109 protein-coding genes, 5 tRNA genes and 1 pseudogene (2 of these 115 only partly in view) are annotated in these 115343 nt (G+C 43.9%); 35 read left to right on the top strand and 80 right to left on the bottom strand.

Features of this window, described 5'->3' with window-relative positions:
* The 5 genes and pseudogenes from MUCPA_RS02330 to MUCPA_RS37525 all read left to right on the top strand — a co-directional run.
* On the top strand, positions 1–546 hold the 3' portion of the coding sequence (locus tag MUCPA_RS02330) for a DUF932 domain-containing protein (RefSeq protein WP_008504200.1). The gene continues 348 nt to the left of window position 1, outside the view; 546 of the gene's 894 nt are visible here — the last part of the coding sequence; its start codon lies off the left edge, out of view; it ends in the stop codon at positions 544–546.
* Positions 547–626: 80 nt separating this feature from the next.
* Positions 627–785: pseudogene (locus MUCPA_RS37530) on the top strand (DUF932 domain-containing protein); the annotation flags it as partial.
* 43 nt (positions 786–828) lie between these two features.
* Entirely contained in the window at positions 829–1137 is a 309-nt protein-coding gene (locus MUCPA_RS02320) for a hypothetical protein (protein ID WP_008504198.1), read from the top strand.
* A 1-nt stretch (position 1138) separates the two neighbouring features.
* Entirely contained in the window at positions 1139–1519 is a 381-nt protein-coding gene (locus tag MUCPA_RS02315; protein WP_008504197.1) for a hypothetical protein, read from the top strand.
* Positions 1520–1529: 10 nt separating this feature from the next.
* Positions 1530–1697 (top strand): hypothetical protein, encoded by a 168-nt coding sequence (locus MUCPA_RS37525; protein ID WP_008504196.1) that lies wholly within the window; start codon positions 1530–1532, stop codon positions 1695–1697.
* 190 nt (positions 1698–1887) lie between these two features.
* Here the strand turns inward: MUCPA_RS37525 and MUCPA_RS02310 are convergent, their stop codons facing one another.
* A complete protein-coding gene (locus MUCPA_RS02310; RefSeq protein WP_008504195.1) occupies positions 1888–2454 on the bottom strand; it encodes an ATP-binding protein in 567 nt (188 codons plus the stop codon).
* Between the two features lie 703 nt (positions 2455–3157).
* Here MUCPA_RS02310 and MUCPA_RS02305 point away from each other — a divergent pair.
* Together MUCPA_RS02305 and MUCPA_RS02300 are read left to right on the top strand one after the other, a co-directional pair.
* A complete protein-coding gene (locus tag MUCPA_RS02305; RefSeq protein WP_233276830.1) occupies positions 3158–4606 on the top strand; it encodes a tetratricopeptide repeat-containing sensor histidine kinase in 1449 nt (482 codons plus the stop codon).
* Between the two features lie 166 nt (positions 4607–4772).
* Positions 4773–6005: an IS256 family transposase gene (locus tag MUCPA_RS02300; protein ID WP_008504193.1), complete on the top strand. Its 1233-nt coding sequence runs from the start codon at positions 4773–4775 to the stop codon at positions 6003–6005.
* 82 nt (positions 6006–6087) lie between these two features.
* Here the strand turns inward: MUCPA_RS02300 and MUCPA_RS02295 are convergent, their stop codons facing one another.
* The 4 genes from MUCPA_RS02295 to MUCPA_RS02280 form a co-directional block, all read right to left on the bottom strand.
* Positions 6088–6882 (bottom strand): hypothetical protein, encoded by a 795-nt coding sequence (locus MUCPA_RS02295; RefSeq protein WP_008504192.1) that lies wholly within the window; start codon positions 6880–6882, stop codon positions 6088–6090.
* Between the two features lie 4 nt (positions 6883–6886).
* Positions 6887–8125 carry a site-specific integrase gene (locus tag MUCPA_RS02290; protein WP_008504191.1) on the bottom strand — a complete coding sequence of 413 codons (1239 nt, stop codon included), beginning with the start codon at positions 8123–8125 and terminating at the stop codon, positions 6887–6889.
* Between the two features lie 290 nt (positions 8126–8415).
* Positions 8416–8489, bottom strand: a tRNA-Pro gene (locus tag MUCPA_RS02285).
* Between the two features lie 360 nt (positions 8490–8849).
* The gene (locus MUCPA_RS02280) at positions 8850–10625 is read right to left on the bottom strand and encodes a hypothetical protein (RefSeq protein WP_008504190.1); all 1776 of its coding nucleotides are present in this window, start codon (positions 10623–10625) and stop codon (positions 8850–8852) included.
* A 50-nt stretch (positions 10626–10675) separates the two neighbouring features.
* Here MUCPA_RS02280 and MUCPA_RS02275 point away from each other — a divergent pair, with 50 nt between their 5' ends.
* The gene (locus tag MUCPA_RS02275) at positions 10676–11551 is read left to right on the top strand and encodes a nucleotidyltransferase domain-containing protein (RefSeq protein WP_008504188.1); all 876 of its coding nucleotides are present in this window, start codon (positions 10676–10678) and stop codon (positions 11549–11551) included.
* A 2-nt stretch (positions 11552–11553) separates the two neighbouring features.
* Here MUCPA_RS02275 and MUCPA_RS02270 read toward each other — a convergent pair whose 3' ends face one another.
* From MUCPA_RS02270 to MUCPA_RS02250, 6 genes are all read right to left on the bottom strand, one after another.
* A complete protein-coding gene (locus tag MUCPA_RS02270; protein WP_008504187.1) occupies positions 11554–12465 on the bottom strand; it encodes a patatin-like phospholipase family protein in 912 nt (303 codons plus the stop codon).
* A 165-nt stretch (positions 12466–12630) separates the two neighbouring features.
* On the bottom strand, positions 12631–12849 hold the full coding sequence (locus MUCPA_RS02265) for a hypothetical protein (protein WP_008504186.1): 219 nt from the start codon (positions 12847–12849) through the stop codon (positions 12631–12633).
* Between the two features lie 2 nt (positions 12850–12851).
* The gene (locus MUCPA_RS02260) at positions 12852–13301 is read right to left on the bottom strand and encodes a DUF6908 domain-containing protein (protein ID WP_008504185.1); all 450 of its coding nucleotides are present in this window, start codon (positions 13299–13301) and stop codon (positions 12852–12854) included.
* A 42-nt stretch (positions 13302–13343) separates the two neighbouring features.
* A complete protein-coding gene (locus MUCPA_RS02255) occupies positions 13344–13826 on the bottom strand; it encodes a J domain-containing protein (RefSeq protein ID WP_008504184.1) in 483 nt (160 codons plus the stop codon).
* On the bottom strand, positions 13795–13950 hold the full coding sequence (locus tag MUCPA_RS38095) for a hypothetical protein (protein ID WP_008504183.1): 156 nt from the start codon (positions 13948–13950) through the stop codon (positions 13795–13797). The genes MUCPA_RS02255 and MUCPA_RS38095 overlap by 32 nt, the downstream gene beginning before the upstream one ends.
* A gap of 65 nt (positions 13951–14015) precedes the next feature.
* Positions 14016–14612: a hypothetical protein gene (locus tag MUCPA_RS02250; protein WP_008504182.1), complete on the bottom strand. Its 597-nt coding sequence runs from the start codon at positions 14610–14612 to the stop codon at positions 14016–14018.
* 646 nt (positions 14613–15258) lie between these two features.
* Here MUCPA_RS02250 and MUCPA_RS02240 point away from each other — a divergent pair.
* Entirely contained in the window at positions 15259–18399 is a 3141-nt protein-coding gene (locus MUCPA_RS02240) for a KAP P-loop domain protein (protein WP_008504181.1), read from the top strand.
* 61 nt (positions 18400–18460) lie between these two features.
* On the opposite strand, the gene MUCPA_RS02235 is transcribed toward MUCPA_RS02240, so the two are convergent.
* From MUCPA_RS02235 to MUCPA_RS02075, 33 genes are all read right to left on the bottom strand, one after another.
* On the bottom strand, positions 18461–18634 hold the full coding sequence (locus tag MUCPA_RS02235) for a hypothetical protein (RefSeq protein ID WP_008504180.1): 174 nt from the start codon (positions 18632–18634) through the stop codon (positions 18461–18463).
* Positions 18635–18704: 70 nt separating this feature from the next.
* Positions 18705–19940 (bottom strand): hypothetical protein, encoded by a 1236-nt coding sequence (locus MUCPA_RS35570; RefSeq protein ID WP_008504179.1) that lies wholly within the window; start codon positions 19938–19940, stop codon positions 18705–18707.
* Between the two features lie 11 nt (positions 19941–19951).
* A complete protein-coding gene (traM, locus tag MUCPA_RS02225) occupies positions 19952–21037 on the bottom strand; it encodes a conjugative transposon protein TraM (protein ID WP_008504178.1) in 1086 nt (361 codons plus the stop codon).
* A 4-nt stretch (positions 21038–21041) separates the two neighbouring features.
* On the bottom strand, positions 21042–21248 hold the full coding sequence (locus MUCPA_RS02220) for a hypothetical protein (protein WP_008504177.1): 207 nt from the start codon (positions 21246–21248) through the stop codon (positions 21042–21044).
* Positions 21245–21868, bottom strand: coding sequence for a conjugative transposon protein TraK (traK, locus tag MUCPA_RS02215; protein WP_008504176.1), 624 nt, complete (start codon positions 21866–21868; stop codon positions 21245–21247). The genes MUCPA_RS02220 and traK overlap by 4 nt, the downstream gene beginning before the upstream one ends.
* Positions 21869–21870: 2 nt before the next feature.
* Positions 21871–22998 carry a conjugative transposon protein TraJ gene (gene traJ / locus MUCPA_RS02210; RefSeq protein WP_008504175.1) on the bottom strand — a complete coding sequence of 376 codons (1128 nt, stop codon included), beginning with the start codon at positions 22996–22998 and terminating at the stop codon, positions 21871–21873.
* Between the two features lies 1 nt (position 22999).
* Positions 23000–23629: a hypothetical protein gene (locus tag MUCPA_RS02205; RefSeq protein WP_040625643.1), complete on the bottom strand. Its 630-nt coding sequence runs from the start codon at positions 23627–23629 to the stop codon at positions 23000–23002.
* Entirely contained in the window at positions 23616–24245 is a 630-nt protein-coding gene (locus tag MUCPA_RS02200; RefSeq protein WP_008504173.1) for a hypothetical protein, read from the bottom strand. The genes MUCPA_RS02205 and MUCPA_RS02200 overlap by 14 nt, the downstream gene beginning before the upstream one ends.
* Entirely contained in the window at positions 24232–24915 is a 684-nt protein-coding gene (locus MUCPA_RS02195) for a hypothetical protein (RefSeq protein ID WP_008504172.1), read from the bottom strand. The genes MUCPA_RS02200 and MUCPA_RS02195 overlap by 14 nt, the downstream gene beginning before the upstream one ends.
* A 14-nt stretch (positions 24916–24929) precedes the next feature.
* A complete protein-coding gene (locus MUCPA_RS02190) occupies positions 24930–25274 on the bottom strand; it encodes a hypothetical protein (protein WP_008504171.1) in 345 nt (114 codons plus the stop codon).
* Positions 25271–27724: a TraG family conjugative transposon ATPase gene (locus tag MUCPA_RS02185; protein WP_008504170.1), complete on the bottom strand. Its 2454-nt coding sequence runs from the start codon at positions 27722–27724 to the stop codon at positions 25271–25273. Before MUCPA_RS02185 ends, MUCPA_RS02190 begins: the two co-directional genes overlap by 4 nt.
* Positions 27721–28050: a DUF4133 domain-containing protein gene (locus MUCPA_RS02180; RefSeq protein WP_008504169.1), complete on the bottom strand. Its 330-nt coding sequence runs from the start codon at positions 28048–28050 to the stop codon at positions 27721–27723. The genes MUCPA_RS02185 and MUCPA_RS02180 overlap by 4 nt, the downstream gene beginning before the upstream one ends.
* Positions 28047–28394, bottom strand: a complete 348-nt coding sequence (locus MUCPA_RS02175) for a DUF4134 domain-containing protein (RefSeq protein WP_008504168.1) — start codon at positions 28392–28394, stop codon at positions 28047–28049. Before MUCPA_RS02175 ends, MUCPA_RS02180 begins: the two co-directional genes overlap by 4 nt.
* Positions 28391–28843 (bottom strand): hypothetical protein, encoded by a 453-nt coding sequence (locus MUCPA_RS02170; RefSeq protein WP_008504167.1) that lies wholly within the window; start codon positions 28841–28843, stop codon positions 28391–28393. The genes MUCPA_RS02175 and MUCPA_RS02170 overlap by 4 nt, the downstream gene beginning before the upstream one ends.
* Positions 28844–28952: 109 nt before the next feature.
* The gene (locus MUCPA_RS02165; RefSeq protein ID WP_008504166.1) at positions 28953–29777 is read right to left on the bottom strand and encodes an RteC domain-containing protein; all 825 of its coding nucleotides are present in this window, start codon (positions 29775–29777) and stop codon (positions 28953–28955) included.
* 101 nt (positions 29778–29878) lie between these two features.
* On the bottom strand, positions 29879–30811 hold the full coding sequence (locus tag MUCPA_RS02160) for a helix-turn-helix transcriptional regulator (RefSeq protein ID WP_008504165.1): 933 nt from the start codon (positions 30809–30811) through the stop codon (positions 29879–29881).
* A gap of 438 nt (positions 30812–31249) precedes the next feature.
* The gene (locus tag MUCPA_RS02155) at positions 31250–32206 is read right to left on the bottom strand and encodes an NAD-dependent epimerase/dehydratase family protein (protein ID WP_008504164.1); all 957 of its coding nucleotides are present in this window, start codon (positions 32204–32206) and stop codon (positions 31250–31252) included.
* Between the two features lie 7 nt (positions 32207–32213).
* Positions 32214–32471 (bottom strand): hypothetical protein, encoded by a 258-nt coding sequence (locus MUCPA_RS02150; protein ID WP_008504163.1) that lies wholly within the window; start codon positions 32469–32471, stop codon positions 32214–32216.
* A gap of 2 nt (positions 32472–32473) precedes the next feature.
* The gene (locus tag MUCPA_RS35565) at positions 32474–35764 is read right to left on the bottom strand and encodes a family 78 glycoside hydrolase catalytic domain (RefSeq protein WP_008504162.1); all 3291 of its coding nucleotides are present in this window, start codon (positions 35762–35764) and stop codon (positions 32474–32476) included.
* Between the two features lie 12 nt (positions 35765–35776).
* Positions 35777–36292 carry a hypothetical protein gene (locus tag MUCPA_RS02140; protein WP_008504161.1) on the bottom strand — a complete coding sequence of 172 codons (516 nt, stop codon included), beginning with the start codon at positions 36290–36292 and terminating at the stop codon, positions 35777–35779.
* Between the two features lie 16 nt (positions 36293–36308).
* Positions 36309–37631 carry a S8 family serine peptidase gene (locus MUCPA_RS02135; protein WP_008504160.1) on the bottom strand — a complete coding sequence of 441 codons (1323 nt, stop codon included), beginning with the start codon at positions 37629–37631 and terminating at the stop codon, positions 36309–36311.
* 44 nt (positions 37632–37675) lie between these two features.
* The gene (locus tag MUCPA_RS02130) at positions 37676–38365 is read right to left on the bottom strand and encodes a DUF4397 domain-containing protein (protein ID WP_008504159.1); all 690 of its coding nucleotides are present in this window, start codon (positions 38363–38365) and stop codon (positions 37676–37678) included.
* A gap of 4 nt (positions 38366–38369) precedes the next feature.
* A complete protein-coding gene (locus MUCPA_RS02125) occupies positions 38370–39572 on the bottom strand; it encodes a TlpA disulfide reductase family protein (RefSeq protein ID WP_008504158.1) in 1203 nt (400 codons plus the stop codon).
* Between the two features lie 65 nt (positions 39573–39637).
* Complete coding sequence (locus MUCPA_RS02120) at positions 39638–41059, bottom strand: RagB/SusD family nutrient uptake outer membrane protein (protein ID WP_008504157.1); 1422 nt, start codon at positions 41057–41059, stop codon at positions 39638–39640.
* A 10-nt stretch (positions 41060–41069) separates the two neighbouring features.
* The gene (locus MUCPA_RS02115; RefSeq protein WP_008504156.1) at positions 41070–44396 is read right to left on the bottom strand and encodes a SusC/RagA family TonB-linked outer membrane protein; all 3327 of its coding nucleotides are present in this window, start codon (positions 44394–44396) and stop codon (positions 41070–41072) included.
* A 331-nt stretch (positions 44397–44727) separates the two neighbouring features.
* Complete coding sequence (locus MUCPA_RS02110) at positions 44728–45921, bottom strand: FecR family protein (RefSeq protein WP_008504155.1); 1194 nt, start codon at positions 45919–45921, stop codon at positions 44728–44730.
* Positions 45922–46037: 116 nt separating this feature from the next.
* Positions 46038–46640, bottom strand: coding sequence for an RNA polymerase sigma factor (locus MUCPA_RS02105; protein WP_008504154.1), 603 nt, complete (start codon positions 46638–46640; stop codon positions 46038–46040).
* A gap of 52 nt (positions 46641–46692) precedes the next feature.
* Positions 46693–48930, bottom strand: coding sequence for a conjugal transfer protein MobC (gene mobC, locus MUCPA_RS02100; protein WP_008504153.1), 2238 nt, complete (start codon positions 48928–48930; stop codon positions 46693–46695).
* Between the two features lie 18 nt (positions 48931–48948).
* Positions 48949–50220 carry a relaxase/mobilization nuclease domain-containing protein gene (locus tag MUCPA_RS02095; RefSeq protein WP_008504152.1) on the bottom strand — a complete coding sequence of 424 codons (1272 nt, stop codon included), beginning with the start codon at positions 50218–50220 and terminating at the stop codon, positions 48949–48951.
* The gene (locus MUCPA_RS02090) at positions 50205–50612 is read right to left on the bottom strand and encodes a mobilization protein (protein ID WP_008504151.1); all 408 of its coding nucleotides are present in this window, start codon (positions 50610–50612) and stop codon (positions 50205–50207) included. The genes MUCPA_RS02095 and MUCPA_RS02090 overlap by 16 nt, the downstream gene beginning before the upstream one ends.
* A 160-nt stretch (positions 50613–50772) precedes the next feature.
* A complete protein-coding gene (locus MUCPA_RS02085) occupies positions 50773–51030 on the bottom strand; it encodes a hypothetical protein (RefSeq protein WP_008504150.1) in 258 nt (85 codons plus the stop codon).
* Positions 51017–51343: a helix-turn-helix domain-containing protein gene (locus tag MUCPA_RS02080; RefSeq protein ID WP_008504149.1), complete on the bottom strand. Its 327-nt coding sequence runs from the start codon at positions 51341–51343 to the stop codon at positions 51017–51019. Before MUCPA_RS02080 ends, MUCPA_RS02085 begins: the two co-directional genes overlap by 14 nt.
* 78 nt (positions 51344–51421) lie before the next feature.
* Complete coding sequence (locus tag MUCPA_RS02075; protein ID WP_008504148.1) at positions 51422–52204, bottom strand: hypothetical protein; 783 nt, start codon at positions 52202–52204, stop codon at positions 51422–51424.
* 169 nt (positions 52205–52373) lie between these two features.
* Between MUCPA_RS02075 and MUCPA_RS02070 the strand changes: the two genes are divergently transcribed.
* Complete coding sequence (locus MUCPA_RS02070; RefSeq protein ID WP_008504147.1) at positions 52374–53387, top strand: AlbA family DNA-binding domain-containing protein; 1014 nt, start codon at positions 52374–52376, stop codon at positions 53385–53387.
* Between the two features lie 41 nt (positions 53388–53428).
* Positions 53429–54076, top strand: coding sequence for a hypothetical protein (locus tag MUCPA_RS02065; protein WP_008504146.1), 648 nt, complete (start codon positions 53429–53431; stop codon positions 54074–54076).
* A gap of 92 nt (positions 54077–54168) precedes the next feature.
* Here MUCPA_RS02065 and MUCPA_RS02060 read toward each other — a convergent pair whose 3' ends face one another.
* The 4 genes from MUCPA_RS02060 to MUCPA_RS02045 all read right to left on the bottom strand — a co-directional run bounded on the left by MUCPA_RS02060 (position 54169) and on the right by MUCPA_RS02045 (position 58007).
* On the bottom strand, positions 54169–55467 hold the full coding sequence (locus MUCPA_RS02060; RefSeq protein WP_008504145.1) for a toll/interleukin-1 receptor domain-containing protein: 1299 nt from the start codon (positions 55465–55467) through the stop codon (positions 54169–54171).
* 45 nt (positions 55468–55512) lie between these two features.
* A complete protein-coding gene (locus tag MUCPA_RS02055; protein ID WP_008504144.1) occupies positions 55513–56193 on the bottom strand; it encodes a hypothetical protein in 681 nt (226 codons plus the stop codon).
* A gap of 181 nt (positions 56194–56374) precedes the next feature.
* Positions 56375–57637 carry a site-specific integrase gene (locus MUCPA_RS02050; protein ID WP_008504143.1) on the bottom strand — a complete coding sequence of 421 codons (1263 nt, stop codon included), beginning with the start codon at positions 57635–57637 and terminating at the stop codon, positions 56375–56377.
* Between the two features lie 293 nt (positions 57638–57930).
* Positions 57931–58007, bottom strand: a tRNA-Pro gene (locus tag MUCPA_RS02045).
* 984 nt (positions 58008–58991) lie between these two features.
* Here MUCPA_RS02045 and MUCPA_RS02035 point away from each other — a divergent pair.
* The gene (locus MUCPA_RS02035) at positions 58992–59687 is read left to right on the top strand and encodes a Crp/Fnr family transcriptional regulator (protein WP_008504142.1); all 696 of its coding nucleotides are present in this window, start codon (positions 58992–58994) and stop codon (positions 59685–59687) included.
* 18 nt (positions 59688–59705) lie between these two features.
* Here the strand turns inward: MUCPA_RS02035 and MUCPA_RS37520 are convergent, their stop codons facing one another.
* On the bottom strand, positions 59706–59960 hold the full coding sequence (locus MUCPA_RS37520; RefSeq protein ID WP_394330575.1) for a DUF7009 family protein: 255 nt from the start codon (positions 59958–59960) through the stop codon (positions 59706–59708).
* Between MUCPA_RS37520 and MUCPA_RS38090 the strand changes: the two genes are divergently transcribed.
* On the top strand, positions 59886–60041 hold the full coding sequence (locus tag MUCPA_RS38090) for a hypothetical protein (protein ID WP_169316146.1): 156 nt from the start codon (positions 59886–59888) through the stop codon (positions 60039–60041). The two genes, MUCPA_RS37520 and MUCPA_RS38090, sit on opposite strands and share 75 nt — an antisense overlap.
* 98 nt (positions 60042–60139) lie before the next feature.
* Positions 60140–60712 carry a molybdenum cofactor guanylyltransferase gene (gene mobA, locus MUCPA_RS02025; protein ID WP_008504140.1) on the top strand — a complete coding sequence of 191 codons (573 nt, stop codon included), beginning with the start codon at positions 60140–60142 and terminating at the stop codon, positions 60710–60712.
* Positions 60713–61471: 759 nt separating this feature from the next.
* Here the strand turns inward: mobA and MUCPA_RS02020 are convergent.
* Positions 61472–61675 carry a hypothetical protein gene (locus MUCPA_RS02020; protein ID WP_008504097.1) on the bottom strand — a complete coding sequence of 68 codons (204 nt, stop codon included), beginning with the start codon at positions 61673–61675 and terminating at the stop codon, positions 61472–61474.
* A 74-nt stretch (positions 61676–61749) separates the two neighbouring features.
* Here MUCPA_RS02020 and MUCPA_RS38760 point away from each other — a divergent pair, with 74 nt between their 5' ends.
* Positions 61750–62229, top strand: coding sequence for a hypothetical protein (locus MUCPA_RS38760; protein ID WP_040625633.1), 480 nt, complete (start codon positions 61750–61752; stop codon positions 62227–62229).
* Positions 62219–63070 (top strand): transposase, encoded by an 852-nt coding sequence (locus tag MUCPA_RS38755; RefSeq protein WP_040625632.1) that lies wholly within the window; start codon positions 62219–62221, stop codon positions 63068–63070. Before MUCPA_RS38760 ends, MUCPA_RS38755 begins: the two co-directional genes overlap by 11 nt.
* A gap of 105 nt (positions 63071–63175) precedes the next feature.
* On the opposite strand, the gene MUCPA_RS02005 is transcribed toward MUCPA_RS38755, so the two are convergent.
* From MUCPA_RS02005 to MUCPA_RS01970, 7 genes are all read right to left on the bottom strand, one after another.
* The gene (locus MUCPA_RS02005; protein ID WP_008504139.1) at positions 63176–64027 is read right to left on the bottom strand and encodes a hydroxymethylglutaryl-CoA lyase; all 852 of its coding nucleotides are present in this window, start codon (positions 64025–64027) and stop codon (positions 63176–63178) included.
* Complete coding sequence (locus MUCPA_RS02000) at positions 64027–65163, bottom strand: glutathionylspermidine synthase family protein (RefSeq protein ID WP_008504138.1); 1137 nt, start codon at positions 65161–65163, stop codon at positions 64027–64029. The genes MUCPA_RS02005 and MUCPA_RS02000 overlap by 1 nt, the downstream gene beginning before the upstream one ends.
* A 6-nt stretch (positions 65164–65169) precedes the next feature.
* On the bottom strand, positions 65170–65520 hold the full coding sequence (locus tag MUCPA_RS01995; RefSeq protein ID WP_157543791.1) for a hypothetical protein: 351 nt from the start codon (positions 65518–65520) through the stop codon (positions 65170–65172).
* 6 nt (positions 65521–65526) lie between these two features.
* Complete coding sequence (locus tag MUCPA_RS01990) at positions 65527–65850, bottom strand: hypothetical protein (protein WP_008504136.1); 324 nt, start codon at positions 65848–65850, stop codon at positions 65527–65529.
* A 508-nt stretch (positions 65851–66358) separates the two neighbouring features.
* On the bottom strand, positions 66359–67672 hold the full coding sequence (locus MUCPA_RS01980) for an NAD(P)/FAD-dependent oxidoreductase (protein WP_008504134.1): 1314 nt from the start codon (positions 67670–67672) through the stop codon (positions 66359–66361).
* A gap of 110 nt (positions 67673–67782) precedes the next feature.
* Positions 67783–70743, bottom strand: a complete 2961-nt coding sequence (gene secDF / locus MUCPA_RS01975) for a protein translocase subunit SecDF (RefSeq protein WP_008504133.1) — start codon at positions 70741–70743, stop codon at positions 67783–67785.
* Positions 70744–70861: 118 nt separating this feature from the next.
* The gene (locus tag MUCPA_RS01970; RefSeq protein WP_008504132.1) at positions 70862–71344 is read right to left on the bottom strand and encodes a dihydrofolate reductase; all 483 of its coding nucleotides are present in this window, start codon (positions 71342–71344) and stop codon (positions 70862–70864) included.
* A 288-nt stretch (positions 71345–71632) separates the two neighbouring features.
* On the opposite strand from MUCPA_RS01970, the gene MUCPA_RS37410 reads away from it, so the two are divergent.
* The 3 genes from MUCPA_RS37410 to MUCPA_RS39150 all read left to right on the top strand — a co-directional run bounded on the left by MUCPA_RS37410 (position 71633) and on the right by MUCPA_RS39150 (position 73194).
* Positions 71633–72205, top strand: coding sequence for a hypothetical protein (locus MUCPA_RS37410; RefSeq protein ID WP_085983318.1), 573 nt, complete (start codon positions 71633–71635; stop codon positions 72203–72205).
* Positions 72114–72986, top strand: a complete 873-nt coding sequence (locus tag MUCPA_RS01960; RefSeq protein ID WP_008504131.1) for an Rpn family recombination-promoting nuclease/putative transposase — start codon at positions 72114–72116, stop codon at positions 72984–72986. The genes MUCPA_RS37410 and MUCPA_RS01960 overlap by 92 nt, the downstream gene beginning before the upstream one ends.
* A 76-nt stretch (positions 72987–73062) precedes the next feature.
* Positions 73063–73194, top strand: a complete 132-nt coding sequence (locus MUCPA_RS39150; protein WP_262492981.1) for a hypothetical protein — start codon at positions 73063–73065, stop codon at positions 73192–73194.
* A 124-nt stretch (positions 73195–73318) separates the two neighbouring features.
* Here the strand turns inward: MUCPA_RS39150 and MUCPA_RS01955 are convergent, their stop codons facing one another.
* The gene (locus MUCPA_RS01955) at positions 73319–74140 is read right to left on the bottom strand and encodes a thymidylate synthase (RefSeq protein ID WP_008504130.1); all 822 of its coding nucleotides are present in this window, start codon (positions 74138–74140) and stop codon (positions 73319–73321) included.
* A gap of 325 nt (positions 74141–74465) precedes the next feature.
* On the opposite strand from MUCPA_RS01955, the gene ispE reads away from it, so the two are divergent.
* Together ispE and MUCPA_RS01935 are read left to right on the top strand one after the other, a co-directional pair.
* Positions 74466–75269, top strand: a complete 804-nt coding sequence (ispE, locus tag MUCPA_RS01950; protein WP_008504129.1) for a 4-(cytidine 5'-diphospho)-2-C-methyl-D-erythritol kinase — start codon at positions 74466–74468, stop codon at positions 75267–75269.
* A 1556-nt stretch (positions 75270–76825) separates the two neighbouring features.
* The gene (locus MUCPA_RS01935; protein WP_169316145.1) at positions 76826–77047 is read left to right on the top strand and encodes a hypothetical protein; all 222 of its coding nucleotides are present in this window, start codon (positions 76826–76828) and stop codon (positions 77045–77047) included.
* Positions 77048–77180: 133 nt separating this feature from the next.
* Here the strand turns inward: MUCPA_RS01935 and MUCPA_RS38750 are convergent, their stop codons facing one another.
* A complete protein-coding gene (locus tag MUCPA_RS38750; protein ID WP_008504128.1) occupies positions 77181–77999 on the bottom strand; it encodes an energy transducer TonB in 819 nt (272 codons plus the stop codon).
* A gap of 101 nt (positions 78000–78100) precedes the next feature.
* On the opposite strand from MUCPA_RS38750, the gene dprA reads away from it, so the two are divergent.
* Positions 78101–79201 carry a DNA-processing protein DprA gene (gene dprA, locus MUCPA_RS01925; RefSeq protein ID WP_008504127.1) on the top strand — a complete coding sequence of 367 codons (1101 nt, stop codon included), beginning with the start codon at positions 78101–78103 and terminating at the stop codon, positions 79199–79201.
* A gap of 332 nt (positions 79202–79533) precedes the next feature.
* Here dprA and MUCPA_RS01920 read toward each other — a convergent pair whose 3' ends face one another.
* From MUCPA_RS01920 to MUCPA_RS01900, 5 genes are all read right to left on the bottom strand, one after another.
* Positions 79534–80019, bottom strand: coding sequence for a SixA phosphatase family protein (locus MUCPA_RS01920; protein ID WP_040625619.1), 486 nt, complete (start codon positions 80017–80019; stop codon positions 79534–79536).
* Positions 80020–80035: 16 nt separating this feature from the next.
* On the bottom strand, positions 80036–80662 hold the full coding sequence (locus tag MUCPA_RS01915; RefSeq protein WP_008504125.1) for a porin family protein: 627 nt from the start codon (positions 80660–80662) through the stop codon (positions 80036–80038).
* Positions 80663–80694: 32 nt separating this feature from the next.
* On the bottom strand, positions 80695–81675 hold the full coding sequence (locus tag MUCPA_RS01910) for a glycosyltransferase family 9 protein (protein ID WP_008504124.1): 981 nt from the start codon (positions 81673–81675) through the stop codon (positions 80695–80697).
* A gap of 2 nt (positions 81676–81677) precedes the next feature.
* Positions 81678–83375 (bottom strand): DNA polymerase/3'-5' exonuclease PolX, encoded by a 1698-nt coding sequence (locus MUCPA_RS01905; protein WP_008504123.1) that lies wholly within the window; start codon positions 83373–83375, stop codon positions 81678–81680.
* A 297-nt stretch (positions 83376–83672) separates the two neighbouring features.
* Positions 83673–85469 carry a hypothetical protein gene (locus MUCPA_RS01900; protein WP_008504122.1) on the bottom strand — a complete coding sequence of 599 codons (1797 nt, stop codon included), beginning with the start codon at positions 85467–85469 and terminating at the stop codon, positions 83673–83675.
* A gap of 798 nt (positions 85470–86267) precedes the next feature.
* On the opposite strand from MUCPA_RS01900, the gene MUCPA_RS01895 reads away from it, so the two are divergent.
* Positions 86268–86340: transfer RNA gene (locus MUCPA_RS01895), tRNA-Pro, on the top strand.
* A gap of 4 nt (positions 86341–86344) precedes the next feature.
* Positions 86345–86417: transfer RNA gene (locus MUCPA_RS01890), tRNA-Ile, on the top strand.
* 1169 nt (positions 86418–87586) lie between these two features.
* Here MUCPA_RS01890 and MUCPA_RS01875 read toward each other — a convergent pair.
* From MUCPA_RS01875 to MUCPA_RS01850, 6 genes are all read right to left on the bottom strand, one after another.
* Positions 87587–87871, bottom strand: a complete 285-nt coding sequence (locus MUCPA_RS01875; protein ID WP_008504121.1) for a hypothetical protein — start codon at positions 87869–87871, stop codon at positions 87587–87589.
* A gap of 333 nt (positions 87872–88204) precedes the next feature.
* Positions 88205–90916 carry a hypothetical protein gene (locus MUCPA_RS01870; RefSeq protein ID WP_008504120.1) on the bottom strand — a complete coding sequence of 904 codons (2712 nt, stop codon included), beginning with the start codon at positions 90914–90916 and terminating at the stop codon, positions 88205–88207.
* Between the two features lies 1 nt (position 90917).
* Positions 90918–93272, bottom strand: coding sequence for a hypothetical protein (locus MUCPA_RS01865; protein ID WP_008504119.1), 2355 nt, complete (start codon positions 93270–93272; stop codon positions 90918–90920).
* A 774-nt stretch (positions 93273–94046) separates the two neighbouring features.
* Complete coding sequence (locus MUCPA_RS01860; protein ID WP_008504118.1) at positions 94047–94742, bottom strand: hypothetical protein; 696 nt, start codon at positions 94740–94742, stop codon at positions 94047–94049.
* Positions 94739–95893: an AAA family ATPase gene (locus MUCPA_RS01855; RefSeq protein ID WP_008504117.1), complete on the bottom strand. Its 1155-nt coding sequence runs from the start codon at positions 95891–95893 to the stop codon at positions 94739–94741. Before MUCPA_RS01855 ends, MUCPA_RS01860 begins: the two co-directional genes overlap by 4 nt.
* Entirely contained in the window at positions 95890–96534 is a 645-nt protein-coding gene (locus MUCPA_RS01850) for a hypothetical protein (RefSeq protein ID WP_157543790.1), read from the bottom strand. The genes MUCPA_RS01855 and MUCPA_RS01850 overlap by 4 nt, the downstream gene beginning before the upstream one ends.
* 763 nt (positions 96535–97297) lie before the next feature.
* Between MUCPA_RS01850 and MUCPA_RS35555 the strand changes: the two genes are divergently transcribed.
* Positions 97298–101014 carry a PAS domain S-box protein gene (locus MUCPA_RS35555; protein WP_008504115.1) on the top strand — a complete coding sequence of 1239 codons (3717 nt, stop codon included), beginning with the start codon at positions 97298–97300 and terminating at the stop codon, positions 101012–101014.
* Positions 101015–101901: 887 nt separating this feature from the next.
* On the opposite strand, the gene MUCPA_RS01835 is transcribed toward MUCPA_RS35555, so the two are convergent.
* Positions 101902–102303 (bottom strand): winged helix-turn-helix transcriptional regulator, encoded by a 402-nt coding sequence (locus MUCPA_RS01835; RefSeq protein ID WP_008504114.1) that lies wholly within the window; start codon positions 102301–102303, stop codon positions 101902–101904.
* A 164-nt stretch (positions 102304–102467) separates the two neighbouring features.
* Here MUCPA_RS01835 and MUCPA_RS01830 point away from each other — a divergent pair, with 164 nt between their 5' ends.
* Positions 102468–103031 (top strand): c-type cytochrome, encoded by a 564-nt coding sequence (locus MUCPA_RS01830; protein WP_008504113.1) that lies wholly within the window; start codon positions 102468–102470, stop codon positions 103029–103031.
* Between the two features lie 925 nt (positions 103032–103956).
* Here the strand turns inward: MUCPA_RS01830 and MUCPA_RS01825 are convergent.
* The 6 genes from MUCPA_RS01825 to MUCPA_RS35545 form a co-directional block, all read right to left on the bottom strand.
* A tRNA-Leu gene (locus MUCPA_RS01825) sits at positions 103957–104040 on the bottom strand.
* A gap of 222 nt (positions 104041–104262) precedes the next feature.
* Positions 104263–104466, bottom strand: coding sequence for a hypothetical protein (locus tag MUCPA_RS01820; RefSeq protein ID WP_008504112.1), 204 nt, complete (start codon positions 104464–104466; stop codon positions 104263–104265).
* 195 nt (positions 104467–104661) lie between these two features.
* Positions 104662–104913 (bottom strand): hypothetical protein, encoded by a 252-nt coding sequence (locus MUCPA_RS01815; protein WP_008504111.1) that lies wholly within the window; start codon positions 104911–104913, stop codon positions 104662–104664.
* Between the two features lie 259 nt (positions 104914–105172).
* Positions 105173–105547 carry a helix-turn-helix domain-containing protein gene (locus tag MUCPA_RS35550; RefSeq protein WP_008504110.1) on the bottom strand — a complete coding sequence of 125 codons (375 nt, stop codon included), beginning with the start codon at positions 105545–105547 and terminating at the stop codon, positions 105173–105175.
* Positions 105548–105918: 371 nt separating this feature from the next.
* The gene (locus MUCPA_RS01805) at positions 105919–106173 is read right to left on the bottom strand and encodes a hypothetical protein (RefSeq protein ID WP_008504109.1); all 255 of its coding nucleotides are present in this window, start codon (positions 106171–106173) and stop codon (positions 105919–105921) included.
* The gene (locus tag MUCPA_RS35545) at positions 106174–106995 is read right to left on the bottom strand and encodes a S24 family peptidase (protein WP_008504108.1); all 822 of its coding nucleotides are present in this window, start codon (positions 106993–106995) and stop codon (positions 106174–106176) included.
* A 133-nt stretch (positions 106996–107128) separates the two neighbouring features.
* Between MUCPA_RS35545 and MUCPA_RS01795 the strand changes: the two genes are divergently transcribed.
* The 8 genes from MUCPA_RS01795 to MUCPA_RS01765 all read left to right on the top strand — a co-directional run bounded on the left by MUCPA_RS01795 (position 107129) and on the right by MUCPA_RS01765 (position 113066).
* Positions 107129–107347 carry a hypothetical protein gene (locus tag MUCPA_RS01795; protein ID WP_008504107.1) on the top strand — a complete coding sequence of 73 codons (219 nt, stop codon included), beginning with the start codon at positions 107129–107131 and terminating at the stop codon, positions 107345–107347.
* Complete coding sequence (locus MUCPA_RS37510) at positions 107332–107481, top strand: hypothetical protein (protein ID WP_008504106.1); 150 nt, start codon at positions 107332–107334, stop codon at positions 107479–107481. The genes MUCPA_RS01795 and MUCPA_RS37510 overlap by 16 nt, the downstream gene beginning before the upstream one ends.
* A gap of 110 nt (positions 107482–107591) precedes the next feature.
* Positions 107592–107996: a hypothetical protein gene (locus MUCPA_RS01790; RefSeq protein WP_008504105.1), complete on the top strand. Its 405-nt coding sequence runs from the start codon at positions 107592–107594 to the stop codon at positions 107994–107996.
* Entirely contained in the window at positions 107990–108220 is a 231-nt protein-coding gene (locus tag MUCPA_RS01785) for a hypothetical protein (RefSeq protein WP_008504104.1), read from the top strand. The genes MUCPA_RS01790 and MUCPA_RS01785 overlap by 7 nt, the downstream gene beginning before the upstream one ends.
* Before the next feature lie 448 nt (positions 108221–108668).
* Positions 108669–108887 (top strand): hypothetical protein, encoded by a 219-nt coding sequence (locus MUCPA_RS01780; protein ID WP_008504103.1) that lies wholly within the window; start codon positions 108669–108671, stop codon positions 108885–108887.
* Between the two features lie 274 nt (positions 108888–109161).
* Complete coding sequence (locus tag MUCPA_RS35540) at positions 109162–109830, top strand: hypothetical protein (RefSeq protein WP_008504102.1); 669 nt, start codon at positions 109162–109164, stop codon at positions 109828–109830.
* 3 nt (positions 109831–109833) lie between these two features.
* Complete coding sequence (locus MUCPA_RS01770; RefSeq protein ID WP_008504101.1) at positions 109834–110625, top strand: hypothetical protein; 792 nt, start codon at positions 109834–109836, stop codon at positions 110623–110625.
* Positions 110626–111233: 608 nt separating this feature from the next.
* On the top strand, positions 111234–113066 hold the full coding sequence (locus MUCPA_RS01765) for an ABC transporter ATP-binding protein (RefSeq protein WP_008504100.1): 1833 nt from the start codon (positions 111234–111236) through the stop codon (positions 113064–113066).
* 392 nt (positions 113067–113458) lie between these two features.
* Here the strand turns inward: MUCPA_RS01765 and MUCPA_RS01760 are convergent, their stop codons facing one another.
* The 3 genes from MUCPA_RS01760 to MUCPA_RS01750 form a co-directional block, all read right to left on the bottom strand.
* Positions 113459–114145 (bottom strand): hypothetical protein, encoded by a 687-nt coding sequence (locus tag MUCPA_RS01760; protein ID WP_008504099.1) that lies wholly within the window; start codon positions 114143–114145, stop codon positions 113459–113461.
* Positions 114142–114654, bottom strand: coding sequence for a hypothetical protein (locus MUCPA_RS01755; protein ID WP_008504098.1), 513 nt, complete (start codon positions 114652–114654; stop codon positions 114142–114144). Before MUCPA_RS01755 ends, MUCPA_RS01760 begins: the two co-directional genes overlap by 4 nt.
* Before the next feature lie 256 nt (positions 114655–114910).
* Positions 114911–115114, bottom strand: coding sequence for a hypothetical protein (locus MUCPA_RS01750; protein ID WP_008504097.1), 204 nt, complete (start codon positions 115112–115114; stop codon positions 114911–114913).
* 74 nt (positions 115115–115188) lie between these two features.
* Here MUCPA_RS01750 and MUCPA_RS01745 point away from each other — a divergent pair, with 74 nt between their 5' ends.
* Positions 115189–115343, top strand: partial view of an IS4 family transposase gene (locus MUCPA_RS01745; RefSeq protein WP_008504096.1) — the beginning only. It continues 1165 nt past the right edge of the window; 155 of the gene's 1320 nt are visible here — the first part of the coding sequence; the start codon lies at positions 115189–115191; the stop codon falls past the right edge of the window.

The following is a 115343-nucleotide window of genomic DNA, read 5'->3' as shown; positions in this document are numbered from 1 at the left end:
TTTGTTACCGCCAAGTTGCCCGGGCATATTCGTGTTGGCCGGGAAGATTTAATCGACAATTATTTGTTTCTGACGTCAACCCACAATGGAACGGGTTGCATAACTATTGCATTTACACCCGTGCGCATCTGGTGTTCAAATACGCTTAACGCTGCTTTACGAAACTGTTCTAATGCCGTATATATCAGGCATACCGCGAGCGCAGAGGAAAAACTAAAAAGCGCACATAAGATTTTAGGGTTATCCGACCAACTGACCGTTGAACTGGAGGCGATATTTAATCGATGGGCAAGGATTAAAATTACCGACCCGCATGTAAAACGGCTGATACAGTTAGCCATGATTCCCAATAAGGAAACCTACCAAAAACTTAAAACAGGCAGGGAGGCCGAGTTATCAAGTCATTATAACAACATGGTGAGCAGTGTTTTTGATTACGCCATGACCGCAAATAGTCAGCAGGAACTTACCACAAAAGGAACACTATTCGGAGCGTACAACAGTATCATTATGAAAAGTAAAAGATTATGTAAAGCAACATCATAAAGAGGGGTTAAACAGCTGTGTTTGGCTTCCTACTTTACAATATCACTTTACATAATAATACTTATGCAAAGCTTTGCATAAGCGTAACAGGCTATTTTCAGAACGTCCGCAATTTCAGGGATGAAGAAAGCAAGTTTAAAAGCATCATGTACGGCACAGGTTCTCAAAGGGGGCAGACCGCCTTTGACCTTTGTACAGATTTTGCCAAACACGGCACGGATGCGCTGATACTTAATTAATTCCATAAGGCGGGCCAGTCCCGCCTTATTCAACTTTAATGCAATGGAAGAATTAACAATATGTTATGAATATGATTTTGCCCTTACCGTCCGAAAGAAGAACGGAAAGCAATATAAAAATCATCATATCGCAGGAATAGGTATCAGTTATAGCACCGCCTTATTCGATGCTTATACCATCCTGAAAAAGCGAAAATGTGAAATACTGACTATCAACTACGTGAAAGCCAAAAGCATTGCATTCGCTTTTGATAAGGACGGAGCATCTGTAAAGGTCAGCTTAAACGAATACCCGCCCCCGATACCTGATGATTATGAAAAGGAACTAAACCGCTTACCAAAAAAACAATAAAATGAAAAATTTAAGAAATCTCACTAATGCCGATAAAGCCAAACTGTTACACGAGCTTTTTCCTGATGAAATACCCTATCTGTTAGACCGCATAATAATAGTGTGCGCCGACCTGAAAACCAATCAGGAGCAACACCGCAAAACATGGGACTTTGGTTTAATGACCTTTGATATGTGGCTACAGTTATCCGAACAGGTAGAGGAACGGATAAATAAGTACCGTTCAAGTTTAGTTAAAAGCAGTAAGGTATTTTCAGACCGGTTGTTTAGTTCGTTTGACTATACGGTGCTTTTTGTAAATGACCGTATCGTTAAGTATGCGCAGCACAATAGCGAAGACGAGAAATTTAAACTGGCCGTAGAATTATTGTTTAACGCTTAATGTTTAAATCATGGCAAACGAAAAATGTCTATATGATAGATGGATAGGTAACGAAAAATTGAATCTTAATAAATTTACGATTACTTTATTTCAGCTATTCCAATTTGCAGATGGAGGAAACCGCCAAATCATATTGGATAACTGGCCGGAATTTTTTATAAGTTCTGAATATATTTAATTTTTCAGCCAACGTAAAATACGTTAAATTAAGGCATTTAAGAGCCCCGAAAAACTAACTATATATTATTGTTCGGGGAGTGAGAAACGGCCCTATATCGCTTGTATTGGCCTTGACACAAGTGATATAAGGCCGTATTTAGGTCGCGCGATAACTTCGGTTAACCTCTTTTAAGCCATTACCATGCTTTCTAAAATTGGTTTTGTCCGTCGATGTTTTCCAAAAATTCGCTCAAATTTTTTACTACATTATCCAGTTCGAGTGCAGAAACCTGAAGATATTTACAGTGTTCGCTAATGTCAGCCGGAGTAAGCAATGCGAAATCAGTATCTATATTTTCGATCAAACCTAATATATTGGCTACCGGCTTTCTAACCTGGTGAGAAGCCATGAATAACAATTCTTCCAGAGCTTTTGAATACGCTTGTTCTTTCAGAATGCTGGCTTGATAAAGTTTCCTGTAACGAATAGCAATAGAAGATGTTATAAAAATAGCTAATATGGATATGCCCCGATTAGTCCAAACGGATATGTCCTGACGAGCCTTTAAATCAAAAACAAACGCGTTTATCATGATAAGTACGCAGGCCGCAATGGTAAACCCGGCAATGATCTCCTTTTTTTGTTTGAATGTAATGACGATACAGCAGATATATAGCGTGTCAACTACATAGTGACTGGGTGTAAACACATCAATGGCGAAAACCAGCAACAAACTTATAGCAGCCAAATACTGCACCTTCGTAATTTTGATCATTATTAAATTTCTTAGACATTAAAATTATCGAACCAGGTACGTATCGTATGAACGGGCAGGCTGTAGGCTTTTTAAGCTATCGAATAGCTACTTGTAGGTTTATCTAACGACTATTAGAGATTTTTTGTTTCAAATTATTGTGTAAATAAATCAGTGATGAACTTTAATTTCAATAGTGCGTTTAAAGATATGTTTACCTTTAATTATGAAATGTACCACTTCGATTGGGTTTTTATGCCTTGCTGCTTTATTCGCCTGCGGACAGGTGCACCATAAGGAGGTGAAAATTTCATCTGAAGATAGTGTAAAATTGAGGCGCTACGAATATCGAAGCAGCTTTTATCAAAATAAAAAACCCGATTCTGCTATTTATTTCGCAAATCAGGGTCTGAAACTCTCAAAGTCTTTAAATTACCCTCTGGGCGAGGCTTGGATGCTGAACAGGTTTGCGCGCATCAATGAAAAATACGGAAACCTGAAACTCGCTGTAAAATATCAGAAGGGTTCATTGGCCATCTTTAATAATTTAAAAGATATTTTAGATTCGGCAGATGCTTCGGCCAACCTGGGATTATTGGAAGGACGGCAAGGGAATTTCAAGTTTGGTAACCAATACCTTCATAATGCCCTGACACTATACCAAAAAAGCAGGAATACAACAGGCATCATTAAAGCCTATACCAAGCTGGGAGAATTAAACGAGTTGAGCGGAAACCGAGATCTGGCTTTACAGGATTATGCACAGGCAGAAAAATTCAACCAAGGTAAACCATTATCAGATGAGTATTTCTTACTCATTAATAGCATAGGCGTTTTGCATACTAAGATGGGTAATCACAAGCAAGCAGCCGACTATTTCGAAAAGGGTATCAGTCAAACCGGTGCGGTTCAGCATGTCAAAGCGCATATCGCATTCTTAAATAATGCCGGTAAAACTTACGATCAACTCGGAGACAAACAAAAAGCCTTAAATTATCATCAGATGGGGCTTGTAAAGGCCAAAGCGAACGGGCTCCACGAGGAAGAAGCACGTTCACTCATGGGCATTGCTAATGTCCTTAAAAATAAGGACGCCGAGCAGAGCATTCAGCATTTAAAAAACGCCTTGGATATTGCACATACAATTGGCCATAAACAATTAGCGGCGGAGATATATCGGAGCCTGTCTGATCTGTACCGTCAACAATCCCGCTATGCGGATGCACTGAATGCCTTGGAAAAGCATCACCGCTTATTGGATAGCCTTCAAAATGCCAATGTTGGCCATAAAATTGCCGTTTTACAGAGTAGTTATGAACTTGCGGAATCAAAGCTTCGCATCGAAGCATTAGAGTTAGCCAACCAGCAAAGGACGTATCAGCGAAATGAAGGCTTGTTTACCGCAGTTGCAATTTTGCTGGTTCTTTTGATTGTAGGCGTTTATTTTTATAAGACTACCCGTTTAAATAAAAACCTTGCGGCATCGAATCTGATCAAAGATAAATTATTTTCGATCATCGGTCACGATCTTAGGAACCCTATCGGTGGTATCACCCAGTTATTGGAAGTGCTGGAAGATGAAAATTTAACAGAAGATCAACGGGTGATGGTTTCCGAAATGCGGAAGCAGGGTAAAGTCTCACTGGATATTCTCAATGCTTTGCTGAATTGGGGCGAAGCGCAACTAAAAGGCATTCACATCGAAAAGGTGAGTTTCAATGCTAAAAACAGTATTACCAAAAATATCTTGGCCTTACAAAAACATGCTGGCGATAAATCGATTCTCATTACCGATGCAACCCCGGACGATCTGACCTTATTCGGCGACATCAACCACTTTGAATTTATTATACGAAACCTCCTTTCCAACGCGATCAAATTCAGTTATCCATCTGGAAAAATAGAAGTTGCGGCAATCAATAAACCAAGCTCGAATATCGTTATCTTTTCGGTAAAAGATCATGGAAAAGGTATAAGCGGGGCACAGCAGGAAATTTTCCTAAAAGCTAACCTTGATATTGCTTATGGAACAAAAGGTGAAAAAGGAACGGGCATTGGCTTAATGTTGAGCAAGGAATTTATCAAAGCGAATAAAGGCCAGCTTTGGATCGAAAGTAAAGAAGGTATAGGAAGCACATTCTTTTTTACGTTCCCTGCCATCATTGATGTATAAAAGAAAAGCCACATAAATATGTGGCTTCTGTATTAAATTAATTAGGGGGAAATTAGATTATAATTTTTCTACTTCTTCAATAGATAGTTTCGTTGTTTTGGGAGACTGTAAAATGAACTGTGTCAGTTAAAAATTTGGATAGAATTTTTAACTTAGACATAGTAGAATGAACAAAAACAACAATTTCGATTTTGAAAGTTTCAAACGAGAGGCGATCAAGGGGATGTACGCTGGTAAACCCCTTAACGGAGAAAAGGGCATCTTTGCGCCTTTACTGAAACATTTTTTAGAAGCAGCGCTTGAGGGCGAGCTAGAAACCCATCTACAGGAAGAAAAAGCCGCAGGCTTATCCAATCGCCTTAATGGTAAAATCACGAAACGAGTTAAGAGCCTTTCGGGCGAATTTGATCTGCAAAGCAACCGGGACCGGTCTGGCAGCTTTGAACCTGTAGTGTTACCAAAGCGACAAGTGATTATAACCGAAGAACTGGAAGAGAAGGTAATCGGCTTGTATGGGCTTGGCCTGAGCACACGGGATATTTCCAAACATATCATGGAAATATATCAAATGGATATCTCTGCAACTACCTTATCCTCTATTACAGACAAAGTTATCCCAGCCATGAACGAATGGCGGCAGCGGCCACTGGAATCGGTTTATGCATTTGTATACCTGGACTGTATGCACTATAAAGTACGTGAAGGCAACGGCGTAATTACCAGGGCTGTTTACAATATTCTTGGTGTTTCCCTTCGTGGGCAAAAGGATCTGTTAGGCATGTATTTATCAGAAAGCGAAGGCGCTAAGTTCTGGCTATCGGTTTTGACCGATCTAAAGAACCGTGGTTTGCAGGATATGCTAATTGCATGCATAGATGGTTTAAAAGGCTTTCCCGAGGCCATAGCAGCCATCTTTCCAAAAACGGAGATACAGACCTGCGTTGTTCATCAGATCCGTAATAGCTTGCGCTATATTGCCGAGAAAGACAAGAAGAAATTCATGGCTGATCTTAAGCCGGTTTACCAAGCCATTAATAAAGAACAGGGCTACGAAAATCTGATTTCCCTGGATGAAAAATGGGCTAAAAAGTATCCGGTTCCGGTCGGGTCGTGGTACAATAACTGGGAAAACCTGTCAACTTTTTTTAAGTATGATGCACACATTCGCAGAGTGATCTACACAACTAACGCGGTTGAGGGCTTTCACCGCCAGGTACGCAAAGTAACTAAAACAAAGGGCGCATTCACATCAGATACAGCCTTGTTAAAGCTGGTATATCTGGTAGTCCAGAATATCTCTGAGAAATGGACAATGCCAATGCACAACTGGAGTTTGACTTTATCTCAACTTTACATTATGTTTGGCGATAGGATAGCTGGTCACCTAAATAACGGATAGATGTTGAAATGTGGGAAACTGAAGGAGTTTCCCACATTTCAACATCTTAAACAATAACAAGTTTATTTTTAGTTGACACAGTTTAGTTTACACTCCCTGTTTTGGCAATAAAGTCATTAGCCAAACCCTCACTTTTCAGTTCTTTGGCGATAGCCACAGCCTTTAGGTGTTCGCCTTCTTCTTTGCCTTTTGCTTCACCTCTTTTATACAGCGGGTCTTTTTCTTCCTTGAAAAATTTAGTTACTGTTTCCATAGCTTCATCAAATTGTGTTTCTAAGTTACGCAATTGTACCAATATACGCAACTGGTTAAAATATCTATCTTCCGCCAAGTCACTTTTAGCAAATGATTTTACTTCTGTTAAAATACTTTTTAACGCGATAACCGGATCATCATTTTTAAAATCTGCCAACACCGCGAGTAATTTTTCTTCCGGTTCGTTCGCGCTCAGAAAGATTTTGTAATCAACAGAAGAAAGAGAGAGCAAGTGATATCTAAAATAAAAATCCTCTTTTTCAATACTCTCCGTCATCTTAGGACTGCCGGCACCGATAAATACTACATATTGCTTGATATCCGTTCGATACTTCCATTGCAGCATGATACTGTATTCTGCCATCCGATAGACCATATCTTTATCAGCCTTAGCCTGGTATTCTATATGTAATATATAATTCCGGCCATCCGCATCTACGACCTTTTTCAATAGGTCTGGTTTACGTTCCTTTGTATGCTGTATTTCGTCCGGTACTTCTTCACTGCTGACAATATCTAAGCCCAAAAGATACCGGATGACGCCCGGCAAAGCGATCTCCATATTCTCCCTGAATATTTTATCGTATCGGTTTGTCCGATTGCTATCTTTTATTTTTGCCATGGTTTTAAGCTTGCTTTAAGCGTTCCCGCAATACCTTCATATCATTACTAACTTTTTTCTTTTTGATTTTGGAGTAAATTTGTGTCGTGCGCAAGCTGGCGTGTCCAAGCATCCCTGATACAGTTTCCATTGGCACCCCGTTTTCCAAAGTAATTGTTGTAGCAAATGTGTGTCGGGCGATATGAAAGGTCAATTTTTTATCAACCTTTGCCTCTTTAGCAATCGCTTTGAGATAACGGTTAGTAGCCTGATTTGAAAATACCGGAAAGATCGTTTTTGTGTATCCTGCCATCGGATGATTTCTGTACCTGTTTATCAGTTCAATAGCTTCAGGAAGCAGCAAAACAAAGAATTTCTTGCCGGAAAAATTTGCCGTCTTATGCCTGATCATCTCTATCCACTTTTCGCCCTCAATATCTGTTACTAAATGATTATTATTTAATAAACACATATCGGCAAAAGACAAGCCGGTGTAGCAACTAAATATAAAAACGTCCCGAACAATTCTTTGCCCGTCTTTATCCAGTTTTACCCCTTTAATATTTTCAATTTCTTCCAGTTCAAGCGCTTCACGATCTTTATTAACGATTTTACGCTCAAAACGCAAAAAAGGGTCTTTAATCAACCATTCGTTTTTAACCGCTATGTTAATCATTTTGCGCAAGCGTTCAATGTGTTTCATCACGGTATTGTTCGCACATGGCCTTTGGTTTTTATCCGGCTCTCTTTGGCGTAGATAGATTTCAAAATCCACAACAAATTTGTAATCCAGTTGGGAAAGATAAATGTCGTGACGCTTTTTCTTCTTTAATAGAAACTCCTTTACGTAGCGTTCGGTAGTGAAATAGTTTTTCATTGTGCCATCTTCAAGTAGCTTTTTGATCTCCGTATTATGATAGTTCATCAGCCACAAGAGAGTAGTTTGTTCCTCGTCAATACCTTCAACCTTTGCTTTGATAGCTTCAGCATTGACCAATTCCTTATTAAACCGCAGTTCATCATAAGCGTTATTGATCTCCGTTTTTGTCTGCCGAATTTTTTCCTTGATGTCCCTGGCTTCAGGGCTGTTACCCGTTACCTTTTGATCGTCCTGTTCCCACGTGTCCATTTTGACACGGCGCTTTAATGACATGTCTACAAATTTGCCATTTACGGTAATGCGGACATAAATCGGCGCGTTTCCTTTACTTGCCTTATCTTTTTTGATAAAAAAGTTAAGACTGAATGAATTTGTTGTTTTCATACACTTTATCCCGTTTTAAATGACAATGGCATACTTTTATCGAATCAATGGGCCCAGCCGCAATATCAAAACGGCCTAAACACGCACAAAACAGATATAAGCATTTCATTATCAATTGATTAATAAAATTCATCGGTTAATAGTACGAAAAAAAAACAGGGTGCAGAATAGGGCATTTTTACTTTGATATTCAATGCCGCATTTTGATATGAAAAATTTAAAAATAAATGAAAAAACCCCCTAAATCTTACAATTTAGAGGGTTTTTGACTTGATTTGGTATCGCTGTCGTCGGGATGGCAGGATTCGAACCTGCGGCCTCCACATCCCAAATGTGGCGCGATACCGGGCTACGCTACATCCCGTTCCTTATGGGGTGGCAAAGATAATATTTAAAATCACTTTATCAAAAGTCTTGCTAAGAATATTTTGCAGGTTACAAAGTGGCTGAATGCATAAAACCCTTTAAATTTTTCAATTTAAAGGGTTTTTATTGCTTTGGTATCGCTATTGTCGGGATGGCAGGATTTAAACCTACCCTTTATATCAATTGATTATCAATCAGTTATGTGTTATTATCACGATACAGACCACGAATAAGACATGGCCTAAATTTGCGACATTTTCACTCGCTTTGATGCTGATAGAATAATTAAGAACGTTATACTCAAATATACGCAAAATCAGGTACTTCACAAATGAAAATTTTTATACTCAGAATTGAATCAATTGTGTTCGTTTATATAATAGGTTGTATTCATTTCTGAATTAGGCATAAGATCATCATAAACAATTCTTACATTTTGAATCCCAAAGTTCTCCTCAATTTTAATTCTTGCTTTGTTAATTCGTTCACATTCTTCAGCTGTTAGATAAAAACGCCTGTTTTGAAACCATTCCATGATTTGATTGAAATTACCTACATTTTTTTCTGTAGTGTTGACCATTGATTCAAACAAACTAATAATCCGTTCTATTTCCGAATGCTTTATCTGCGGCCGCAGATTCGGTATAACATCTACTGAACCGTCTTCTGATACAATTACGACCATTACCTCTGATATTTGCCGTTTATATTCGTGGTAAGTAATAGCTGAATTATACCTTGAACCTCTTGCTGAATCACCCTCTTTGCCCACGACTCCATCTAAAATTACTCCATAAGCAAACACAAGTCCATGTTGATCGATCAATACACCACCATCAATTGTTGTCAAATTCAGGATCGTGTCTGCACTTAGTTTTTCCGGGATTAAGGGAAAACACTGGTTGCCTAAACGTTTTGCTTCATTTTGAGCATCATTACTGATTATCAACAACGCTCCTTTTGCTTGATTGGTAACGGTGAGGGCAAGATCGTAAAGATGCTCAAGGTCATCTTTAGTAGCAAGAGAAAAGGTCCTTTCTGCATCTGAAAAAAATTTAGACTTACTAATTGTCTCCGGCGGAAATTCGGGCAGACTATACCTCATTTGTAAAATGGGCTTTCCGTGATGCAATACATCCCAACAATGAATACTTATAAACCTTACAACAAAAACTGATTCGAGTGCTGGATCATATTCATTACTTATCCTTCCTAAACCAAAAACGTTATTTGTATTACAGACCATACCGATTTCATCATTTGAAAGTTGGAGTAGTTTTCGCACTCTCCTGAACTCTTTAAAATTAAATGGGGCTTCCAATGTGGTCAATAATTCAACATGCACATTCATTTTGTCTGAAATAATAAGATACCCTTGATTTTCCTCTCCTTCATATCTAGCTATCGAAAGTTTGTTGCAGGCGTCAAATAAGCCATGCAGGCCATAAAAATCTTTGCCTTTCGATGATATGGTGTACATGAATGTCCGGGCGGCCTCCCTCCAGAGTTCATCAGCAATACGTGAATCCCCGCTCAAGTTTTTCCCTGGGTTTGGATAATACAATGTCCTTGTTCTTTCTTCAAGATAGACCTCGACAACTGTGGATAACAACGATGTATGAATTTTTAAATTCTGATCATTTCTCTCAATAGACAAATGATCATGGGTCTTGTAAATCTCCCGATCTAACTGCAAAATCACATATACCTCAAAATCGTCGATCATTACAGCCTTTGAGGCGAAACTAATTTTTCCATTGTTGTTTTCTGATTGATTTAATATTTCCACAAGCGCGGATTGAAGTGTCTCGTTAATCAAGCGGCCATGCATTTCTTCCTGTTGCCCCGGCCCCGAATAAAACATTTCTCTTCGCTCATGTTTATTAAAATGTTCCCGCGCTCTTTCAGTCAAAGCATTGAACTCTGAAAGTTTAAAATCGATATCTTCAGGCTCTACGCAGATCGGAAGCCGGTCTTGTCTATCTTTTTTTAGGAAACCTATTAAAAAAACGTTTGGCTGCAATCCAGTATCTAATTTATTAAAAAGAGTTTCCGCGGAGGTTTGGGCTGAAATACGATAATAAACTTGCCACGGCCACATAAAATAAATCAACGATTCAGGATAATTACTCATATTCAGATATTTATAAAAAATTGCGGTATTTTTGAATTTTTAATAAATATATGTCAATTTCTGAAAATCAACTGGATACTTGGTCACATCAGGGCTCAATCACCAATTCTGCCAATACAGCGAATGCGATTAAAGACGCAATTAATTCTTATGCTTCGTTTCCAACAGGCGTTTCGTTTGATGTTTACCTATCCGGCTCTTATAAAAATGACACTAATATTTTTGGTGAAAGTGATGTGGATGTGGTTGTTGAGCTAACCTCAAGTTTTTATAGTAATCTAACGGATGAGCAAAAATCAACATTTAGTTTAACAGGGTCATCCTATAGATACGATGATTTTAAAAAAGATGTTATAAACTGTTTAGAAGCAAACTTTTCCAAGAAGCATATTGAGGTGGGTAATAAGGCAATTAAGGTATACCCTGCTCACAACGGACGATTACACGCGGATGTTTTAGTTTGTTATTCTTATCGACTTTATACAGATTTTACACGAATTACCGGCTATCATCAGGGGGTAAGCTTTTTCAGGGCCGATAACAATGCAGAAGTTATTAATTTCCCAAAAAAACATTCCGAAATTGACACCATAAAACATCAAAACACCAATGGTTATTTTAAACCAACTGTCAGAATTTTTAAAAACATCAAGAAAACGTTGGTAAACGATAGTGTTATTGAAAAAAAATTGGCTCCCTCTTATTTTATTGAATGTTTATTATCAAATGTGCCTAATGATTGTTATGGCACCAATTATTCGCAAACCGTCTTTAAAGTACTTACATATTTGCAGACTAATAATTGGGATAATTTCAGGTGTGTAAACGGATTGACACCACTATGGGGTGATACTACTGAAACCTGGGAATTAGATTCCGCGAAGAAATTCGTTTCAGCAGTCATAGCAAAATGGAATAAGAGCTAATTTCAGGATATTTTAAAAATAGCTTTAACCGCGTCCTCGTGCTTTCCAAAGGACTGCCTGCCTAGTTGTTGAAGCTTTTCAAGCTTGTCGAGCTTATATTCTACCATATTTGTACCAAATTCCGGTTCATTGTAAGTATCATTGATACGAATTATCGGAATATGCTTGAACAATAGATTAGTTAAAATTTCGGTAGTATTTGTATTCGCTTTGAGAATTTTTTCAAATAGCTGAACAAAGGAATTGTAGCGATAAAACTTGCTTTTCAAATTAATATCAGTTTCAATAAAGTTGCCTGTACCGAGACTTAAGATAGCTATTTCATCAGGCGGAAGGCCTAAAGATTGCGTAGCATCGGTGATTGCTAATAATGTAGGATTGTTGGCGATAAAACCACCATCTATCGCTATGATCGTGCCTTGATTCTCAGTTACCACCTCTACTTTTTTAAATATAGGACAGGCGGCACATGATGCGAGCACTGCACCAGCAATTGTTACACCAAACCCCGGTTTGAAGGTGCTTTTTAACTTGTAGGCTTGTTCGGCATCCCTTTTGAAGATAAGGGGTTTTGCATTAGTATAATTTGTTGCAACAATTGAAACCCCTGTTTTAAAATCGGTGAAAGTTTTATTCCCAAAAAAAGTATCGAGCTCGGAAGCAAGGGCATCGGATTTCCCTTGGGCTGAACTTTTTTTCATAATGTCAGGAATAAGAACATAATACATATCAGTAATTTGATCAATAGTATATCCTAAACCAATCATAGCAGCTATTATTGACCCGGTACTTGTTCCATAAATCAATTGGAAATATTCATGTAAGGGCTTTTTTACTAAGGCTTCAAACTCCTTTAAAATGCCCAAAGTATAAATACCTTTTGACCCACCACCGTCTAAACATAATACATTCATATCCGTTATTTTTTATTGGATAAAAGTACCATATATTTTTTGATGTAATATCGGTCCGTTAATGAACGCCCCATGATTCCACCATTTAAATAAACAAATACGGAAACATGGGGCGTATGGGGCCGGCAAAGCCGGCCCGCCGGGCAATTTTGAATTATTGCACAGTTATAACAATAATATGATTCCTGTAAGAACGATAACGTTAGCGATGTATTTAAATACGGTTTCAATGGTCATTATTAATACAGCATAGCTATAGTTTTTAAAGCCTTGTACCCCTGCCATACTACGGCGGTTAAACCTGCGCCTCCCTATGAGATATCGCTGGTATAGCCCAATTGCCATTAAGGGGAATTGGATATGTTGTATGATTAAGGTTTTCATGGTCAGGAAGGTTGAATTTGCCCATTTTTTAAAAATCCCTGTTCTACGATGTTTTGCAACCATTGATTAGCAAAATTCGTCTGCTCTGCTTGCAGGTCGGTATCGCAATGAACTACCACATCGTTTTTAAATAACATACTTTCCTGGTAGATACCGAGGTTGGCCTGTTGGTACAGGTACGGTACAATCATTACTTTTTCATAGGCGGTTTTATCCTTTTCCCGTTGGTCAACGAATACAAAACACATTTCCGGGTCTTGCATCAGGTCGCCGTTTTGCTGATAATAATGGCACAGGCTGACCAGTTGCCCATTCTCCCAATAGATATTTCCGATTCGTTCAATGGTAAGCGGCATAAATGGTTCATTAATAATTTTCAGGTGTTGTTTGCCCTGCATCCTGTCGAGCAGTTCACAAAATATTTTGGTGCTGAATTGATTAAGTGCTTTCATAGTAAAAAATGCGTCCTTTGTGCGGTTGCGCCTCCGCCTTGATTATTGAATAAAGTGATTTCGTCTTGGTTTAACCTCATTCAGTACTTCGCTGCCGTATTTGCTCCGTATTTCGTCTAATGACTTGCCACTTCCTTTATTGACTTTGTATTCGGCGGTGCGGAAATACCAAGCCTGTTTTTTAGAGGCGAATAAAAAACCTGCGCCTTTGAGTGTTACCCGATTGGGATATGTGTTGCCTGTCACCCAAATCCAGTTGCCTACCAATTCAATAGTAATACCGTCTATGTGTATAATTTGCTCGATGGCTTTGCGGTAAGCCTCCGACGATAGAATTTCGTTCTCGGCTTCTTCATCCGTCATGTTCGCGCCTTTAACCGCTTTGGCGGTTGCGAAAGCATATTCTTTATTTATTTCCTGCATAGTGGCCGTGTCGCCACCTAAATCCGGATGATGTTGTTTAGCCAGTTGCTTATATCTTGCCTTTACTTCCTCAAGAGTGGGGCATTCGTAAAACCATTTCATTGCTATAAGTATTTAGAAAATCGTTAAACTCAAACTGGAAGGCTTGCGGGTCTGAATGGGCTAACTGCTCGGCGTAACCTTCATAAAATAACTGGTCGGTCAGTTCTATAAATAACTCGTACATGGCATTGGTATTTTGAGGTGAAAACTTAAAGAATGCCTCCCGATAAGTCGGGAGGCATATCTGTTTTAAGCGTTTGGGAAAACAATATTTGCTTCGATTTCCGCCAGTTTATCGTGGCAGGCGTCAAAAATGAATTGTGTAACCATGCGAATAAGGTTCGGCGTGTTGGTCACAAACTCACGGCCTTTGTCGTCCTTAATGATCAGTTTGCAGCCCTGATACGGGTTACTTTCTAATTCGTCGTTTTCCTCTACCAGTTTTACCTCAAAATCTTCCAATGTTTTAATGCGGCCAATTAGTGCCAAACGCTGGATGGTCAGACGGTGCAGGCTACCCACCGATTTTAGCGTTTGCTCTAAATTCAAGGCGGGTTTAATATATTTTATCGCTCCCTTTGGCGCTTCTTCTGCTACGGGCTGCTCTTGGTGTTCGGGTGCAGGGTTAAGGGGTTGGTTATCCACTGTAGCGGGATTACCGGCCTTTGTTTCTGCTGTTGTGTCTTCCGTAACTGGCGCAGCATTGGCGGTTTTTTCATCTTTAGCGGGTTCATCTTTTTTGGCTTCCTTTCCTGTTAAACTTGCGCGGTTTTCGGTTCTTGGTGCGTTGTTGTTAACTGCGTTTGTACCTTGTACATGCTTTGCATTTTTTGCTGCTGTTTTCATTTTTTTTAATTTTTAAATAGTGAAACTTTTATTTTCCTGACCCATTCGGCTGCCGCCTCATTTGGTCTTTTGTAAGCGCTTCATCATTTGAGCGGGGGGCTGGCATTAAAGGCTGGCGTGAAAAAAATACGCTCCGACACAGGTCCGCTGGAAAGCGGACACCTTGAAAAACTTAGGAAGATTTTTTTAACGGCACTCAGCATGGCCTTTAAGGCCGAAAAGGGATTTCTTCGTGCGAACAAAAGACCAAATGAGGCGGTAGCCTAAACAGCATATTCCAGTGTCATTTTTTGGATTACTTTTCAAGGTTAAAAAGGTGGATCGCCTCCCGATTTTGGTATCGGGCGTAGCGGTTCAGGTTTTTAGCCGGGTCTTTCGGAATATGAAAAGGGATAAAGCAAGTGCCTGGCTGCCCGTTAGCGCGTAAAATGCCAGGATGAGTTGGGCGGTATCGTAGGATCGGGAAAAAGCTCGGGAATACGGGCGGACAGGCTCTTGGTTGGTGCGTAAGTGAGAACTGCGGCAGCATAGGGGCTGCGGTTCCACGCGAGGGAAAACCTAATGGATAGCAACGGCCAACTATTGTTCCGATATATTTTATGAGTATTTGATATATTTGTTATCTCAATATTGTTCAAACCTAATTATGACAGAACCTTATCCTCAATTCATTAGCAATGCCCCGATAGGCGAAGATCTATTCGAAGGAAAATCCCAGGAAAAAGTTGCACGTTACATTTGCGAGAATCTGATCGAAAATGACAAATGCAAAATCGTCGGCATTGAAGGCGGCTGGGGTACTGGAAAATCTAACCTGATCGAGATCACTAAGAAAAAACTGAACGAAAGCAAGAAAGGCAAGTATCATTTTTTTATTTATGATGCCTGGGGGCATCAGGAGGACTTACAAAGGCGATCGATCTTAGAAGAACTAACAGCCTTCCTTACCCGTAAAATCGACGATGTTAGTATAATCGGCGATTCCGAAAAATGGAATAAAAAATTAAAGGCATTACTTGCAAAATCTAAGGAAACTGAAAAGAAGACCATTCCAAGTTTAAGTTTGGGTGTAGTTTTTTCCGGCCTGTTACTGTTATCAACTCCTGTATTCAAAAGTTTATCCGAACTGGTTACCTGCCAATGGCTAAAAATCCTGATAGTCGCCATTCCTGTATTTTCGTTAGCCGGGATCTTCGCTTATTACTATTTCAACAAAACTGACAAAAGCGAAAAATCGAAAAAACGTTTTAACGAGGCTGTTCAAAAACTATTTTACCTCTATCAAAAAAGTCAGCAATCAGACACTACTTTTGAAACTATATCAGAGGATGAACCTTCAGTAAAAAAATTCAGGGAGTGGATGCGAGATATTGCCACAGACTTGGGTGATAATCGCCTGATTATTGTATTTGATAATATGGACAGATTGCCCGATAATAAGATCACAGAGCTCTGGTCATCTATTCACACATTCTTTGCAGAAGAAAAATATGACCACATCAAAGTGATCATTCCTTTTGACCGTCAGAATATCAAAAACGCATTTAAGCATACAGAGGAATCGAAACTCAGTTACACCGATGACTTTATCAATAAAACTTTTGATATCGTTTACCGGGTATCTCCGCCTATATTATCAGATTGGAAAAAATTCTTTGAAAGTAAATGGTTGCAGGCATTTAACTCTGTCAATGACGAATTTCAAAAATCACTTCAGGTATTTGATCAACTTGCCACCTTTAAAACACCTCGCGATATGGTGGTTTTCATCAATGAATGTGTCGCTAATAACCAAATCAACCCGCATATTCCGTTACGCTACGTGGCGCTATTTGTATTAAACAAAAGTATTTTGTTCAAAGATGCTGACCAGGCGATCTTACAACCTGCATATTTAAAGGGGCTTGACTTTTTGTATAAAGACGACGAAGACCTGCCAAAGTTCATGGCAGCATTGATGTACCAGATTGAGCCTGACCGGGCATTAGAGGTTGTTTTCACTGACCGGCTGAGAAATGGCCTGAATAATAATGACAAGGTACAGGTGGGCATGATCAGTGAAAGTGCGGCGTTCCCGATCCTTTTGGATAAGGCTGTTATGGAGGTCATTAATCTAATGAATGTCACGCTCGCCCTTAACGAATTAGGTGAAAAAATTTCGGTCAAGGTTTGGGATGACTTGTATTATCGACTTGGCGTGCACGTTGGAAAGCTGCCGGAAGCGAAAACGGAAGTTTATCAATTGATATTATTAACCAAAGTAACCAACAAAGCGAATTACCTTAAACATTTAATTGCGCTTTTGCAGGATGCAACAAAATTTGTTAGCACGGATTATTACAATAGTTTGCAGGAGATAGAAAAAACGATAAAAGATAGCGCCACTAATCTGAAACTTGAGGATTTTTTAGTTGCAAAAAAAATCCCGGCACCGGACCTTGTTGCTTTATTAAAAGAAATAAAAGATACAAATACGTTTAAGTTATTTAGCGATAATGGCGAACTCAACAGTCATCTAGAAACATTGGATAGCCCGGCAGAATGGCGTAATTCCGTTTTCCTGTCGCGTATCCCGGATAATTATAAAATGACTAAGTTCACAGATGTGTTAACTACTAAAATGACAGAATTTGCAGGTGATGCGGAAAGCCTACAGCCATATCTTATAGCTTATAAAAATATATCTAAGACAACCTTAAAGCCAGTATTGACAGATGATGCAATATATAGTTTATTTACGTCGAGAGTTTCGGTCGATGACTTTTATTTTGATTTGATTTGTATGCGTATCGCCCGTTGGGAGAGCTTTCATGAGTCTTATGCACCAGCATTCGAAGTCATCCTGGCTGATGAGAGTAAAAATGTTATTGAGGGAGTAGCGAAAAACATCCATCATTACATCAATTACGGCGATATGCTGTTGAAACTTCCGAATTTTAATAAACCCTTAGTAAGGGCTGTTACTAATGACCTTACCATCAAAAGAAGAACAGTAAGGGTGCTTGATCTCAATAAAACTCTGGCCAATATAGACGAGATCATAAAAGCTTTAAAAATTGAACCAAAGATATTGGCGGATCAACTTAATTTATGGGATCGGAAAGATGTCGCAAAATCAACTATTGGGAGTATAGTGCCTAATTCCGATTTCTTTACTTTCTGCGCTGGCTACGAGAATGGGTTAACGAAAATCCTTAACAAATTAGGGGTAGAGTATTTTAATGATTTAGGTTATGAACAATGGCTGGCAGAATTTAGGAATCCGCAATCAAAGGTTGTTCTGACAAGCTTGATTATTCTAAAAAATCAATATCCTCCGAATGCGACTTCTGCGGTAAAAGAAGTATTAGAAGGCATAGCAAATGGTACCATCACTATTCCTGACAAGGCATTATGGATGAGGATAAATGATAAATTAAATAAGAATACGCTTCGTGCAACCATGAAAGATATCCGCGATATCTACTTATCAAAAAAAGAGATTGATGTACCGGCATTCTTGTTCTTTGGAGACTGGCTCTTGGAGCACGGTGAACTTTACGCGAACGGCGGTTCTTTGAGGAGAGTATTCCGAAAATCCATTTTGCAAGCTGATACAATAAGTATTATAATGAGACATGGCGATATAATAAAAAAGATATTCGATGGAAGTGAAGACAAGGAGGATTTTACAAATGAAGTGAAAGTTTTACTTACTGAAAAGAATGTAGATATAGTACCGCTAGCTCAACTCCTGGGTATTTTAATAGAAAACCATGAAGACGAGCCTAACAATGAAAGTAACTAAACAACAAAGCCTTGCCAGCAATGCTGGCAGGGCTTTTCCCAAATCAGTTTGTTAATGATTATTATTTCTTGTTTTTAGCTTCGGTAACGGCGGTGCGTACTTCCTGCGCGGTTACTTTCAGTTGCTGCATGGTATTACGCAGCCTGGTTCCGGCGGCGTTGTTGCCTTTGCTGAATTTGTCGGCGTCAGCTTCTGCGGTTGCGATGAGTTCTTTCAATTTTGCGATTTGTTCCATCTTGATAATTTTTAATGAATGATTAAATATACTGTTGATTCGATTTTAAGGCGGCAAAGATAAAATTTTGTCAGATTCCTTTGCCGCGGCTTTTTTTCCGGGTTTGTTTTTGGTCTTCAGACTGGTCTTCCTTCTTTTCCTTTTTTACTTTGAGTTCTGGTTTAAGCAGGGAGTCGCGTTTGACTTCCCGACGCTGGGCGTCGTAGATGTTGAGCGTCCTTAAGGCGGGAACAGCTTCAAGGTAGAATTTTTCCTGCTTGCCATCCTTTTCGATGGTTACCTGCTGCTGGTTGCCCTTTTGCAGGGATTTGAGCAGCGCGGCTTTTTGTTCCGGGTCATTGAGTTCTTTTACCGGGAAGCGATTAACAGACTTTTCGAGGTCGTAGCCCCAGCCGTTGCTGAACTGGCGTATGGGGTAATTATTGTTCTTATCTTTTTCGAGGGCCAGTTCAAGCTTGCTCCAGGCGGTATAGGGTTGCCCTTCCTTATTACGTAATTCTTTAAACACGGCGCGGCCCTCCAGTTGGTTAAACGCCTCCTTGGCGGTGAATCCATGCCCGTTCTTAATGTAGAAGGTTTGTGTTTTATCCTCTTCGGGTTTGCCATTAGTGAGCCTGGCGTCAAACTTATTGAAGAAATACATATCCGACTGGTCGGACTTTTTAAAATGCAACGTATAGTCCATACTATTATTGAAGTGCTGTACCTGGGTGTTGATTTTAAAATCGGGCGCTTGCTCGGCGATCTTACGGGACATTTGTTCGGTGACCTTTTCGTCAAAGCCGAGATACTTGAGGTTGGTGGTCAGAAAATTCAGATTTTGTTCGTTCATGGCATTTAAATTTGGGTAAGCGATGTGTTGGTGTTCTTGTCCGGCAAGTACGCGGAAGACATCTTTGGGCGTAATGGGCGTCATCGCCTGGTCCTCGGTAAATAAAGCAGGCTGTTCCACCTGTAAGTTTAGGAGGCGAACTGCGGATTCCGCTGGTACGGCTGCTTCAAAGCTTTGATAAATTGATAGGGCATTTTGTTCCGCCCGCGCAACCAGCTCATTACCGGGACTGACGTTCCTCAGGTGCGGTACAATTCCGGCGTCATAATGTTGCAGGAAAAGCCGCCCGGCGGCATCCTTTTCCAGGTGGCCCATAAAGCGGTAGTCTAAGCCCGGGCGCTCCCAATCTTCGAAAACGGAACCTGGCTTCCCTTCAAAGACCAATTCGCGCAACTGCTTGTCGATATAGGCGCTATTCAAGCCGATTGCAGCGAAACTGCGCTGGAGTTTCTGGAGATTTTCGTGCTGATCCATGGTTGCAGTTTTTAATGGGAATTATTGCGGAGCAGCACGGGATACTCGTTTTTGAGGTGGACTTTGATGCGTTTAGCTTTTTTACTCAGCAATCCTTTTGCCGCCTCGATACCACCAGCCGCCGCTTGCGTGGCCAGGCTTTGATCCATGCTCAGGAATTGCATACCGGACAGGGTATTGCCTGCACCGGTTCCGGCAGCCCCGGCGAGTTCTGCTTCAGGGGCAGGTATGCCGGGCATACTGTCTTCACTATACACGGTAAGATTAACCGGGATAATGGCATCGCCAAGGCGGATGTTTTTGATCTCCAGTAATAAGCGCTGGTTGGTAATATTGGCCGTGCCGAATATTGGTGTGCCTTTGGGTATAAGTTGACCTTTAATGCTCAGGCTGTCATTCAATTTCAGGCGTACCGCGCCGCCTTGCAGAACTTTTTGATTGCCGTCTATGAAGGCGGGTATAGCTTTAAATGGGCTTGCTGACGCTTCCGTTGGCGTGGTTGGCTTAGTCGATTCCGGGTGTTGTATCTGCTGTATCTTTTCCAACATTTGGCTGAGCTGCTGTATTTGCGGGTCGGCATCCTGGTTGGTATTGATGTTCTTCATCAGCCCTTCAAGCCGGTTAACCTGCTCAGTAAGCTGCTTATTATCCTGCGGCTTTATTACCGTTGGTGTTGTTACCGGCGTAACTATGGGCTGACTGATCTGTTTATTGATATCGGCTAATTTCTGGTTGATGCGGGTAACATTGGGATCGGCATAATTTGCTGTTAGCGGTGTTGTTTCGGTAACGTCATTTTGGGGCTGCTTGAAACCGAATTGTTTGACCAGCGGATTATTGTCATTGGATTGCGCCCTGGCGGAATCCTGTTTAGCCTGGTCATAAAAGCTCATTTTGTTACCTTGTTTTTCGTGTTTGTCGAATTTGGCACCGGGTAAGCTGGCGTTTAAGCCAGGGTTTGGGCCGGTTCGTTCGTTGGCCGGGGCCTGGTGCAGTTTCCAGAAACCTAAGGTAACCAGCGGTAGAATGAATAGCGGTAATACCAGCAGCGCTTTGCGCGTACGGTAAAACTGAGGTGTTCTAATGGTCTTTTCCATAATTTTAAAAGGATTTAATGATTAAATAAAAACAGAGGCCGCCGAACAGAATACAGAACACCAACAGGGCGACAGTTTTGGAGGCCCTGTTCCAGTGTTGCGTCCGACGGTTCAGGCTATCTGCCAATTTGGTTTGCCTGCGGATAATGCTGTTTGCGATACGTTCTGCTAAAGCCGCAGCTTTAGGGCTTAGTGTTTTTTGCTGCTTCATGGTTTGGTATTTGATGATGCCAGATCTTTGTTCTCCAATGTCTCCCAGCGCTCTATCAAAAAGCCATGCGGGTTATTATCCGAGCGGGAAACGTTACGGAGGTAACCCTGAGTGACCAGGCTGCGGTTAACCGTCCCACTGGTCCGGACCAGTTTTTCGTTGGCGAAGCATTTGAAATAAAAAGGATACTGGTTGACATCCAACTGGATGCTGTCCACCTGTACCTGCTGGCTGATATTGCCAGCGATCAGGTTGGCGTAAAAACCACTTTCCTTAAGATTATCATACTGGGTTTTCGCACTGGCGTCGGCCAGGTATAAAGCTTTGGTGATGGTTGCCTGGATTTGTTTGTCGTCGGGGCTGAGATTAAAAAAATCCTCGTGGAAAACCTTGATATGGTCACGGGCTTCTACCGGCGTGTTGGTTTTGGCATCCGCAGCAAAAGCTTCCAAAGCTTTACCGTTGGCTAGGATGTAGATATGATTTTTAAAGTCTGTTGAACTTTGGTAGCTTTTATAGACAGCGTAGCAAGAAATTCCTGCGCAGGCGATAATCAGCAGATAGCTGAATAGCTTGATGTGCTTGAAAGCCGTATCGATATTTTTGAGTTGGCTGAACATGTTTATTTGTCTCCTTTCAGTTTGTCTTTTTTGTAATTGTTATTATCAGCGGGTTTATCCCTGAAGTAGCCCTCGCTGAGCGAATTGGCTGCCATGCTTTGGGTCACGTTTTCACGTTGGTTGCCGTAAGCATCGGCCTGCATACCACCCGACATGGCAGAAGTAGCCGAACGCGATGAACTAATGACCAGGCTATTGATCTTATTGACCAAAGTATTGCCGCCCCCTGCGTGGACGATGTAATTAGCGGTGCTTGGCACCGTGAAATAGCCGACGATGCCAATGAGTAAAAAAATCAGGTATGCCACATCGCCGGAACTGAAGAAAGTGTCGCCTGTGCTTTGTATTTGGGATATATCCAAAGCCAGCATATTTTGCTGCACTTTGCCGATGATACTACCGAAGATATTGGCTACTGGTAACCATAAAAAGACATTGATATAGCGCGCCATCCAAACGGTGAGCGTATGCTGGAAACCATCGAACACAGCTATACCAAACACCAGCGGGCCTAATATGGCTAATACGATCAATTGAAAGGTGCGGACCGTATTGATGCACAGGGCCGCGGCCTCGTACAATACCTGTAAAACCTCTGACATCCATTCTTTGATACTGTTCCTAAAATTGTAGCTGGCCTTTGCCATAGCGAAACGCATATCGTTACCGATGCTGCCTAACATCCCTTCGTTACTATCATTGGGATCATCGGGATGGGTGTATTTGTACCACGAATTTCTGTCCCCTTCGCCATCAGGCCCGACAAACATTTGGTAGTTCTGCGTTTTCTTTTCAGCCTCGGTCTTTTTTTCCAGCAATAGTGCTATCGCGGCATTGCTGTCGGTCACCATCGTGTTGGTGGTACTGACCACAGGCTGCATGATGCCGTTGATAATAGCGATCACAGTTGGAAACAGCATGATGCACAAACCCAGTGCAAAGGGCTTTAGCAAAGGATAGAAATCAATGGGTTCAGCGGCGGCTATGCTTCGCCATACCCTGGAGGCGATATACCAGAGCGCGGCAAAACCCGCAATTCCCTGTGCCGGGCCGATCAGCTGCGAACAGAGCGGCAGCATCTGGCTGTATACCTGTTCTAAAGTGGCTTGTAAGCCGGTTAAATTATCCATATCAATAGAGCTTTTGAAGGGTGGAATAATTATTGAGTTCATGCTGGCGCTGCACGGCCAGTACTGCCGTTTGCTGGTCAAAATGGCGCAGAAAGGTTAACTTATCATCCGTATCGGCGTAAATGCGGTCAATGGCTTTCAATCGTTCGTTGTCGCTCATCCGTAACTTGCCCGCCGCCAGTACATCTATCAACTGGCTGAGATTTTGAAGGCTTTGTTGCAACAGCGTGGTATAAACATTTGCCAGGTAACCGACCTCGTTACTATTAAAAATACCGCTATTGCGAAACTGGCTGTAATAACGCTGGTATTCTGTCACGATATAGCCCTGCTTTAAAACAATATCGGCCACGCGGCCATATTTGGCGATCTCCGGATTGATCGCCAGCAAGCCGTTAAGGAATACGGTATGGATATTTAAATTACCGCTGGCAATTTGTTTGACCTCGTTATAGCCGCCATTGATGATATCATAACCGGTTTTCATATCCGTCAGGATTCCTTTTAATTGGGTAAGCTTTTCAATATCGAGGATCAATTGTACCATGTCGTCGCTTTGCGCTTCGACCTGGGTTGTGACTACCGTGCATAACAGCACGATAGCCACCATCAAAAATTTAATGTGTTTCATAAATGCTTTTTAATGTTTGTGTTTCGTTGTTACTTTGCTGCCGCTGTGCGATAAGGAGTTTGGCAGCATTGCAGAAACTTCGGGTGAACTGGTACTTGTCCAGCATGGCCGTATGGATCTTGGCCAGGCGTTTGAGCCGTTCATCGTCGGTCATTTCCAGTTTACCGGCAGTCAGCAAATTGTCCAGGTCGGTCAGGTCGGCGTTACATTCGTTCAAAACACCGGCTTTAACGGTACTGATATAGGTCTGCTCGTCATCAGTCAGCCCGTTAAAAGACTGGTTGAAACTGTTATTGATCTCCACTTGCCAGTCAAATATATCCTGTACCTGTTCGCTGTTTTTCACCGGCCCGCTGACCTGTTTTAGCGAGGTATAATACGTACTGTGTGCGTTCAGTTCAGCCGTGTTGATATCCCGAATGCCGCTTAACCCGTGTTTGATCACATTATAACCTTGTTTCAATTCCGATTGGAAAACCTGGTAAGCCGCGATCTGTTGCAGGTAGTATTTTTTCTGTTTACCCGCCTGCCCAAAAAGGTCGCCAAAGCTGAAGCTTTGTGCTTCGGCACTGGTAGCTGCTAATAGCAGCAAAGCGATGAGTTTAACGGATGCCATACAGATTTTTTAAGCTTTGAGTATCCTGCCCGCTGCGCGCACGGCTGAAGCTGAGCAGGATATTTTCGTTATTAAATGCTTTGAGATCGAAGTAGTTGGTATCAATCTTTTTGGCGATGCGTCCGATCAGTTCCATACGCTGGCCATCGGTCATTTGCGTTTTAAAGGAGTTGATCACCACCATCAGTTGATCGAGGTTCTTGACGCTTTCGCCCAATATCCCGGTATAGACCGCCTGGATATGCTGTAACTCTGCGATGGTAAAATGATCATCCTGCTGGGTCAATGACCAGGCGCTGCGGTATTCCCTGACGAGTGCGGCTTGTCTTTCGGTGATGTTTTTCACTTGTTCGTAATCACTGATCAATGTTTTTACCTCATAGAGTTCATTATAATACTTGCTGAACAGGTCGGTTTGCTGCTGACCGACGCCTGCGATCTCGGATAGCTTCAGTTGGTTCAACTGGGTTTCGATCACCTTTTGGGCGTTTTGCAACCAGATGGTTTTGTTCTGTGCCTTTTGTACGCTCAAGTCAATGGCGCGGATGATTTTGCCCACAGTCTGGTTCAGTACCTCGCTGATCACAAACTGGGCGTTCGCTTTTTTGTCCGGTAAGGTCACCAGGATGACCACCATGCTGACGGGCAGCACGATCTTATAAAATTTCATACATCCTCCCTTTGTTAGTTGATCTTCCGGTAAATGCTGTTGCCAAGCAGAAGTGTTTTTTCGGCGGGCCTGAATAACAGCACCGTACCGGTTTGGGTCAGTGTCAACACTTGTTTGTTCTCATCCCAAACACCGGTAAAGTGTTTAGTCAAATGTTTGGGTTGACCATTAGTACGGTGGTAAGTCGTTCGGCGGGTGATCTGGTAATCAGCACTGATCTTAAGCGTATCATCGGCAACGCTGTAAGTGCTTTCGGCATGATTCACATAGGTGCCCGGCGTAAAGCCGGTGGTTTTGTTACTGGTGCAAGCTGTCCATAAGCTGATGGGCAGCAAGATGATCTTTAAAATTGTTTTCATGATTTTATTTGAGTTAAATCGTTAGCTAAAGCGGCAATGCCTTTTTCGATACTGCCGTATTTAGCGGTGTATTCCTGTACCCGGAGTTTTTCGCTTTCTTCGGTAGAATAGCAGAGGTATTCCTCGACCGCGAGTTCGTTACGGTACACATTCAGTACCTGGCCGCCCTGGTCGATAAATACCTCCCGGTAATTGCGCCCCGGTTCATTGGCCTTATTGACGGAAAGCAATAAGGTTTTTCCCTTGTCTGACAGGCCCAATACTTCCTGTAGCTTGTCAAACTTGTTCATGAACTTGCGCATGTCCATCAGGATCTTGGTATCGGCGTTGTTAATGACCGTTTCCTTAAGAATAGGTGAACTGATCAGGTCATCAATTTCCTGCGTCACCAAAGCCGCGATTCCATTGAATTTGCGGACGGTCTTGTATAAATATTTAATAAATTGACTCATTCCTGCCTTGGCAATAGCTACCCAGGCCTCATCGATAGCAATGATCTTGCGGACACCTTGCAGCTTACGCATCTTACTGATAAACAGCTCCATGATAATGAGCGTAACCACCGGGAAAAGGATCGGGTGCGCCTTCACGTTATCCAGTTCGAAGACAATAAAGCGCTGGTTCAGCAGGTCGAGATTTTCGGTAGCGTTGAGCAGATAGTCAAATTCACCGCCTTTGTAATATGGCCGCAGTACGTACAGGAAATTATGAATACTGAAATCTTTCGCCTGTACCTTGTGCGCTTCCAATACGCTTACATAATGATTTTCAAGGTATTCGTAAAAAGTATTGAAGCAGGGAAATAAAGCGGCATCCTCCCGCAGGTGGTCATAAAATCCTTGCAAAGCATTGGAAAGTGCAACATATTCACTGCGGTTATAACTTTCATCCTCCTGTTTCCAGAGCGAAACCAATAGGGTCTTCAAACTTTCCTTTTTCTCCGTATCCAATACCTCGCCGGGCCCGATATAAAAAGGATTAAAACGGATGGGGTTTTCTTCAGTATAAGTAAAATAATAGCCGCCAGTCAGTTCGCATAATCCTTTGTAGCTGCCGCCGATATCGATGGTCACGCAATGCGTACCCTGGTCAAACAGGGTACGCAATAAATGATTCATGGTCATCGACTTCCCGCCACCAGAGCCGCCGCAAACAAACAGGTTGCGGTTGGTAATGGTGCCATTCTTCATCGGCGCATCAAACAGGTCAACCAACAGTGGCCTGCCGGAAAGCCTTTCCCCGAAACGGATGCCTGTTTTAGCCGAACGCAGCACACTTTCCGTATTCAGGAAACAAACGGCCTGCTCCAAAAACGTGTCAAACGTATCATTGGCAGGAAAATCGGCAGCATTTCCGGGTATGCCGCCCCACCATATTTGGGGGGCGCCATCCGTTTCCAGTTTACTCTGCGCATCTATCTTAGCCATAGCTGACCCGACCTTATTCCTGATCCGTTGCAGTTCATCGGTGTTATTGGCCCAGGCCAGGACGTTAAAATGCGCTTTAACCGGCAGCCGCTGCTGGCTGATCGCCTCGTTTAAAAAGTCGTTGGTGGCATCGCGGGCAATCGCATTTTCGCGGCTGTAAGCCGAAAGCGATTGCAGCCGCAGTTTTTTTGCCTCCAGTGCTTTCATTACTTTCCCTTCATCGCCAATAAAAATGTACTGGGAATACACATGATCGCAGTCTAACAACAAACCTAATGGCGCGACCAGGCCGGTACTGAACCGGGTCTTATCCGTGCTGTAAGGATCATAGGTCATGCGGCTGCCGCAAAGCGCGGGCAGGTCTTCCACATCGGCCAATGTAAACAGGTTACAATAGTCTTCGCCAACCCGTACCTGATCTTTCAGGTGTACGTCTTTAATGAGCGGGCGCTCCTCAGCACCCAACAGGTACAGGTATTGTTCTAAAATCCCGGCCTTAGCCTTTGTCCCGGTCAGCTCATCATTGGTTAAACGGCTCAACTTCACATAGCCGCTATCCGACAGGATGCGCTCAAAAGCGCCCGCCTTTTCAAAAAAGCCACTGATCTGTTTAGCATCAACGGTCTGTCTGGGAACAATGCTTTTGCGCATCAGGCCGGAATAGCTGCTTGAAGCCGCCTTACGGTCTTCGGCCTTTTTGGTCAGCATCAGGGAACAGCTATGTTCCGTAAAGGCCCGGCCCTCATAATGCCGGTTGCCCGCATCTTCCAAAAATCGTCCTGTAGGCGGATCCGCCTGCCAGCGGCGCTGCCGGAACCAGTCGGTTTTGTGCACTACGCTATGGCGCGGCAATACCCGTAAGGCTTTGATCCAGGCCTGGTGCTGGGCTTCGTAATCATCAGCGGACTGGCTGAACAGGGAGGGCAATTGCAAACGGTAAGCGATGGTGATATCACCTTGTACCGATACCATTGCCTGATGCTGCACCGCGTAAATTGGAAATATCTTTTTGATATCGATCATAAGGTATCCTCCTTTCTGAGCAACCTAAATACCTTACGGGAACCCGACCAGAGATAGTCCGGCAGCGAACGTTTGGCCTGGCGCTTCATCAACCCGAAACGCCCGTACTTATGGCTGAGCCTGGAAACGACGGTGATCAATCCTGTACCCGACCCGAAAATGATCAGCAAACAGGCATAAGTATTGACCCCGCTGATATACAGGATGGCAAAGAGTACGATCAGGGCGACCAGCCCCCCTGCCAAATAGCCGATATACTGTGCTTTCAGCCCGCGAAACATGATCGGGCGGTTGATGCCCTTATTGATGCTATATACGCTGCTCATAAGCCGAAAAATGATTTAATGACGGTGGCGACCACCACTAAGAAGATACAGGAGCCGAACCAGGAAGCTGCAACCTTGGCGGTATCCGGCTCGCCCGCATTCCATTTTTGAAAGGTTTTGACACCGCCGATAATGGCGATCACGGCACCAATGGCATACATTAAATTACAGCCGGTATCGAAGTAGCCTTTGACCATTGTCGTTGCCTGTGTAATACCCTGGTTGCCATCCTGACAAAACGCCATTGTTACGCCGTTCAGGAACTGGCACCACAGCGCGGTCCATATGACCAATAAGAATTTGGCAAAAAGTTGTTGTTTGCGGGTGATAAACTGATTTTTCATTGGAATAAAGGGTTGAGTTCGGAATCGGTTAATTGGAAAGCCACATGCTCGCGAATGAAAGCATAGACTGCGCCCTGCTGCGGACTGCCGGCTACCTGCGGGTATTTGGCAGCGATGATTTTAAAGAGCGAAAGAAAATCCTCTTTGGTTTCCGCAATACCTGCCAGGCTTTTAATCTCTTCCAGCAGGTCGGGTATTACACCCCGCATATCCAGCGGTTCCGCAAATTCCATATCCTCTGCGTTAATCAAAGCTGAACCTTCTTCCCCAGCTGCGCGTCCTACCGGCTCATAAACTTCTTCCTCCCACAATTCCTCGTCCCCTGACCGCGCCGCGAACAGCTGCCTGATCTCCGGGCGGTAGTAGCGCCAGCCTACCCAGGCGTAATAAGCCGCCGTAGCGGCGATGGCCACAACCCCATATTGCAGCCAACTGAAATGAATGAACATAAAACCTCCTTGTTTTAAACCTGCCGCTCCATTGCGGCAGGTTAACGGAGGTCAAAAGTCATGGCTTCAAATCCGGTGTTTTGCAAAGCTTTACCAAACTTTGGTACGATTATTTACCGTCCAGTTCATCCAGCTTCTTCAAAATTGCCTCGATCATTTCCCGCAGAAAGCGGATGCTGCCGCTTTTCCGGTAATGGATGCTTTGAGTAAATGTGAAGGAATAATTATCCAGCTTGACGTCGAATATCTGCTGAAAAGTTTCGGCAATATCCTTCAGTTCGGCCTTACCGTTATTAATTGCGCCGGTGAGATAAAGGCCATAGATCAGCTCCACCAGGTCAATGGCCTTAAACGTCCATTTGAGTTTAGGCAAACCCAGGAAACCGCCCGAACTTTTCTTTAGCGCAGCAAGCTCCTTGCCCCATTCGGCCAGCAGGCGGCGGTTGGCCAGCAGCAAGGCCGCTTCCTGTCCCCTGGCCGAGCAGAAAGCCGGGTCGCGATCAAAAGAAAATATGGGCGTATACAGTTTGTCCTGGTAGCCGGGCAGGTAGAATTCGGCGTCCCTGTCTGTCCGGCCCGAGCGAACGTATTTGATATAGGCTTTATGGTCGTCGAACCAGTTACCGGCCCGTTTGATCATTTTGCCCAGGTGCTCTTTTTGCAGTTTGAGGGGTTCCGGCCTTTCGCTTTCCAGGCGGTAGCGTTGCAGGTAATAATAAAGTTCACTGACGAACAGCGGCTTAAATTCCTTGTGAAAGCGGATCAGTTCGTCTTTATCCGCAAACGTATAAGACAGCGCCAAATCCTTTAATTTAAAAATAACGGCAAATACCACTTCAACGGCTTCCCGCGCCTGTTTTACCGGGTTCTCAAAGGCCAATCCGGCCAAACCCGCTTGCATCTCCTCCTGGAGTTCTCGGATCATTTTCTCCATAATTATCGATTTTTAATTAATGATTAAAACGCAAATATTATCGCGAAAAAGTAAGATCGACGTAACCCCTTAAGCTGAAATTAACTCAACCACCGGGGTGATTAACTCAGTTTTTTACCCAATAAATTCAGCTTCCGAATCAGTTCTTCCAGGCTATTGACCTCCAGTGTTTTGTACAGTTTGCTGATATGGGTCTTTACGGTATCCCTGGAAATAAACAACGCATCCCCGATGGCTTGTTTACTGGAGCCTCCTGCCCAAAGCCAGGCGACGTCGGCGATGCGTTCTGACAAACCCTGATCCCGGCAAATCAGCAACAATTGCTCACGGCTGATTTCCAGATGCAGCCCCCGGAGCTTTTGGTGTTCGTGCCAGGATAAACGAATGGCGTTGCGCAACTGCAAAAAAGTGATCGTCAGCCAGCCTAAGTTCCCCAAACCGATGCGCACCCATTGCGGCACCGGGTAAAAAGCAAATACCGACATGGCTTCCCAGGGCACGATTGCCGCCCATACCAATAATTCACAACGAAACTGGCGGCGTTTACCTGTTGCCCGGAATTTGGAAATGATCGCGCGCAGCATTACCGCTAAAACTATCAGGCCATAAGCTGCCGGTACTAAAACACCCAGTTCCCGGTCACCCACAAGGTCATTATTGAGTGCATAAGCCACCACATCAAACACCAGATAGGGCAACAACGTAAACAGGCCGACACCCCAGGTCGCATAAAAACGCAGGCCCTCCAACCGGTAAACCTTATAAAAATAAAAAGGGATATAGGCCCCCATCAGGTAAGCAAAACCATAGGCGATCATATACTGCACCCGGAGATCCATCCCCCAGGAGGGATCGGGCAACAATCCGTTTGAAATATTAAACTTGATCAGCAGGCCCAGTAACAATAAATACCACAAGCGCTGCCGGTCCCCAGGCCGGTTCAGGAAATGGAAAAGCTGGACAAAAAACAAAATCGTTTCAACGCCGATCAGCACGGCAGTCAGCCAGTGCATTTGTGTGCCAAGAATATTCATAAATAGTAGTTTATAGGCTTCCCGGGGAAAGAAACCCGTTATTCGCAATCAATTAAACTGCGACGCGGGCAGGGACCTATCCACAAATCGCCCATCACAGCATCAGAATGAACAGGTATGCCCGCGCCGAAGCGGGCGTTTCCATGCTCCGTTCTGATTTTTTTATAAAGTGATGGTTGATTATACGGATCGCGTGTTAACGCATTAATATTTATATAGGTGCTTGATAGCGCCCTTAAGGTTTAGTCCGGTCTTTAAATACTGTGCTCATATTGTTTTATCAAGGTAAAAGATTTGAAAAAAGCGTACCGGGACGTCAGTCCGCGGTACACTTAATTTTTAATTAACTAACCAATTTTAACTGTCTTAATAAAGAACGCACGTTCCGCCGACTTTGACCGTTAGTCCTGTTCATCGTCTTTGGATATCTTGAGAGCCTTAGGCTCCTGTGTATTGCAATTTTTGTTTGAGGTGCGTCAGCATATCCGTCACCATGGCGCTTAAATCATATTCAGGTTGCCAACCCCAGTCGTTCCGCGCGTGACGGTCATCGACACTCGTCGGCCAGCTATCGGCGATCAACTGCCTGGAATCAGGTTTATAAAACATTTTAAATGTTGGCAGGTGTCTTTCGATTTCCATAGCCAGTTGCTCCGGTGTAAAACTCAAAGCGTGAACATTATAGCCCGTCCTTACCGTTAATTTTTCTGCCCGAGCATCCATTAGTTCCAGCGTTGCCCGAACCGCATCGGCCATGTACATCATCGGTAAAGCCGTGTGTGCTTTAATAAAGCTGGTGTACTGGCGGTATTTCAATGCCTGGTGAAAAATATCAACGGCGTAGTCGGTGGTTCCGCCACCCGGAAGCGCAGCATAACTGATCAATCCGGGATAGCGGATGCTGCGCACATCAACGCCGTATTGATCAAAATAATACCGGCACCAAAGTTCTCCGGCAACTTTACTGATCCCGTAAGCGGTCGTTGGCTCCGTGATCGCATGTTGCGGACTAAATGCTTTGGGACCAGTCGGCCCAAACACCGCAATGCTGCTCGGCCAAAACACTTTCAACTGATCCGATTTGGCAATGTCCAATACATTTAATAAGCCCTTCATGTTTAAATCCCAGGCAACCAATGGCTGTTTCTCACCGCTGGCGGATAACATCGCTGCCAAATGATAAACCACCCCGATCTTTTCCTTCAGCACCAGCGTCCGCAACTCCATCTTATCCATGAAGTTAAGCTGAACATAAGGCGGGCTATCAAACGGTGTATCAGCCAAGGGGCGAACATCCGCCGCCAACACCTGATCCTGGCCATACTTCAACCGAAGCGCCGCTGTTAGTTCCGTCCCAATTTGCCCGCAAGCGCCAATCACTAATATCTTGCTCATCGAATTCTCAATCAATAAATTCAGTAGGTTCCAACCTAGAACCTATAGCAATCCCACGCCGGGAGGTGCACGCTTTTATCTTTGCGGCAGTAGCCTCGTAGTCGGAGATCGTTTGTTCCAATTTCAACAGCAACTCCTGGTACTTTTGATAATTTCCTCTTATTGCTTCCTCCAATTGCCGTGCTTTGTCATCGCCATAAGGCAGGTTGCTCAGCTTGTAAAGGAGCAAACTATGTTCGTTGATGGATATTTTTTTGAGTGCCATGCCTATAAAATATCCTCCGGTTTAATTGCGTCATTTTCTTTTTTATAAACCAGCTTCATTCGGTGGCCCCGGTCATCAGTGATATAACATTGGTTATGGCTGATGAACAAGCCCGCGCGTTTGCCTTCATGTTCGTTTACATCAATGCCTATAACTTTCCCGCCGTAATACATGGCAATATTCCGTGCCAGGATGGAATGACCGACAATGATCTGTTTACACCCATAAAACGCCAGGGTACTGTCAATGGTGGTATTGCTTGCCCTTGGTGCCATAAAGTAACCCCGGTACCAGAACGGTCCGTTTTTACCAAAGAGCGGAGCTAAGTTTTCCGGCAGTTCTTTCCGCAACCGATCATAAAATAGCCTGCATGAGCCATTGAGTTGTGCCAACGGCATTTTCAAGGCATTGATCTCTGGTGAAATGCCCGCATGAAGAAAAAGCCGGTCACCGATCTTTTCGACAATATTTTTCGTCCGGAGCCAGCGGCCTAATTCCGTATTTGCAGAAAAGAGTTCCGAATAGGGTTGCTTTAAATGCTCCGCTGTGGTGAAATACTTTTGGTCTACGTAACGGTAATCCCCGCTAAGGTTCATAATATCATGGTTACCTAAGATTGTATGCACATATCCGCCTTTAACTTTAGCGTCCTGTTCCAACTTATAAAGCAGCCATAAATAGGGAATTACGTCTTTGCCCCGGTCAAACAGGTCACCGCAAATCACCAACTGGCCCTTACCAAAGATCCAGTTGTAATGACTGTCGATTATGTTGTTACCTATCAGCAAACCGCGAAAAGCTTCAAACTCGCCTTCGATATCTGACACCACAAACAGTTTATTTACCTTGTCGTATTGGTCGGGTTCATTGTTCAAGCTTGGCTTCAGTTTACAGTTAAAATCCCAGGATGGATGGGCATTAAAATGAATGTTGATGGTGGTTTTTGCTTTCGTTGTTACCGGCAAACTATTGATTGTTACCTTTTCATTGTTTACCGATCTGATCAAAATGCTTTTACCGGAATAAGATATATAAGGGCCGTCATTGTCTCCTGGAGTAGTAACCATTCCGTTAAACTGGTAATTACCTGGTCCGACTTTGATACTGTCTTTTCCGGGTAAATAAACGATGGCACTTGTGTTCTTTGGAATACTAACATTTAAAATGACTTGTTTGCCTTTTAGCCGCCAGGAGGATTTGATCAAACCATATTGACTTTTGTACGTGGCTTTAGCCCAGGTCAGGTTTCCGCCGATCTCCGGTTTGATGTGAATAGTTTTATAGCCCGGTGATGTGGCTTGAATCCCGGCAATGTTTTCGTAAAACCATTGTCCAACTGCCCCGTAAGAAAAATGATTGTAAGATGTTTCCTGTACACTACCATCAGGTCGGATCGCGTCCCAGCGTTCCCAGATGGTTGTCGCACCTTTAGTTATAGGATAAAGCCAGCTAGGGCACTCTGGCTGTAAGAGTAATTGATAGGCAAGGTCGCTATAGCCAAATTTGCTGAGTACAGGGAGCAGATAAGGCGTTCCCAAAAAACCGGTCGCCAGTTTAATACCATTATCCTTTATCTTTTGGGCTAATAAGGCAGCGATCTTTGGCCGTTGTTCTTCTGGTAATAAGTCAAAGGCCAGTGCAAGTACATAAGCCGTTTGGGTTTGGGTAGCTTTGGTATCGAAATGCCCATAGGCTTCTGTATAAGCCGCTTTTATATTTTTCAGTAATGCGATATAAGCTTTTACATCACTTTCACGATGTAAGACGCTTGCTGCTTTGATCAGGTTTTCCGTGGAGTGGATATAAAAGCATTGGTCTATGTAATGAAGACTGGTAGAATCGCCTAAAGCATACCAATCCCCATATCCATTTACTTCCCAAAGATTGTCGGGGCTTTGTTTCTTAATAAAATTTACCCAGGCTTTCATGGAACTGTATTGTCTTCGCAATACACTTTTATCGCCATAGATATTATAAAGGGTTATGGGTATAATAGTAGAGGCATCTCCCCAGCCAGCTACGCCTTTTTTATTGGCAAGCGCATGCGTATAGACATCCGGAACAATATTTGGCAATCCGCCGTTCTTGCCCTGGTCGGTTGCAAGGTCCTGTAGATATTTGCTGTAGAAATTCAGCACATTGGCATTTAACGCCGCAGTCCGGCTAAACACCTGTGCATCACCCGTCCAGCCGAGGCGCTCGCTTCTTTGCGGGCAATCGGTCGGGATATCCATGAAATTGCTTTTCATGCTCCAAAGGATATTATACTGCAACTGGTTGATCATCGGGTTGGAGCAACTAAAAGTTCCCGCTGGCTTGATGTTTGAATAGAGCGCTACAGCCGTGCAATTATTTTTATTGACTTTCATGCCGACCACCTTCGCATAGCGAAATCCGTGATAGGTAAAATGCGGCTCTAATACCTGCTCTTTTCCATTCAGCACATAAACATCTTCTGCTTTAGCATCCCGCAGGTTGCCCGTCCATAAATTACACGTACTTTCCAGCAATTCTGCATGGTAAACTTTGACCGTATCCCCGGCTTTGCCTTGGACCTTCAGACGTACAAAACCGGCGAGGTTTTGGCCGAAATCGATTACTTGGCTCGGTGACACCTCCTTTGGTTTGAATAATTCATGAACAGTCACTGGTTCTGCTGTAGCAGGTGCTAAACTGAACTTTTGCGGCGTCAGGTATTTTACGGGCGATGCGTTCATCACTTGAGTTAACCTGGTATCTTTTATTTCGCCACCGTAAAAATCCGCATGGCGCGTAACGCCACTGCCGCAACGCCAACTGTCATTGGAACTAATAATTTGTTGGGTACCATCTGTAAAAATGACTTCTAACTGCAATAGTAAACCGGCTTCATTGCCATAATTATTCTGCTCCATCTTGCCCCCAAAAACGCCACGGTACCAGCCATCCGCAACTGCAACACTGATCTTATTCTTACCGTCCCTTATCAGATCGCTCACCTCATATTTTTGGTATTGCAACCGTTTATCATAACTCGTAAAACCAGGGGTGAAATAGGCAGCTCCAACTTTAGTATTATTGATCGCTGCTTCATAAAGGCCTAAAGCTGTTATGTACAACTTTGCTGATTTGATTTGCTTTATGCTATTCCATGTCTTAATGAAGATCGGGCAAGGCCTGTTCACTGTATCTTCCTGGTGGGAAGGGCTGATCCATTGTGCTTTTGCGAAAGGAACAGTTTTTACCTGCCCATTTACTTTTAATGAAGCACTAACTGCAAATACAAGAATGGCTTTAGATAAAGTACTCCGCATGGGAAATCGCATTTATTGTTTGTCGTAAAAAACTTTGATGTAATACTCAAACCCCGTATTGTCCTTCACCGTCCGTTTGACAATAAGCACTTTTCCGCTCTCATCGAGGCTGTACCGTTCGTTACCCCGGAATTGTTCCTTTGCAGGATCACCGGTCTGCGAAGCGGTCGTATTTACAATCAGTGTTTTCCCGTCCTCGGAGGGCTTAGCTGATAATTTCCGTGTTCTTCCGTTGGCATCAACGTATTGAAAAATATTACCATTTAAAGGTAAACGCTCGTTTACAATAGTATCTGTATTTGCGTCTACAACGTCTGTTTTGGAAAACGTGATCAAATCTGTTTTTTGAATGATTTGCAAAGCCTTGTAAGCGGTGTAAGTAGGTGCATCACCAAAATAGCTTTGTTCATAATTAACCTTCCAGTTACCGGAAAGGTTAATTTTAATATCCTGTGCTACTGATTCCATCGAAATCAACAGCAAAAACGAACTCAATAGGGTACGAAGACCCAACAATTTATTTTTCATCAAATTTTCTTTATGATTATTTGTAAGTGGCAGCCATTTTAAGTGCATTGTAAGCGTTGACAACGCCGCCGGATACGCATTTATCCTTGAGAATATCTCTTTTAATTACGCTATTCATGATTATTTCCTTTACTTGCACAGCAGAAAGTTTCGGATAATATTCACGTATTAAAGCTGCAACACCGGCTACAACAGGCGCTGCCATACTTGTACCGCTCCATATTTTATAGCCCCCTGGATAAGTAGAGTATATATCAACTCCAGGTGCAAAAACATCAACAGTATGTTGTCCATAATTTGAGAACGCTGCCATTAATGTATTATCATCCTTCGGGCCGGATGCACCAACCACCAAAAATGCTTCCGCTTTTCCATTTCCGTTTACATAAGTTGGAATTGGATAATATGGGGTTTGGTCAAGATCGTCCGCATCGTTACCTGCGGCATGAATAAATAAAACGTCTTTCCTCATAGCATAAATTATAGCATCGTCGACTGACTTTTTATCCCAGGTGAACGGTTTACCAAAACTCATATTAATGATTTTAGCGCCATGATCCACAGCATATCTTATTGCATTCGCAATGGCTTTATCCCTGATCTCTCTTAAATTACCATTGGTCTTTAGCATCATGATTTGCACATGATCCGCTACACCGTCCATCCCAATGCCATTGCCTCTTACAGCGCCAATGATCCCGGCAACATGCGTACCATGTCCAGGTGGTGTACTTGGCCAAGGAATAATTTTATCAGGATAGACATTTGCATCACCAATTGCGGTATCAGCTTCGTTATTGTCGACGTTTAATCCATGCAAGAGATGAAATTTCACCATTTTTATGAGTTGTGCATTATCCGGTTTATCTTCTTTTTCGAGAGCAGCGAGTTGCATGCGCAGATCACTGATTTTACCGGCCAGTTCAGGCTTCAGCTTTTTACTCAAACGGTAAGCCTGGTAACCTTTTCTATATTGGGGAGGCACAACGCCGTAAGCAAGACTATCATAAAGCGCACTGTCTTTGAGAAACGAAACAATGCTGGTCAGATCCTCACGTCCGGTTTCCGTTCCTATAAAATTCCAGCCATGGTGTCCGGTTTTGGGATCGTTCCATAACACTGGTTTCAGATCTTCATGCAAAGTATCAATACCACTGTCGAGGATGCCAACAATAACGGTTTTGGCTTTTTTATTTTTTAATAATTCCTTATAGGCTTTATCTGTACTAACCCCAAATATCTGGTCTGTTTGCAGATTAAGATGTTGCCAGCCAGCTTTTTGGGCAATAGCCGCACTACAAAGGGTTGCCAGTAACCCTGTTATTATACATTTTTTCATTCAGAAATTTTGATTTACCTATTCACCCATTCGCGCGTTCGTGATCAGTAATTGTTTACCTGGAACACTTGAATACCGGTTTGGCTTTTTAGTCCGCTAATCACCACTGTATTGTTCTTAAATACTTGAGGGTCCCAGTTAAATGTAGCTATAAGATTGTTTTCAGCATCTTTAACCTCGTAATTATAGCCTCCATTATTAGTGATGGACTTGGTTGCGGGATACTTTTTAAAAGTACTTATCTGTTTATAGTTTAATGCTGAAAATTCATTGTCTACACCACCCTGAAGTGTTACAGTAACTGGGCCAGCATCGGGTGAAAGATTAATAAACCTGACGCCCGAAGTACTATCTTGATTGACCGGAATATTATCTTCCAAGAGGACCGTTTCTATCGTTGGCAGTGTACCTGTAAAGTAAATGGAATAAATCCCGCCGCCTTTAAAATTGAAAGTGCCGTGCAATAAAGTTTTTGACGTATCAGCAGAAGACAGGGTGTTGTAAGACACATTGCCTGATGGTATGCCGTATTCGGCAGATGAGCCGTAACCGATCAACGCCTGATTTTTATACCAGGGAATAGATGTAGCAGTAAAATTAAACGCCAATGCAGGCACATCCGTACTCGCATTGATAATGTTGATTGATGCTAGAGGAATTGAAGTTTTTTCTTTTTTACAAGAAGCATACAGACAAACAAATGTTAGTAAAATCAATATATATTTTGTTTTCATGTTTTTAATTGTTTGGAGTTAGTTTACCTAAATTTTCCCATAAGTAATATTGTAGTTCGATCGGGCTTGGGTCCCAGGCTATAATCTTTCCCTGGTTATCAAGCAGTACGTCTGTTGTATTTGGAACTGACTTTCCGCCTTCCTTATATAATTCGGTAGTTAGTTTACCATTTTTGTCAAGAACATTTCGCCAAGGATATTTTTGCATATCGAGTGCTTCTTTCCACTCTTCAACATATTTGTCCGAAGAAACACCAATAATATTAAGACCTTTACTATGAAATAGTTTGTACATCGTAAATAGGTTTTTGTCGATTTCTTCCCTGTTATAAGATTTATTAGCCCAAAAATGAACGAGAGTGAATTTTCCGACGGCAATAATATTTGACAATGCAATTTTTTGATGATTTGTGTCTGGTAACTCAAATTCTGGCATCACGTCTCCAATACTAAGTGATGCCACTTGATTGAATAAATATTCGCTAAAATAATTTTCTCTATCTTTCTCACTTAATTTCTTTATAGCATCTTTCAGAAATATCGCGTGCCCCGAACGCTCAAATTCATTATTAAGGTAGAGTATGAACGGTATCATATACTTCATTTTAATATAGGAATTCAAATCGACCGCAAACTTCTTATTTAACACCTGCTTTTTTCTGAAAATTGCTTCAACTAAATTTGAGTCAAATCCCACTGAATCTCTGAGTTTTTGTAGGCTAATGTTTAACAATCTTAGATTCTTATGGTAAGGCTCAATTATAAGGGTATAATTGGATCGATAGCAGTCGTTAGTTGGACTACCTGAAATTGTGACCATATCGTCTAATACACCGTGTTCTTTTTGATGTACTATATCACTTTCGCCTTCCTTCGACTTTATTTCAATGTTCTCATTATTGTTAAGTGCCAATCTGATAAACCTGCCTGTAGCAAATTGCAACAAACACCATCTTGGACCTCCTTCGATAGGGTAATCAATAAGAAACTTCCCGTCTTTATTTATTACGCTGTCAACTACTAAAAAGGCTTGCTTACTTGCATCAAATATCGACAGGTAAGCTTTTTCTCCGTCACCTAAGCCCTCTATATTTCCTTTAATTACGACATTCCCAGATGTTTGAGCAAATAAGCAGCATGGAAAAAATAATAAATAAAGAATTAATTTCGCTTTGATTATTTTTGTATTTTCGAACATATACTTCATAAGTAATTATTAATAAAAAATATTTTAGCTCTTACATAAGTAAAAAATAGCTGAACTATTATGAACTAATATCCCGGATTTTGAGTCAAATTAGGATTGACCGAACGCTCTGAGGCTGGGATTGGAAATAGTTGATCAGTGCTTTGCCAATTGCTCCCTTTAAATGGACCGAGCACATCGTTAGCTGTCTTCGTGCGCTTAAGATCAAGCCATCTATGTCCCATTTCGGCAAAAAATTCAATTTTGTTTTCTTGGGCTACCGCCGTTAATACATCCGTTTTGTTGAGTAAGCTGGGCAAATCAGACAGAGACGCTCTTTTCCTGATCACATTTAAATCTGAAATTGCATCAGTTAATTTACCTTGATTTGCCCTTGCCTCAGCTCTAATAAGGTATTGTTCTGAGAGCCTCAATAAAGTATAATATTCCGTTATATTGCCAGATGTGCCGTTTTTAACTTTATATTTTTGTGGGTAGTAATAAAAATTCGTTGAAACCTTGGAATTACCAACCCATGCTATTTTTCTTTTGTCCCCTGCTTCAAATGAATTCAAAAGCACACTCGTCAAATTATATTTAGGTATCGAATTTGAATCTGAAGGAATAAATGAATCTGCTTCCAATGTAGCGTACGGATATCTGTCGACCACCTCGAGTTGCCAAATAGACTCCTTACTATTTTTTAAAAAAATACTATTTAAATCACTTAGTAGCTCCAAGTCTTTCGTATCATTTATTACTGTACTTGCTTGAACTTCTGCATCAGACCATAGGCCTAAATAAAGGTAAACCCTAGCTAATAATGCGGTTGCAGCATACTTATTTGCATATATTCTGCTTGACTCTCCGTCCAAAATTGAAAAATTAACAGGTAAAAAATTTTGTGAACTTTTAAGATCAACAAGTATCTGATCGTAAACTGAACTTACTGGACTCCGACTCAACAGAGCATTAGTTTTAAATGATGTTGAGGTTACAAGGGGCACATCACCAAATAAATTTATTAAATAGAAATAACTGTAAGCCCTAAGAAATAGGACCTCTCCTTTCAATTGTTGTTTTACTTGAGATGATACACCGGAAGATGCGTCCAAACCTTCAAGCACCGCATTGCATTGATATATTGTACTGTAGGCAGGTATCCAGAAATTAGACAGCACGAAATAATTTGATTCCAATAAATTATTCAATTGAAAGTCTGTAGCATCACTTCCACTACTTGTGGATACCAATTCGTCTGAAGAACATCCTGTGAATGCACTTAGGCTAGAATTAGCATAGTCCGGATTATTTGTATTGTAGCTAAGTTGTAAATAGATTCCGTTAACGGCACTTTTTGCTCCAGCATCAGTATCAAATGCTTTTTCAGTCGTAATTGAATTAATTGGTTGAGGGATCTCCACAAGTTTTTTACAACTAGTTATCAAAACCATTATTACTAAACCAACGGTTTTATGAGCGTTCCTTTTAAGTAAGTTAAATTTCATGATTTTGTAATTAAAAGTTAAAATTAGCACCAGTAACAATCGTTCTTACCGGAGGCAATCCGCCAAAATTTTGGGTTTCAGGGTCAATACCTTTATATTTAGTAATGACAAATAGGTTATTAGCATTAATAAAAATACTACATCCTGTTATACCCAATTTTTTTGTGAAAGTTGAAGGCACAGTATACCCAAGTGAAAGATTTGACAGGCGAATAAAAGACGCATCGCTGTTCGTCCCATCTGACAATTGACTGAAGTTATTGTCAGACTGGCTGGGAGTAGTTGTGAAACGAGCTACGGTTGTTATATCACCTGGTTTTTGCCACCTGTTTAATACACTCACAGGTTGATTAAGATTTAATAACCCAGGGTTAACTCCATATGCGCTTGATACGCCAACCTGTTTTCTATAGCTAAAAAATAAACCAAGCTGTATTCCATTATAATTAAAATTTGTTCCAACCCCCCCCGAATATTTTGGACTTAAATCCAAGATATAGCTATCATCCGATGTTTTACCCGAATAATCATAAGTAATAGCGCCATCATGATTTTTATCTTCAAAGGTATATTGACCAGTCTGAGGGTCAACACCTGTAAAATGTAAGCGCCGTACAATATTTAAAGACTTGCCTATTATATATTTATTTGCGTAAGGCGACAATTGTAAATTAGGATAAGAGATTAATCTGTTTCTATTTATACTTAAATTGAAATTAAAAGACCAATTGAATTGTTTAGTTTCCAAAATTTTGGCGTTAGTTGCGAATTCCCATCCCGAATTCTCAATTAATGCTGGAGAATTTGCAGTGACCGAAGTAAAGCCAGTGTAAGCAGGCAATGGAAAATCAACTAACTGATTTCCTGTTCGATCTTGGTATCTTGTTGCTTCAATAATAATTCTGTCTTTCAAGAAGCCTAAATTAATCCCAGCCTCAAGTTTTTTGTTAACTTGCCATTGATAATTAGGATTAGCATGCTGAATTGGATTGATTCCAACGTTGTCACCATATAATGGATTGCCATCGGATGTCCATCTTGTAAGATATTTATAGTCTCCAATTCCGTCACTTCCTGTTAAACCATAGCTTGCCCTTAATTTACCGAAACTTAGAAACGGCGCGTTGTTTTTGAACCACGTCTCTTCTGTAAATATCCATGCAGCTCCTATTGCACCAAAATTTCCATACTGTTTTCCTGGGCCAAAACGAGAGGAGCCGTCTCTACGCCCCGATAGATTAATTAAATATTTATTATCCCAATTGAAATTGGCTCTTGCAAATAGTCCAGCATATAAATATTCCCCTTCGACGTTGCTGTTACTTTGAGAGGTGGCATTGGACAAAGCCATAATAGTTTCATCGCTTGTATAACCTTGATTTAATATACTAAGCCCGTCCGTTAATGTTTTTTGAGACGTGCCACCAATTAATAATTGTAGAGTACCTTTATTAATCAGTTTTTTATAGCTTAGTTGTGGCTCAATAATTAAATTTTGATTGTTGTTGTAACCCAAAAATGCCCGTCCGGTTGGATCATTGATTGGGTCCTGAGAGGCAATTAAGTAATATTGTTCTTGATTTGCATGACTTATATTATAGCCTAAATTTGTTGATATTATTAAATCTTTGGCTATTTGATAGCTTAAATTAAGATTGCTACTCAAAAATGAAGTCTTAGCGTTATATGGCTGTTTCAAGGAACCAAAAGGATATGCGTTTCGTGCATCTGTATTCTGCCCGCCCCAACCATCAAAATTCAAGTTTCCATATTGATCATATATGCTTGGTGCATTTGGCGCTGATGTAATGGCGCCCCCTGGCAAATCAATCATATCTGATTGGCTTAGTGAATACTTCGTATCCAAGGATAGAATAAAGCGATTATCTAAAGCTTTATGAATTAAGCTTAGCGAAATATTTGCCAATTGATCAGATCCTTTAATTGATAAGACATTAGTTGTTCGATTATATCCTGCTCCTATTCTGAATGTTGTTTGCTGATTGCCACCATTCAGGGATGTTTGAATATTTGTATTTCTACCGGTCCCTCCATATATTGCCTTTTGCCAATCCGTAAAGCTATTTTGATTCCATTGGAGCAAATCATAAGCTCCACCGGCATTATTAGGGTCAGTATAATCTAGGTTATCATTCTTGAATGCCTCCTTTCGCATTTCAAGGTATTGTGTCGTATTTAGAACATCATAAAATTTCGTAACTCTTGTTACGCCCTCCTGATAATTAATATTAAACTGAGTTTGGCCCGCTTTTCCTTTTTTTGTAGTAATTATTATTACACCATTTGCACCCCGAGAACCATAAATGGCCGTTGCATCAGCATCCTTCAGAACTTCTATGCTTTCTATGTCATTTGGATTAATATTGAAAAAGGGACTTTGTCCTCCAGCCGGCCCCCTGTTTCCATTTTGTAGTAAACCAACTGAACCATTGCCACTATTAGATGGGACTACATTGCCACTTATTTCATTTACTCCAAGTGGCACTCCATCAATTATATACAAGGGGTCGGAAGGCACTGATGAAATTGCTGTTCTGCCACGCAACTGAACGCTGACGGGTGCACTGGCAAAACCATTATTTTGCGTAACATTTAATCCGGGAATTCTTCCTTGTAAAGCCAATAAAGGATTCATTACCGGATTGTTTTTGATTTCCGCTGCGGTTACTTTACCTATATCACCTGTATTGAGACGTTGTGTGGTGATACCATATGCTTGTATAACTACTTGATCCAACTTATTTATAGCCGACTTCAAAATGATGTAATAAAAGTTCGATTCAATTTCTTTGACAACCTGTGTACCCTGCTGATATCCGATAAAATCCACAGTAATAACGTCGCCGTTGTCGACACCTTTTAAATTAAACCGTCCTGCCGCATCGGTAATGGTTGAAATATTTTTGCTTTTCACTCTTACGCTTGCACCTGAAATCGGATTTGAGAGAGTGTCAGCGACTTGACCTCTTATTTCTTTAGGCTGATTTTTATCGATGACTTTTGGAAGAAAGGTGGGTTGCTCTTTTTTTTTCACCAACACCATCTTATCAACTATCTTATAAGTCAAAGATGAATTTTCAAGTACTTTATCCATCACTTGCTCAACAGATGCATTATTCAGATCGACGGAAACTTTTTCAGTGGCCAGTATATCCTTGGTATCATACAGGAAAGTAAATTTGGTTTGTTTTTCTATCGATTGAAAAACCTTTTGAATAGAGACATTCTTTTCATGCAAGCTGATCTGGCTATAGCCACGCGCACTTGCCTGGAGGAGTGCCAAGAAAATAATTATAGAAGTTAAATTAATCCGCATAAGTATTTTTCTTTTTAATGCGGGATCGATTCGGAATTTACCCGATACCGAGGCCGGGGAACTGTAACAGCTATATTCGCCAGTGTGACATAGCGTTTTAGCATAAGCATATAAATACATACTTTTGTAATGTTTGGGTTAGAGCGTTAATGATCGATTATCCAATTCTTTATTACGGGTTACCCAGATATTGCCGGGAAGTGCTTCGAACCACTTTCCGGTTTTTTGGTGCTACCCAGCGCTGACGTATCAGCACTATGCTTGCCATGTATCTATTTCTTCATATTTTCTGCATTAGCGTTTAATCATTTTGTTAGTTAGCCTTTTATAATTAGGATTTTACTATAATTTTCTTGCCTTGAATCTGGAAATGCACATCAAAGAAACCAAGCGCTTCCAGGAATTTGGATGCGTTCACGCTTCGGTTGATCTTCCCTGTAAATGACCGTTGCGGTATTTCACCCTGGTATTCAATATCCACATCGTACCAGCGCGCAGCCTGCCGCATGATCGTTTGAAGATCAGCCCCCTTAATTTGGAAGAACCCATTTTTCCAGGCTATTTCTTCATCGGTATCCACATCTTTTTCTATACTGATATTAGTGTTTCCTTCAGTTGTCAAGGATTGCTCGCCCGGTTTCAAGACAGCAATATTTGCGCCTTTGGCAACACGAACGCTGCCCTCTAGCAGCGTGGTTTTTAAAGCAGGCTCATCGCTGTAACTATTGATATTGAAATGCGTGCCCAACACCTCTACGGTCTGTCCGTTAACGGTTACTTTGAATGGCTTGGCTTTGTTATGGGCCACTTCAAAATAAACCTCACCGGTTATACTCACTAATCTTTCATTACCCGCAAAATTTACCGGGAACCGGATCGATGAAGCATCGTTCAGCCAAACATGGCTGCCATCAGGTAATACCACCTGGAACTGACCGCCCTTAGGCGTGCTGTAAGTATTGTATTCGATTTTTTCAGGGACATCGCTGGCATTGTCAGCAGGCTGATAAACGACCTTACCATCGCCCGTTTTATTCACGCTCATCCCGGCCTGGTTCGCCAGCCTGCCATTCTTTGCGTTGGTCAAAACGATCTGTTTTCCATTAGAAAGCGTTAGTATGGCTTTATTCCCACCCGGTAAGAAATCCTGCTTTTCAACCTGCGCCATTTCCTGTTTCCCTAGGCTTCCTCGTTTTAACAGCAGGTAGCCACTTACAGAGATTAGCAACAAGACACAGACCGCAATGGCCAGCCTGCGCCATGCAAATGGCCTCACTTGATTTTCTTCCGCTGCCTCCCGGCTTTTTGCAGTAGCTAATAGCTGATCAAACTGGCTGTTCCAAAGCTGCTCCTCACCGTTGACCGGGTTTGTATTTTCCAATACCGCAACTAATAGTCGTTGCAGATCTTCATCATGACCGCTGTCTTTGATCAGCGCAAAAAGCTCCTCCACTTCTTCAGGGGAAGCTTGCCTTAAAGCATATTTATCCAGTAATTTTTTGAAATGATCTTCGTTAGCTGACATCGAATTTGATATTTTTTGCGCGAAATTGACGATAAGACAATTGCCAGCCAATTTAGGACTATCGCGTTTTTGGGGTACGCGGTAGTAATATTATAACCAATTGATAATGAGATAGATTATTTTTTATTATTTAATAAAAAAAGCAATAAAGTAAACATACTGGCCCGGCGTTCCAGGAAATCACGAATCGAACGCAGCGCGTGGCCCAACTGATTTTTTACGGTACTGCGGGAAATATCCAACCGATCTGCAATCTCCTCCAAACTCAGACCTTCCTCGCGGCTTAAGCGGTAGATTAGCTGGCGCTGGGAAGGTAACTCACTTACCGCCGAATTGATCATCGCCAGGCTTTCGTTGAACGCGATCGTGTCTTCAGTGTTGGTGGACCACTCAGCACGGTCGTAAGCAGCCTTTTTAACCAGGTTCGCATCATTAGCGACCTTTTTTAAATAGTTCAGCGTTTTATTGGACGCCAGGTTAAAAATATAGGACGTAGGATATTGCACATTTTGAAAAGACACCCGGCTTAACCACAGTTGAATAAAAACCTCCTGTACGATTTCCTCTGTGCTATCCCCGGAGCGTGTCATTTTTAAAACGAAAGGAAATATCCGTTTTTTATAATGGTGGTAGATCTGCCGGAACGCCACCTCATCGCCATCCGCAAAAGCTGCGAACAGTTCTTTTTCATTAATGAGCCTATGGGTGACAGCCGCCATTTTTGGTATTTAATCGGCAACTAATTTACAAATTTTTTATGTTAAAAATATTTTAAGGATTTGTTAAATCCTGTTTCGCAGTCACATAAGCCCCGCCTTTATCCGTCAGTTTATATTTACCCGTCTTATTCGCGCCGCTAAATTTAAGCAGACCCGCATCCTTCAACAACTTCAAATCTTTCACCGCTGTTTCCTTTTCGAGATCAAAAGCAAGCAGGGATTCTTTCAGCGTAAGACCATCCGTTTCTTTAATCTTATATAGTATTTGAAACAAATGCTTCCTGACCTTTTGATCTGCCGCAGCCGGTATCAACACCTCGAAATCCACCATCGAATTTTTAATTTCCTCCTGCACCGTCGCCAAATGATCCTGAATAATTTCCTGCACCTCCAGTTTTATGCGTTCGTAATTTTCCCGAACCATCGCCGCGCTGACTTTTTGTATCTCCGGTAATGGCTGGTAGGCCGCTTCCTCTTTCGCGATGGCTTCATGGTCATTAACGATCTCCGCATGAAAGACTTTTAAAGTAATCTTTTGGTTGGGGTCGTCCGCCACCATTCCTACAAATTCACCGGATGAAAGCGCCGATATGGCCGATGGCGGAATAGAGGCCTCTAATTGTGTTGAACGGCTCACTGAAGTATCCTGACTGTTAATGGACACACTTTCCCTTTGCTGCATGATCTTGCCGAAGCGCTCCGAAAGCTGTTTAGCCGTATCACCGTTCGCCTGTCCGCAAATCACATTACCCGGAATATTCATAATGACTTCTGCCTGTTCGCGTCCATAATCTTTTTTTAATTGGCTGTTATCCTGTACAGCAAAAGTAGTTGCCAGCCGATTGGAACGGCCTGTCGCGATCACGGTTTCCGGGTTATTAAAATAGATGGTGGGAAATTCGTCGGCAATAATGCTGCACGGCAGTTGGTGTTTGCGGTTCACCAGTTTCAGTGCCTTAGCAAAGAACAGGGATAATACTGCGCCATAGGTCTGCAACTTCTGCGGGTTATTACCCACACAAACGATCTTTGGTTCAGCCGGATTATTAATATCTAACGTAAAATCATTGCCCGAAAGCACATAGTAAATCTTAGGAGATGCCAAACGCGCCAGACCAATCTTTGCGCTGGCTACCTGGCCTTCGAGTTGCTCCATCGCTTCATTGTCAAAAGCAGAAACAAAAGGATTGATCAACACTTCCACCTCCGGCTCGGTCTTTAATAGTGGGAATAATACTGCATATTCCGCCTGCATCAGCTCAATGACGTGCGGCAATGTGCAATACTTACCATCCTTATATTTTCGCAGGAACCAGATAATAGCCGTCACAAAATTAATAGGCGACTCGACAAAGAAATCGCCCTGCTTGCGTATCCATTCTCGGTTCAAACCCAGCATGATCGCCCGGCTGGCCTCGGTCGCATCGGTCAGGTCTTCCATGCTTTGCGGTTCCAATGGATTGCAACGGTGTGTCCTGTTGAGGTCGTCAAAATTAATGACATAAAATTGTGGCTTAACCTGGTAACCATGATGGTGTTTCAATAAGGTATTATAAGCGATCCTGGTCAGATCATCAAACTTAAAATCATAGAGGAACATGGTAAAGCCCTTTTTAATATGCTGCGTAATAATGTGACGGATAATAAAATAGGACTTACCGGCACCGGGTGTGCCTATCACTAACAGTCCCCTGAACGGGTTGATAATATTGATCCAACTGCTCCTGATCTTATTTTTTAAGGTATAGCGTGCCGGCAGGTTGATGGAATAGTCGTTTTCGAGCAATTCTTCCTGCTGCGGAAAAGTCTCATTGGCTTTATTGAAAATATCCTTAAATAAGTTTAGTTTGATAAGTCGGGACAGTTGAGCGCCTCCGCTCAAAATCAATAAGTAACCGGCAATGGTAACACCGATATAGGTGATCGTCATGGTTTGCGCTGTCAAACCGGTATATAAAATCAATCCGGCATTCGCATATAATACCAGTCCCAATACAATATAGCTTAGCAAAGCCTTTACCTGTATCTTATCATCCTTACGGCCTCGCACACCGATCAGGGAAACAGCCAATAATAACAGGCTGCTGCTTTTAACGGCCAGCGTAGTTTTGAACAGGCCAATTTTGAGGAGGTTTGCCAGGATACGGTCGCTCAGTAAGGATGTGAGGTGCCACTCTGCAAAACCCTGGTAGCAGCTACTATAGAAATGGATGGCCAGTAGCAACATACTGCCAAAGCGAGTAAAATCCATGATCTTGCGTATTCCGTGTATATCTTCGCCTGTTTGCATCGTGTTTGTTTTTGTAGTTTATAAATGATAGCGTTTCCTCCGGCGCTTTTTGCGCTGCGGTTTGAACTGGCCAGATTGAACAGGCGCAGTTTCTAATAGGGATTTAAATAATGTTGGTGGTTTCGGCAGTTTGATCTGTTCCTGCCAGTCTTTATCCAGCCTGATGGTTTGTTTGCTGCCTTTAGGGAAGCTGTGACGTTGTTTAGGCGGCCTTGTTGGTGCAGACTGTTTTAAGCTTTCTTTTTCTTTAAAACGTTCGTTTAAAGCGTTAGCACTATAAGCTTTACCTAAGTTACTGCCATTAAATACCACCTTGTATTCGTTGTCCACGAATGTGGCGCCATATAGCCTGCCTTGTTCATTCGTCCGTAAAAGCGCATATAGCTGCTGCCGGTGTAATGCTTTTATAAGTTCTTCTTTAGTGGTAATTCCAGGGTCCGCTAACACACGGTCAATTTTATCCTTAACCGCCTTTTGGTTTTCTTTCCGGCTTTCTTCATTTTTTACAAATTGTTTTTCGAGTTCGGAAATGGTTGGTTTGCCATAAATGCTGCTGGCTTTGATGCCGACACTTTTTTTATTTCCCTTTTCGTCGGTGATATAGTAAAGCAGTCCTTTGTTTTCCTGCATCCGTGAGCCTTTTTCCCCGGCGTCTGCCACAACATTAAACTGTCTTAATGCTGCGTTATATTCCGGCAAGCTGGTAAACCGGTAAGTTCGAATAACAGCGTTTACCGTATTGCTAATCGCGCGTTTAGTTTCCGTTTTGCCGTAATTAATTGGTGTTAATGGTTTCAATACAAATGGCTCCTGGTTCTTTTTTTCTTCTGCCTTAACCAGCCCAAATTCAATTTCCAGTTCCCGGGTCGCCGGGCCGGAACGGTTCATGCCAATGTTATGCATGTCGATGCGGCTGCCGTCACTTTTAATATTCGTAGTCATAATATGAATATGGTCATGACCCGCATCCGTGTGCCGGTAAATCAGATAAGGCTGATCACCAAAACCAATTTTATCCATATAGCTGGCAGCAATGGTTTTTAATAAATCATCGTTTGGCTTTTCTGAGGGGTCAAAATTCAGGGAGATGTGCAGCGCATTGGTTTTTGCTTTGGGATTTAAAGCGGTTAAACGCTGCATCCTGTTGAGCTTTTCATAAAAGGATAATTCGTTAGCCTCACGTCCATATCCTACAGCATCCAGGCAAACAGCATGGCCTTCTTTGACCTTGTTCTCATTATAATTGAGCACACCGATGAGGCTTTTGCCGATGCTTATTTTGCCAACCATTTTTTGGAGAGTTGTGAAATGAGCGATAAAAGCAAAGCGATTCGGGTCGCCGCCTCCTGGTATTGCGCCGCCAATTTCAGGGCGTAAAATGCTTTGGTATTTTCGTCACGGCTTTGGTGATAACTCTTGGTGACCTGGTTCATATTGATGCCGATAGCTTTGAGTTCCCGGCGTATTAGTACCAATTGCTCCATCACGCCGTCCATGCTGGCATCCTTGTGAAATACCGTGATGGTGCCGCCCGATAGGATGCGCCTTGCTAGTTCGCCTATGGAACGACAATCGCTGAATGTGCGTAATTTTTCCAGCCGCTCTGCGGTAGCTTTTGTGACACGCGTCCTTACCGGCACAATAAAAAGTTCTTCATGATCGGCTGCTTTCTTCCTCGGCATGATACTGATCTACTGGTTTTACCCGGACTGACTTCGGAAGGGAGGGCGAGGAATTTTTGTGGACAAAAATACTCCTCGCTCACGCGGTGAGGCGTGTAATTTTTATAAGAAATCTTTATAAATCTCATAAAATTTCGTCATTCCGATCGTCCTTTTGGGACTATATTTTATTAAAACTTGATGGTTTGATCCGTCGCCAGTTCTGCGCGGATAGGATTTCCCATATCCATTTATTAGCTTCTTCTTTCCAGTCGCGGATGGGCTGGCCACCGGCGTAAGTCCAGTTGTTCGCCTCATATTGTTGTAGGAACTCGTCGGCTTCCTGTTCGGTCATGTCTTGCTGGTCAAAGTAAATCTTAACATGGATTGCTAAGGGCGGGATATTACGCCCAAAACCCTGCGGTTTATTTGCGGCCATTTGGTAAAGTCTTGAGTTCTTCAAATACTTTTTGCAGGTCGTTATAATCGAAATAGAACACGCCGCCTAATTGGGTGTAGGGCAGCGTACCGTTATTTCGAAGGTTCTTTAAAGTATTGGGAGATAAGCCGAGTAATTTGCGGACCTCTGCTGCTTTGAGCCAGCGTTTAGGTGTTTGCCCGCCGGTATGTTTTAAGATACCTGCTATTTCGGTGAGCAGGTCAGTTTTAAAGGTTTCCAGGTCGCCTACGGTGATGAGTTGGTCGCGGCGAAGGGATTGTTTGCTGTCGATGTGGTTGTGTACTGCTGTCATATTTTGATGATTTATGACGGCAAAGGTGGTGGGGATGATTGGGGGGATTATAAAAGGTGTACCAAAGTTTGGTGTGATTTATTTGTTTATGGTAATGATCGTACCGTCAAGTGGTTTATCAGCTGACAGCTTGAAAAAGCGCAGGCTATCGCCAAGCACATTAGATTTAAGCAAGTTTTTACACAGAACATTTTCGCCATATTTTTTGACGACAACGTAGTGCGGATATTGTTTAACGGTTAAGTAAGTTTTTTCCAGCGTACCGGACCCATAGCCAAATCCTCCGCAAATAACAGGAATAGCAATCCCCCAATAAACAAGGTATTGAAATATTTCACTGAGCGTATTGCGATTTTGATTCCGGTCAGCGACAATAGTTGCAATGAGGTCTTCGTCCGGGTGACCGGGATATTTAAGCCGATATTCGGCCAACAAGAGTACTTGCTCTGCTTTATGCTGCCTGGCGATAAAATAAAAGGGAATATTTAGCAGGGCGATGCCTCCCAGCGCGTAAAGGTAAAATATACCGGGCAGGTGTATCGAAATACTTATAATGTTAAGGATAGCAAAGCATGCGAAATTAATTTGAAACATCACCCTCTTTAAAGATTTTTTGGTAATAGAGTGGGTATTATAAATCACGCCATTAAGTTGCCATAATGTATAAATTGCCACACCACTTATTGATGCTGTGAATTTAACGACGTCAATGATTTGCAAGTCGATAAAATAGGTAGGTATATGATAATAAGCACAGGTGCCTGCCTGGTAAAAGTAGGCGCAAAAGTACCCGTAGGCTGTAATAATGGATAAGATGATGGTGGGATTACTTTTACTGAAGGCAATTATTTTGTCGTTCATTGATATAGGTTATGTTTCAAAGTTGCGATTTTCAATTCTAAATTTCGAACTGTTATCCGATAAAATAATAACTGTTTTTATTTGCTCTTGAATCCTCTAAGCATCGAAGACCTTAAGTAGGTTCATATGTTGCTTTTAACCTATATTTGATTATTACCTGCGCACCGATATGACCTATTCGAATTTGTATTTTGGAAAAGACCTGGCAACTATTACTTACGAGGATGTCAGGCGTTATTTTGAAGACGATAAAGATGAGTCTGATAAAATTGAATACAAGTCTTACCACGCATCTGATCAAGTTAACCATGTTGAAAGAGAAAAAGGCATCATCAAAACCATCGTTGCATTATTGAACTCAGAGGGAGGTATTATCATATGGGGCGCTCCTTTGGGTTCAGTTGTTGAAGGTAAAAAAGAAAAAATCTTCACCGGAGAATTATCGCCACTGGACAGGCTGATCGAAAAAGATGCTTTTATAAACCGGATAACAGATTTGATCACACCCGCTCCCCGCGGAGTAAACTTTCACAGGGTACAGAACGGCTCGCAGTTTATCTACATTATAGAGGTTCAGCAAAGTGATTATTCCCCGCATCAATACCAGAACAACTATTTTATGCGGCTGGACGGGCAAACTAAAATTGCCCCACATCATTATATAGAGGCATTATTTCGGAAAGTAACTTTTCCGAAACTGGAAGGGTATGTTGTTATTGACCAAATTTATTATGAAAATCATAAGTACAACATACAGTTGTCGGTCAGGTTATTTAACAAATCAAAATTGCAGAATGAACACAATATTTATTACAGGCTCTATATCAAACCGGGAACATTTCTTTCCTACAGGAATGGGTTGCCAAACCGTGATTTTATCTCCGCACATGAATTAGCCATTCAAGATGCAAAACCTGTTTTATATTATAACGAGCCTTTGCTGGCTGGACATAAAATTTGGGTTATGGACAGGGAGGTTGCGATAACTGAAAACGAAATCCAGTTCATTTTATTTTTTGGAGGGAAACAATCACCGCTAATGGTCTCTGAATATAGTTATAGATTGAATGAAAATAACGAACCCGAACTATTGCTAATTAAGGAAAACAAGTTCATGCACGAAATTAGCGACGAACGTCCAGGCAGTGAGGCTGAAAAGATGCGCATTGCTTTGGGGCGGTGATTTATTTGAACTATACTTAATAATTAAAATAAAGATTAGATATGGAAGAAGATTCGCTCGAACTACTTGGAAATAATCTGAAAGCGCACATTGCTGATAATGATTTAGCTAATAAAATTTCTACAGGAATTGATGTGTTTGGGGTAATAGTGGATTTAGCAATCCAACTTCCGGTTATTGATACGTTTAAGAAATTAAGTGATAGTTTTAATAATTATAACGCGTTACGCCTACATAAAAAATTAACCAAGTTTCTTTTTGGGATTAGTGACATTCCGCCTTTGGATCGCCAAAGATTTATGGAGGAATTGGACTCTTTGCATGAGTTAAAGGAAAAAAGTGGCGAAGTTCTAATTGATATTATAGTCAGGACAAATCACCTTGGGAAAATTGATTTTATTATCAACCTGTTCAAAGCTCAGGTCGCAGGTAAAATCGACATTTCAGAATTCATACGGCTTAGCGTGGTACTGGAGAAAGTATCTGTATCAGACCTTTATCAACTTAAAAATTATGATTTGAATACACAGAGCAGTAAACCAGGGATATACGAAGGCAGCTTAACTGATGCTTTATATTCAGCCGGCTTAGTTGACATCAGCGTTATTGGTGGTAATACTGGCACACTTTTCAATTTAAATAACTTGGGAAGGCAAATGCTATTGCACGCGCTTAGCGAAAGTCAATAATCCTTGTGTTAAAACCTTTGGAATATTTCAATCCAATTCGGGCTTTAACAACTCGCCACGATCCCAACTTTTTTTTCCTAAGAAATATTTGATTAAACTTTATTGGCGATGTTCTGAAGTATGTCAGTTTGGACAGCCCGCTCAAATTTTTCCATATTGGTAGCATCAACGTTGGCGTATGCGCTAAAATCTTTGGAATTGGTCCTTTTAAGTTCCAGAATATTTTCCCAGTATTCTTTTGCCTTATCTATTGGCCTTATTTGGTTTTCTAAAACTTCGAAAAGATAATGATCAATATGAATAGGAAAAAATACATTTGACCAAGTTTCTTCCTGCTTTCTTCGTCCCTCGCTTAATTCGAATTGACACGCTTTGCTTCTGAGAGAAGATTCAGAAGCTATAAAGAGGATGGTTTCATGTTCGTGCACATTTTTCCTCATAATATCTTCAAGATATTGGCCCCCAGGTGCATCATTTTCCCACAGAAAAGTTTTAACGCCGTTTTTATTTAGTACACCATTAAGTATCGTGGCAAAGGCCTTGTCTTTGAAACTGTATGAAATAAATATTTTCTTGAAATGAATTTCAGAAGATATATCTTTTACTTTCTCCTTTACATCGGGTGCCTGAATATTGAAATAGTTTTTTAGAATGATTGGGTCGAGCAAATCGCTTTTTAATATGGTTTGGAAATCCAGCGAAGCGTAATTGGGGTGAAGGTATGTTTTTTGTGCTATTATGGTTTTGTTGGCCAAAACGCAATCGATAAATGCACAAAGATAAAGTGTGGTATCACTAAATAAACTGTTTCTAAAATCAGTATTTGAAAAATAACAAAATGAAATTCGACATTCGTCGAAGCTTACATCGCGAGCTTGCTCTTCCAAAGCTTGACCTGGATGATAATATACTATTCCTTGGAATTGAGAATTTTCTATCTCGCAATCTATAAACTCTACGTTAAACAAACTTTCACCAATCAGACTGAAATTATTTAAGTAGCATTTCTGAAAAATTGTGTTATCGATATCCCCCTCATCAATTTCAACATTCCTAAACGAACACTTAAAAAAGGAATTTAATGTCCAGCCAAATTCGTTATGGGAAAACCTGGAATTTCTAAAATCACAATCGATAAACTCACAATTTTTAAAGTATAAAAAAAAGCCCCATATATTTTCAAACTTACAGTGGGTAAATTTACACTTGTGAAAAAGATCGCCTTGAAAATCTCCCTCAAATTGATAATTTTTAAAATGATGTGATTTAAACCCTGTTCCCGGGTCAAAGAAAGTGGATCTTACCTTTCTAATTTTTTTAGGCGCAATTGTTGCAATATGGGTTCTAAGCCCACTCAGGTTGAATTTTCCGGCTGTATAGGTATTCTCCACAATTTGGCAGGTTAAGGACGATCAGGCCAAATTACTTAATTACAGCTAAAGATTTGTATTTGATTTTACTGTGCATCTTTTATTGTATAGCTTAATCCATGCTGCCTGTATATCTTGTAGATGGATAAGAGTATCGGAAATCAACTGCTCATTGATCGCAATCGGATTGTCGTGAATAAAAGCGTTGCGTCTTTCCTGTAGATTTTTCAAATGGTCATAAATCAATGGGGAGCCTATCTGAATTAAGTCATCTTTAAATGAGGTATCAAAAACCAACTGGTAAAATTCGCCCATTCTTGCGCTTATATTGTTATTCTTCTTTAAAAGGTTTTTGGCGATTTTCGGCGGAATACTTTCCAGTTTTTTACTGAACATTCGATCCATCAGGCTTTCAAATAAAGTCCAAAACAGTAAAACGAACGCAATGCGTTGAGGAATTTTTTGGCCCAGCAAATCGGTAACATCGGATTCTGGTATTAAGGGACGTTCCCACTCTCTTTTTAAAAGGCCCAATGTAATATAAGTATTTTCATGTATTGCACCTTTGAACGTTAGAGCCTTTGGTTGTTCATTGTTTTGAAGACCGGGAATTACGAAGGGGGTATGCAAGTAACCACAAATATCACAGGGGTTTTGCTCAATGATCGCTCCACAATCAAAACAAAGGAACTTACCTTTCCAAACTCCCATCCAACTTTCGCCAGGCTCCAGATTTTGTAACCACATGATTTAAATTTTTTGAAAGATACCCCAATTTCTATGTTGTCTCAATAAAAAGACAGAAATATCCGTTGAAACAATAGGCATTAAGGTGGGGATTTAAACAGAGTTATCATAAAAACCTTCAAAAGTAAATTATATGCTACTAAATTTAAGGGGTCACAAAATGTGACCCCTCGGTTTATGATTAATTATTTATTGCGATTTGACCGTTGTCGTCCTGTGTTTTGTTATTGAGCTTTTCGCGTAGGATTTTCATATCGTCGCTTACTTTACGTTCGACAACTTTGGCGTAAATCTGCGTGGTGGATATCTTGGTATGGCCCAACATTTTGCTGACAGTTTCTATCGGCACCCCGTTAGCGAGTGTTACAGTAGTCGCAAAAGTGTGCCTTGCTAAATGGAAACTGAAATTTTTATCAATACCACATTCACGGGCTAAATCTTTTAGATAGTCATTCAATTTCTGATTGGAAATTGGTCTGAATATCGTGCCATTACTGATTGCGCGCGGATCGTGCCTGTGCCTGGCAATAATTTGTGCAGCTAATGGCAATAACGGTAACTTAACTGGTTTAGAAGACTTCTGTCGTTGAGTGAGCAGCCAATGCTCTTTATCAATGCCAATCATTAAGTTGTTAGCGGTCAGATTGATTGCATCAATGTAGGACAGCCCGGTATAACACCCGAACAAAAAAAGGTCACGGACATATATTAGTTTGTCCGTTTTAAGCTCTTTGGTTTCAACTACAGCCAATTCTTCTTCGGTCAGATAACCCCTTTCTTTAGAAGTGAATTTGAGTTTATGTTTAACGAAGGGGTCTTTGTCTAACCATTCAATGGTAACGGCCATATTGATCATTTTCTTAAAACGTTCCAAATGCTTCATTACCCCGTTATTGTTAAGCGGCTGCGGATCGTCCTTCTTTTTAAAGGTGCGTAGGAATAATTCAAAATCGGCGATGAATTTATACGAGAGCTGGGTGATGTCCCATCCGGCAGGCTTTTTACTTTTTTTCAGGAATTGAAGAATGTAGTCCTGAGTGGTGTAATAATTTTTCATGGTGCCTTTGGCTAGCACTTGTTTTTCATATTCGTTGTGGTAATTAAAAAGATCCTGAAAAGTATGGGCAGCTTCATCCTGGCCTAAAAAGGTGTTTCGGATGTTTTCGGGGGTGAGTGGCTTTTGTTGTATGATCGCTTCCTGGTAGGCATCTACCACACCGGAGCGGAACTGTTCAAGATAATCGTTGACTTCGAGCGATTCCTTGCTGGTGCCACGGGCCGTGCCTTTGGCGGAGTTCCATAAGATCTTATTGACTATCCGTTTGGTGGACAGGTCAACGCTTTTACCGTTAATGGTAATACGGGAATAAATACGGCATTCGCCGTTTTCGTTGGCTTTTTTCGTGAAGAAAATAAGGCCAAAAGTGCTTTTTTTGGGGTTCATCGTCCTGGTTTTTTGAATTAAAAAACTAATAATCAGATACTTAATGATTTCAAACAGACACAATTTCAATATTTTGAAGTGTCAATGGCCGTCAAAAAGTATCAAACGACGTACTTAACTATTTATCAGTCAGTAGATTACAAGTTTTAAAAAGCGAATATAAAGCCTTAAAAACAGACCACGAATAAGACATGAAACTGATGATTTTTATTGATATTATCTGATTTAGAAAACATAAAAAAACCCTTTAAATCATTGATTTAAAGGGTTTTAACGACTTTTGACTTTCGTCTTGGTCGGGATGGCAGGATTCGAACCTGCGGCCTCCACATCCCAAATGTGGCGCGATACCGGGCTACGCTACATCCCGATTGGGATTGCAAAGGTAGAAAATTAATGGTTCCCTCCAAATTGTATTTTGAAATAATTTGATGTTTTTTCGGGTTTTATTTTTGTGCTTTTTTGTTGCTTTTGATTGGCAGGGCTTTATCGTTATTACTGGCTTTGATTTTTTAAAAATAGTGCTAAATTTTTTTGCGATAGGTAGAGTGTGGCCGGAATTAATGTTCGTTTAATGGATTTACTTGCTTATTGGGGTGAAAAAAACTTAAAAATATTTATTCTGTCCTGGTTTTATTTAGAATCCGTTGTTGGCTGAAAGTAGGAGAGTAGCGTTTGCTTGAGATCGTCTGAATCTAATGTCGCACTTGATATTTGATATCAAGGTGTGGTATTGAAAGGTGATAAAGCCACTGAAAAAAAAATCTTGTTGTGATCGGTAAACCGGATATCTTCACCAAACAGGCGTGTTTTGCTGCCTTCGGCAAAAAAATCTGGATATTTCGTGATTCTGGTGCATCCCAGGGGCTGCCGTTTGGGCTTTTTAGGTTTATGGATTCCCGATTTTGTGAGGTAGATTGGAAGGTAGTACAGGCTATTTAGGGTGCCGTATAGCAACCAATCGTTTGTGTTTGATGTATCCAACTTGATTGGGTTTAATTAGCCTGATTATTGGCCCACTTTTTTAATGTTATAGTCCATTCATCCTTGAGGCTTTATCGTAAAAAAAGAATCAAGCAGCCGGAAATGGCCTATATGAGGTGATTGTGGTTTGCTTCTAATGGATTTATGCGGATTTTGTGTCTGATATTGTGATTATTGGGGACGGAGTATTAGTTTTTTGAGCTTTTTAGGGTTTTGTGTTGTTTTAATTTAATAATTGTTGTGTTTTTATGTTGAAGATGTGTTGTTTTTTGTTGTAAATTAAATAATTGTAATTTTTATTGATTTTTTCGGTGTATTTATCATATTCTTAGTTAACATTGTACCTTGTTTTGTAAAATGATTTCACTGGATGAAAGTTTGTAAGAAAGATTGTGACCTGGATACCTGTTTTTTGTGTAAGTCATGTATAAAAGAGTGGTTGCCGGCTATTGCAGCCCACCGTAAAAATTTTGAAGTAAAAAAAGGAGAAATTATTTTTAATGAGGGTGATGTAGTAACCGGTATTTACTTTGTGTATTCGGGCGTGTTCAAGGTGCATAAAAAGTGGGGTGCCGATAAGGAGTTAATTGTACGGTTTGCACGCGAAGGTGCCATTGTGGGGCATCGTGGTATGGGAACAAATGCTTTTTACCCTGTTTCGGCAACGGCTATCGAAAATAGTACGGTTTGTTTTTTGGATATGGCTTTTTTTGATGCTACGCTTAAAGTTAACCATGAGTTTACCTATCAGTTGATGATGTTTTTTGCCGACGAGTTGCAGGAGTCGGAACGAAAAATGCGCAACATGGCACATATGCCTGTAAAGGGGCGCATAGCACAGGCTTTACTTACCCTGCAAGATCAGTTTGGTATATCGGCTCAAGGTGCAATCGGCATCGAATTAACCCGGCAGGACCTGGCTTCATTCGCGGGCGCCACTTACGAAACGGTGTTCAGGGTAATTAATGATTTGGTACATGCGGAAGCGGTGCGGGTTACCGGAAAGTTAATATGGATCATCAGTCGCGATCAATTAATGCAGATTGTTAGTGAAGGCAACTCATAAATGCCTTATCCTGCAAACTCATTTGCCGGCTAAAGGGTTGGGGTAATTGTCGCTTTGGTGTTCTGTTACGTTGTCAAGGCATTTAAAGTCCTTCTCAACCAATAAATATAAGCCGGAATAATCTTGATGGTCAAACCCCACGCTCTCGGTATTGGTCCAGTTTAAGGCTGTCTGCTGTGGTACCAGCAAGATGATCTCATGGTTTTTAAAAGTGACCGACAGTTGATCTATATCCGTTTTTTGGAGGGTGTAAGTAAGTGGCTGATGGCCAATGATGGCGGTTTCTGTTATAAACCTTCCATGCCAAAGCGTTCTACCTCCGGCCGGGTAAGCCTGTATCGTAACGAATTATGACTGGTGCGTATCTGCATGTTAATTGATTGAGCTGCACACTCGGCTAAAATAATAAATACTAATTTAGCTATCGCAATGCAAAAAAGGATAACGCAAAAATGAAACAATTGTTGGGTGTTGCCATGTGCGGAGGGCAAAGCCGCCGGATGGGAACAGATAAAGGTTTGATTATGCGCGGCGGCATGGCCTGGGCGCAGATTGTGACAAGCAAGCTAAGCAACCTGCAAATACCTGTTGTTATTTCCATCAACCCAAGCCAGTATTCAAATTATAAGCAACTGTTTGATCCAGGGAGCTTAATTATGGATACCCTGACGCTGCAAGGCCCCTTAAATGGCTTGTTGAGTGTACACCAGGCCCGGCCTGATGCAGATATGATAGTGTTAGCCTGCGATATGATTGATATGAAGGTCGTTGTTTTACAAAACCTCATTCAGCGTTACCGTAACGAACCTGGATTTGATTATTATGCCTACCATAACGACCACTTTTTTGAACCGCTTTGCGCTATCTATACCTGCGCCGCACTAAAAGCCTTGAATTTGAAATTTGATAGTGGAGGGGCAACTAATTTCAGCCTTCAAAATATCCTGATCAACGGGAATACCAAACAGCTTCCGGTTGATGACAGTGAAAGTTTTAATAATAATAATGAGCATCTAACCTCCTGAATCGGTGAAGAAAAATATATTGCTTATAATAATGTGCTGTTAAGTTATTGATTGTCAATGTTTAATTTCTCTCCATTATGTCATCCCGACGCAAGGAGGGACCTTTTGCGCGCGATAAGTATGCAGCATATCGCGTGCACTTATTGTCAATCGCTTATTTTGCGTTAGTAATCAGTAGCTCTTAATTTACAACATCGGCCCGCTCAGTCGCCGCGGGAAAGGCTTTGTTCTTTTTTCTTGAGTGGCTGTTGCACAACTCAGAAACAAGCTTCAAAATATAAATTTTTGCGGATAGACTGGCTGAGATTTTAATATTCAACAGTTATCCAGAACATATTCGCCAATATTGAAACCTCAATAGGTCAAATAGCGCAAAAGGATAGGCGCTTATCTCCTTTTCAGTTGCGCAACAGCCAATTGACAAAAAAGAACCAAAAGGTCAAGACTGCCCGATCCTTCCACCCGCAGGCCAAGCCCGGCCCGGCGTGCAGTCTGGCCTTTGCGCACGTTTCTTTCTGCAGTTAACAGTCTGCGAGGTACAAACGTCATCCTTATTTTTTTTTTGGTTGGTCGGGTCCATTACTCATAAGCACAACAGGCAATTACATTCCTCAATTGCAATTTGCTCATCGAAATTCTTCCTCCCGGAGAAAGAAAAAATCAACGGCATCCAAATCTGCTACTCAAAACTCCCCCTACCGGGCATATGCGTCAACCTAACACCTTACATTATTGGAGAAGATGTTTGCGCGATTAATTTCACTTGTCTTTTTCTTGTTTGGGAAGATTAGTTTTGGCTTTCTTTACACGTTTTAGTACGAAGCTATTTCTATCTTCTATCAACCATTCCATTTCTTCGCCTTTTTCTAACAGGCAAGCATCGGCAACTGCTGCCGGGAAGTTTACATAAAACGATTTGGTGCCTCCTCGCTCAACTTTTTGAACTTTTACTTTATATCCCATTTTTTTTGATTAATTTACATAGTATATATACTATGTAAATATAAATTATTTTACCCATTAATCAAAAAGACATAATGAAAAAGGTCGATTTTTTAGCGTTGCTAAATGCCATGAACATTGGTGCTGATCAAATAAAGAAAATAGCAATTGATACCGGATTTCTGATACGGAAAGGTCTTATAGAGCCTGCCGATATTTTATATGCCATTTGCTGCGCGGCCACGCATGGAACGGTTAGCTTTAATGATCTGGCGGCAAAAATAGATGCGGAAACTACTGTTTCTGTAAGTAGGCAGGCAATTGCAAAAAAGACAAGCAAAGAATCATGTGTGCTTTTTTTAAAAAAGATACTGGCCCTTGTTATTATCAGTAGAATCGGAAAGGAAGAAATCGATTCATTGCGCAGGGCAGGTAAATTTAAGCGTGTTTTAGTGCAGGACAGCACAATCATTAAGTTGCCCCTTAGGTTGTTTGGCTTTTTTTCGGGCGTCTCCAACGCCCAGTCCAGTGTTTGTAATGCCCGGATTCAGTGTGTTTACGTATTTGATAACTGAAAGCTTTATTTATTTTACCATCGATTCTTATACTAAGAACGATCAGAAAGCCGCCCCCGAATTAACGATAGAAAAGGGCGACCTTGTTATTCGGGACAGGGGGTATCTAACCCTTAAAGAAATCGAGAGGCATTGGACAGCAGAAGCGGACTGCATATACAGGCATCAGAGTAATATAGTACTTTTAGACAGCCAAACAAAAGAAAGAATTAACCTGCTCACCGAATTACAATCAAAAAAACAGCTTGATTTTGAGGTTACTTTAAATAATGAAAAAGGTACAAAAATCAGGATAGTCGCCTTGCCTGTAAGTGACGAAATTGCAAACAGGCGCAGGATGAAGGCTAAGAAAGAGGCCAAAAAGGAACCGGGTAAAGAGTGCCTGGCCCTGATGTCATGGTCCATTTTTATGACTACCATTTCCAGACAGGACGCAGATTATAACTTTCTTTTCAAAGTATATAGCCTGAGGTGGCGGATTGAAATCATATTCAAATCCTGGAAAAGTAACATGGAGTTTTCTAAGATCCATAATGTTTCGAAAAAACAACTGTCACTTATCCTTTATGCGAGATTTATCATGATCATCATTTACATCCAGTATATCTTTTCGCCTGCCAGAATGATCATCAAAAAACATCAGAAAAGGGGCTTGAGTATGATAAAAGTAGTCCGGTATCTCATAAAAAATGCCTCTAAAATAATACAGGTCGTTAAAGCCATAGAAAGTTATAAGGGCAAGATAGGATATCATCTAATTACTTTAGCCAGGTACTGCTCCTACGATAAAAGAGTCAGACCCAATTTTGAACAGGATTTCGATATTGCCTTTTTACCTTAGGTTGACGCATATGCCTACCGGGGGAGATTATGCACTGTGTTTGTTTCTTTTTGTGTGCATGAGAGCTTACGCTGTTCAGAGGGGGGCTTCTTGCTTGCCTATAACTCAAAATACCTTCGCCGAATACGCCATCGCTTCGCGCCATTTCTCCATATCGAGGCCTAAATTAATGCCTTCGGACTGCATAAAGGCCATCACATCTTCGGTAGCGATGTTGCCGGTTAGGGTGTCGGTAGCCATGGGGCAGCCGCCGTAGCCCTTCAGTGCACTATCAAAACGTTTGCAGCCTGCCTTGTAGGCGGCTTTTATTTTGGCCGCGCTGGTGGCAGGGGTGGAGTGCAGGTGCAGGCCAAACTCGGTTTCCGGGAAGCGGGCAAGCAGGTCGGGATAAATTGCTGTGATTTTTTCGGGGGTGGATTGCCCGGTAGTATCGCCGAGGGCAATGATGCTGATGCCTTCGTCTACCATTTGCCTGGCCCATTGCTGCACAATAGCCGCGTTCCACTCATCCCCGTAAGGGTTCCCAAAAGCCATGGATAGGTAAACCAGTAGTTGCTTATTGTTTTGCCGACAAAGGGCGTTCATCTTTTTAACATGCTGGAACGATTGGGCAATGCCCGAGTTGGTGTTGCGCTGCTGAAAGGTTTCGGAGATGGAGAACGGGAAACCCAGGTAAGTGATTTCGTCAAACTGAACGGCATCTTCCGCGCCGCGCAGGTTGGCCACAATGGCCAGTAGTTTGCTGTTGGTGCGGCTCAAATCTAATTGCGATAGTACATCTGCCGTATCGCGCATTTGCGGGATGGCTTTGGGCGATACAAAGCTGCCAAAATCTACCGTATCAAAACCTACCTGTAGTAAAAGGTTAATGTAGGCGGCTTTAATGTGCGTGGGCACAAAATGGTGCAGGCCTTGCATGGCATCGCGCGGGCATTCGGTTAGCTTAATGGTGCTCATTATTGTAAAATTAAATGAGGTACAAACCTGCTGGTATTATTGGTAATCAGCCCGTCGGATTCCCTGATGCCTATCCCTGCGGGTTGCTGGCCAACTATCCAGCTGCCAATAATGGGATAGTTGCCATCAAAATCAGGCAGTTTACATAGTTGCTGAAAGATATAACCTTCTTCGCCGTAGTCGCCCTCGCTATGGGCAATTACCTGTTCGTTTTGTACAATGGTAATGTTGGCGCCCTCGCGCGATAGGAGGGGTTTTTTTACATAGTCGACTAAATTGCTGCGGGTAAAATAGGCTGGTAAAAGGTTTTTGTGGTAAGGGAAAAGCTGCCATAACAGCGGTAAAATGGCTTTGTTGCTCATCAGCATTTTCCAGGTGGGCTCAATCCATAAAGCCTGCTGCGTATCGGCAATAATGTTTTTACCAAAATCTTCGTTCACCATCCATTCGTAGGGGTATAACTTAAATATGTTGCGTATGGGCTGGTTATCCAGATCAACAAAATAGCTGTTGGCGTTATCCCAGCCTATATCTTCAATATAAATAAAGCTGGTATTAAGGCCGGCCTGCATGGCGCAATCCTGCAGGTAGGCAGTGGTTGTAAAGTCTTCTAAATTGTTTTTAACGCAGGTAAAATACAGCGTATCATCGTATAGGTGATGCTTGAGGTTTTGCCAGTAATCAATCAGTTTCTCGTGTATGGAGTTAAACTGGTCTTGGGGTTCATCAAAATCTTTCAACCAAAACCATTGTATAATAGATGCTTCAAAAAGTGAGGTAGGCGTATCGGCATTAAACTCAATTAATTTAGGTTCGGCTATGCCATCGTACCATAAATCAAACCTGCCGTAAATTGCCGGTGCGTCATTATTCCACGAATCTATGATATGCGGAATAATGAAGGCGGATATTTTAAAAACATCAAATAAATTATGATCAATAACATGCTGAACGGCTGCTACGCACATTTCCCAGAGCTCGGCAGATACGCTTTCCAATTTTTCAACCTCGGGCAGGGTGAAGGTATAATATGCCGTTTCGTCCCAATAGGGCACATCGGTAGTGTGGAAGTTAAAGCCTAAAGCCTCAACAGCTTTTTGCCAATTGTTGCGTGGTGTGGTTGTTAAGCGCTGCATGGCCTATTATGATGATGACGAAGCATGAAACCCGCCCGACCTGCCGAAGCCACCGCGCGATACACCCGAGCTTTTAGCGGTATGAAAACCACTATGGGCGTAACCCTGGCGTATATAACCCGCGCGGCCACCAAAGGCACTGCGCCTGCCGCCGTAACCGTTGCCATAGTAGCCACCATCGTAATAGGTGCCATATGCCCGGAAAACGTAATAGCCGTGAAAACCGGTTGTGGCGCTGGAGTAGCTGCCTGCGGAATCGGTACGCATGTATAAGCGGTTACGATCGGTTGGTTGGTGTTTACAGCCCAGTAACCCTGTTACCAGCACAAGTGTTATAGCCTTTGATTTTTTCATCATGGGGTCTTACTTAACGGTTACAAAAAAGTCGTAATCCTGTTGTGCTTTTACGGTTTTGGTATCACCGGCATCATCTTCGCCCTCTACGTTGGCAACACCTAAGCTTTGTACGGTATCCTTAACATCAAACTCCTTTATTTTTGATCCGCGGAGCCAAACGATGTAATGCGTGGTAATCTGGTCTTTTAACGAGTCGATATGATTGGTACTCAGCGTTACTTCAATGGCACCTTTTTTATCAACTTCTTTGGCCTGGTCGTTGTTATCATGATCATTACAGGCGCACAGAAATAGCCAAAGTAGCAGGGTTATGGATAGAAGCGGTTTCATTGATAAGGTTTTTTGCCCAAACATACAGCAAAGCCCAAACAATAGCAAATTAATGGGTAGGCATTGTAGGTGGTCAATTAATCAAAGTGGCGGCCTTTTGCGATTCCTTCCTCGGGAAAAGTGGAGGTAGTGGTTTGCGCGCCTTGACTGACTTTGCTGCAAGTATAAAACCAAGCGAAGACCGGACTCGCGCAAAAGTTCCCTCCCTCCGGTCGGGATGACATGGTTTTAGAGGGGGACCAATCGATCACTCACTCACTCAATTCAAAGCGGCGGCCCTGTACGATTCCTTCCTCGGGGAAGGTGGAGGTAGGGGTTTGTACGCCTTGATTGGCTTTGTTGCAAGTACAAAACCAGGCAAATACCGTACGCGCGCAGGAGTTCCCTCCCTCCGGTTGGGATGACATGGTTTTAAGGGGACCAATCAGTAATTCACTCCATCCATCACGCAATCCATCCATCCATCCATCCATCCATCCATCCATCAATCAATCAATCAATCAATGGATCAGTCATCCGCCTTCGGCAAATGCTCTGTATTTACAATTTCTTCGCGGCTAAATTTGCGGATGATGAGCCTGGCGCCGCCATTGTAGCTAAAATAGCTGCCTATCCAGTTGATAAAAACAACCACTTTGTTGCGGAAGCTTACCAGCGATATGAGGTGAACAAACATCCAGGTGAGCCAGGCAAAAAAGCCCTGGAAGTGGATTTTGCCAATATCAACCACAGCCTTGTTGCGGCCAATGGTGGCCATGGAGCCTTTATCAAAATATTTAAAAGGCTCAGTAGGCTCATTGTTGAGCATCTTTACTAAATTTTTGGCCAGGTGCTTACCCTGCTGTATGGCTACCGGGGCTACGCCGGGGTGGCCCTTGGGCGTATCGGTTGTAATAACCGCAGCAACATCGCCAATGGCAAAAATATTGGCATAGCCGTTTACGCGGTTAATATCGTCGGTTTGGATGCGGTTGCCGCGTGAAATAGCTTCTTTAGGCAGCCCCTCAATCACCTGCCCCATCACCCCGGCCGACCAGATCACGTTATGAGTTTTAATGCTTTTGCCGTCGGCAAAGGTAATTTGCTTTCCGTCGTAATCCTTCACCATTACGCTGGTCATCACCTCAACACCCATCTCCTTTAAAAACTCGGCCGATTTGGCGGATGCCTGTTCCGACATTACCTGTAGCACCTTGGGCAAACCCTCTACCAGGTAAACCTTCATCTCGTCTTTATTCAGTTCGGGATAATCCTTATGCAATATATGGTTGCGCAGTTCGGCAATTGAGCCCGATAGCTCTACCCCGGTAGGGCCGGCACCTACCACCACAAAGTTAAGGTAAGGTTCGCGCGCTTCGCGGGTGGTGAGCAGTATGGCTTCTTCCAGGTTTTGCAAAATCATGCTGCGCAGGTTAAGCGCCTCGGGGATGCTTTTCATGGGCATCGAGAAATGCTCAATTTGCTTATTGCCAAAAAAGTTAGTGGTAGAGCCCGTGGCCAGTACCAGGTAATCATACTTAATGGGGCCTATGGTGGTGTCGATGCTGTTAGCTTCCGGGTTTAACTTGGTAACCTCGGCTATCCTGAACTTAAAGTTTTTTTGACCCTCAAATATTTTGCGCAAGGGGAAAGCGATCGAATCGGCCTCCAAGCCGCCGGTTGCAACCTGGTAAAGCAGGGGCTGGAAGGTATGGTAATTATGTTTATCCAGCATCAACACCTCCACTGGTTTATCGGCCAGGTGTTTGGCCAGTTCAATACCGCCAAAACCACCGCCAACCACAACTACTTTTGCAAATTTTGATTTGTCGCCTGTTTCCATCTGTTTTAATTATGTTAAGGTTAGTACAGCTGTTTTGAAATTGTGTTTTCTTAAAAGCAAAAAAGGCCCCGGTGATTACCGGAGCCTTGTATTATTTTGGAGTTTTTAAATTATCTTAAATCTTTTTTACCAAAGTCTACAATCACCGGTGTTGCCACGCAGATGGACGAGTAGGTACCAAAGGTTACACCGATTAATAACGCGAACGAGAAGCCTCTGATCACATCGCCACCAAATATAAACAATACCACCAATACAAATATTACCGTTAAAGCGGTGATGATGGTACGGCTCAGGGTGCTGTTGATAGCCTGGTTGATAACCTCTTCTGGCTTATCAGTTTTGGCATGGTGCAGTTCAAGGAACTCGCGGATCCTGTCGAACACAACCACGGTATCGTTAATGGAGTAACCAATTACCGTTAATATGGCCGCTATAAACTTCTGATCGATATCCAGCGAGAACGGCAGCACATCCTTAAACAACGAGAAGAAGGATAATACCAGCAAGGCATCATGCGCCGTAGCAATCATGGCACCTAAGCTGAACTGCCATTTGCGGAAACGGATGAGGATATAAACTGAAATGATGAGGATGGCGAACAATACCGCGTAAATGGCCGATGATTTTAAATCGCTGGCGATGGTTGGGCCAACAGTTTGCTGGCTCATGATCTGGTATTTGCCCGGCACTTTGGCCAAACCGGTTTTTAGCTGTTCTTGTACTTTGGTGCCAGCTTCGTTGCTGTTATCGTCAATTAAATAAGTAGTGGTGATACTTACCTGGTTGCCCGATGTACCGAAGGTTTTAACAATAGTTTCTTTATTTAAGGTTAGAACTACGGCCTCACGAACGCTTTCGCTTGATACCGGCTGATCATAACGGACGATGTACGTACGGCCGCCTTTAAAATCAACACCGTAGTTAAAGCCTTGGGTAAACATGGATACCAAACCGGCTAAAATAAACACACCTGAGAAGATGTAAAATTTAAAACGGTTTTTAACAAACGCGAAGTGAGCGTTTTTAAAGGTATGTGAGCTCCAAGGGTTTGAAAACTTAATTTGGATATCTTTTTTCAGCATCCACTCAAATATTAACCTCGAGATTAATAATGAACAGAACAGGGAAGTTACGATACCGATCATCAAGGTGGTAGCAAAACCCCTGATAGGGCCCGAACCAAATATGTATAAAATGAAACCGGTAAGGAAGGTACTGATGTTTGAATCAAGGATGGATGATAGCGCATGGGTAAAACCATCGGTAACAGCAATACGTAACGATTTGCCATGAGCCAGCTCTTCGCGCACACGCTCATAAATCAATACGTTGGCATCAACCGCTATACCTAAGGTTAACACAATACCGGCAATACCCTCGAGCGTTAATACCGCGTTTAAGCTGGCCAGTACGCCCATCAGGAAGAATACGTTAATAACTACCGCTATACAGGCTACAGTACCTGCACGGTTATAGTAGGCCACCATGAAGATCAATACAACCAGTAAACCCACCAACGACGAGGTTAAACCCGCGCTAATTGCTTCCTGACCTAAGGATGCTCCTACAATTTCCTCACCAATAATGTGGGCTGGTGCTTTTAAACGGCCCGATTTTAATACGTTGGCCAAATCCTTGGTATCCTCGATAGAGAAGTTACCGCTGATGGATGATATACCACCTGCAATTTCGTTCTGTACGGTTGGTGCAGAGTATACGTTGTTATCCAACACAATGGCGATAGCCTTTTTAGGCTCTTTGGCGGCTGCTACGGCAGTTACCCTTCTCCATTTGGTAGCACCGTCCGAGTTCATTACCATCACAACCTCGGGGTTGCCTTTTTGGTCGTTACTTGGGCGGGCGTCTGATATTACATCACCGGCTAATACAGGTCCGTTTTCGGCGCCTGATAATTTGATGGCATATAACTCAAATATTTTTGTTTTTTCGATAGGTTTTACGCCCCACAGTAACTTAACGTTATGCGGTATTACCGATTTTGCATCGGCGCTGTTTAAGTAAGCGTTAACCTTAGCTGTATCTTTTTGAGCCGAATAACCAACAACCGGGCCTGGGCCTAACTGCGGCTGGCCGTTTTCGCCTTGCCTGGTGTTGAGCTGCATTACAGCAAACAAAGGGTTTTGGTTAAGCTGATTTTTTTTGCCTAAGGCCGATGTGCTATCCTTACCGGCATTTTTCTGCACCTTGTTTAACAAGCTCAGATCAGCCTTGGTCGAATCTTTTTTAGTTTCGGCGGTAGCGGCTACTTTTTGTGCGGCAGTGGTATCGGTTTTGTTAATTTTAGCTTTAGCGGCTAAAATTTTATCCACGTTAATTAAAACCTGGTAAAACTCGGCATTATCAAAAGTTTCGTAAAACTCCAGGTTGGCCGAACCTTGTAAAAGTTTATCTACACGCTCTTTATCAAAAACGCCCGGCATCTCAATCAATATCCGGTTGCCTTGTTGCAACTGTATGTTAGGCTGGGTAACGCCAAACTGGTCAATACGGGTAGTTAATACCGTTTTAGCCTGTGTGATAGCAACCTTGGCCTGATCTTGCAAAAAGCTTTTCACTTCGTTGTTTGAAGCGTTAAACTTAATGTGGTCCTGATTTTCTTTGGTAGAAAATATGGCGGCAAGCTTGGCATTAGGTGCAAGCTTTTCATACTCCTGCACAAACAGGGTAATATAATCGGCAGTGCTGGTTTTGGCAATAACGCTGGCGTTGGCCAGGGCCTGGTTTAAGGCAACATCGGGGTTGTTGTTTGATAATGATTTTACCAACTCAACCAACGAGATTTGCATGGTAACATCCATACCGCCCTTTAAATCCAAACCTAACGCAATTTCCTTATCCTTGCAGTACTGATAAGTGTGTTTCAATAGCGGATACACGGGTTGTGTCGCCATCGAGTCCAGATAACTTCTTTCCTTAAGCAGGTTACCCTTCGCATAGTCTTTGGCATCGCGTTCAACTTTCTGTGCCACAAACGTGAACGAAAGCTGATATAAGCAAACTACTGCCAGTAGAATGGCGAAAAATTTAATAATCCCTTTACCTTGCATTGTAAATTAAAATGTGTAAATAATAATTAGTCTTGTAAGCTTTTTTTAACAAGATGGCAAATCTAATAAAATTTCGCAAAACGAATTTTTTAAATCACACAAAATAAATGTTTAATTGTTAAGCCCGTTCAAGCGTGATAAAAGAGTACGCAAACTGGTGTTTTTCGTCGGTTTGGTGGTCCTCACGGGCTATTTCGTGCCATTGTTTATAATCAATTTCCGGGAAAAACGTGTCCGCATCAAAGCTGTGGTGCACAATAGTCAGGTAAATACGGTTGGTAACAGGCATGGCCTGGCGGTAAACTTCGGCCCCGCCAACAATAAAAACTTCCTGTTCATCGTTGCATAAAGCAATAGCCTCATCCAGCGAGCTTACCACCTCGCAACCGGCAATGGTAATAGCCTGCCGGGTAATCACAATATTGCGACGCTTAGGCAAAGGCTTACCCACCGAATCGAAAGTTTTGCGGCCCATAATAACGGTACCACCGGCAGTAATATCCTTAAAATGTTTTAAATCTTTAGGCAGATGCCACAGCAACTGGTTGTTTTTGCCAATGGCGTAATTGGATGATATGGCGACTACGATGGTGATGATCATATTGATTGATTGATTTTTAAGTTATTGATTGGGGTGGTTGTTGAGTTATTGAATTTTGTTTCGTTAAACCTGGCATTCAGCATCCCTGCCAGTACCGGCGCAAGGAGGGGGTATCTCCGAGCATAAGTCGGCAACAAAAAAGGCATGGACCAATGTTTTGATTTGTCGCTAAATTAAAAAAGTTTTCGTTCTTGCTTGGTTATAAAGTAATGCTGTTAAGCCGCCGTCATGAATTTTTGTAAATAATCTTTAGCATGTCCCGAAAAAAGTGTCAACTTTTTTCGGGACGTGATCAATCAATCAATCAATCAATCAATCAATCAATCAATCAATCAATCAATCAATCAATCAATCAATCAATCAATCAATCAATCAATCAATCAATCAATCAATCAATCAATCAATCAATCAATCAATCAATCAATCAATCAATCAATCAATCAATCAATCAATCAATCAATCAATCAATCAATCAATCAATCAATCAATCAATCAATCAATCAATCAATCAATCAATCAATCAATCAATCAATCAATCAATCAATCAATCAATCAATCAATCAATCAATCAATCAATCAATCAATCAATCAATCAATCAATCAATCAATCATCAATCAATCAATCAATCAATCAATCAATCAATCAATCAATCAATCAATCAATCAATCAATCAATCAATCAATCAATCAATCAATCAATCAATCAATCAATCAATCAATCAATCCCCATCCCATTTGCGGGCAAAAAATGTAAAACCTATCTTTGGCTATGCCTCAAAACGCCATGCCCTATACCGGGCGCTACATCGATCCGCTGGTAGATTTCGCCTTCAAAAAAATATTTGGCAGCGAACCCAATAAGGATCTGTTGATTGCTTTTTTAAACGAAGTGTTCCGCGGCCGCAAACACATTGTTGACTTGGTTTACAACAAGAACGAACATCCCGGCGACTTGCGCGACGAGGGCGCGGCCATCTTCGATCTGCTTTGCACCGGTGCCCAGGGCGAGCAATTCATCATCGAGGTGCAGCGCGGCAGGCAGGTTAACTTTAAAGAGCGGGCACTGTTTTATACCTCGCGCCTCATCAGCAACCAGGCCCCCAAAGGCAGGCGCAGTAACTGGGCCTACCAGTTAACCGAAGTATACCTGGTGGCCTTGTTAGAATATTTTACTTTAGCCTTGAGCCGGGATGCGCAATACCTGCACGATATTTGCCTGTGTAACAGGGATACCGGCGAAATATTTTACGATAAGCTGGGCTACACTTACATAGAATTAAGTAAATTTGTAAAAGAGGGTGCCGATTTGGAAACCGATCTGGAAAAATGGCTTTATGTACTAAAAAATATGAGCCAGATGGAAAAGATCCCTTTATACCTTCGGAAACCTATATTTGAAAAACTATTCAACATAGCCGAATACAGTAATTTGACAAAGGAGGAAAAAAACATGTACGATAGCAGCATGAAATATAAGTGGGATAATCAAAACGTACTGGACTATGCCCGCCAGGAGGCCAAACAGGAAGGTGAATATCAAAAAGCAATAGAAATTGCCCTTGAAATGAAACGTGACGATATTCCTGCCGCTCAGATCTCAAAATTCACAAAGTTACCTATCGAGGAAATAGAAAAGTTGTAGCTACCATGTACGACAGCAGCATGAAATATAAGTGGGATAATCAAAACGTACTGGACTTGCCAAACAGGAAGGTAGATTGGAAGGGAAATTAGAAGGCAGATTAGAAGTGGCCAGAGTAATAGCCCACGAACTTAAAAAGGAAGGCTTATCAACCGAACTTATTGCAAAGGCTACTAAGCTATCTATCGAAGAAATAGAGAACCTCTAAAAATATTAACCGTTTTATTTAGGCCGCGAATAGTTTTTATAAAAACGGCATAAAAGTAAAAGCGCCTTCTAACCGGGGGCCGCTTTTACTTTTGTTAATTGTTAACGGGGATATTTGCGTACTCTTACACCGCCACTGCCCCCTTAATATGCGGATGCGGATCATAATTCTCCAATACAAAATCTTCAAACTTAAATCCAAAAATATCTTTCACATCGGGGTTAATCTTCATCAACGGCAGGGGCCTGGGCTCGCGGCTTAGTTGCAGGCGTGTTTGCTCAATGTGGTTGTTGTACAGGTGCGCATCGCCAAGGGTATGGATAAAATCGCCGGCTTCCAGGTTGCACACCTGGGCTACCATCATGGTAAGTAAGGCGTACGATGCTATATTAAAAGGTACGCCCAAAAATATATCGGCGCTGCGCTGGTATAGCTGGCATGATAATTTGCCCCTTGTTTCGCCCTTGGCGGCATCTGCCGGTTGTACATAAAACTGGAACAAGCTGTGGCAGGGCGGCAGGGCCATCTGCTCAACATCGGCAACGTTCCAGGCAGATACCATGATGCGGCGCGAGTCGGGGTTGTTTTTTAAGGTGTTGATCACATTGCTAATTTGGTCGATATGCCCGCCATCCGGCTTGGGCCATGATCGCCATTGGTAACCATATACCGGCCCCAGGTTTCCGTCGGCATCGGCCCACTCATCCCAAATACGCACGCCGTTCTCTTTCAGGTAGCGGATATTGGTATCGCCACTCAAAAACCAGATCAGCTCGTGGATGATCGATTTAAGGTGCAGCTTTTTGGTAGTCACCAGCGGGAAACCGTCCTGCAGGTTAAAGCGCATCTGGTATCCAAAAACGCTGATGGTTCCCGTTCCGGTACGGTCGTGTTTTTGAGCGCCGGTATCCAGCACATGGCGCATCAGGTCGAGGTATTGTTTCATTTTGTTGGTGGCGGTTGTTATGTTACTGGTTATTTGTTATTGGTTATTGAGTTATTATGTTAATGGGGGTTATTGGTTAATGGGTTATTATGTTTGTTAGCGGTATTGTTATCATTTTTGGGGTTTGTTAACAGTTAATGGCTTTGTAAGTTATCAATAACTCAATAACCAATAACAAAAACTAATAACCCAATAACCAATAACCAATAACTAAAAAACCATTAACCAATAACAAATAACCCTCCGCCTGCAAAGAAAAATAATCTAATTTTGGTTTCCAACGGGGATGAGCAAAAATACAGTCCGTTGTTAGTCATTTTTATTTATGATCAATTTTCCAATCGCTAAAATCAACATCGGCTTAAATATCACCGCCCGTCGCCCGGATGGTTACCACAATTTAGAAACCGTTTTTTACCCCGTTAAAATTAACGATGTGCTCGAGGTAATTCAAAGCGACGAACTGAGCTTCCAGGCATCCGGACTCGGCATTCCGGGCCGCGTAGAAGATAACCTCTGCATCAAGGCCTACCACCTCATCAAGCACGATCACCATTTGCCACCAATAAGTATCCACCTTCACAAGCACATCCCCATAGGAGCGGGCCTTGGAGGCGGATCCGCCGATGCCGGGTATTTTATCAAACTCATTAACCAAACGTTTAACCTCGGCCTTTCTGCCGATGCCATGATGGATTATGCCCGCCTGCTGGGTGCCGACTGTGCCTTCTTTATCCAAAGCACCCCGGTTTTCGCCTTCGGCAAAGGCGATCAGTTTGAGCCCGTAACCCTCAACCTGTCCAACTATTACATCGCCCTGGTGATGCCCCCCACACACGTATCAACCGCCGAAGCCTACCGTGGCGTAAAACCCACGCCGGTAAAGCAATCGCTCAAACAACTGGTTGAGCTGCCCCTGGCCGAGTGGCGCAACCACATCAAAAACGATTTTGAAGAATCCATTTTTACAAACCATCCCGAAATACGCGGCGTAAAAGCCGCCCTGTACCAGTCCGGCGCCCTGTACGCCAGCATGAGCGGCAGCGGAGCATCCGTGTTCGGTATTTTTGAAAAGAAACCCGATCTGGATTTTTTAAAGGAAGACAACCAGGTGTTTGAAGGTGTTTAGTTTATTCGCGTGATTGGTTTGGTTTGTGTGCTTAATATATGCTGACGGCCTATGGCGCGTAACTGAAACCGTAATGCTAATACGCGCTCTTACGCATCTCAAGGTTGCTAATTTACAGCTAAATAGGAGGGGGGCGTTGCCTCCGGCCCGCGCTTTCCGTTCATACTGCGCAGGCCTTAGCCACATTGGCCGGTATCCACTGCAATCGCTAACGCAAACCAGTACGGTATAAATCGGCACTCGTGTGTGTACGGGTCCGCTTGTCGTTTAAAGTTCATCAACCCCTTCCTCCACCTTCCCCGTGGGAAGGAATCGCACGGGGACGCCGCTTTTTTGATTTTCTTGCGGGGGATTTATGCGTGAGTTTGGGATGATGTAGACTTATAGAACGTATCAAAAAGTATGTCATGTTGAGTATCCCACCGGCCAGCCGAAAAAAATGGAGATGACGTTTGAAAAGCATCTTAAACTATGTCATTGAGGAACGAAGCAATCGCACGGAGGCATGTCGACTACTCGGAATGACATTCGGAAAGCAAGTTAAGTTTGTTAATAATCGGCTTCTTCTCCATCGTCATTGCGAGGAGAGGAACGACGAAGCAATCTCTAAGCTATACAGGGCGAACCAGCAGAGCAGCTTTGTACTACGATGCCTTTTGCGAGTGATTGGTAACGTAGCTTGGTATGCTGCATACTTATCGCTTGCAGAGGCCACCGCACCGTGCTTCGACAGGCTTATAATGACACCCCTTTTTTTGTGCGCAAAAGCTGCCATTCTGAGCCTCTCGAAGGGCATTCTGACATCCCCTTTTTTGTGCGCAAAGGCGGTCATCCTGAGCCTGTCGAAGGACGTGCGGCATGGCCCCGTATGGGGTGTTTTTGATGCGGACCTGCACATTGCTTTGTTACGAGTGATTGGTATACGCTGCTTGGTATGTTGCATACTTATCGCTTGCAGAGGCCACCACACCGTGCTTCGACAGGCTTATAATGACATCCAGTTAAGTTTCTGATTATCAGAACGTATTATTACTCCAATAATCAGTATTCTTAATTGAGAACATCGGCCCGCTCAAACGCCGCGGGAAGAAGCCCGACCCAACCCTCCCCGGTAGGGAGGGCTTAAAAAGTCTCCCCTACCGGGTGAGATTATGCACCTTGGTTTGTTTTTTGGTGTGCATGAGCGCTACGCGGTTTAGAGGGGGCTTTGGACTGCCCGATCCTTCAGCCCAAAGGCCAACATCCGGCCCGGCGTGCAGTCAGGCTTTTGCACACTTTCTTTCTGCACCTAACAATCTACAAGATTCAAACGTCATCCCTGTTTTTTTCCGGTTGGACGAGCCAGCTTTAATAATCGGCTTCTTCTCCATCGTCATTGCGAGGAGAGGAACGACGAAGCAATCTCTAAGCTATACAGGGCGAACCAGCAGAGCAGCTCTGTACTACGATGCCTTTTGCGAGTGATTGGTAACGTAGCTTGGTATGCTGCATACTTATCGCTTGCAGAGGCCCAGCGCACCGTGCTTCGACAGGCTCAGCATGACACCCCTTTTTTTGTGCGCAAAAGCTGCCATTATAAGCCTGTCAAAGGACGTGCGGCATGGCCTGTGCCGGGTATTTTTGATATGCTGCAAACTCATCCAGCGTATCAAAAACTGCCCGTGTTAGGGATAGCAGCGGATACCGGCCTGTGGCTAAGGCTTGCGCAGTATAAGCGTATAGCCCGGCCCGACGGAGGAGGGAAACACCCTGATTTACTTACGCACTATAAACCTTAGCACCGTGTTTGTGTGTAAAAACCTGATGGCCTAACTGTGAGCAATAGGCTGCCTGGCCACTAAAAGCCTCACGCCAGCCTTGTAGCCAGGCATGAGGATAATGCTTAAGCAAACCTGATATGATTGTATATACTTATCTGGCTAAAGAAAAATTGATAGGTACCGTATATAGTACCCTCACCGCTTTGCCATTTTGCGTACCCGGAATCCATTTTGGGCATAATTTCAATACCCTTAAGGCTTCCTCGCCCAGGCCGTTTCCGGGGTCGCGTAATGTTTTAAAATTGGTTAGGCTGCCATCCGGCTCTACTACAAATTGTGTAAATGTCCGGCCGGTAGTGTTGTTTATTTTCGCTTTGCTTGGATAGCGTATATTTTCACGTAAAAATTTGCCGAAGGCCTCTTCGCCGCCCGGAAAACTGGGATTAACTTGTACAGCGGTAAATATTACCTCGTTGTTTAACGTATCTTGTGGTGCAGGACCCTCTTTGGCAGGCGGCGGATTATTTAACGCGAAGCGTACCGGTACGGTATATTGTACCCTTACCACTTTTCCGTTTTGCATGCCGGCATTCCATTTTGGCGATAGTTTTAATACCCTTAAAGCCTCTTCGGCCAGGCCGCTACCGGGATCGTTTACTGCCTTAAAGTTGGAAAGGCTGCCGTCTTTTTCTACCACAAATTGTGCATATACACGGCCCTTAATATTGTTTTTTACGGCTAATTCGGGATATTTAAGATTGTTGCTTAAAAATTTATTTAATTCTTCGTTGCCACCCGGAAAAGTTGGCGGCTGCTCGGCCAGCATAAAAATTTCATCGTGTGTGGTATCGCCGTTAAATCCGCGGTTGTTAACGGTATTGGCAAGGCTTGATATAGGCAGACTGTAGAGTAACACAAGCCAAAAAGGCCATAGCCTGATGTTTTTTGCTGATTTTTTTAGTTTGATCATGATAGGTAAAGGATGTGCTAATATAATAATATAATCACTGCCATTTTTATCAAATAGTTTGCCGCCGAGCGCAATATTTTATACTTTAGCGGGCTAACCTTATGTCGACACTCCACCAGATTGCCTTAACTTTTACCAAAAACGTGGGCGACCATTTAGCTAAAGTTTTAGTGAGTTATTGCGGCAGCGCCGAAGCGGTTTTTGAGGCTTCGCCCGAAAAGTTGTTGCACATACCCGGCATTGGCCCCAGCTTTATTAAAGGGCTTGATTTTACCGAACCTCTTAAACGGGCCCAAAAGGAGCTGGAGTTTATTGAGCGGAACGATATTAAAGTGCTTTTTTATGGGGATGCTGCTTACCCCAAAAGGTTGAAAAACTGTAGCGACTCGCCTGCTTTACTTTATTATAAGGGTAATGCCGATTTAAACCAGGCCCGGGTGGTGAACGTGGTGGGTACCCGCCAGGCCACCGACTACGGCAAGCAGCTTTGCCACGATTTGATTGAGGATTTAAAGCCTTACGGCGTGCTGGTTGCCAGCGGACTGGCCTATGGTATTGATATTGCTGCTCATAAAGAGTGCCTGGCCATGGATATGCCCACCGTGGGTGTTTTTGCGCACGGCCTGGATAGGATTTACCCGGCCCAGCACCGCCTGGTGGCCGATAAGATGCTGAACAAGGGCGGCTGGCTAACCGAATTTCCGTCGGACACGATACCCGACAGGGAAAACTTTCCGAAGCGGAACCGCATTGTTGCCGGCATGGCCGATGCCACTATTGTTGTTGAGGCGGGCATTAAGGGTGGCGCGCTGATTACGGCCGAGATCGCCAATTCGTACAACCGCGATGTTTTTGCCTTCCCCGGCAGGGTTACCGATGAATATTCAACGGGCTGCAACTTTTTAATCCGCAATCATAAAGCGGCCCTGCTGACATCGGGCGCCGACCTGGCTTTTGTTTTGGGCTGGGAGAAAACCGGCGGCGAGGTAAAGCCGCAGGCCCAGCTGATGCTGCCGATTGACCTATCGCCCAACGAAAGTTTAATTTTCGAAACCATCCGCCAAAATGCCGGTCAGTTAGGTATTGACGATCTGGCGATAAAAACCAACCTGCCGCTAAGCCAACTGGCCATGAACTTGTTGAACCTGGAGATGCAGGGCTTTGTGAATTCGTTGCCGGGGAAAACGTACCGGGTTAATTAGCCCCCTCTAAATCTCCCCCGGTAGGGGAGACTTTTTAAGCCCTCCCTACCGGGGAGGGTTGGGTTGGGCTTCTGCACTCGGCGATTGAGCGTGCCGATGTTGTAAATTATAAATACTGATTATTGGAGCAAACAGAGCACATTGATCATCAGCGCACCGAATATGATGCATACTTACCGCTTTTAAAAGATCCCTCCTTTCGTCGGGATGACATAATGGAGGGGAGTTAAACATTGATAATCAATATCTTATGATACGATCGACCTTTTTAAAGCGATAAGCCTACCTCAAACTCATCATCTTAATGGAGCAGGCTGGCTTCCCCAAAAAAATCAATCCCCATTCTTCGGGTAATCATAGTACGATATATTACCTGTGCCACCACTCACTTCTTTCCAGCTGTCGATATCAAAATCAACTACGGCTATGGCGCAGGTGGGCATATCGTATATCTGGCCGGTAAGGTTGTAAAGCAAATCGCTCAGGCCGGGGTTGTGGCCAAACAGGGCTACAAACTGGTAAGCATCGGGCAGGTTGTTGATAATGTGGAGCAGCGCCGGGTAGTTGGCTTCGTAAATGGATTGGTTGTACGACGGACCGGCAAGGTTGAGCGTTTCGGCAAAAATGCTGGCCGTTGTTCTGGCCCGCAGCGCGGGGCTGCTGAGCAGGTATTGCGGTACGATGCCTTTTTTGTGTAAGCGTTGGGCCATTTCGGAGGCGCTTTTAAAGCCACGGTGGTTTAGCGGGCGGTCAAAGTCGCTTATGCCGGCGTTATCCCAGTCGGACTTGGCATGCCTTACTATCATTAATTTTTTCATCCGGATGCTGTTTTGCTCAGAGCCAAAACCCTAAGCCTATCATAAAGATACGGTTTTTGATGCTGGTAGTATTAGGGTCGATAGGAAATTGGGATGCAACGTTGTTTAGCCCAAGGCTATACCGCATGTTAAACGTTAAGTGGTTGTTAAGCTCCAGGCCTGTTGTAAAGTTGGCGCCGTAGTCTAATTTTTTAAAGTCTTCCGAATTGCCAAACCTTACGGCTGTGCCTGTGGTGGTATTTACACCCTCAATTTGATTATTGCCGCTTAAGCCCACCGACAGATACGGGCCTGCGCCCACATATATTTTACCCAGCGTAGGCAGGTTAAACTTACGCAGCAGGTTTAGGGGTACATCCAGATAGGTTAGCGTGATGGTATTGGTTTGCGCATTTTGATATTCTTTTACGCCTTTGCCCAATATACCTGCGCCGGCCTGCACATAAAATTCGTGTTTTAAGGGATAATCAACCGTGACCGACAGGCCAAACGTGGTTAATGAATTGGTAGAAAGGATATCGGGGTTGGTGATGCTTTGCGATGCGAAACCTAAACCCCCTTTTAACCCGTATTGCAGTTTTTGGGCCGATGCTATCGCAAAACTAAAAATAATAAATACCGATGAAAAGCACAGCTTCCTCATGTAGTTGTTTTTAAATTAATTAGAAACGCTATTTACAAATTATTTGCAAAAGTAGCAACTTCTTGCTCTGGTATTTCATTCATACATTTAAAATGACCCAAAGGACACTTTTCGAGTCCGAATTTGGAGCAGGGGCGGCAGGGCAGTTCAACGCCAATTACCTGCGCATCCTTTACCTGGTAGGGTTGCACACCTAAAAGCTCAGGCACGGTGCCGCCCCAGATAGAGGCTATGGGCACGTTAAATGCCTCGGCTATGTGGGTTAGGCCGGTATCAAAGCCAATTACTTTTTTTGCTTTTGATACCAGGAATACCGATTCGTCTAAGCTGGTTTTGCCGCAGGCGTTGTACACCTGCGGTCCCAGGGCGGCTTCAATTTCGTCGGCATTAGCCTTTACATCGTTACCGCCCAGTAATACCACCGGATGGTTGATTTGCCTGCAAATGCTGATGATTTTGCTGTTGGGCATGCGCTTGGTGAAATGTGTGGCGCCTATAATAAAGGCCACGTAGTTTTGCTGGTGCGATGGCGGGAGCAGCTGCTGCAAAGTATGGTTGGCCTTAATATAATAATCGATAGGCAGACCATCGTTTTTTACGCCCAAAAAGCTAACGGTTTGCATATAGCGCTCCACCAGGTGCGTTGGCGGCACCAGTTTTAGGCGCAACTTTAACGATAGCCATTTGCGTACGGTTTGCTTTTTATAGGTTGATGATTTGATGCCCGTTTTTAACTTGATGAGGGCCGTACGCAGGTTGTTATGCAGATCAATAATATAATCGAACTGCCCGGCGCGGATCTCGTCAATGGTGTCGGATAGGCTGCCCTTCAGCAAATGCAGCTCATCAACATAGGGGTTATTATCGTAAATATATTTAAACGCCGGTTTGGTTAAAAAGTGAATTTGAGCGCCGGGCAGCTGCTGTTTAAGGCAACGCACTATGGGGGTGGTATAAATAATATCGCCCATGGAGCTAAAGCGGATAACCAGAATTTTTAAGCCTTTATCCAAAATTATTTGTTGCTGATGGTGGATGCGTTTGCTTTACGCGATGCAAAGCGTTGTTCTATCTCGGTTAGGCTAAGCGCATTTAGGCAGCGCTCTTTATACAAGCCGCCTTTGCGGGCCGCTAAAATACCGTAGTGCATATCCAAAAAGCCCTCGTTACGGTGCGCATCGGGGTTAACGGATAGCCATACGCCTTGGTCTAAAGCGTATTGGTGCCAGCGCCAGTCCAGATCGAGCCGCAGCGGGTTGGCATTAATTTCAATTACCACGCCGTTGGCCGCGCAGGCGTCAATCACCTTTTTATAATCAATACTGTAGCCGTTGCGGCTTAGCAATAAACGACCGGTGGGGTGGCCCAAAATGGTGGTGTAAGGGTTCTCGATGGCCTTAATCAGGCGGGCGGTAGCCTTTTCTTCGGCCATTTTAAGGTTGGAGTGTACCGATGCAACAATAAAATCAAAACGCTGCAAAATCTCGTCGGGGTAATCCAGCGATCCATCGCTCAATATGTCCGATTCTATGCCCTTAAAAATATGGAAGCCCGGTGTTTTTTTGTTGATGTGGTCAATCTCCTCGTGCTGCTGCAATACCCTTTCAATGCTCAGGCCCTTGGCGTAAAAGGCGCTCTTGCTGTGGTCGCAAATGCCCAGGTACTGTAGTTGCAGGGTATCGCGGCAGTACAGGGCCATTTCTTCCAGCGTGTTTACGCCGTCGCTCCAGATGCTGTGGTTGTGCAGGGTGCCCAGCAGGTCGTCATAAACAATCAGCGTGGGTAATTCAGCCTCGGTAGCTTTTTTAATAATGGCGGCCCCTTCGCGCAGTTCGGGCTCTATGTAAGGCAAGCCCGCCTCCTGGTAAATCTCTTCCTCGGTTTCGGGCTGAAAATCAGTATCATGGATGCGCTTTAATACGGCATCAACATGCTCTTGGTTCCCGGTTTGGATAAATACTTCTTTATAAAAATCAGCCGTATCGGTTAGCACGATGCTGATCAGCAAGCCGTTTTCGGTTTCGCCGCTCATGGTGTTTTGCTCCACGCGGATATTTTGGATGGGGTTTTCTTGCTGTAACACACCAATGTCTTCCTGCGGATCGCCGCTGCCTATCACCAGGCAAAGCTCGGTAACAATCTCGCAGCGCCTGCGGTACTGGCCACACACCATCATGGCGGCATCGGGCAATATTTTTTGCAACTGCTCCTGCAAACCCGCCACCAACGGCTCCACCTGCGAGTACAGGAACTTGCCGTTGCTGGCCATCCTAAACTCAATGGCCTTCCGGATCTCTTCCTGTGTTTTTAAACCGAAGCCCTTGGCCTCGATGAGGCGGTTCTCGTTACAGGCATAAAACAGTTCGCCAACGGTCTCGATATTGAGGTCGTGCCAAATTACGGCTATCTTTTTGGGGCCGATGCCCTTAATGCCCATCATCTCCACCACGCCAGGCGGCGTGGCCGCCAGTAGCTCGTCCAGCTCTATCATGGTACCGGTTGTGAGCAGCTCGGCAATTTTGGCGGCTAAGCTTTTGCCAATGCCATCAATTTTCTCCAACTCATCAAGCGGTTTGGAGGCAATGGCGAAGGGCAATTTATCTACCTTAAAAGCGGCATTAGCTATCGATTTGATTTTAAAAGGGTTTACCTCGTGCAGTTCCATCAGTTGGGCGAGCAAACGCAGGGTACGGGCTATAGGTTTATTTTCCATTGAAATGATCGGGTGGGTAAAAATACAAATTTTGTTTGGAAGGGAGGGGGAGGAAGAAGCAAGAGGTTAGAGGCAGGAAGCAGGAGGATTAGAAGCTGCGAGAAGCGGGATGTTAGAGACAAGAAGCGGGAGGGTTGGTGGTGGGGCTGTTGTAGCTGGTAGCTTTTGGGGGATTTGTCTGGTGCGTAGGCAAAATCATCCTTTGGCCCATGGATCGGCGTTCTAAAAAATTAAGCAGTAATAATTATCAGGGTATTTTATCACCCTGATAATTATTAATTTAAGCCTAAAGTAGTCTTATAACTTTAAATTTAGGCTGTAGCCAAATTGTAATTGGTAAAAATCATCCTTTCGTTCGCTAAAATTTAAATAATTAGAGAACCTTACAAAAAAGCAATTTTTGGGGTTGGTGCCTGGGTAATAATAAGTTGTAACGTTAAAATTCATCAATCGGTTAAATCCGGAATTGGCGTAAAGGCTGTTTTCGTTAAGTTGCTGAAATAAAAATTTTGCCGAACCATCAAATCCGAAATTATTGAGGCGTTTACTGGTTAATCCTAACTCAAAATATTGCGTGTGGAAGGTTCCGCTGCCGGTTATCGAATCTGTTTTGCTTGTTGCTTTATTAACATAAGTAATATTGGTTGCGTTATATTGATATCCGTAGTTGAAGTATAAGGTATTGGCCGGCCGAAAATCCCACCTGAAAATATTGAGTTTGATACCCACATTGAAAAAGCTTCTCTGGAATAGGTTCATCCGGTTGATGTCGGTTTTGGTATCGGCTATCTTTACTGTATCAAATTTGCTGTCAAATTTACTCATGCCAAAATAGGGTTCTAAGCCATAAAAAACATACATAAAATGATTGCGGATATTTTTTCGATGCACGTAAATTTTAGATTTAGCCTCAATTTGTAAAAGGCCATTTGCCTGGTTATTTAAGGCGCCAAAAAGGTCGGTAAAAGCTCTGAAATCAACAAATGAGTTTAAGCCGGCGTTGGCGTACACTTTAAGCTCTTTTACAGGATGCTTGGCATTATTGGTTAAAAAATAAGTTCCGTCGGACGGGAAATAGTTGAAACGTTGGTTAACAATAAAGTCGACAGCATCTTTAACAAAAATATAACTGCCATCTACCGAGTTTGTTAATTTGTCGTCAAATCTGCTGGCAATATCCAGTATTTGGATAGGCGCATCTATGTTTACATAATTTGAGCCGTCTAACATCCTCACCCGTAAAAATTCTATTTCACCTTCCTTGATGGTTACGATAACAGAATCGATAGTTTGGGGCTTGAGGCGGTATTGAGTGGTTTCTGTTTTATCGGTGCTGGTACCCTTTTTCTCGGCAGTTGATGTGTCGTTTTTTTTTGTAGTAACTGTTTTATTAACAATCATGTCTTTTGTTGTCGCATCAGTATTGATTGTCACGTTTGTTGTTAGGTTGTTTGATGTAGTCTGGCTTGCTTTTCGTAATCTGTCTAATAACGATTTCGATTTAACTTCATCCGATCCTGGTAATACAGCGCTGGCATTTTTTTGAATAATCAGTTTCCCGATATAGGTTTGCGTGGTGTCGCCATTTAAAATCTGAGCTCTTAAAGTACTTAAGTCGGCCTGGATGTCGGCATTTGATTTTAACAATTTGGCTTCCACCGTAGTAGGTGCCCGGGGCGATGGTTGATAAATAACCAAGCAGCTATCGAGCGGTTTAGAGTTAAGCTGTTGCGACAGCGTTATTTTGAAAATAGTGGGTATGGTATCGGTTGTATCGGCATGTAAGGTGACTTTTATATCACGTTTAACGGGCATGTTTTTACCAAATGTGATTTTTTGGGGATTAGGGGTTATTGAATAGGATGCTTTTGAAATACCGATTTTTGCAACGTTAATATAATAATAAGAATCGGTCGTACTGTCGGTAGGAACGGTGTTAGCAACCGATACAATGATGTCTTGTGGAGCATTTTTCTGATAGACTACCTCCGTTTTTTTTTCGTCAATAGTTAACCGGGGGGTGTTTTGTGCTTTGACACAGAGAGGCAAGACGATTCCCCATAGGGAATACTGAATTAATTTACAGATTTTCATAAAATGTAATTTGGTTAGGGTTTGATATGATATTAATTAATTATTTTAATTATTATGCAACTTGCTGGTTTGTAGGTTATATTTTTAATTATATGTAATAAATATATAAAATAAATTGAGGATGTGAAAAATAAAGGCTTGATTTTTTGCTTATGATGAGGTTTGATATTGAACATGGCCAGCACAATACAGATACAGGAAATTATTAATAAGCTATTGCTGCTAAAATTGCTGCGGATTGATTGCCAGTGCAAAGCAAGGTTGGTTTGCTGCCGAGTGGGCCTATAATTATTAGCAAATGGATTTCCCTATCAGCAGATGCCGCTGCCACTTTTTAAGAATTGTTTATTAAAGGATGTATTTTTGCATAAGCCGCAACTTTTTAAACTTTCTAACTGATAACTCAATTGACTTCCCCAATGATTAACCTGTTGTGCAGCGTTAGCGATAGGAGCGGATACCGGCCCGTGGCTAAGGCTTGCGCAGTATAAGCGGATAGCGCGGGCCGGAGGCAACGCCCTATATATAAGAGACAAGATGCAGGAAGGGAGAGGCAAGAACCGGTTTCTGTGGATAGTATACCCCGAGGCGATGATTTTATACCTTACTACACTAAATAAAAAATATTTAATAAAATGTTTTTTATTTAAATATAATTTGTATTATTGCAGCATGAAAACAATACAAATACAAAGCCAATTTCCGCAACTGATTGATCAGGGGTGATGGGTATGTATTGATAAAAAAATATAAACTTCAAAAAATCCTCTTAGATCGTCTAAGGGGATTTTTTGTTTTAGGGTAATATATCAATTGGCAGATTACTTGCTTTGGGAGCATGAGGTTGTGGGTTCGAGTCCCGCTTACCCTACACTGGAAATATAGCTCAATGGTTAGAGTAGCACCCTTATACGGTGTCGGTTAAAGGTTCAAGTCCTTTTATTTCCACTGGTGGTGATGGTTTGAGGTATGGTGTTTGCTTGTCGTAATTATGCCTTAACTGCGGAGTTGGCAACATGTAGCGGGCGGTAAGTTTGTGGCGCTGGCTGCGGTGTGTGCTTTTATAATTTCCTATGGTGCAACGGTAGCACGTCCGGTTTTGGTCCGGAAGATTGTGGTTCAAATCCATGTAGGAAAACTATGTTTAAATATTAAATAATATGAATGGTGTGGTTTTTGAGGGTATTTTTTTGATTGGTGTTTCTTTTTTAGCGGCTCTATAAAACTATGTCATCCCGAGGTACGAGGGAACTTTTGCGCGAGCCAGGTATGCTTTAGGGCTTTTTAATGGAGTAGAGTTATCGCTCGGAGGAGTTCCCTCGTACTTTATAATGACGTCTTCTTAAGTTATTGACTATCAGTGCGTCTGTTTTGCTCTGATAATCAGTATTCTTAATTTAAATCATCGGCCCGCTCAATCGCCGCGGGAAGGGCTAGTTACGTTATTCACTATTGTTTGTTTTTGGTGTGAATGAATGCTACGCAGTTTTGTCTTGATACAAAAAGTAACCAAAAACCGACCGGAGGGAGCTCATGAACATCTAAAAAAAACAAACACAGGTGAATAAAATCAAGACTGCCCGATCCTTCCGCCCACGGGCCCAGCTCCCGGCCCGGCGTGCAGTCAGGCCTTTGCGCACATTTCCTGTCCGCGCAAAATAGCCTACAGGTTTCAAACGTCATCTCTGTTTTTTCCGGGGTGAGGCCCGGTGGGTTCCTCAATGACATAGTTTAAGATGCTTTTCAAACGTCATCCCTGTCTTTTCCGGCTGGCCGGATTGGTCTCTCGGATGGCAGGGCGGTGAGTGCGGGTGCGGGTGCGGTGCGTTTAATCTCTCGCCGAACTGATTAGCCTACGTTTTGATCGCTCGCATAGAACACACCCCTCCGCCCCTCTCGAGAGGGGAATCGCGCTTTCCCTCCGCTTTTTTTCGTTTATTTTATTGATTATGAACCTGTTTGGTTGACTCCCCTCTTGAGAGGGGGTGGGTTAGGCGGTGCGGCTGCAGGGGGTGTGTTTCTGCGCGCGACGAACTTTTGCGCAATTACTTGTCGCTTGCATAGAACATCCCAACGCTACTTGCATCCCAAAGCGAGGTTGCTTGCGGTAGTGTTTATTAATGTATGAATTTTTCAAGCTCACTGTAAATTTCCTTTGCCTTAAAAATTGCCTCATCGCTCTCTCCAACAAGCATACTTCCATAATCTTCATCAATAACAAGTTTAAATATAACGTCTTGAATGGAGATTATCCAAATTCTTGAATAAGGTCCATCAATTTTCTCGATAAGATTCGCATTTAAATTAGCTTCAAATCTTTCAAATAATTCTTCCGCATTATCATAATTAATTAACTCATCAAAGAAAATCTTAATGATCTCTTTACTTTCAAAACAATGCATAATTTACTTTTTTAGGTTTTACTCCTGAACTCTGATTAACGGAGCTTCTTGAACGCGTGGCTACACGTTGTGAATGTATCTCTAAGCATATAGACTGCTTGGTTGCACGAGTGAGGCTTGCGGTACACTCGCGACGAACTTTGCGCAATTACTTATCGCTCGCATAGTACACACCCCTCCGCCCCTCTCGAGAGGGGAATCGCGCTTTCCCGCCGCTTTTTTGTTAATGCGCAACAACCTAACTTTTCAACCTTCCAACTTTACAACCTTCCAACTTTACAACCTTCCAACTTTTCAACCTTCCAACTTTCAACCAACCCCCCGTACCTAAACTCATTCCCCCATATCATACACCGACACCCGGTTGTTAATTTCTAAAAAGGCGCAGTGGTTGCGTTTGGGGATGGCCAGGATGCCTTTAATTGGGTATTCGGTGGTGATGCTGTGTTCTGATTCGGGCGTTTGGTGGGTTATGTTAAATATTTCGGCACGGTTGCCTTCGGCAACGGCCAGGCGGTTGTTGCCGAGCAGTTTAATGTTGGTGCTGTGCATACCGGTGGCAAACAGGGTGCTCGATATGTTCATTCCTTTTAGGCTGGGTGTTACTATTAGGCAGCCGGCTTCGGTGCGGAGTGCTATTTTTAACGCGGTGTGCTGGCCGGTTACGTCCATTTGTAAAATGGGGCTCGCTACATCCAGTTCTTCCAGCGGGCCGCCGGGCGCATAGCGCAGCAGCACCTGGCCGGTAAATAAATAAAAGTGATTATTGCGCCATACCATGCCCCGATTGCTGAAGTTCAAGCCGCGCTGGTCGAGCGATTCACTGGTGGGCGTATTACAGGGGTGACTGGCTATGAGCTGACCGGTAATGCTAAAATCAGAAAATGTTAAACCTTGGGCATGCTGAAGCACAGTTATCCCTTTATTGCCGTTTAGGCAATAGGTTAATGCCTGCCGGGGCAGCCAGTCCAGTGTTTTTAGCCCGAACTCCCGCTCAAAATACGAGTAGGCTTCCAGTTTTTGGTCAATGTTTTGGGGTATCTGTTCGCCCGCTATCCACACATGGTCGGACAGGTCCTGGTCGGCCAGTAGCCAAAGTGAGGTGGTGGAACACTTGTTGGTTAAATATTGGTAGCTTACCTTGCCTTGCCAATTGGCGCGCAGTAGGAGCAGCTCATCGCCCTTAAGGCCAATACCCAATAGCTGATCGTGATAGGTTAACATGCTGAGCCACACCATATCCTTCCGGATGTCGAGGTATATGGCACGCGGTTTTACCGGCGCCACTTTTAGGTGCTGGTTAATAAAGCGCCCGGCATCGGCTGCCAGCAGGCTATCGTTGGGTATAAATTTGCTCAGCAGCTTTAGGCCGCTGGTATCGCCCAGTTCGGTTTGTTGGTTAACAATATCGTAGGCAATGCCCAGGGCGGTTTGCTGCAGGCGGGCATCGGGGTATTGCTGGTTAACGGCGGCCAATACGGTTAAAAAAGGCGTTTTTTTAGCGCGGGATACCTGGGCGGCGTACACTTGTTTTATTTGCTGTGGCAGCTGGCTATCATCGGCCTGGTGCTGCAGCTCAAAATATTTTTTGAGGCAGCCTTCGGCATCGTTGGTGTGCTGCCAGCCTTGCAGCAATAAGCCGAGGGCCTCATCCTGCTGCTGCATTTTATCAAGCTTAATGGCGGCGGCTTTTTGGTAATTGTGCCCGGCAGTGTATTCGGCCACGGTTTGGTCGTAGTATTTAAAGGCCTGGTCTTGCTGGCCCAATACGGTAAACAAGTCGCCGGCTTTTTCTAATTGATTAAGGCCGATATAAATGGGGATGGCCTCGGTAAGCAGTCCGCCTTTTTCAAGGCATTCGGCGGCCTGGCGGTCGCTCTTTAAATGGTCGCGGTACAGGGCGGCGGCTTCGCGGTAATATTTTCCCTGTTGCAGGGTATTGGCGGCGGAGTAAAAATCGCCCAGCAGATGGGCATAAATGTAAGCCGCTTTTTTATGATCGCCACGGGCAATGGCATCGTTGGCGGCCTGCATATAGCGTTGCCTTAGCTGCACGGAATAGGCATCCACATCCCAGCCATCAACGGCCTGGCCGCCACCCAGGTTACGCAGGTTAAACTGCACGGAGCGGCGTGTAAGCTTGCCCGATTGCGGCCCTTTGCCCCGGTTAAGGTAGGGGCTATTGAGCGGGATGGCGTATTGCAGGGCCTCGTCGGTATTGTTATCAAACAGATCCATCAGGCGCTTTAACTCACTGTCGCGCTGTTTCATCAGGTCATCCAGCTTTTGGCTAATCTGCTGATCTATTTTTTTAAACCATTTGGCAAGCGGGGTTGTATTGCCGGGCCGGGGTTTAAATATAAAAGCAAACAAGGCCCATAGTAATTTACCTATCAAGGCCAGCCCCGGCAGCATCAACAGCGCCAGTTGGATGAGCCAGCTAACAACCCGGCCGCGGCCAGGTTGCCGGGCATGGGCGGCAGGTATATCGGTAAGGGGCTTGCTGCCCACATCCTCATCCTTAAGGGCATCCAATATATCGTCGCTATCATCAGCCTCCAGGCTAATGGAGCGCAGCGGCGGCGCTGCCGGTAAACCAGGATGTGCCAAACCCCAGTTGGCGGGCCGGGCCGCAGGCAGTTGGATGAGCGAGGCCAAATCGAGCTCGTCGGTACGCTCAAAGCCCACCAGGCCTATTGCTGGATGGAATACCTGCACATCCCACAGCAGCAGGGCTTTTAATTCGGCGGCGCTTACCACAGGATGGAGTGATGCCCTTACGGGGATGAAAAGCTTAGGGTTAATTTGCGTATACGGATGTTGGATAAGTTGCGCTGGCGGCACCTGCCCGGCGGCAAACCGCACAAATAAACCTGCAGCAGCGTTAACGCCGATGCTTTGCGGCATTATAAAGCATTGCAGGCTTTGCAAATCGGTTTGCCAAACATTCATCTGCGTAAACCACTCCTGGGGCGTGTGGCCCGGTACAAATGCCCCGGTTACAGGCTGGTTTGTGTTTTCTGTATATTTTAATTGCAGTTGCATATTACTTTAGCGCATCAATAAAGGGTTGAATGTATTGTTGATAAAACTGACCCGGCGGCAACACCGTGGTTGCGCCCGGCCCCAAAAAATAAGGCGAGCCGCATACCGTGCCATCGGCTGCCCAGCAGGCGGTAGGTTTATCAAGTACCAGCAGCAGGCTTAGTTCGGTTAGGCTGCTATCGGCGCTTTTTAAGTGAAGTAAACCGCGCGAATCTAAAACCATTTGGCTGCCGTTTGGCCAGGTAAATTTGGTGAATTTTAAATTAGGCAGGTGCTCAACCACCATGTTTTCTTGCCCAACGGGCTTGGTCCACTCAATGGCGGCCAGTTTGTTTTCGGTTAAAAATAGGTAGTTGCCGCTTTTAACTTCAAGCCCGTGGCTATCAATAAACAGCCGCCCGCCAGTATGCAGGTAAATGCTTTTGGCCGAGTTAATTACACAATAGCCGTTATTAATTATTTTTTTAATGTGGTTTAATATCTCGAATTCCAGCATAACGGGCGGTTGCTTAAACACGTCTGCGTCCAGGCTGCCCGGCAGGCGTCGGCCCGTCATCGGGTCGATGGTTATTACATCGGTTCTGGTTTTAATATAAAACAGGTTATCCACGTAGCGTACCTCTGTTGCATACACATCTTCCGTTTGGTGTATCATGGTGTTGCAGTTGTTGGTATCAACCTGGTAAATTTCGATGCACTTAAACTGACTCACCAGGATAAACAGGTAGGTGCCGTTTTCGCCGCAGTAATAGCTGCCGTTGCTAATTACATCAACAAGCTCTATGGCGCCTTTGCCTTTATCTGTCCAGTACAGCACCCGGTTATCGCGGGTAATCATCACCACCCGGTTGTTGCTCAGCTTAAAGGTATTGCCATGCTTCAGTTTGATTTTTGAAGCCGGGAACAACAGCGGGAAATGATCAGCAGCCAGCATGGCGGGCAAGCCAGTCCCTTTGTTTTTTTTGCTGATGGACTTATAACTGGTAAATAAAACTTCGTTAAGGTTAATTAAGGCCTGGTTAACCAGCTTGTGCCTTTTACCGGTAAGGTGGTAAAGGGCAATATGGCCGGTGCGGCTAACCTCGGCCAGGTAATCCAGCCGGTCTCGCACCTGTAAAAAGGCTGTCATAAAAGCGGCATCCTCGCGGTAACCTTCCCCGGTAATTAAAATATATTTTTGGTTTTTATCCTTTTGCGTGCTAAGCAGTTGGTGCAGCTGTCGGCCGCAATGCAGGGCAGCGTCCAACTGTTCGAGTGTGTGGATGATGCCGCCCTTGGTAGCCAGATCCATCGCGCTGGTTTGCTTGCCGCCCAGAGCCCAGGCCTGCATATGGCCCTGCTTTTTACTTTGGCTAAAGGCCAGGGCGGTTGCCAGCCCAAAAACACGGGGCAGGCCCCACATTTTTAAGGTGGTATCCAGCAATACGTTCCATTGCTGCTGCTGGTTGGCGGGTAATTGTTCGCGCTGCAAAAACAGGGCTTCGTTATGGGCTAAGCGGGCGGTGAGCAATAAATCGTCCTGGGCGAGCTCGCTTAATAACAGCTTGTCGAAATGACCACGGTTGCTGATATCAGATACGCCGCCGACCGACTGATCACTACTGCCGCTCAAATGCATGGGGATGTTGAGCGCCGCCATCACTTTTCGCGCCAGCCAGGCGATGCCCGCGGTGTTCGCGTCGGCAGTTAGCTGGCCCATCAAGTCGTCCTGCTCCGGTTCAGGGGCGGGTAATGCTATTTTGGCCGGGGCGGGTAGGGCGTTGATGCCGGTGCGCAGCTTCAGCTCAAGCGCCTCCACATCCGGAAACTGCTCCAGGGCCATCACCAGCGGATTTAAATCCGACCAAAGATCGGCAAAATCAAACTTGCGGTATTCGTTAAAAATCAAATGATCCAACTCCCCACTGTTAAACAACTGTAACATGGCGTGGGTGTGGTTCCAGTCGGTTTGGCTGCCATGCTCCAGCACCGCCTGGCACAGCGCTATCCGCTTGGTGCCCGAGCGATACACCATAGGCAGGTTATTCACCAGTTTTAAAAAGGCAAAGGCTTTGTGGGTTAAACCGGCAGCTAATTTATATTCGGGGGCCTCAAACCCGGTATTAAGGCTTAACTGGTGCAGTGTGCCTTGCAGCTGAAACAGGTTATCAAAATCTTCCTTGCAGGCGCAAAGCAACAGCAGGATAGTACCCGCGTGGATATCCGCCGGAAGCGATAAAGCCTTCAGTATAAAAACAAAATCTTCGCGGTAAGCAATGGTGCTGCCGTTTTTAAACTCCAGCACGTTGCCGTTTTCGGCCCAACGCCAAAAGTAATGCTCAGGCGGTTGGAAGTATTGGAGGGTTTGGTTTTTCATATTTTGTTATAGTCGATGGTGTTTTTTAGTCCATAGTTTTTTAGTCCATAGTCCATGGTCCATAGTCCATGGTATCTTTTTGGTAGTTCATAGGTGGATCGTGTTTTAAGTTGTTTCCATCTTTTTTTTTCGTTAATTTTTGATTATCAATACGTTTATTACTGCGTTAATAATCAGTATTCTTAATTTAGAACATCGGCACGCTCAATCGCCGCGGGAAGAAGCCCCACCCAACCCTCCCCGGTAGGGAGGGCTTAAAAAGTCTCCCCTACCGGGGGAGATTTAGAGGGGGCTTTTAGAGGGGGCTTTGGACTGCCCGATCCTTCCACCCACAGGCCAGCTCCCGGCCCGGCGTGCAGTCGGGGCCTTTGCGCACTTTTCCTATCTGCGCTGGGTAATCTCCATTAGGTTCAAACGTCATTCGTGTTTTTTTTCGGTTGGCCGGATCGGGTACTTAAGAATACATAGCATGTTGCTAATTAATTATTTACTTTAAAAATGAGATCTTAAAACAGTATTGAAATTTAACGAAAAATATTATTAGCCAAATCTTGGTTTATCCTATCATTTACAAATCGAATTTTTAGTACCCATAAAGAACGTCATAGCCATTATAGTTAACAGTGGCCATGCCATGAACATCAGCCATACACCATGGACCATCGACAAAAAAACTATTGCCATGGACCATGGACTATCGACCATGGACTAACAAAACTATTGCCATGGACCATGGACTATCGACTATGGACTAAAAAGCCATGGACTAAAACACTAACTCAGCCTCACCGCGCTGCGCCTGGCCGGTTTAAAGGCCGATAGGGGCACTTCTTCCCATTGTCCGTCGCTGTCAAACAGCATTAAAAATTCTGGTTCGGCGGCTTCGGGGTTAAGCAGGGCGGCAATGGCGGGCGGGTTAAAATCAAAACCGGTGGGCAGCAGCATTTGCCGGTTTAGCCAATAGGGCTGCCCGGCTATGGCTGGCAGCGGCTTGCCCATAATAAGCACCTGCCCCTTTGCCGATACCGCGAACTGTAGCTGTGCCAGCCTTACGCCGGGGGCGGTTTCGGCATAAGCCTTCCACCCGGGCAGTCCGGTTACCAGGGCGTGGGGCTCCATAACCTGTGCTGATCGCGATAGCGTTAGCGCCATTTTGCTTTTAACCGTGCCCGGCATGGCCGATACCGGCAGCTCAACCGGTATAAAAGCCATCAGGGGCTGCCAGTTTAATGTTGGTAGTTTACCAACCGGCGTTTGTGCTCCGAATAAAAAAAGCAGTTCCTGTTGGTCCATCATATACCAGCGCAAAACCGGGATCGAGGCCGTTAGCTTATCCGGCGAGCCTGCGGCGGCAAGGCCGCGCAGCCAAATCTGCTTGCCATCGGCGGCGGCCTGTAGTCCGCTTATGCCGCGCAGCGCGCCCAGGGCAGGGCGATATCGCTCTTCGAGCACTATCAGTTTTTCTTTCATGCGGTGTGCACTATCTGCTTCCAAAGCTCATCAATGGGCGCCTGCACATATTTGCGCTGTTCCTCGTTGCCAATCCAGTCGCAGCGGCTGTTCAGGTGCGACAGGCGGTCTTTAATCAACGATCGTTCGGCCAGCGTAGTTTCCGGCTCGGCCCATTGTAGGCTGAGCTTTTGTACTTCGCTGTAAATCTCGTCGGCATCGGGCAGGGCGTTAAGCAGTGCGCGGGGATGGCGGCCGGCATCGTCGGCGGCCATATCTACCACGGTGTTCACAATATTGCTAATCACTTCGCGCTGCTCCTCGGTATCCCAAATGTGGCGCAGCACCCATAAATCCGAGGGGATGGCCGTTTGCCGCTTGCAGATGAGCGCGCTGGCCGCAATGAGCCTTTGCAGCTTTACGGCGCGCCTGTCGGATACCTGCAAACCCGCGTTGCGCAACTGCTGTATCAGCTCGATGTACTGCGGCCTGATGGTCTGCAAATCAATTAGCGATGTATATTGCTGCAGGCGGCGTATCTCGTCGGTACCGATGCTGGGCCGCTCGGCGCCTGTTTTTTGCTCCAGCATCCAGCCCGCGTTAAGCAGGGCGTTCAGTTGTTGCGGCTCCACGTTATCGCAGCGCACGCGGATCAAAAACCTGTCGAACAACGCTTGCAGGGCCTCATCCTCCGGCAAATGGTTGCTGGCCCCAATCACCATCAGGGCGGGCAGTTGCCGGGTTTCGCGCCCGCGCCTAAAAATCTTCTCGTTCAGCACCATCAGCAGGCTGTTTAAAATGGCGCTGTTGGCGTTGAGCAACTCATCCAAAAATATCAGCGAAGCCTCGGGCAGCATCCCCTCGGTATTGGTTACCAGCTCACCCTCGCGCAGTTTACGAATGTCGAACGGGCCAAAAAGCTCGTTGGGCTCGGTAAAGCGGGTAAGCAGGTACTCAAACGTTTGGCCATCCAGCAATTTGGCCAGCTCGCGCACGGTGGCGCTTTTGGCCGTACCCGGCGGGCCCAGCAAAAACAGGTTTTCGCGCCCAACTAAGCAAATGCCCATCAGGTCGATAATTTCGTCTTTGCCTACAAAGGTGTCTTTCAGGTGCTGTAAAACCGCTTGTAGCTTATCAATGGTTAAAAATTGTTTATCGGTAGTTGTAATCATAAGTCGGGTAGCTGTTCGGGCAGCACCAGCAGCTCAAGGCCGGGCCAAAGCAGGGGCTGGTGCATGCCCAGTATTTCATCAAGCGCGGCCCGTTCGGTCGCGCCCTTTAACCTGCCCGTATCGGCGTGCTGTATAATACGGTCAAGGTAAGTGTATTTGAGCGAGGGGTGGGCCATAATAATGGCGGTATCCACCTCAGGTTCAATATTTAAGCCAACCGACGAGTAGGGCCACTGTGCCGCCGTTTGCCGCAAACGCTTTACCAGCTCATCGCCGGGCGCAATGCCGCTGCCCAACCTCAAAAGGCTGGGCAGGTGGCGTAAAATTAAATCGGCCGAGTAAATAGCATCGGCATTGGCCGGGCCGCTAAAAGGCTGCAGGTACTCGTCTATCACGCTGGCACCCAGGTTGCGCAGCATCATCAGCTGGGTAGCGTGGTACAGGTATTGCGCGGCCCAAAGCGCCGCCGCAGCGTCAAAACCGGGTGCGGGGAAGGGCATCTCAAGCCGGTCGGCCTCGTAAAACTGCATCATCAATCCGGTTGATTTCGCCAGGTCATCCCCCTCAAAACGAGCCATTTCCCGGGGTAAAATCACCTCGCCCCGGCTAAATAAATCGTTTAAAAATTCGCTTAGTTTCACCTCGCTTAAATTAAAGCATTTTTTTTGATTAAGCAATCGGGGGATGGTTATTTGGTTATTAAGTTATTGGTTATTAGTTACTGGGTTATTGAGTTATTAGTTATTAAGTTATTTGTTATTGGGTTATTAAGTTATTCATTATTTGGTTATTTGTTATTGGGTTATTAAGTTATTCGTTATTAAGTTATTGTGCCTATTGGCAGGTTGTTGTTAGGTGTTTGTTCATCAAAAATATTCATTAACCCCAATAACCTACCAGTCATCTAATAACGTAGTAGCTTACAAATTACATAGTAATCAGCAACTTCATAACCTACCAATCATCTAATAATCAGCAACCTAATAACAACCAATAACCAATAACCCAATAACCAATAACCAATAACCAATAACCAATAACCCAATAACCAATAACCCCCAACAGGGCGTTGCCTTCGGCCCAGGCTATCCGCTTATACTGCGCAGGCCTTAGCCACTGGGCCGGTATCCGCTGCTATCCTTAACGCAGGGCATTGTTTTACTGCTGAGCCAACCATTAACGGCCTGCCCGCAGGCTAACCGGAGTATTTTGCTGCTTAATAATAGTTGTTTGAAATAATATATTATTTCGTCAAAGTGTGTTTTTTTAAAAAATCCTTTCTATATTAGTACCTCTGCTTATGCCATATAATGAGATTGCATTTTTGCAACCTAAAGAGATTTAGTTAATTAAATTTAGTGGTACCCAATTATAAACCCCGCACTGCCTAAAGCGGTGTTATTTATGAATAATAATATTGATGAGCAAGCCGCCTCAACAGGGCCTGGTTTAACTATGGTTATTACCAACCCGTTTTGGCAGGTACAAAGCTGGAGCTATTGTGCTTGCGCGCGCTATGGCTATACCGAGCACGAGGCGCTCGGCCAAAATATAGCATTTTTGTTTGCCGATGCCGCAGGCAAGCCTTTATATTGCAACCAAAACATTCAACCGGCTTTGGCGGGGGGCACACTAACCAAGCGCCAAAGTCAAATAACCAAGGCAGGCCGTGTTTTTGAGACCGAGGTAACGTTCACCGCCCTTTATGATGCCAATAGCCGGTTAACTACGTACCAAATTATGCTGCAAGCGCCTGATGGCGAGGCAGAACCGGCGCCTCTGCAAACTGATAGCGGGCAAAACGGCCAGGCTGCCGAAGGCCCCGGGAGCGGCCTGCTTGCCCAAAAGGTGCAGTTTATACAAACCATTACCGATAATCTGCCCGCCATGATAGCCTATTACTCGGCCGGTTTACAATGCCTGTTTGCCAACCAGCCCTATCAGGATTATTTTGGCCACAACGGCAAATCGGTAATTGGCTGCCACAAGCGCGACCTGATGCACCCCGCCGAATTTAACACCCATCAGCAGCACCTGTACCAGGTACTGGCAGGCAACGCCCAAAGGTTTGAGCGTAACTTTGTAAAAAACACTGGCGAAACTATTTATACCCTTACCCAATATCTGCCCGATTTTGATGGCCATGCTGTAAAGGGTTTTTACTCGCTGATATACGATATCAGCGAGGTAAAAGAAGCCCAAACCGAAGTAGCTGTAAAAGCGACCCAGATTGCAGACTTGCTCGAAAATATTGACGACGGCTTTATTACTATTGATTTTGAGCTGAAATTTAGCTACGCCAACAAACGCATGGGGCAATTGGTTAATATGGAGCCTACTGCACTTGTAGGCAAGCACATCCTTGCCCTTTTCCCCGAGGCCGAAGGTTCGGTTACGTTTAAGGCCATCCAAAAAGCGCTTCGGCAGCGTGAATACATTTGTAACGAAGATTATTTTGCACCGCTTGATTTATGGCAAGAAAACCGCATTTACCCATCGGCAGGTGGTGTATCCATATTTATACGCGATATATCTGAACGTAAACGGGCCGACGACCGGCTGCGCCAGTATAACGAGCGCTTCAGGCTGATGAGCAGGGCCACAAACGATGCCCTGTTTGAGTGGAACCTCGAAACCAACGAGGTTTGGTGGAGCGAGAGCCATTTTACCCTGTTTGGTTTTGACCCCAAGGGGCCCGTACCCAGCCAGCACGAATGGCTACAGCGCCTGCATCCCAATGAGCGCCAAATGTTTATTGATCTGGATAAGCGCATTCGCGAAAAACTGGTTTTTAGCTGGCAGCAAGAAGTGGTATACCTGCGTGCCAACCAAACCTGGGGTACCTTGCTTAACCGTGGTTTTGTGGTGGTTAATGCGCGGCAGCAGCCGGTACGCATACTGGCTTCGTTTATGGATATTACCGACCGTAAAAATGCCGAACGGCAAAAAGAGTTGGTGGCCTATATAAGCCAGGTATTTAACGAGCAAACCAGCCTTAATCTGGCTTTGCAGCAGGTGCTTCAAAAAGCATTGGAGCATGGCGGCGCCACGCTGGCCGAAATTTGGCTTACCAGTGCCGATCAGCAACGCATCATCCTGGAGGCTAAAAGTGCGCGGGCGCCACAGGGGCATGTATTTTTTGATGACAGCGCCGATATAAAAAATATGGCCAGGGGCGAGGGGTTGCCCGGCACTACGCTGGCTGCCGGTGTTAGCCAGTTTTGGCGTTATGATGATCCGGATGCCGGTTTTGTGCGCCGCGGGCCCGCCATTCAGGCCGGTTTAAAATCGGCCTTTAGCATACCGCTGTTTCATAACCAGGATGTGATAGGGGTATTGATACAGCGCTTTGATACCGATGATGAATTGTTGAGCCTGTACCCCGGTTTGTTTGAAGCGATTGGCCAGCACCTGGGTACCGAAATTAAAAATAAACAACTGGCGCAGCAACTGCAGCAGGTTTTTGATTGTGCGCCCGATATGATTTGCATTGCCGGTACCGATAGTTATTTTAAAAAGGTTAACCCAGCCATGAACGCCCTGTTGGGCTATACCACCGAGGAGCTTTTGAGCATGCCGATAGACAAATTTTTGCACCCGGCCGATGTGGCTGGAAAAAACAAGCGCATGCAGGCTTTTGCGCAGGGTACGCAAACTATTTATTTTGAAAACCGCTACATCAGCAAATCGGGCAAAATAATATGGCTTTCGTGGACGGTGAGCCGCGCGCTCGAAGATGGTTTGCTGTTTTGCGTGGGCAAGGATGTATCGGACAAAAAAGAACTACAGATGATGCTCGAAAAGGCTACCGATTTAGCCCGTATAGGCGGCTGGGAGGCAGATTTGATTTTGGGTAAGGTGTATTGGTCGGCCATTACGCGCCAAATTATGGAGGTTGATGCTGGTTTTGAACCTGATATTCAAAAATCCCTGGATTTTTATGGCGAAGGGCAGCACCGCAGGCAAATGGTTGAGGCCATCAACCGGGCTATAGACAAAGGTATCCGTTGCTATGCCGAGTTACAAATTACAACAGCCAAAGGAAAGATTAAGTGGGTTAGGGTTGTTGCCGAGGCGGAGTATAATGCCGAAGGCGTGTGCATACGTGTGCATGGCAGTTTCCAGGATATTGATAAGCTAAAGAGAGCCGAAATTGCCGCTAAAGTAGCCCTGGCCGAAAAAAAAGCCATTTTGGAGAGCCTTGGCAATGGCTTTTTTGCTGTTGACCGCCGCTGGGTTACCACCTACTGGAACAGCACTGCCGAAAAAACCACCGGGCGGCTGCGCCACACCATGCTTGGCAAATACTTTTGGGATAGCTATCCGGAGTTAAAAACGCGCGAATCGTACAAGCAGCTAAACAGCGCTATGGAAATGGGTAGGGCCGTCAATTTTGAAGATTACTCCCCAAGCCTGGATACCTGGTTCGGCATAAGTGCTTACCCTACCGAAAACGGCCTGTCGGTATTTTTTAAAGATATTACCGAACGCAAACGCACGGTATGGGCGCTGCAGGAATCGGAGAAACGGTATAGCGACCTGTTCCATCTGAGCCCACAGCCCATGTGGGTTTATGATATGGCAACCCTGCGTTTTTTGGATGTAAACGTAGCCGCCCTGCAGCATTACGGCTACACCAGGGAAGCGTTTTTAGCCATGACCATACGCGATATACGCCCTGCGGAGGATATTACCCTGCTCGAAAAAACTTTGGCTGAATCACACGCCGAACAGAATGTAAAACTTCACGGTGTTTTTAGGCACCGCAAAATGAACGGCGAAATAATCCAGGTAGATATCCAAAGCAATAAAATAAGTTACAAAGGCAAACAGGCCAAGGTTGTTTTAGCCAGCGATGTTACCGACAGGTTAATATATGTTAAAGCCATCGAAGACCAGAACAGAAAACTGCGCGAAATTTCGTGGATCCAGTCGCACGTTGTCCGTGCGCCACTGGCGCGTATTATGGGCCTGGTACCCCTCATTAATGCCCTCAACCCCAGCGACCCTGAACAGCAACTCATCTTCAGCTATATTTTACAATCGGCCCGCGAGCTCGACCAGGTGATAGGTGATATTACCGCCGTAACCGGAGTGGGGAGTTTAGAAGCTGTAAGTTAGAAGTTAGAAGTTAGATGCAAGAAGCAGGGGGGAGAAGTAGGAGGTTAGATGCAAGAAGTTAGATGCAAGAAGCAGGGGGGAAGCGTTTTGTGTTTAAAAGAAACAGGATCAGGTTATTAAGGGGACTTCGTGATGCCTACTTAAACAATCAACCACTTTCATCTCCCTGTCATGCAGGCCGGCAACACTATTAGGTTAAGGGATTTGATTGCTGATAAAAAATATAAAAGAGTAACGCAAAGGCGCCAAGACGCTAAGAAACGGGACATAACAACTTTGCGCCTTTTTGCTATTTACGTTTGCTAACCTTTCCCTTTTTAAAATTATGTGATGCTGAGTATCCCGCCGTGTATACACATCTTTTTGGTGCGATTAAAATACTCCGGAGGAGTAAAAGCTCGGTAGAAATGATCAATAACAAAGGTTTCGTGCCGGTAGGTACGATACCTATCGGTTGCATATGCGCTATTTTTGACATTCGGTTATCAAAAAGTGAAGAAGTAGCGTACCTAACGGCACGCAAAATCCAACTCACCAATAGGCTACCGAGCTTTAACCCCGATGGGGTTTTGCTCAAAAAGATGTGTACACACCATAGCCGAGGTACGAGGGAACTTCTGCGCGTGCTAAGCTGTATGCGCGCGCTGGGTATGCCGCATATTTTTCGCTCGCAAAAGGTCCCTCCCTCCGGTCGGGATGGCATGGTGGTGAGCGGTCGGGCAATGCTAATCAATCAATCATTCAAAAATCAATCAATCAAAAATAATCTCTCTCCGCGTTAGGGACAGTAGCGGATACCGGCCCTGTGGCTAAGGCCTGCGCCGTATGAGCGGATGGCCCGGGCCGAAGGCAACGCCCTGTTAAGCCGTCCCAAATCAATCAATCAATCAATCAATCTCCATCGCCACCGGCTCAGAGCGGCGCTCTTGTACAATGCGCTCGCGGTGTTTTTGGCCCCAAAGCATAAGCGACTCAATTACCGGATGCAGGCTGTCGCTATAGGGGCTGAGCTGGTAGGTTACGGTTACGGGCACGGTGTTAAATACCTGGCGTTCAATGAGGCCGTTAATTTCGAGTTCGCGCAGTTCTTTTGATAGTACTTTGGGTGTAATATCAACTAAGGCGCGCTGTATTTCTTTAAAGCGCCGGGGGCCGTTTAGCAGGGATACAATGAGGGGTAATTTCCATTTGCCGTTTAATACGTAAAGGGCATCGCGAACGGCGTTTACGTTGGCATGACAGGCTTCGGCCGAGCGGGCCGGTAAGGCAGTGCTTGTGGTGTTGTCCATGGCTTTGCTGTTTTAGAATGATAGCGGTATGTTTTTAAATGCAGCTATACTTTAGATAGTAAAGGTACGGTATATTTGCCGTCCGCGGGTTAAATAAAAACATCAGGTTTTAATGTTGCCATTTTTTGCCATGCTGCATGATGTGTTTATAACCGGGGGAAGGTATGCCCATCATCATGTTTTTTGCTGACGGGCATCATGCCAGTGCAGCGCCGTGTACCTTAGTTTTACCGCTAAACAAACCCTGCCATAGCATGAGAGCCTCCTTGTTAAACCTTTTACCTTTTGTTGCCATTATAATTTTTACAGCCTGCGGCGGTAGCCAAAGCACGCAGGATGCTGCGCTGAGTACACCGGCCCCACCCGCCGCGCAAATTGTTAAAAGCGAGAGCAAAGGGGTAGGGCATTTTAAGTGGGTTAAGTTGGATAGCGTAAGCAGGGCGCAGGCCGCCCGTGGCGAGGCTTTGTTTTTGGCCAGGTGCGCTGCCTGCCATAAAGCCACCGGCGATAATACCGTTGGCCCCGGCTTAAAAGATGTTACCGCCCGGCGCACGCCCGAGTGGATTTTAAACCAAATAACCAACCCCAAAGAAATGGAACAAAAGGACCCGATAAGCCGGGCCTTGTTGCTACAGCACCCCACGGGCATGACCATGTCGCCCGTTAGCGATGCCGAAGCCCGCCAACTGCTGGACTTTTTACGCTGGAATGATGGTGGTGTGAAGTGATGGGGGTGGTGGTGTTGGGGGTTAGGTTTGTTTGCTTTGTGGCTATCGATTTCAACAATTTGTCATCCCGACGGTAGGAGGGAACTTTTGAGAGCGATAAGTTTACGACAAGAAGAAGCATTGAAGAGGGGCACAAGTATACTTGTATGGCGGGAAGTTTCTGTGTTATTTATAATGATATTTTGTTAATTTGTAGATAATTAGCGCATATTTTTGCTCCGACAATCAGTATTCATAATTTAAAGCATCGGCACGCTCAATCGCCGCGTGAAGGGCTGTTACGTTATTCACTTTTGTTTGTTTTTGGTGTGAATGATTGCTACCGCAATTTGTCTTGACACAAAAGTAACCAATACCGACCGTAGGGAGCTCATGAACACCTTAAAAAAAACAAACAAAAGGTGAATAACGTCAAGACTGCCCGATCCTTCCGCCCACAGGCCAGCTCCCGGCCCGGCGTGCAGTCTGGCCTGTGCGCACTTTTGCCTGTGCAACAGATAAGATCATGAAGTTCCAAACATTATCCCTGTTTTTTAGGACACGCGGTGGCTTACTGGGGATGATAAGTTTTTAGAAAGGTATCGGCAGTAAAAAAAGCGGCGGCCACGTGCGATTCCTTCCCTCGGGGAAGGTGCAGGAAGGGGGGGCTTTACCTGTATGGTGATTGATCAGGATGAATTTACCAATCAGGTATATCTTCCATAGCCGATTTTTGGAATTTTCCGAGACATATCCGGGCAACCAAATTCGGCGCCCTGTTGTGCCGAGTAGAGGTGCTCGCCGGTGATTTGTGGGGCATACCTGGCTGGCGCAAAAGTTCCCTCCCTCCGGTCGGGATGACAATTTTTAATAAATAGGGGGAGATGGAAAAATGATTACTTGATACTGTAACCTCCAATGATTTATCAATCAATCAATCAAAAAGTGCCCAGGAGCAGATTCGAACTGCCACATCCTTGCGAATGCCACCCCCTCAAGATGGTGCGTCTACCAATTTCGCCACCTGGGCCTATCAGGTGGTTTGGAGTTTTATGGCCAAATGGACGTTAACTCAAAACCTTACAGCTTAAAAATATACCGGGCGGGAGCCCTTTGATACTTTCGGGCTCAAAATTAGCTATTTTATTGGTTTGGCAAATTAAAAATAGCACAAATTAAAAAATGTGTGTTGCGGTATACATTATTATTTGACCTCGGCGAATTTGTATTGAAAAACCAAGCATCAATAAGTTTAGGCGGATTTTTCTTTAGCGTTTGTTGTAGGTCGTTTTTCGACCTCTTTCTTTTTTCTGAAATTTAAAAAGGAATTAACAATGGCTATCAATACTACGCCGCCAAAAATAGTGCCTTCTGTTTTTAAATTTTGCGACACCAAATAGGCAGAAAATGTCATTCCGCAAATAATAACTAAAAAAGCTATGATGATGGTGGTCATATCAATGGCAAATGCTTTTTTAGTAGAGTCTTCTATTAAAGTTATTTTTCTGTCATTAAAATTTAACCTGGCGTCTTGTTCCTTTTCTGTGCGTAGTTTTATCCAGTCTATTATAGTAGGATCTCACTTTGCTCGTATGATTGGCCTTTGCCTTGATGTGATTCTAAATGATTGACTTTTTGATTGCGTGTTTGCTTAGCCATTTACCAGGTTAGATTCGTAAACAGCTTTTGCTCTTTTAATGTCGGCCCTGATTTTGTTTCCGTCACTTCTCATGTTTTTCTTGTCTTCACTAAGGTGTTTCATTTCCAGATCATTAGTGATTTCATGATAGTATTCACTGATTTCATAAGGCGTATTGTGATGATGAAGTAGCAAAATTCCATTAGATTTTACAAAGAATGCTTTTATGGCTTTAATCATGTCGGTTATTTTTGCGATTTTCATAAGAACTTGCTTTAAAAAAATAAAACTGCTCTAAGGTTGAGTTATTTAATAACGATTAAATGTACTATTAGTTATATCGAATATAAGCAATTCTTTCGTAAAAAAGCTTTGCAAAGATAAGAATATCGACGCGAATAGGGAATTGTTATCCTGAATTATGATTTTAAGTCGGCAATAGCCTAACACAAAACAGCATTCAGGTCCATATTATTGTTGTTTTAGTTTTTATTAAAAGTATAAAAAACAAAGCATCACGGGGCTAATCCTTCACACCATGTTTAAAGGCATGAAATTCGGCATGCAGTTTTTTATAATTTTCTTCGAGCGTTTGCAGGCGAAACTTGGTCATCTCGCTATCGGTGAGGATGGTGGCCATATCTTTCATGATGCTGCTTTTGGCGGCTACAAACTCTTTGGTGCCTTTGCCGGTAAAAAACCACTCGAGGCTCATGTTCAGCTTGTCGCGCAGTTTCTGGATGATCTCGATAGATAGGTCGGTGGCGCCGCTTTCCCATTTTTGTACCGCGGGTTGGGTTACGCCCAATACATCGGCAATTTGGATCTGGGTTAGATCCTTATATTTTCTGAATATTTTAAACCGCTTGGCGTAGTCGGTAACTGGTCGTTTTGGCATTGTGGTTGTTTCTCCTTTGTCGGTGTCCCCACCGATAATTTGTTCAAAGTGCTTATAATCCTATAATGGCGTCTACTTAAGTTGTTGATTATTAGGTCATTTGTTTTGGTCTTCTCCGTAGTCGGTGTCCCCACCGACAATTTGTGCAAAGTGCTTGTAATTATATATGGTACCTTGTTAAGGTGTTGATTATCAGTATGTTTTTTTTGATCCAATGATCAGTATACTTAATTTGGAGCATCTAAGCCCCACCCAACCCTCCCCGGTAGGGAGGGCTTTAAAAAAAAGAAAAAAGTCTCCCCTACCGGGGGAGATTATGCACTGTGTTTGTTTTTTGGTGTGCATGAGAGCTACGCTGTTTAGAGGGGGCTTCACAACCCGCTAAAATCGTTATTTAAAATCTCCCACTCTATTACCCCGTTATTATTCACCTTCGTAAAGCGCACCTCAAAAGGCAACGAGCTATCAAAATGCTTAATGTAGTTCTGATCAACCCGCAGGTAGGCGTTGCTGCTGCCATCGGCCAGGCGGTGGGCATTAAAACGGATGGTGCACCAATCGTCAGCATAAGTGTTTGGATCGGGCAGTTGCCGGTAAGCACTATGGATAGCTTCCTGTTGCGTCATTTACCTGTTTAACGATACATTTACGATATTAAAAATCTCCACACAATCATCCAGGTTCAGGTTAAAATCAGGATAGTTTTCCTTGTCGGGATTTAACGAAGCGCAAGTGATCACCCCATCCTCAACATTATGCTTGATGATCCGCTTAATAATAATCCCCTCCTTATGATGGATGATATAATCCTTAAAACGATGAATATGAAAACGGCTCGTCCACAGATGTTTCTGTATCTCGCGGCCCGTAGCAATGCTCCCCTCCGGTATACTATCGATAGAACCATCCGTCATGCTGTCACCCTCCACAATAATAGCTACATAGCGGCCCCGGTGCTGCTTGCTTACCACCAGCGAGTGCTTAGGCAGATCGGCCAGGTACTCCGGATCGGCAAAACCCCGCATGTACGACGCATACGCCCGTTCCTGTATCAGCGGCACAAACATATTCAGTTGCCCGTTACCCAAATCCCTGAAAGGCGTTTCGTCGCCATCGCCCGATAACTCCGAGTAAAAAAACTTTTGAGTTTGCTGCTTAATAGCCCTGGCGTACCCCGTCTCAGGCTCCATCAAAACCCCCGACCCATAATTATCTGTATGGATATAATCCTGGTAAATCTCTTTGAACTTCTGTAATTTATCTGTAGAAATATTTTGCCTCCCCTTTACAATCTCTGTAATAGAACTATCCGTTTTAAAGCCCAACTGAGCCGAAAGTATCGCATTGTTTTGAAAAGCTACGCCTTTAAGCTGATTGTACAAGCTGATAAACTCCAGGCTTTCGGGCCTTTGGGTTTTGATTTTTACTTTCTTATCGGTTGTTTCCATAAATTATTATCCTGTATATCAGCCACTAATAAATAGTTTCTGTATTTCTGTACTACTTTCTCTTGTAAATACAGAATTCTCTGTATATTTGTATCACAAGATAACACAAATATACATAACTAACAAAACAAATATGAAAATTGATGTAAATATTCCTGTACCCACACGGGTAAGCTGGCGCACCGTACTGGGCAACCTGCATGTTGACGAGAGCCTGAGCTTTGATGCCCCCTGCCGCGCATCAGTATCAAACGCCATATCGGCGCACTACCACAAGCTCACCGAAAAACGTTTCACCGTATCGGCCGACCCGTTCGATAAAAACAAACTCCGCGTATGGCGACTGAAGTAAACCTCAAAAAACTGCGCCGCAAACTGCGCGACTTTAACCTGCTCAAAAAACAAGCCCTGCAACTGTACGAAGAAAACGAAAAGCTTAAACTGGAAAACCAGCTTTTAAAATACAGGCTGGGAGGGGAGTTCTGAGCCGGGAGTTCTGAGTCAGGAGGCCCTTGGCAGCAAAAAATATCAATAAAAAAAGAAAAGCCCTGCACGTAACAGGGCCATTCAATAACAAGTGTAATTTAAATTTTAACATGGCAAATGTAGCAAAAAAGATTCCGATGGAACAAATAAACCGCCTGGCAATTGTACATAACGCCTTGCGCCAGGCCCCGGCGCCCAAACCCCAGTACTACCTGGAAGAATTTGACCTGAACGCCGATGGCAGCATAGCCGTAGTGTACATCAACAAACAAGCCGTAGCCGGTGGCAAAATACCCAACCATGCCGACTGGCTCGAAGCCACCATCAACCCCAAACACCTCGAAGCCTTTACCGCCGACAACTACAGCCAGGCCAACACCTTCGACCGCATCACCCCATCAGGCGAGCACGACCAGTTTGGCGCCGACATTAACCTATCCATCTACCTGGAAGAAAATCTGCGCACCATCCTGCTCGACTACCTCAACGCCGGAAAGGAGGTACAGCCATGCTGATCACCAAAAATACCGACCTGTATAAACAAAACCTTGACCGCCAGCTACAAGAAATAAGCGAACAAATAACCGACAATATCCAAACCCAGCTGCGCCAACGCTTTAACGCCACCACGCTCGATAGCTCGGCCCAGGCCTGCATCAACTACGCCCGCCTGGCCGGCTTTACCACCCTGGCCGCCGAAATGCAAAAAGATTATGATAACGAGATTTATGGTTTTTAGTCCATGGTCCATAGTCGATGGTCCATGGTATAATAAGAGGATTTGCAAAATGCTTGGTTGCAGGTAGCAAACTTTTTGCGGACTTGATAGGCAGTAACTAATAACCAAATAACTAATACCCCTCCCTCTCTAAAACGATTTCATCCCGACCGGAGGGAGGGACCTTTTGCGCCTGAAAAGTATGCGGCAAACACAGTCAGCGTACCTGCACGTCGCCGACCAATCGCTCGTAAAAGATCCCTCCGTTGTCGGGATGACAGGGTGGTGAGGGAGGAGTGGGAAGAAGGAGTGCGAAGCAAGAACCAGGAAGCAAGAGCCAAATAACCAATAACCAATAACCAGTAACCCAATAACCCAACAATCAGTAACCCGATAACCAATAACTCAACACCCAAATCAATAAATCAATCAATCAATCAATCAATCACTCAATAAATCAATAAATAAAATGAATCCCGGACAAACTTACCACCTTATGCCGTTTAGCCAACAGATAGAAGCCAGCGGCAGCCGCGAAAAATTAATTTACAAAGAAGTATTTATGGAAGCCGTAACCTTCATCCGCCTCAGTTGGACCGATAACGCCGTGATCAAAGACCGCCAGGGCCGCTACCGCCTCTGCAACGTGAACGACCTGGTAGCCAACGAACCGGCGATGCCGTGCTAAGCCAAAGCCCCCTCTAAATCTCCCCCGGTAGGGGAGACTTTTTTTAAGCCCCTACCGGGGGATTGTTTGGATCGCTCATATTTTTAAAGTCCTCCCTACCGGGGAGGATTTAGGAGGGGCTTCTACCGGGGGATTGTTTGGATCGCTCATATTTTTAAAGTCCTCCCTACCGGGGAGGATTTAGGAGGGGCCTGGAGGGGCTTCTTAGGAGCGGCATATATTTTTTTATTTTTTTAAAGTCCTCCCTACCGGGGAGGATTTAGGAGGGGCTTTTATGAACTACATCGAACTAATCAACAACTTTTGGGATGTGCAGGATGAGCATCAGTTTACCACAACCGATATTGCACTTTATTTTTACCTGTTAAAAATAGGCAACAACCTACGGTGGACTAATCCATTCAGGCGCATCAATGCTAAAATCACGGCCGATTTAGGCATCTCCAAACCCACTTTAGATCGTAGCCGCAACAAGCTTAAACAAGCCGGCCTTATCGATTTTAAAACCACCAACGGCAACGCCAACGTAACCTATACCATCATCAACCTGCAAAAATATTTTCCGGGTGGCGGTATGGGTAACAGTGCAGGGTATAACGAGGGTAAGCCCGCAGCCCCTGCCGAAGGTAGCGGTGCAGATAATATAAACACAAAAAAAACCAAACCAAACCAGGGTGAAGTATACCGCGCCTTTGCCCATTTAAAAATTTTTGAGGCCGAGGTCAGTCAACTGCAGCAAGCCGGGTTTACCAAAAATCAAATCGACTCGGTTTTGGACGCCATCGAAAATTATAAAAAAAATAAAAATTACACCTCGCTTTATTTAACCGCCAAAAAGTGGTTGGAAAAAGAAAAAGATTGCGCCCAAAAAGAAAAAGCCGTCAGCAGCAAAGCCGATGCCGCCATGGATAGTCACCACAGTTTTATGCAAAATTTTAAGTAGAATATGTCAGTCGTTAAATTTGAACAAGCCGGCCAGCTAACCGTTTACGAGGCCCTTAACGGCAAAATTATCAAACATTGCAGCCTCGAAGAGCTGGCCGACACCGTATCCGAAAGTATCGAGAACGCCTGGTTCGACCTTGGCCTGCGCCAGCCCGCCGAAGCCGGTAATAAAGATAAGGACCTGCTCAAAATCAAGATCATAGCCGAAATAAACGCCTGCTTCAGCACCCTCACCCTGGCCGAAGTAAAGCTGGCCATCCGCAACGGCACCCGTGGCCACTACGGCGAAACCTTTGGCCTCACGGTAATTGGCGTAGCCAAATGGCTGGCCGCCTATATGATGCACCAAAGCCGCGCCGAAGCCAAACTCCAAAAAAAACGCCTCGCCGAGCCACCGCCCCAGCCGCCCACCGCCGCGCAACTACAGCAGCTTAAGCGCCAAAACATCATCAACGCCTATGCCTGCTACCGCCAAACCGGCCAGTACTTTGATGTAGCCAACCGCGTGTACAACAACCTCGATCAGATGGGCCTCATCCCATTTACCACCCCGCAAAAGCGCGAATTTGTGCAGCTGGCCATCCGCCAGGCCAAAGAGCAGGCCAACCCGCTGCGCGGTCGCAACAGCCAGGAGCGAGCAGCATTCCGCAAGGCCAGTCGCCAATTGCTCGAGCTCGAACAAACCGGAGAGATTAATCAACATGCCGCCATCATAGCCGATGCCAAGCGATTGGCCCTCAACGCCTTTTTTGAGCAACTGGCAGCCAGTGGAGAGGAGTTATTGATTGATTGATTGATTGATTGATTGATTGATTTTTAAATGGGTTGAAGGATTGATTTTTGAATGAATGAATGGGTTGATGTTGAATGAAATGTTTTTTCGCTTCTCTATCCCTTTCTAAAACCATGTCATCCCGACCGGAGCGAGGGACCTTTTGCGCGTGCCAGGTATGCTTCAGGACTTCTGCACGGGGGTGTTATACGGCAGACTTATCGCTCGTAAAAGTCCCCTCGTACCTCGGGATGACAGGTGGGTGAGGTTTGCGTTAACGATAGGAGCGGATACCGGCCTTGTGGCTAAGGCCCAGTGCAGTATGAGCGGATAGCGTGGGCCGGAGGCAACGCCCCGATGGTTATTAGGTCGTTATTAGGTTGTTATTAGGTTACTGAGTTATTAGGTTATTATTTGGTTATTAAGTTACTGAGTTATTTGGTTAGCACTAATTTATTAAGTTGATGAAAGTTTTTTTGATGAACAATACTTATTAACAACCAGCAAATCAATAACCAATAACTCAATAACCAGGTAACCCAATAACCACTAACCAATAACTCAGTAACCAATAACCGAATAACTCAATACCCAAATAATAATAACTTTGCTGTTTTTATAGGATATACATGGCTAAAACCCGCAATGTGGTTAACCCGCAAAATATTTCGTTTAGGCAGCGGTTGGCGGCTTTAAAAAATTTGCCCGAGTTGTTTAGGCTGGTGTGGCTGAGCAGCCCCTGGAAAACTTCGGTTAGCTTTTTGCTGCGGGTGGTGCGGTCGGCTATGCCGGTGGCGCTGCTGTATGTGGGTAAGCTGATTGTTGACCAGGTGGTGCTGCTGAACCGGCATCCGGGGGGCAACCAGCACGATTTATGGCAGCTGGTGGCCGTGGAGTTTGGCCTGGCTGTTTTAACCGACGGCTTGAACCGGATGATTAATTTGCTGGATAGCCTGCTGGGCGATCTGTTTTCGAACTATACGTCGATGCGCATTATGCGCCACGCGGCCACGCTGGATCTGGACCAGTTTGAGGATTCAGTTTTTTACGATAAGCTGGAGCGGGCGCGACAGCAAACGGTGGGCCGCTCGGTGCTGCTATCGCAGGTGATGAGCCAGGTGCAGGATTTTATTTCGATGGGCTTTTTAATTACCGGTCTGGCGGCCTTTAACCCCTGGCTGATTTTGCTGTTGCTGGTGGCTATTATACCGGCGTTTTTGGGCGAATCGTACTTTAACAGTCAGAACTACGCCTTAACGCGCAGTCAGACGCCTGAGCGGCGCGAGCTTGACTATGTGCGTTACTTAGGCGCCAGCGACGAAACGGCCAAGGAGGTTAAGATTTTTGGCCTGGCCGATTTTATTATCAACCGCTTTGAAACCCTGTCGAACCGTTTTTATGCCGATAACAGCAAGCTGGCCGTGAAGCGATCGGCCTGGGGGACGTTTTTTTCGGTTTTGGGCAGCATGGGGTATTACGCCGCCTACGGGGTTATTATTTACCAAACTATTGAGGGCAAAACAACGGTAGGGAGCTTAACTTTTCTGGCGGGTTCGTTCAGGCAGTTGAGCAGCCTGATGGAGGGCATGCTGAACCGCTTCACCTCGGTATCGCAAGGGGCTATTTACCTGAACGATTTTTTGGAGTTTTTTGAAATTAAGCCGCGCATTACCGTGGCCGCCGCGCCGCTGCCCTTCCCCAACCCCATTAAGCAGGGTTTTACTTTTGAGGATGTGGGCTTTAGGTACCATAACCAAACGGCCTGGGCCAATCGCCACTTAAACTTTACGCTGGCACCCGGCGAAAAGCTGGCCCTGGTGGGCGAGAACGGTGCCGGCAAAACCACGCTGGTGAAGTTGATGGCGCGCCTTTACGACCCTACCGAAGGTCGTATTTTGCTGGACGGGGTTGACCTGAAGTTGTATGCCATTGAGGATTTGCGCTTAAACCTGGGGGTGATTTTTCAGGACTATATCCGCTACCAGATGACGCTGTCGCAAAACATTGCCGTGGGCAACATCAGCCAGATTAACAACCAGGCCCTTATTGAGCGCGCCGCCAGCCAAAGCCTGGCCGATGCCCTGGCCGAGAAGCTGCCCCAGCATTATAACCAATGGCTGGGCCGCCGGTTTAACGATGGGGTTGAGCTATCGGGCGGCGAATGGCAAAAGGTGGCCCTGGCCCGCGCCTATATGAAAGATGCCCAGGTGCTGATATTGGACGAGCCCACCGCCGCGCTGGATGCCCGGGCCGAGTACGAGGTTTTTCAGCGTTTTGCGGAGTTAACGGAGGGTAAATCGGCGGTGCTCATCTCGCACCGCTTTTCTACCGCGCGCCTGGCCAACCGCATCCTGGTGCTGGATAAAGGTACCGTGCTCGAGATTGGCACCCATGCCGAACTGCTGCTAAAAAATGGCCGCTATGCGGAGCTTTTTAGGCTACAGGCGCAGGGTTACCAGTAAAGTGTTTGTTTTGTATGTTTAAACATGTAAAATACGTATTTGTACGTATAGGCAATGCCGTTTATAGGTTTTATATTTGAGGCATAAACCTAAATCTTTTTAGTTATTATGTAAATACTTTACAGCCGGGAGATCTGTTTCTTCCGGCTGTAATTTGGGGATTTGAGAAGAGGGCAAGAAGTTAGATGCAGGAAGCGAGAAGCTTTGGTTTGTCCATGGTTGATGGTCCATAGTCCATGGTAAGAAGGTTAAAAAGTCAAAATTAATTTCCTATGCTAAACATCAAATAATTATTGAAGCTATCTCAAATTGTTATGCTGTGGAGGATGTTCTGCTAACAGGTAAAAAACTCCATACACAACATGTGGCCTCGTCATTATTTTTAATATCAATTATTTCCCCTCCACAAATTCACGCATGCAGCCCACTATAAAATATTGCCGCTCCTGGTCGGCATATTCCAGGTGAACGCTGATCCATTCATCGATATATTTATTGTTCAATAAGTTAGTGAACGAGCCCACTAAAAAATCTTTCAGAGGCCCCCGCGTTGCTTTTAGCTCATCCCATATTGCCGACCGGTTATTTAAAACATAAACGATATCCTCAAAATCGGTACTGGTGCGCCCATCACGCTTTCCCCTGTTGTTAAAAGCTTCCAGCTTGGTTGCCAAAAAATATTCAGGGGAAAATATCTTAACGATATAATCTTCTTCTATCACATAATCTATAGCCGACGCAAATCCCGGTGTATACCACCGGTTGGCAAAACCCAGAATTTGATCCGAAGTTGGCATTACATCAACCACAACACCGTGTATCTTATAGCGGCAGATCACGCCCGACTCCCAATCGTTTACGAAGCCTTTACTTCGTAATTTTTCTTCGATTGCAGCATAGCCTTTATAGCTGAGCAACTCGATCAGGATGTCTACATCATCAGTCGGGCGAACTTCTCCGGAGAGCCTGTCCGTGTAAAGTGAAACCGTTGCCCCTCCAACATATACCACCTGACCGGCCATCTCCTCCAATGCCCGATGGACTGCCTGAATACGAACCAGGTTCTCTCTGTGACTCATAATATATATCTTTTAAGTTCGTTAAGCGCCAGGTTGATCTCACGAACCTTGCCAACCCTCAATATATCGATACTTGCCAGTAGCAGGTAAAGTTGATCATCATTTTCAACCGCCTTGATTACGCCCTTATGCAGGGGCTCAATTGCTTGCCCACGGGCCTTGCCATTAACCGATGGCCACACCAACGGAACATCACTTGTAAAATGATTTTTATAAAACGGATGCGAATGCGCGGTTTCTACCCCGTTTACGATAGGCCCGGGTATTTGAGGAAAAACATAACGCATACCATATTGCAGAAACTCCATTAACGCGTTCCTCATCACTTTTTTGCGTGCGCCATCCACCAATCCGGCAATCATGCTCCTGTGTAGCGAAGCCGATATTTCCGAAATACTGATTAATAAAGATGCGGATAAGTCTCGGTACTGCCAGGGTTTATCTGCCAGCGAAACCAATTTCATCAGGACAACGATATCCAGGGGCCGCATTCCAACATGATCTCTCATAACACAAACATAACCATATTGTTCGTTGTTTGCAAATTGCGAACAACGAACTGTTGGCGGTGCGGGGAGGTAAGTTTGCAGATAATCAGTATTCTTAATTTAGAACACCGGCACGCTCAGTCGCCGTGGAAGAGAAGCCCCACCCAAACCCTCCCCGGTAGGGAGGGCTTAAAAAAAGAAAGAAAGTCTCCCCTACCGGGCATATGCGTCAACCTAACACCTTACATTATTGGAGAAGATGTTTGCGCGATTAATTTCACTTGTCTTTTTCTTGTTTGGGAAGATTAGTTTTGGCTTTCTTTACACGTTTTAGTACGAAGCTATTTCTATCTTCTATCAACCATTCCATTTCTTCGCCTTTTTCTAACAGGCAAGCATCGGCAACTGCTGCCGGGAAGTTTACATAAAACGATTTGGTGCCTCCTCGCTCAACTTTTTGAACTTTTACTTTATATCCCATTTTTTTTGATTAATTTACATAGTATATATACTATGTAAATATAAATTATTTTACCCATTAATCAAAAAGACATAATGAAAAAGGTCGATTTTTTAGCGTTGCTAAATGCCATGAACATTGGTGCTGATCAAATAAAGAAAATAGCAATTGATACCGGATTTCTGATACGGAAAGGTCTTATAGAGCCTGCCGATATTTTATATGCCATTTGCTGCGCGGCCACGCATGG

It is taken from the genome of Mucilaginibacter paludis DSM 18603, from assembly GCF_000166195.2.
Lineage (GTDB): Bacteria > Bacteroidota > Bacteroidia > Sphingobacteriales > Sphingobacteriaceae > Mucilaginibacter > Mucilaginibacter paludis.
The sequence above is the reverse complement of the archived record's forward strand: the minus strand, read 5'-3'. Positions and strand labels throughout refer to the sequence as shown.

Bases quoted from the DNA above. Each gene is read 5' to 3' on its own strand.
- MUCPA_RS02320 (WP_008504198.1), top strand. From the start codon at position 829: ATGGAAGAATTAACAATATGTTATGAATATGATTTTGCCCTTACCGTC.
- MUCPA_RS02315 (WP_008504197.1), top strand. From the start codon at position 1,139: ATGAAAAATTTAAGAAATCTCACTAATGCCGATAAAGCCAAACTGTTA.
- MUCPA_RS37525 (WP_008504196.1), top strand. From the start codon at position 1,530: ATGGCAAACGAAAAATGTCTATATGATAGATGGATAGGTAACGAAAAA.
- MUCPA_RS02310 (WP_008504195.1), bottom strand. From the start codon at position 2,454: ATGATCAAAATTACGAAGGTGCAGTATTTGGCTGCTATAAGTTTGTTG.
- MUCPA_RS02300 (WP_008504193.1), top strand. From the start codon at position 4,773: ATGAACAAAAACAACAATTTCGATTTTGAAAGTTTCAAACGAGAGGCG.
- MUCPA_RS02295 (WP_008504192.1), bottom strand. From the start codon at position 6,882: ATGGCAAAAATAAAAGATAGCAATCGGACAAACCGATACGATAAAATA.
- MUCPA_RS02290 (WP_008504191.1), bottom strand. From the start codon at position 8,125: ATGAAAACAACAAATTCATTCAGTCTTAACTTTTTTATCAAAAAAGAT.
- MUCPA_RS02280 (WP_008504190.1), bottom strand. From the start codon at position 10,625: ATGAGTAATTATCCTGAATCGTTGATTTATTTTATGTGGCCGTGGCAA.
- MUCPA_RS02275 (WP_008504188.1), top strand. From the start codon at position 10,676: ATGTCAATTTCTGAAAATCAACTGGATACTTGGTCACATCAGGGCTCA.
- MUCPA_RS02270 (WP_008504187.1), bottom strand. From the start codon at position 12,465: ATGAATGTATTATGTTTAGACGGTGGTGGGTCAAAAGGTATTTATACT.
- MUCPA_RS02265 (WP_008504186.1), bottom strand. From the start codon at position 12,849: ATGAAAACCTTAATCATACAACATATCCAATTCCCCTTAATGGCAATT.
- MUCPA_RS02260 (WP_008504185.1), bottom strand. From the start codon at position 13,301: ATGAAAGCACTTAATCAATTCAGCACCAAAATATTTTGTGAACTGCTC.
- MUCPA_RS02255 (WP_008504184.1), bottom strand. From the start codon at position 13,826: ATGAAATGGTTTTACGAATGCCCCACTCTTGAGGAAGTAAAGGCAAGA.
- MUCPA_RS38095 (WP_008504183.1), bottom strand. From the start codon at position 13,950: ATGTACGAGTTATTTATAGAACTGACCGACCAGTTATTTTATGAAGGT.
- MUCPA_RS02250 (WP_008504182.1), bottom strand. From the start codon at position 14,612: ATGAAAACAGCAGCAAAAAATGCAAAGCATGTACAAGGTACAAACGCA.
- MUCPA_RS02240 (WP_008504181.1), top strand. From the start codon at position 15,259: ATGACAGAACCTTATCCTCAATTCATTAGCAATGCCCCGATAGGCGAA.
- MUCPA_RS02235 (WP_008504180.1), bottom strand. From the start codon at position 18,634: ATGGAACAAATCGCAAAATTGAAAGAACTCATCGCAACCGCAGAAGCT.
- MUCPA_RS35570 (WP_008504179.1), bottom strand. From the start codon at position 19,940: ATGGATCAGCACGAAAATCTCCAGAAACTCCAGCGCAGTTTCGCTGCA.
- traM (WP_008504178.1), bottom strand. From the start codon at position 21,037: ATGGAAAAGACCATTAGAACACCTCAGTTTTACCGTACGCGCAAAGCG.
- MUCPA_RS02220 (WP_008504177.1), bottom strand. From the start codon at position 21,248: ATGAAGCAGCAAAAAACACTAAGCCCTAAAGCTGCGGCTTTAGCAGAA.
- traK (WP_008504176.1), bottom strand. From the start codon at position 21,868: ATGTTCAGCCAACTCAAAAATATCGATACGGCTTTCAAGCACATCAAG.
- traJ (WP_008504175.1), bottom strand. From the start codon at position 22,998: ATGGATAATTTAACCGGCTTACAAGCCACTTTAGAACAGGTATACAGC.
- MUCPA_RS02205 (WP_040625643.1), bottom strand. From the start codon at position 23,629: ATGAAACACATTAAATTTTTGATGGTGGCTATCGTGCTGTTATGCACG.
- MUCPA_RS02200 (WP_008504173.1), bottom strand. From the start codon at position 24,245: ATGGCATCCGTTAAACTCATCGCTTTGCTGCTATTAGCAGCTACCAGT.
- MUCPA_RS02195 (WP_008504172.1), bottom strand. From the start codon at position 24,915: ATGAAATTTTATAAGATCGTGCTGCCCGTCAGCATGGTGGTCATCCTG.
- MUCPA_RS02190 (WP_008504171.1), bottom strand. From the start codon at position 25,274: ATGAAAACAATTTTAAAGATCATCTTGCTGCCCATCAGCTTATGGACA.
- MUCPA_RS02185 (WP_008504170.1), bottom strand. From the start codon at position 27,724: ATGATCGATATCAAAAAGATATTTCCAATTTACGCGGTGCAGCATCAG.
- MUCPA_RS02180 (WP_008504169.1), bottom strand. From the start codon at position 28,050: ATGAGCAGCGTATATAGCATCAATAAGGGCATCAACCGCCCGATCATG.
- MUCPA_RS02175 (WP_008504168.1), bottom strand. From the start codon at position 28,394: ATGAAAAATCAGTTTATCACCCGCAAACAACAACTTTTTGCCAAATTC.
- MUCPA_RS02170 (WP_008504167.1), bottom strand. From the start codon at position 28,843: ATGTTCATTCATTTCAGTTGGCTGCAATATGGGGTTGTGGCCATCGCC.
- MUCPA_RS02165 (WP_008504166.1), bottom strand. From the start codon at position 29,777: ATGGAGAAAATGATCCGAGAACTCCAGGAGGAGATGCAAGCGGGTTTG.
- MUCPA_RS02160 (WP_008504165.1), bottom strand. From the start codon at position 30,811: ATGAATATTCTTGGCACACAAATGCACTGGCTGACTGCCGTGCTGATC.
- MUCPA_RS02155 (WP_008504164.1), bottom strand. From the start codon at position 32,206: ATGAGCAAGATATTAGTGATTGGCGCTTGCGGGCAAATTGGGACGGAA.
- MUCPA_RS02150 (WP_008504163.1), bottom strand. From the start codon at position 32,471: ATGGCACTCAAAAAAATATCCATCAACGAACATAGTTTGCTCCTTTAC.
- MUCPA_RS35565 (WP_008504162.1), bottom strand. From the start codon at position 35,764: ATGCGGAGTACTTTATCTAAAGCCATTCTTGTATTTGCAGTTAGTGCT.
- MUCPA_RS02140 (WP_008504161.1), bottom strand. From the start codon at position 36,292: ATGAAAAATAAATTGTTGGGTCTTCGTACCCTATTGAGTTCGTTTTTG.
- MUCPA_RS02135 (WP_008504160.1), bottom strand. From the start codon at position 37,631: ATGAAAAAATGTATAATAACAGGGTTACTGGCAACCCTTTGTAGTGCG.
- MUCPA_RS02130 (WP_008504159.1), bottom strand. From the start codon at position 38,365: ATGAAAACAAAATATATATTGATTTTACTAACATTTGTTTGTCTGTAT.
- MUCPA_RS02125 (WP_008504158.1), bottom strand. From the start codon at position 39,572: ATGAAGTATATGTTCGAAAATACAAAAATAATCAAAGCGAAATTAATT.
- MUCPA_RS02120 (WP_008504157.1), bottom strand. From the start codon at position 41,059: ATGAAATTTAACTTACTTAAAAGGAACGCTCATAAAACCGTTGGTTTA.
- MUCPA_RS02115 (WP_008504156.1), bottom strand. From the start codon at position 44,396: ATGCGGATTAATTTAACTTCTATAATTATTTTCTTGGCACTCCTCCAG.
- MUCPA_RS02110 (WP_008504155.1), bottom strand. From the start codon at position 45,921: ATGTCAGCTAACGAAGATCATTTCAAAAAATTACTGGATAAATATGCT.
- MUCPA_RS02105 (WP_008504154.1), bottom strand. From the start codon at position 46,640: ATGGCGGCTGTCACCCATAGGCTCATTAATGAAAAAGAACTGTTCGCA.
- mobC (WP_008504153.1), bottom strand. From the start codon at position 48,930: ATGCAAACAGGCGAAGATATACACGGAATACGCAAGATCATGGATTTT.
- MUCPA_RS02095 (WP_008504152.1), bottom strand. From the start codon at position 50,220: ATGGTTGGCAAAATAAGCATCGGCAAAAGCCTCATCGGTGTGCTCAAT.
- MUCPA_RS02090 (WP_008504151.1), bottom strand. From the start codon at position 50,612: ATGCCGAGGAAGAAAGCAGCCGATCATGAAGAACTTTTTATTGTGCCG.
- MUCPA_RS02085 (WP_008504150.1), bottom strand. From the start codon at position 51,030: ATGGCCGCAAATAAACCGCAGGGTTTTGGGCGTAATATCCCGCCCTTA.
- MUCPA_RS02080 (WP_008504149.1), bottom strand. From the start codon at position 51,343: ATGACAGCAGTACACAACCACATCGACAGCAAACAATCCCTTCGCCGC.
- MUCPA_RS02075 (WP_008504148.1), bottom strand. From the start codon at position 52,204: ATGAACGACAAAATAATTGCCTTCAGTAAAAGTAATCCCACCATCATC.
- MUCPA_RS02070 (WP_008504147.1), top strand. From the start codon at position 52,374: ATGACCTATTCGAATTTGTATTTTGGAAAAGACCTGGCAACTATTACT.
- MUCPA_RS02065 (WP_008504146.1), top strand. From the start codon at position 53,429: ATGGAAGAAGATTCGCTCGAACTACTTGGAAATAATCTGAAAGCGCAC.
- MUCPA_RS02055 (WP_008504144.1), bottom strand. From the start codon at position 56,193: ATGTGGTTACAAAATCTGGAGCCTGGCGAAAGTTGGATGGGAGTTTGG.
- MUCPA_RS02050 (WP_008504143.1), bottom strand. From the start codon at position 57,637: ATGAACCCCAAAAAAAGCACTTTTGGCCTTATTTTCTTCACGAAAAAA.
- MUCPA_RS02035 (WP_008504142.1), top strand. From the start codon at position 58,992: ATGAAAGTTTGTAAGAAAGATTGTGACCTGGATACCTGTTTTTTGTGT.
- MUCPA_RS38090 (WP_169316146.1), top strand. From the start codon at position 59,886: ATGGTTTTTAAAAGTGACCGACAGTTGATCTATATCCGTTTTTTGGAG.
- mobA (WP_008504140.1), top strand. From the start codon at position 60,140: ATGAAACAATTGTTGGGTGTTGCCATGTGCGGAGGGCAAAGCCGCCGG.
- MUCPA_RS02020 (WP_008504097.1), bottom strand. From the start codon at position 61,675: ATGGGATATAAAGTAAAAGTTCAAAAAGTTGAGCGAGGAGGCACCAAA.
- MUCPA_RS38760 (WP_040625633.1), top strand. From the start codon at position 61,750: ATGAAAAAGGTCGATTTTTTAGCGTTGCTAAATGCCATGAACATTGGT.
- MUCPA_RS02005 (WP_008504139.1), bottom strand. From the start codon at position 64,027: ATGAGCACCATTAAGCTAACCGAATGCCCGCGCGATGCCATGCAAGGC.
- MUCPA_RS02000 (WP_008504138.1), bottom strand. From the start codon at position 65,163: ATGCAGCGCTTAACAACCACACCACGCAACAATTGGCAAAAAGCTGTT.
- MUCPA_RS01995 (WP_157543791.1), bottom strand. From the start codon at position 65,520: ATGATGAAAAAATCAAAGGCTATAACACTTGTGCTGGTAACAGGGTTA.
- MUCPA_RS01990 (WP_008504136.1), bottom strand. From the start codon at position 65,850: ATGAAACCGCTTCTATCCATAACCCTGCTACTTTGGCTATTTCTGTGC.
- MUCPA_RS01980 (WP_008504134.1), bottom strand. From the start codon at position 67,672: ATGGAAACAGGCGACAAATCAAAATTTGCAAAAGTAGTTGTGGTTGGC.
- secDF (WP_008504133.1), bottom strand. From the start codon at position 70,743: ATGCAAGGTAAAGGGATTATTAAATTTTTCGCCATTCTACTGGCAGTA.
- MUCPA_RS01970 (WP_008504132.1), bottom strand. From the start codon at position 71,344: ATGATCATCACCATCGTAGTCGCCATATCATCCAATTACGCCATTGGC.
- MUCPA_RS01960 (WP_008504131.1), top strand. From the start codon at position 72,114: ATGCCTCAAAACGCCATGCCCTATACCGGGCGCTACATCGATCCGCTG.
- MUCPA_RS01955 (WP_008504130.1), bottom strand. From the start codon at position 74,140: ATGAAACAATACCTCGACCTGATGCGCCATGTGCTGGATACCGGCGCT.
- ispE (WP_008504129.1), top strand. From the start codon at position 74,466: ATGATCAATTTTCCAATCGCTAAAATCAACATCGGCTTAAATATCACC.
- MUCPA_RS38750 (WP_008504128.1), bottom strand. From the start codon at position 77,999: ATGATCAAACTAAAAAAATCAGCAAAAAACATCAGGCTATGGCCTTTT.
- dprA (WP_008504127.1), top strand. From the start codon at position 78,101: ATGTCGACACTCCACCAGATTGCCTTAACTTTTACCAAAAACGTGGGC.
- MUCPA_RS01920 (WP_040625619.1), bottom strand. From the start codon at position 80,019: ATGAAAAAATTAATGATAGTAAGGCATGCCAAGTCCGACTGGGATAAC.
- MUCPA_RS01915 (WP_008504125.1), bottom strand. From the start codon at position 80,662: ATGAGGAAGCTGTGCTTTTCATCGGTATTTATTATTTTTAGTTTTGCG.
- MUCPA_RS01905 (WP_008504123.1), bottom strand. From the start codon at position 83,375: ATGGAAAATAAACCTATAGCCCGTACCCTGCGTTTGCTCGCCCAACTG.
- MUCPA_RS01900 (WP_008504122.1), bottom strand. From the start codon at position 85,469: ATGAAAATCTGTAAATTAATTCAGTATTCCCTATGGGGAATCGTCTTG.
- MUCPA_RS01875 (WP_008504121.1), bottom strand. From the start codon at position 87,871: ATGCATTGTTTTGAAAGTAAAGAGATCATTAAGATTTTCTTTGATGAG.
- MUCPA_RS01870 (WP_008504120.1), bottom strand. From the start codon at position 90,916: ATGCAACTGCAATTAAAATATACAGAAAACACAAACCAGCCTGTAACC.
- MUCPA_RS01865 (WP_008504119.1), bottom strand. From the start codon at position 93,272: ATGAAAAACCAAACCCTCCAATACTTCCAACCGCCTGAGCATTACTTT.
- MUCPA_RS01860 (WP_008504118.1), bottom strand. From the start codon at position 94,742: ATGAAAGAAAAACTGATAGTGCTCGAAGAGCGATATCGCCCTGCCCTG.
- MUCPA_RS01855 (WP_008504117.1), bottom strand. From the start codon at position 95,893: ATGATTACAACTACCGATAAACAATTTTTAACCATTGATAAGCTACAA.
- MUCPA_RS35555 (WP_008504115.1), top strand. From the start codon at position 97,298: ATGAATAATAATATTGATGAGCAAGCCGCCTCAACAGGGCCTGGTTTA.
- MUCPA_RS01835 (WP_008504114.1), bottom strand. From the start codon at position 102,303: ATGGACAACACCACAAGCACTGCCTTACCGGCCCGCTCGGCCGAAGCC.
- MUCPA_RS01830 (WP_008504113.1), top strand. From the start codon at position 102,468: ATGCCCATCATCATGTTTTTTGCTGACGGGCATCATGCCAGTGCAGCG.
- MUCPA_RS01820 (WP_008504112.1), bottom strand. From the start codon at position 104,466: ATGACCACCATCATCATAGCTTTTTTAGTTATTATTTGCGGAATGACA.
- MUCPA_RS01815 (WP_008504111.1), bottom strand. From the start codon at position 104,913: ATGAAAATCGCAAAAATAACCGACATGATTAAAGCCATAAAAGCATTC.
- MUCPA_RS35550 (WP_008504110.1), bottom strand. From the start codon at position 105,547: ATGCCAAAACGACCAGTTACCGACTACGCCAAGCGGTTTAAAATATTC.
- MUCPA_RS01805 (WP_008504109.1), bottom strand. From the start codon at position 106,173: ATGACGCAACAGGAAGCTATCCATAGTGCTTACCGGCAACTGCCCGAT.
- MUCPA_RS35545 (WP_008504108.1), bottom strand. From the start codon at position 106,995: ATGGAAACAACCGATAAGAAAGTAAAAATCAAAACCCAAAGGCCCGAA.
- MUCPA_RS01795 (WP_008504107.1), top strand. From the start codon at position 107,129: ATGAAAATTGATGTAAATATTCCTGTACCCACACGGGTAAGCTGGCGC.
- MUCPA_RS37510 (WP_008504106.1), top strand. From the start codon at position 107,332: ATGGCGACTGAAGTAAACCTCAAAAAACTGCGCCGCAAACTGCGCGAC.
- MUCPA_RS01790 (WP_008504105.1), top strand. From the start codon at position 107,592: ATGGCAAATGTAGCAAAAAAGATTCCGATGGAACAAATAAACCGCCTG.
- MUCPA_RS01785 (WP_008504104.1), top strand. From the start codon at position 107,990: ATGCTGATCACCAAAAATACCGACCTGTATAAACAAAACCTTGACCGC.
- MUCPA_RS01780 (WP_008504103.1), top strand. From the start codon at position 108,669: ATGAATCCCGGACAAACTTACCACCTTATGCCGTTTAGCCAACAGATA.
- MUCPA_RS35540 (WP_008504102.1), top strand. From the start codon at position 109,162: ATGAACTACATCGAACTAATCAACAACTTTTGGGATGTGCAGGATGAG.
- MUCPA_RS01770 (WP_008504101.1), top strand. From the start codon at position 109,834: ATGTCAGTCGTTAAATTTGAACAAGCCGGCCAGCTAACCGTTTACGAG.
- MUCPA_RS01765 (WP_008504100.1), top strand. From the start codon at position 111,234: ATGGCTAAAACCCGCAATGTGGTTAACCCGCAAAATATTTCGTTTAGG.
- MUCPA_RS01760 (WP_008504099.1), bottom strand. From the start codon at position 114,145: ATGAGTCACAGAGAGAACCTGGTTCGTATTCAGGCAGTCCATCGGGCA.
- MUCPA_RS01755 (WP_008504098.1), bottom strand. From the start codon at position 114,654: ATGAGAGATCATGTTGGAATGCGGCCCCTGGATATCGTTGTCCTGATG.
- MUCPA_RS01750 (WP_008504097.1), bottom strand. From the start codon at position 115,114: ATGGGATATAAAGTAAAAGTTCAAAAAGTTGAGCGAGGAGGCACCAAA.